This is a genomic window from Haloferula helveola (assembly GCF_037076345.1).
Lineage (GTDB): Bacteria > Verrucomicrobiota > Verrucomicrobiia > Verrucomicrobiales > Akkermansiaceae > Haloferula > Haloferula helveola.
In genome coordinates this window covers 5,124,791-5,240,133 of the sequence record NZ_AP024702.1, presented here as the reverse complement: position 1 = coordinate 5,240,133, position 115,343 = coordinate 5,124,791, and the positions used below count along the sequence as shown (strand labels likewise).

Genomic DNA, 115,343 nt, shown 5'->3' with positions numbered 1-115,343 from the left:
CTCGCAGGGTATGCGTTTCACCGGGGTGTGATCGGTTTGGCGAAGCAACCGGAGGATACCGGTGACGTCGCGGCACTCATGGGCGAGCTTGGACCAGAAGCGATGGTGGTCGTCTGTCCGCGGCTCACGGACGCCGCCAACGCCGGCGCCATCATCCGGAATGCAGCCGCTCTCGGTGCGGAAGCGGTCATCTTCGGACACGAAGGGGTATCGCCGTTCGAGCGAAAGGCGGTGCGCAGTTCGGCTGGCGCGCTGTTCCGAATTCCGGTCAAGGTGGCGGACGCCGGACAGATCCTGCGTTGCCTCAAAGCAGGTGGCTTCTCATTGGCCGCGACGACGGGCGACAAACGCGCGACCGATCTCGCGACCTATGATCCTCCGGAAGGCCGGCTGGCCGTCGTCATCGGATCGGAAGCCGACGGGTTGGGTCAATTCTGGATGACCGCCTGCGACGACCACATCCGCATCCCGATGGCATCGGTCATGGATTCCATGAACGCGGCAGCCGCGAGTGCGGTCACCCTGTGGGAAATCCGCCGCGTGCGTGAGGAACGTCAGTGACCGTCAGGCCAGCGGAGTCGGGTAGACACCTTCCTCAACCAGCTTTGCGATGGACTCGACGACATGGGGCTTGTCGTCGGGATAGGTCACCCCGAACCACGATGCCGAAGTGTCGAGCACCTCGCAGTCGGCCGCGCCGTCGCGGATCAACTGGTCGACGACCGTCGGAATATAGCACTCCGATTTCAACTCGGAGCCCTTCTCCGTGAGGAACTTGATGAAGTGAGTTTCGAGTTGGGCGAAGTATTCCGGGGTGAAGCCCCAGAAGTTCATCGACACCGGGCTGTCTTCCGGGATCTCCAGGATCGAGCCGTCCATCCGTGTGCCGCGCACGTTGCCGTCATCGCCGCGTGCGATATCGACCACTTCCTCGACGTCGCTCAGCAGACTGCCGTCGGTCGTTTGGCAGATCCCGCGATTCACCGATCCGTGTTCCGACAGCGTATTGCGCAGGGGATAGCCGACCATGCAGTAGTGACTCTTCGCAGGGTCACTCCCGAGTCCGGCAAACCATCGTGCGATCACCTGATACGCGTCGGCACCGTAGAAGTCGTCCGCATTGATCACGGCGAAGGGTTCGTTGATCACGTCGCGGGCCGCACGAACGGCATGCGAGGTGCCCCAAGGCTTCACGCGGTCGGCCGGAACCTCGAATCCGTCGGGAAGATCGTCGAGCTTCTGGAAGGCGTACTCGACTTCGATCCGATCCGCGAAGCGGGCACCGACCCCTTCCTTGAAGGCTTCCGCGAAGTCCTCCCGGATTACGAAGACCACCTTGCCGAAACCGGCCCGGATGGCGTCGAAGACCGAGTAGTCGAGGACGGTTTCTCCATTCGGACCCATCGGATCCATCTGTTTCAGGCCCCCGTAGCGGGAGCCCATGCCGGCGGCGAGAACGAGCAGGGTAGGCTTCAAAATCGGGCGTAATTCGGGTTCGAGGCGGGTTATGGACGGCGGTGCGCCGGAATGTCCAGCACCGACCCGAAAATGCCCTGACTCAAACCCCTTGCGGCCCGGTCGCGGCGCACATTAGCCTCCCGGCGTGCCAGCCGATGCCGACGCCACCCCAGTCCGAGACGAGCGCGAGCACGCCCGGAAGGTATTCCGTGCGATGCTGGAGGCCCGCCAGCTGGAGACCAAGCTCTCTAGCATGTACAAGGCCGGCAAGATCGTCGGCGGCGTCTACCTCGGGAAAGGTCAGGAGGCGGTAAGCGCGTCGCTTGGCGGCGGCCTGAACTGGGGCACTGATGTGTTCGCCCCGCTGATCCGCGACCAAGCCGGCCGATCCGCTTTCGGCGAGGACATGCTCGACTGCACCCGGACCTATCTCGGCTCCTCTCTCGGACCGATGCACGGCCGCGATGGCAACATCCACCGCGGTCGACCCAAGGAGGGGCTTCTCGCGATGATCTCCCACCTGGGTGCTTCGGTCCCGGTGGTGGCAGGCGTCCTTCTATCCCGCCGTCTTCAGGGCAAGCTCGACGGTGTCGTGGGTGCCACATGCATCGGGGACGGAGGAACATCGACCGGTGCTTTCCATGAAGGACTGAACGCCGCGGCAGTGGAACGTCTTCCGATGGTGGTCGTGGTTGCCAACAACCAGTTCGCCTACTCGACCCCCAACGACCGACAGTTCGCCTGCGGAGACCTGCTTGATCGGGCCGTCGGTTACGGCGTCGAGGGCTCATCCGTCGACGGCACCGACTTCCTCGATTGCCTGCGCGTGATCGGTGGAGCGATCGACAGGGCACGGTCGGGCGCGGGTCCGCAGATGGTGGTTGCCCGGCTACTCCGGTTGAGTGGGCATGGCGAACACGATGATGCCAGCTACGTGCCGGACAAACTCCGCGCCGGCGGTTTGGGACGGGACTGCATGCAGGTTGCCGCGGCACAGATGATCGAGACCGGATATGCCACCGAAGGCGAGATTTCGGATTGGCAGACCGAAGTCGAGGACGCGGTCCAGTTGGCCATCGCGACCGCCCAGCAGGAACCGCCGCCGGATCCGTGGAAGGAACGGTGGGATGCGCGTTCGACCAAGCTTTCGATGGTGACCGAGGCATGAGCATTACCTACGTCGATGCGATTCGTGAGGCGCAGGACAAGCTCCTGCGGGACGACCCGCGCGTATTCCTTTACGGGCAGGACATCAGCCGCTTCGGCGGCGCTTTCAAGGCGACCAAGGGGCTTGCGGAAGCCTATCCGGGCCGCGTGCTCGACTCGCCCATCAGTGAGGACGCGATGATCGGCATGGCCATCGGCGCATCGCTCGACGGCATGCGTCCGATCGTGGAAATGCAGTTCGCGGATTTCTCGTCGGTCGCCTTCAACCAGATCGTCAACCAGGCCGGCACCCACTTCTACCGCACTGGTGTTCCCGTTCCGATCACCGTCCGCTTGCCATCGGGCGGAACTCCGGGATCCGGTCCGTTCCACAGCCAGAGCATGGAGGCGATCTACTCGCACTATCCGGGCTTGGTCGTGGTCACTCCGGCAACCGTCTCCGATGCCTACCACATGCTTCTGCAGGCGGTGGAGGTGGACGACCCGGTCATCTACTGCGAGCACAAGTTCCTCTACCGCTGGCTCAAGGCGAACTCGATCAATGGCGACGGTTTGCCGATCGGCAAAGCCCGCATCACCCGGCCCGGCAAGCACGCATCGATCGTGACCTACAGCGCGATGGTCCACGAGGCGGTCCGAGCTGCCGATCGCCTCCAGGAGGAGAGCGGCTGGGAGATCGAGGTCGTCGACCTGCGGACCGTCAAGCCGCTCGACATGGATACCGTGCTGGCGAGCGTCGCGAGGACCGGCCGTCTGTTGGCACTTGGCGAAGCCTTTCCTTGGGGCGGCGTGACCGCCGAGGTCGCATCGCGGGTCGCTGCCGAAGGTTTCCATCTCCTCGACGCTCCGCCAAAGCGCTTCAACTCGCGCGACACGCCGGTTCCGTATCACCCGAAACTCTGGGCCGCTCACCGCCCGACGCCGGAGTCGATCTGCGTCGCCATGCGCGAACTCCTTTCCTACTGAGACCCATGCCTACCGTTCCGATTTTCATGCCCCAGCTCGGCGAGTCGATCGCCGAGGCGACGATCATCCGGATCGACATCGAGCCCGGCCAGGAAGTTGCCGCCGACCAGGAGGTCATTGAGGTGGAGACCCAGAAGGCGACCATGGGCGTGACCACCCTGTGCAAGGGCACGGTGAAGGAGATCACCGCGAAAGAAGGCGAGACCTATGCGGTCGGCACCATGCTCGGCCTGCTCGAGGTCACCGATGAGGAAGTCACCAAGACCGGAGTCGAGACGCTTGAGTCCGCGGCCCAGAAGCGGGTCGCCGAAGCGGCTGCCCAACCCGATGAGGAGAAGAACCTCCACTTCGCGGTCGACAACGACAGCTACGAGGAGAAGCAGCCGGTGGTCGAGCCGAGTGTGCGCGGCCTGCCGGTGCCTGCCGGAGTCAAGGGAGCGCACTACATCTCGCCCCGGATGCGGGCGCGGATGGACGAGCTCGGACTTCGCGAGGCCGACATTTCCGCGATCGTCGGAACCGGTGCCGGTGGCCGGGTGACGGTCGAGGACCTTGAGAAGTTCCTCGACTACATCGAGACATGGCCGAGCAGCCACGCGTCGCCAATGCGGCTCGCGGTGGCCGATGCGATGCGTCGAAGCTGGACCCGTCCGCTCGCGACCGTGAGCCGGCCGGTTCGTCTGGACCGGGTGCTCGACCACCGGCGCCAACAGGATCCGAAGCCGGGACTGACGCTTTACGTGCTGCGGGCTTTCGCGATCGCGCTTTCCGAAGATCCCGCCAGCGCCGGTTTCCTGATCGGCGAACGTATCGTCCACCCGCGGGCATTCGACATCGGTGTGGCAGTTCAGGTCGATGACGGCGTTGTGGTGCCGGTGCTGCGGCACGTCGACACGATGACGCTCGGGCAATTGACCAACGCCTACGCCGACATGGTCGACCGCGCACGCCGCCGACGACTTGGAGAAGACGACACCCGTGCGGGGATCGCAACGGTGACCAATTTCGGAACTTTCGGCCTTACCCACGGCACGCCCATTCCCTTGCCGAACGAGACACTGATCCTCGGTCTCGCGGCCGGAGTGAAGAAGCCCGTGTGGAGTGAGGAAGTGGAGGCATTCGTCCCAGCGACCGAAGCGGAAATCATTGTCACCTTCGATCACCGCGTGGTCGACGGAGGCGGAGCGGGCTTGCTCCTGGCACGGATCGACCAACTCCTGCAGTCTCCCGAGAAGCTGTGAGTGCCAGCGCAGGCGATTTCAGCTACCGGACGCGCGGGAAGGGGACTTACGAGATCACCTCCGAGGTCGAGGAGATCGTCCGCGACAGCGGAATCCGGACGGGCACGGTTACCGTCTTTGTCCGCCATACCTCGGCCAGCCTCGTAATCATGGAGAACGCCGATCCGAGCGCCCGGCGTGACCTGGAGGCCTTCTTCGATCATCTGGTCCCCGAGGACACGCCGTATTTCGTGCACACCTACGAGGGGCCCGATGACATGCCGAGCCATATCCGTATGGCATTGACCCGCAGCAGCGAGGTGATTCCGGTCGTCAATGGCCGGATGGCTCTCGGAACCTGGCAGGGAATCTTCCTGTTCGAACACCGCCGCGCTCCCCACGAGCGCCGGATCGTGGTCGCGGTGACCGGGGAGTAGGGGCCGGGCTCGATACAGAGCGGGGGACGGCGCAGGAATTGCTTTACGCCGCCCCCCTACTTTGATTCATTCCCGCCCGCCCGAAGCGCAATGCCTGTGTAGCTCAGGGGTAGAGCAGCTCATTCGTAATGAGCAGGTCGTCGGTTCAAATCCGACCACAGGCTCCAGCTCCAGCGGTCCGTTCTCAACGAATCGCCGGCACTGGATAAAGCGGCTCAGCGGCCGCGGCGGTAGCCGGCATTGTAGCCCGCTTGGAACTCCTTCTTGGTCGAAGAGTTGTAGTAGTTGTTGTAGAGCATGAAGTTCGAATTGCGGCCTGCGCGCGCGTCCTTCCGACCGAAACCAAAGCCCTGCTCGTAGGCTTTCCTTTCGGCATCGTGGGACGCACCGATCGGCCCGGAGACGGGCGGGTAAGGATCCACGACACAGGAGCTGAGCGTGAGGACGGCGAAGGTCGAGATCAGGAGGCTGACAATTTTCATAGCGTCCCATACTTCGACCGATCGGGATCGCGGGCAAAGGAAAACTTGGGGTTTCTCCCGTCACTCGACCGAGTAAGGCCGTTCCGCGAGCCATGCCGCGAAGGTGGCCTCCTGATCGAACCCTTCAAGATAGCGGTTCGCCGGGTCGGAAGCGAGAAACTCCCGCCATTTGGGATGCTTCTGGACCGACTGATACTCCTCACGCAGCCGGGCGACAATTTCATGCGCCGCGCGCCGCTCTTGAAGCCGGGCGAAATCCGAGTCGTGGAGCCGCAGCTGTGCCGTGCCGCACCCGGGACAGACGAAAAGCCTCAGGTGATGCCGGGGCGCAAATTCGGCCCGGAGTCCGGAAGCGAGATCATCAATGGCCTGGCCATTGGTCTCGAATGACCGGACCCCGACAAATGCGAGTGGGGCCCCGCAGCTGGAACAGGTTGGCATCTGGAATTAGAATCGGAGAAATCTCCCCCGGATTCCGAAATCGTTCCATTGGAAGCCGTCCTTGAATTTGGAATGCCGGCGCCCGCGCCTACGGATTCTCGAAGAATTCCCGGACATAGAACATCCGCGGATCCGTTGATGTATCGAAGAAAAGTTCGATCAAGACCTCATTGCGGCCGGGCACGACAGGGGTCAGCGACAGGATCTGGTAGTCGAGTCCTTCGACGAGCGGGAAGTAGTTCTCAAGGTCCGGTGTGCGCTTGTAGAGCAAGCCGATATCCTCCCCCGGTGAGCGGAGGGTGTGTGTCAGTGTCAACTGGCCGCCGGCAAGCTGCAGGGTCGGGAGATTAGCGGTGCCGGTGGGAAGGGTCGGGTCAAAGCCGCCGGCGTAATCGTCGAAGTTCGAGAAACCGTTGCCATTGTCGTCGTCCAAGGGATCGAGCCCGGGGAACAAGCCGGCGAAATTCGTGGATACGGAAACAGGCTCACGTGCGAAGAACGCGAAGCTGAACATATTCTCTCCCGTCCCACCGTTCTGCAAGGGGTAGGGACTGTTCGGGAGGTCTCTTGACTCGATCACCCAGCGGGCGTTTGCCGCGTCCCACTCGTAGGAAACGAGGTTGTCGACATTGTTCACACCACCACCTTCCGGACTGACCAACAGCGTGCCGCTGGAGTCATCATGACCATCGATCGTCAGATACCAGCGCCCGGTGCCCCCCTTGGTGATGCTGTAAGTGCCCGCCGAAACATCCGATTGCGGCACACCGCCGCCGTCGTCGTAAACTCGGCCGGCAGCGACGAGCTCGGTGTTGCCGACTGCCGAGAGCGGAACATAGACGAAAGAGACGGGGTCCTGCTCGTAGGCCGCCCCCTGCACCTGATCGTCGTGGATGTAGATCGTGAAGGTGCCGTTGCCGTTGGCGCGGGACAGCGCGAAGTTGTCTTCATTCTTGGCGTGGTTGACCAGAAGGATGCCATTGTCCGGAGTGGCGGTCGCATCGACGGAGCGGAGATCGACCGTGTAAACACCGCCTCCGAGTTCGCGCAGGTTCGCACTCGTGCCGGTGCCGAAGCTGAGACCGGGGGAGAGGCGGAAGGAGGTGCTAGGTCCACCGTTGACGCTGTTGAATGTGATGGCGCCGAGCCAAGAGTCGAAAGGGAACCATGCGAAGGCGAGGTCGACGTTGTGCTCGGAATTGATCGGGTGGAAGCTCGAGATGAAATACTCGCCGCCCTGGACGGACGTTGTCGAAAAACCGGGATACGCAGTCCCATCGTTGTTGCGAAGGTTCTGCCGCGCGCAGGACAACATGATCCCGTCCGTGGCGGTCTGTGCACCGAACGGCAGCACGGGGTAATGATCCCCCCTATTGCAGAACGGCTCATTGACCAACACACCGGGCGAGGACGACAGCGAGGTCTCAACGAAGACCTCCGCCGCCGTGTTGCCCGGACCGAGTTGCGTCACGAGCAGCGAACCCGAGTAGACGTTCTGCTCGGGAAGGCTGGGTTGGAACTCGTAAGCTCCGAGATCCACGGCATTGACGAATCGCGGCGAGCCATCGAGATCGGTAACGGCTGTGCTCGCCGAGTTGTCTCCCGCATTGACCGCTGCGGAGTAGAGCGAGAGGTGCAAGTCGCCAGACTGACTGGGAGCGGCGGATGGGCTGGCGTTCAACCGGAACATCGGATCGTTCCTGAAGTCGGCTCCGTCGAGATTGCCAGTGCCGGTTGACGAGAGATCGAGATTCGCGATCAGGCTGTGGCTAAAGCTGAACAGACCGCTACTGGAGACGGATGCCGAAACCGTATCCGTGGCGCCGGCGGCTGAGTTGTTCCAAACGATGGTGTTGGTGATCACCGGGGAACAGTCGATGGCATAGATGCCGCCGCCGGCTCCGATCGAGCGGTTTCCGGTAATCGTGGAGTTGGTCACGGTAAGCGTGCCGCCATCGCAGTGGATCGCTCCGCCGAGGCCTTCGTCGCCATCCGCAAGGTTCCCTGAAAAGAGGCAACCGGTGAGAACGACATCGCCGCCATCGCTGAGGATCGCACCTCCATTCCCGGGATCACCGGGCAGCGGTGGGGCGTACAAGAACTTCGACTCGTTGCCCCGGAACTCGCAATCGACAAAGCTCGCGACCGCCTTGGTCGGGCGGTTTAGCAACGTCAGCACCCGCACCGCGCCTCCACGGACCCTCGTGGAGTTGGCGGTGAACAAGCAGCGATAAAATTCGGCCGAGCCCTCTCCCCGATGTTCGACCGCACCCCCATAGAAGGTCGCGGTGTTCCCGTCGAAGGTGGTGTCGAACACCCGCGGGTCCGAGTCGACTGCCGACACTGCCCGCGCGGTATTGCCGCTGAAGAGGCAGCGCGAAATGATCGGGGAGGCACTGTTGAAAACCGCTCCGAGCGTGTTTCCAAGGAAGGTGCAGGAATCGACGGTAGGGGAAGAATCGTCAGCGCTGAGGCCCGTGCTGTTGGTGACGGTGAACAGGCAGTTCCGAATGCTCGCCCGGGAGTTCTCGCCGCAGACGATCCCGGTGACATTCGCAGCAGTCACCGTGAAACCCTCGATCCGCGTTGCCTGGCCCGGGCCACTTGTTCTCAATAGAATGTCGATGGTGTCATTGCCACTGAGCACGGTGTTGTTCGTGGCGGGGTCGGTGTTGGCCTCGGAGCGCAACGCCTCGCTGCCCACAAAGCCGCCGAACATCGAGACCTGGCGCTTCAGGACGTAGGAGCCGACGGCGGGCGTGTAGATTCCTTCCGACACCCAGATCTCGTCACCGGGTTGACTGATGGCGAGTGCACTCGTCAGGTCGACGAACGCGTCGGTCCAGGAAGTTCCGTCGTTCAAACCGGTGGTTGCATCGAGATCGACGAAGTGGATGTCATTCCCCGGCGCGGTCGAGAAATCGCTCAGCACCACCTGATTCGGATCGAACGGGCTTCCGACGCCGTAATCGATACGGAACGATCCCACCCCGGGGATTGAGATCCTTCCGCCGCTCTGGCGATTGCCGAAGCTGCCGGTGATCGGCTCGTTGGAGGTGATGATCGGAAATGTCTCGGCGGGCGAGGGTGAGAAGCCGTCGATCAGGGTGACGTAAAGCGTTCCGTCGAGTTCGAGCGGAAGGGTGCCCGCCTCGTTGATTTGGTCGAACTCCGACCCTGGCGCCGTGCCGCCGATCTCGATCAGGATGTCGGTCGTAGGATCGAAATCGAGGTCACCGGTGAAGTCGATCTGACCCGCGGAGAAGCCGGGAGAGATCTCGCCACGGACCGCCGCCGTTCCAGTCGGAAAGTCGATGGTTCCAGTGCCCTGCACGAGGGAATCAGCCTCATGGGTGACCTCCGTGAGCACGCTCAGGGTTCCTCCGTTCAGACTCAGCGTGTCGTGGTTCAGGAATCCGCCGATGCTGACGATCGAACTCGTTCCGGCGATCGATACCTCTCCGAGATTCTCAATGTAGGACGGAACGCTGGCGGGATCATCGGCAATCGTGCCCGAGCAGAAGATGAAGGCCCCCTCATTGATCAGGTCAACGTTGTCGAAGGTGAGGTCCTGAAACGTGGTGATGGACTCCCGCCCGAACTCAAGCCCGGCGCCATTTGCCTCAACGAGGATGTTCCCACCGATGGCGCCGCCGTAGATGATTGCGTTGTAGAGTTGAATTTCGAAGGCCGAGACCGTTCCGCCGACATTGCTGATCAGGGAATCGCCGATGCGAAGCGTGTCTCCCTCGATGCGGCCGCCCGTGTTGTCGATCACCGCCTCGACAATGTCGGCCTCGAGGATATTGATCAACCCGGAGTTTCGGATCGTGCTGGTTCCATTCACGATCAGGTCCTCGGTGATGCCCAACTCCGCGAGGGTCACGACCTCGCCAATCGGAGCGTCGGGAGCGGGAACGGTTGTGGTCAGCGCGAGGGTCTGACCGGACTCGACCAGAGGAGTCGTGAAGTATCCGAAATCGCCGGAGAGCGTGCCTTCGTTCACAAGGCTGTTGATCGGAGTGTTGGAGTACGAGGCACTGAGATAGACCTCGGTATCGGGTCGGATCACGACACGGTCGACCGTCGGATCGTCGACGGTCGGGATCGAATCGAACTCGAACCCGAGATTGGAACCGGAGCCCTCAAGCGTAAGGTCCCCCAGAACAGTGATGCCTCCTCCCGGGACATAGCCATAACTCGAGGGATCCGAGTTGAGCAGGGTGCAGTTCTCAAGGATCGAATCGCCGTAGATCTCAAGCACATCCAGCGTCACATTCCGGAAGGTCGCCCCGCTCGTGCCGATGTAGCCTGCGCCAGATGTCGGGTCCCGGCGGATCAGACCGCCTTCGATCAGCGCCCCGGTGACGTCGCAGTTGTTGGCGATGATGATCTCGCCGTTGGTGTTGTCGTAATGACCGGGAAGGATCGTGAGGTCGCCCTCAATCGGAACAAAGGGATCCACGGCGAGGATGGTGCCGTTGTTGACGAAGCCGACCGGCGCGGTCGCATCGCCCGGTGCGTCCAGCGTGATGGTCTGCAGACCGGGGGCATTGAGTCCGGTCGTCGGAAACAGCCGGATGTCGGTCTCGTTGACGATAGCCAGCGTATCGCTTCCGAGACTCCCACCGGCATAGAAGGGGAGCCCGGACGGTAGAACGAAGCCCGAGGAATCTCCACCGAGTCCGTTGTAGACCACGATCGCATTCGGTTGACCGCTGGAGAGGTCGAACGAGAATCCTTCCCTGACTTCAACTCGGTCGAAGAGCAGATTCACCGATGGATCCACCGTCATGACACCGGCGAGTTCGCTTTCCGGAAAAACGCAGTGAGTCGAGATGTGAACATCGTTGAGGATAAGGGGAACCGGATCGATCAGAACCGATGGGTTCAGCTTTGCGAAGTTACTCGCTTCGAAGATCGCAACACCCCGCGCGCCCTCGATCTCCGGGCTGGAAATGAAGTCACCGAAGGGCAGCGCCGGATCGAAAGCGTAGGGCGACGAGATGCGCGTGTCCCTGAACTCGGTATTGAAGGCAACCGCCATCAGGTTGTAGGGCTCGATCGTGAAGAAGTCGTTCGGCGTCCAGAGCGACTTGTGGTGGTGCTGCACGATGTCGCCACCGGCGATGGTGAGATTCTCCAGATAGCTTCCGCTTTCGCCGAGAGCGACGATCCCGCCCGTATTGTCCACGGTGCCTCCGCCAAAGGGCGAGCCGGGTTCCAGCACGCCGTGATTGGTCATGAACACGGGCTCGCGGATATCCGCCAGAGCCGCCGTCGGGTCGGGCACGGCCAGCGGGCTGTGGTCGTAGTCCGATCGGACACCAACCATGAGGCCCTCGTTGTCGATCAACAGTCCGTCCGGCGACATCATCGGCCAGTAAAGATCCTGATCCGGGCCGATTTGCAGCCGGTCAGTGATGCCGGGATTGGCGCCCGCGAATCGAAAGCGGGGGACCCGAAGCCCGGCGGGTGTGAGCCCCCCCTTGGCCCTCCAGCCGCCGGTTCCGCTGACGGACACATTGCCGTCGATGCCTACCGTGACCTCGCTTGCCAGCGGCGGAGCGTCGAACTCAATCAGTCCGTCATTCTTGAGGTAGCCTCGCAGGATCAGATTTTCGGGAGTTGCTGACAAGGTGATGAGATCGTGAGGCTCGATGAACTCATCGAAGTACTCGCTGTAACCCTCGAGGTCCGGGAGGAGACCGTATTCATAGAGGATGACATCGAGGTCACGCTGGTGGCAGTAGTTGCCCCGGATCTCGGTATTTGCCAGTGTCACCGATGGTCCGTCGAGAGGCACAGTGAACTCCGGGAAACCCAACTCAAGTTCCGGATCGGCACCACAGGTCGCGACCGGATCGAGCCCGTCCCAGTACCAGTCGAAGACCGCTCCGCTCACCGAGCTATTGCGGATCGTCGTGTTGTTTTCGACGGACTCCGCGGGGATATCGAGGGCTTTGGGGAAACCGAACTGCTGACCGACTTCGATGATGCTCTGGTCGAGCGTCAGATCGGCATCGTTGATGATCACATAGCCACTGAAGGGTTCGAGGTGAAGATTCTCGATGATGCTCTCGCCCGTGATGTGCAGGACGAAGCTCGCGCGGTCGAGCGCGAGCGACTCACCGGTGCTTTCAAGTCTCGCGTCCTCCAGCGTGATGGTCTGGGAGGTCGTGGAGGGGGCGCTTCGCTCAAAGTCGATCCCGTCCGCAACCTCGTTTCTGAAGTAGCCGTCGAAGAGCCGGATCTCACTGAAATCGGTCGCGGGCCGGATCGTTCCGGAATCCGGCACCGGCAGCAGGACGCCGCTGTTGACGAATCCCGGCGAGGCGCTGGCAGCATTTCCGATCGGGTCGATGACGAGGCTCTGGATGATGCCGAGACTCCCGGTCAAACCCCTGATAGTGCCGAGGTTCATGATCCCGAGCCTATCCCCTCCGAGGCCGCCGCTCGCGCTGATCGTATGCGGCGTGTCGTGGATCAGGGTGTCGCTGCTCCGGATGCCGGCTATCAGGTTGTTCGGATCGAGCGTGGTGCTCAAGATCCCGCCTCCGGTCAAAAGCATTCCGCTGCCGCTGAATCGCAGTGAGGTCGGATTGCCCGTCGAGTTCAGCGTGATGCTGCCGGCATTATCGATGACCCCCGCATTGGGACGAACGTTGAACTTTTCGATGACCAGCACCTGGTTGTCGAGGATCGCGAGTCCGTTGTCGTCGCCGATGCCCAGCCGGTCGATGGTAATCACCGTGTCCTGGCTGACTTGCGCGGTGGAGTAGTTGATGCCGACGTTGAAGGCCTGCGCCGCGTCGTTGTTCGGAACGACGTCCGGGACAGGAGAACCGTCGAGGGTCGTTGACCAGTTCGAAGCGACGTTCCAGAAACCGTCAGGACCGCCCGTGGACGGACCGACCCACTCGGAGTCATAGACCGGGATGTCCGGATTGAAAGTGGCGAAGACCAACTGGCCGTTGACGATCTTGTCGATCTCGATGCTGAACGGCAGCCCGCCACTCTCCGCATACATCGAGAAGTTGAGGCCGCTGGTCGTGGTATCTTCCGGGACAAGGAAGGCATAGACATCGTAACCGTTGAGGAGGGAGGTTTCCTGATCGCCGCCACCGCCAAACAGCGGATCGTTGGCGAAGCCACCGAGGGTCACCGGGTGACTGTGAAAGGGAGCGAGACCGTCGCTGAGACCGACCAAAAGGGGATCGGGAACCGGCTCTCCGGTACCGGCGTCGAGGACCTGCGGGCTGACACCGAACCGCGTCTCGGTCAGAATCGAGGTTCGCGGATTGAACACGAGAATGAGGTCGTGGTCATCGTAGTCGTCATCGAAGGGTGCGGGTCCGACGTCGAGCCGGGCCGCGCCAATCACGGCCTCTGCAGGGGTCTGGGATACCAAGGTGTCTCCTAGCGCTTGCACAAGCAGCGCGGATTCGCCCGTCATTCCGAATGACTCCGCGCCTCCAACCAAGCCGACGATGTTCGGCGTCGCCGGTGAGCCTGCAATGAACGGATTCGGAGCGGTGCTGCCTGACTGGGTCGCACCGGCAAGGAAACCCGACTGGGTCGTGACCAAGCTCGTCCCGGCCAAAGCGGTGGCAATCGGGGTGTCGGCGGGTTCAAGGTTGGTGGCGAGGAACAGTCGGCCATCGCCTCCGCGTAGCTGCGGATCCACATGCTCGGAGCTGCCACCGAGCAGGACCACCTCGCCACTGCCGGCGATCGTGCTGCCTTTGAAGATGACCGTTCCGCCGGAGCCACCGCCACCTTCGCCACCGGGAAAGCCAGTGGATCCGGCGCCAGCCTTTCCTCCCGCGCCGCCATGACCGCCCCGTCCGGAGGCGGGCCCATCGATCAGCGTGGCAATAGCACCGAAGGGCGAGAGAATGGTGGACATCCCAAGACTGATGATCCGGCTGCCACCTGCCGAGCCGTTGTCGAAATCGGTTCCAGCGGCCACGCCCGCCAAGCCGTCGAGACCGGGGTAGCCATCTTCGCCGGAAACGTCGGTCACGCCATGCAGGATAATGCGGCCCATCGCTTCGATGCGGAGCGCGCCACCACCGGTTCCACCGACTCCGCCAAGACCTCCACGGCCGCCGCTGCTTCCCTTCTCGCCATCGCCCCCTGCACCCCCTTTGGCACCGGTTGCGCCGACATCCACGGTCGGGATTTTGAAGATGTTGAGGGCCGCGCTGAAACCCTTCTTCTTGAGGTAGGAATCGACGACATTCTCGATGATGTAGGCGAACCCTGCATCGAGAGCCGCCGCGCTGATATCGAGCAGACTGGTGGGGAAGGGCTCGGCGAACTCGCCTTGGCCTCCGCCACCACCGCCACCACCTCCGCCGCCGCCACCACCGGGACCGCCGGCACCACCACTGCCACTGCCGCCGGAGCTGCCTCCGCTGAGGACCCAGAACTCACCGAGGTTCTCGGCCCCGCTACCAGAGTTGCCGTACGCAGATTTCTGGGCAACCGGGTCGGGAAGGGGTTGATCGACTCCGTCATCGGCGTCCCCTCCGGCACGTCCGTCATAGAACTCCTGGCGGAACGAACTCTCTGAACCGAACCCGGGATTGAAGAGATCCCGGAGGTCCGAATTGCTGAAGAAGACCGGCACGACGTAGTCGGCCGTTTCGCCACCATCGCCACCGTCGGCGTTCCCAACAATCGTCTGACCCGCTGAAGTCCGAATTCCTCCTGACCCGACAGAAGAAGGCAGGTTTCCAAATCCGGGCTGACCGCTCCGACCCGGATTCCCGGTGCCACCGGCCCGACCGGGACCGCCATTGCCACCGGCTCCACCGGACCCGGATGGCACTCCGGGAGTGGTAATGGAGAGGGGGACCGGGGTGTTCGGGCTGTAAATGATCCCGCCAGACCCACGCCTTCCCCGGCCGCCTCCATCACCTCCGTCTCCACCCATGCCGGGGCGTCCACCCGAGCCGCCCAATGTCGCCCCGCCTCCTCCGGCTCCGGGTTGGCCGGAAATGGCCGAGAAGTCGATCAAGGCTGCGGGCGTGCCACCGTCTGCGGGCATCATCTCGAAATCATTTCCGACAATGATCACCGCAGGGACACTCCCGACTCCCCGAAGCACATCCCCGGCATTCAGGGTAAGATCTCCCGCGATGATGAACCGCGCCGTGCCGTCCGGGAGCACATCCGGGGGCAGCAGGTTGCCGCCGAAGTCATACGCGACCCCTCCCGAGGTGACGGTCAGCAAATCGGTGTCGATCAGGATCTCGATCGCGGTCGCAGGGCGGACCAGGAACAAGGCAAGGACGAGCGGGACAAGGCGGCGGCGGGTTGGGATCTTCATGCGACTCCGGCAATCGTTTCGGTCGGGCATCGGGCCGACAGGAGCGCAATATCGCGGGCACTACGAAAAATTACGCGTGTCGAACGTGCCCCCGATCCGCGGGTAGCGTAAAGAAAAAGCGGGGGAATCGGGCCATCTGTGCCCCGGTCCCGAACAAGACGCGAACGCGCCGACTAGAGCCCTTCGAAGTAGGTGTATCCGTTCAGATTCGCGCGGAACAGGTCCATCACTTCCCGACGCTCTTTCGGACTGATCCGGCCATGATTCACCGCCTTTTCCGCAAACGAGCGGAAGCGGGTGACGAGCTCCTTCGGATCATACTCCACATAACTCAGCACATCCGCCACGCTGTCGCCTTCGACTTCGTGCGTGTAGACCGGTTTGCCTTCCTCGAGATGCACTCCGACCACATTCGTATCGCCCAAAAGATTGTGGAGATCGCCGAGCGTCTCTTGATAGGCGCCGACCAGGAACACCGCCACGTAGTAGGGCTCATCCGGTTTCAGCTCATGAAGAGGCAGGACCTTCGCCACATCCTCGCGGTCGATGAAACGGTCGATCTTGCCGTCACAATCGCAGGTGATGTCGGCAAGCACCGCGCGTTGCCTCGGTCGTTCGTCGAGACGGTGGATCGGCATCACCGGAAAGAGCTGTTTGATCGCCCATGAGTCCGGGAGCGACTGGAACAAACTAAAGTTGCCGTAGTAGAAGTCGACAAGGTTGTCCGAGAGTTCGCGCAGATCTTCAGGAACATCATCCAGTTCGTGCAGCAACTTCGAAATCCGGGTCATGATGTGCCAGAACCAGGCTTCGGCGATACCGCGCTCACGCAGTGTCGCATTGCCGTAGAAGAATTGCGCACGGACCTGGTCTCGGTAGTAGGCGGCATCATTGAAGCACTCCTGAAGATTGCGCTTCGAGAGGTCCTTGTTGACGTGGATCAGGTTGATCAGCTGCTGCGGCGCGTTCTCCGGGACCGGTGGTGTCTCCTCCGTCGTCTGGACCGTCGACACGTCGAGGATGTTGAACACGAGGACCGAGTAGTAGGCGACCACCGCGCGACCCGACTCGGAAATGAGATTCGGGTGATGGACCCCCGACTTGTCGCAAACCTGCATGATCGTCTCAATGACGTCGGTGCAGTACTCGAGAATTGAGTAGTTGCAGGAAGCTTGGAAGTTCGTGTGCGAGCCATCGTAGTCAACCGCCATGCCGCCGCCCATATCGAGGACGCCCATCGGAGCGCCTTCCTTGACGAGGTCACAGTACATCCGCGCGACCTCGGTCGCACCTTCGCGGATGGCGGCGATGTTGGGAATTTGGCTCCCTTGGTGATAGTGCAGCATCTTCAGGCAGCCGAGATAGCCCTCGTCCTTGAGCCGGTCGACGACATGGATCACCTGCGAGGCCGAAAGCCCGAACACCGATTTGTCGCCCGCCGACTCCTGCCAGTGACCCGACCCGCGGGTTGAAAGCCGGACACGCACGCCGAGGTTCGGCAGCACTCCGAGTTTGCGGGAGCGCTCCAAAACCAGATCAAGCTCGGTCGGCATCTCGAGTACCAGCATCACTTTCAGACCCATCTTTTTCGCGTGCAGCGCGAGATCGATGAACTCCTCGTCCTTGTAACCGTTGCACACAATGTAGGCCTCGGTGTCGTGCATGTGGGCCAGCGCCGCGATCAGCTCGGGCTTCGAACCCGCCTCGAGACCGTAGTGATACTTCTGCCCGAACTCCGCGATCTCCTCGATGACCTGCCGCTGCTGGTTCACCTTGATCGGATAGACGCCGCGGTATTCGCCTTTGTAGTTCGTCCGGCGAATCGCCTCTTGGAACGACTCGTTGAGCTCCTTGATCCGGGAATGCAACAGATCGCGAAAACGCAACAGCACGGGGAGATCGGTTCCGCGGTCCCGCAGACCTTCGATCAGGTCGAAGAGTGAGACATCCGTGCCACCGTTCTCATCCGCGAGACGCACCGTCGTATGCCCCTGCTTGTTAACCCCGAAGAAGCCATGGCCCCATGCATCGACGCCATAGAGCTCCGACGATTTTTCGGGGGACCAGGCGTTCTTTTTTTTCTCCTTCGAGGCCTTCGGGCGGTCGGACGGAACCATGGCCCGGAAGAAAAGGCCGATTGGGCGGTTTGAAAAGATCAATGCGGGCCGATCCCGGACTTTTGGGACCGGCGGGCGAGGGGGCGTGCCACGAGCCATTGCCCGATCGCGATCCCAGCGAGGTTTGCCAGCCAGTCGGTCACATCCATGGTCCGAGACGGAATCCAGGCCTGCGAGAGCTCCTCCAAGCTCATGACGGCCGCGAGGATCGCGCTGCCAAGCATGACGGAGCCCAACGGGGGACGAAGGCGGCGTCCGCGCAGCACAAGATTGAGAAGAAGGGAGAAGACCGTCAGCAGACCAATGTGGCCCAGCTTGTCACCCATCGGGACGTGCTTCAGGAAACCCCAGAACCCGGCGCCCCGATCGGCGAGAACGACCACGCCTACGAAGAACAAGGTGAACAGGGCGAGCAGGATCTGGTGTGTGCGAACCACACCTGAATCCAAGGTTTTCAACCGGTGGAATTCAATGAAGAGCGGTTCCTTCACCGGAAATTCACGGAGTCGCTGGCGGATCGCCACTCCCGATACTCGACTCAAGCACCTGCTGAAGTTCGCGAGTGCGACGGAGGTCCTGTTTGTAGCGCAGGGCAACGAGGAGGATCCCGACGAGCCACAGAAGCAGAGCGAGACCCGAGACATAGCTCGCAATTTCTGACACCTTGTATTGCAGGGTATCGGTGGAGAACGGATCGTAGTTGGCCCAGCCCGAGCCGGAGAAAATCCCGAACGGCCAGATGTACCAAAACGTGTTCGACACCAAGGAGGCCGGCAACTCGATGATGGATGCGAGCAGCATCAGGCGGGAGCCGGAGCTGCGCTGGGCCCGGAAAAGGATCGAAATCCAAACCCGCAACACGCTGGACGCGGTACCGAGGAAGAACCACAGCAGACCTTCGGAGAGGATGCTGTCCATGAATTCAGCAGAGGCGGTTGAGGAAGTCTTCGTAGACGAACTCGCGCAAGGTCTCGATCCTTCCGTCGTCGTGCTGTAGCGCGATCGACGGATGCGGCACACCGTTGAAGGTCGTGGTTTTCACCATCGTGTAGTGCGCCATGTCGTCGAAGACGAGCACGTCACCCGGAGCCAGTTCGCGGGAGAAGGAAAAGTCGCCCACGACATCGCCGGCGAGGCAAGTCGGGCCTCCGAGTCGGTAGGTGACACCCTCGCCCGGGCCACCTGACGCGACATAGGACTCATTCTCGACCGTCACCGCAGGTTCCGCTCCGGCGGAGCTCGACCCGCGGTACTCGGACGGCTTCTCGACGAGAAAAACATCCGGCCGATAGGGCATTTCGAGCACATCCGGCATGTGCGCCGTGGCCGAGACATCGAGAATCGCGTGCCGGTGACCCATGCTCTCGAAGACATCGATCACCGTCGACCGAAGCACGCCCGTATGGATGGCGCAGGCCTCTCCCGGCTCAAGCCAAACCTCAAGCCCGTAGCGTTCACGGATTTCACGCACCAGGCGGATCAACCGCTCACGGTCGTAGTCCGGCTTGGTGATCCAGTGCCCGCCGCCCATGTTGAGATACGTGAACTGCGGCGAGCGGAGGAGACCCCCGAACCTGCGGTCAACGGCCTCCAATGTCGTTTCCAGATCGTCCGAGTTCTGCTCGCAGAGCGTGTGGAAATGAAGGCCGCTCAAGCCTGTAAGATCGGCGTCCGCGAGTTGGTCGGCGGTGATGCCCAGCCGTGACCCGGGCACGCACGGATCGTAGAGCGGTGTCGAGCCGGTCGAGTGCTCCGGATTTACCCGCAGCCCGCAATGCAGCTCGCCCCTCTTGAAGCGGGGGTGGACCATGACCTGGTCCCGGAACCGGAACCACTGCGAGAGCGAGTTGAAGTCGAGGTGGGTCGTGAATTCGAGCAACTCCGCAATCTCGTCCCCGGTGTAGCCCGGCGAGTAAGTCACGACCGCTTTTCCGAAATGCTCGTTCGCGAGACGCGCCTCCCACAGGCCGGATGCACAGCAGCCGTCAAGGTCGTCTCGAATATGGGGAAACGCCTTCCAACACGAGAATCCCTTGAGTGCGAGCACCAGATTGCATCCGGCGGCCTCCTTGACCTCGCGCAGGATCCGGGCGTTCCGCTTCAGCGCGGCGATGGAGACAACGAACTGGGCCACCCCGGAAGTTGGAAGCACCGGCGACCGGCGGCCAAGTTCGAAATTCGGAAGCAACGGAGGTCGTGCGAAATCATGTGGACCTGCGGCCGGGGCGCTGTTCTTCTCCGGGCATGGACAGTGAAGTCGGCTTCTCCGCAGTATTCCTCATTCTGGTTGTTCTGATTGGTCTCGCCACCCTCGGCGTTTGGCTCTGGTCATTGATCCACTGCATCCGGAACCGCTACCTGAACGACAGCAACCGTATCATCGGCATCCTGCTGATCGTCCTCCTCGGGCCCCTCGGCAGCCTCATCTATCTGTTCCTGCCACGAGAGACCGAACCGCAGCGCTGATGAAAGTCACCATCGTCGGGCCGGGAACGGTCGGGATGACGTTGGCCTACACACTGATGCTGCGCCGTGCCGCGCGGGAGATCGTGTTGGTGGGCCGGAACCGGACTAAAGCCGAAGGCGAGGCGCTGGACATGACCCATGCCCAGGCGTTTCTCCAGGTGCCGGTGAAGATCCGGGCCGGGGAAATCGAGGATGCGGCCGGTAGTGACGTGGTCGTAATCTGCGCGTCCGTGCCGGTTCCGGAGGGCATCACGGACCGAAACGAGATGGCCAAGGGCAACGCCGAGCTGATGCGTGAACTGCTTCCGCCTCTCGCCGCGGCGGCACCGGACTGCAAGCTGGTGATGGTCACCAATCCGGTCGATCCGTTGACGTGGCTCGCGCTCGAACTCACCGGTTTCCCGAAGGAGCGGGTCATGGGTACCGGCACGCTCGTCGACTCGATCCGTTTTCGCGAGCTGCTCTCCGAAATGCTGGAGATCCACCCCGACGACCTCCGTGCCTACATCCTCGGCGAGCACGGCGACCGCCAGTTCCCTGCGATGAGCGTGGCTCAGGCAGGTGGGGAGAAGATCGATGACACCCCCGAGCGGCGTGCGTTGTGCGACCGGGCGAAGAGCATGGGAATCGAGGTGTTCCGGAAGAAGGGCAACACCTGCTACGCCATCGGGCTCGCAACCGCCTACCTCGTCGAGTCCATCCTTCTCGACGAACGCCGCACGATGCCTGTGAGCCTGAGAGTCGACGGCTATCTCGGCGTCAGCGGGGTCTGCCTGAGCCTGCCGGCCGTGATCGGAAAGAAGGGGATCGAGCGCATCATCCAACCGGAACTCAATGGTGCAGAGCAGGAAGCTTTTCGGGAGGCGGCCAAGACAGTCCGCTCCGTGATCGAGGCGGTTTCCTGAAGCTGCCGATCAGCCGGCCTTCACCAGCTTTTCGCGTCGGAACTCGCTCGGGCTCGACCCGGTAATGCGGGCGAACGAGCGATTGAACTGGGAGAGTGACTGGTAGCCTACGAGGAAGGCGATTTCAGACACGCGCGCCGACGGGCGGAGGAGTTCGCGTTTGGCCCACTCGATGCGGGCGTGGTTGACGTAGTCCGTGAAGGTCAGCCCGGTGCTCTCCTTGAAGATGCGGCAGAAGTGCGACTCGCTCGCGCCGGCGGCGGAAGCGACGTCGCCGAGCACCAGACGGTCGGCCAGGTGGGCATTGATGAAGGCGATCGCCTTCTTGATGGTCTCCGGTTCGCGACCGTCCTCAATCAACGCGGCATCGTCCGCGTCCTTGGAAAGTTGGTCGGCGAAGATCACCAGCAGGTCGATCATGCTTTGGTAGCGCTCCGGCGTGACCGACTTGGTCTGCATAAAGGCGGTCCTCAAGTTCTCGATCTCATCCCGCTTGAACTGCTTCCTTCCGATCGCGTCGATTGCCGAATCGAACATCTTTTCGGTCGGCGTCGACTGGAACACCTGGCCGGTTTTCAGGAAACCGATCGTCGCCGAGCCGTGACGGACCGGAACCGCGGTAGCCGACATCCCGGAGAAGCAGTGGCAGCTCTGGGGTCCTTTGACCTCTGCCTCCGCCATCAGGCGACGGTTGACGTCCCTGCATGCTCCGCAAACCGACTCGCAGAGGTTGATGCGTTCGCAGAACGGACTGCGGTTCTCGTTCACATCATCGAGGCACCACGCGTCGACATCCGCGGAAACAAACCTCAGTGGCAAGCCCGTCGCCGTCAGGAACGCCTGCCGGTAGCGCTGGAAGCGATCGGACGTCAGCAGGCGCTCGTAGATGCGTCGGGTAAAGTCGGAAGGTTCGGGCATGCCTCGTTCTTTGCGGAGGAAGTCTTACCCGATCTTCCCTCGGCCGCAACCCTAGCCGTGCCTGCGAGGGTGATCGATATGACAGAGCTGATCGGCATCAGAATGGCCGCCAGCAGGGGACTCATGTGTCCGGCGAGGCAAAAGCCGACGGCTGCCAGATTGTAGATCAGGGTGAAACCGAAGGCGCGCCGGATGCCCGCCGAGCGTGCCCGCGCCACCTCGAAAAGGCCCGGCAGCCAGCCGAGCCCGTCGCCCAGACTGAAGAAATCGGCCTTCTTTTCCAACAGCGACCGGTCCGCCACCGGGGTTCCGGTGACATAGGCACGATCGAAGGCGAGCGAGTCATTCGCCCCGTCCCCGAGATACAGAGTGTCGTCGCGGTCGATCTTCTCCATCCATGCCGCCTTCTCATCGGGGGAAAGCCCGCCGTGGGCGCAATCCGGATCCATCCCGAGTTCCGCGGCGAGTTCCGAAACCTTTGCCGGATGGTCACCGGAAAGGATGTGGAGCCCGAACCCGCGCGATGACAGCCACTGCCGGATCGATCGGGCATCCGGACGGAGGGCGTCCCGAAATGCGAACGAAGCGACGGCGATGCCGCTTCTCGATAGCACGGTCGTGCCACTCTCAGCCTCCGCCCGCCAACCGGCGCGGCCGAGCGACCATTCATCACCATCGATTTCGACCGAAACTCCCATGCCGGGAGTCTCCGTGGGGGCGTCCGCACGATGCATGGAAAGGAGCTGTTGGCCGCGGGGCCCGAGGCCTTCGATCAAGCTCCGCGCGACCGGGTGGCAGGATCCCGCGGTAAGCCGGGCCAGTGCGCCGGCAGACTCATCGTCAAGTCCGGCGAGTTGATCGCGGGATTCCAAGACCGGCCGCTCCAAGGTCAGGGTTCCGGTCTTGTCGAAGACGATCTGCCGGACCTTTCCCAATCGGCCCCAGAGGGCTCCGTTCCGGACAAAGGCACCGAGCTGGGCCGCGAGCCGGGACGCGCGTTCGTCGGCAAAGGGAATCGCTACGCCGAGGGCGCACGGACAGGACACCACGAAGACCGAGATCATCACCTGCAACGCGACACCGAATCCGGCCACTGGCAGCCACCATGCGAATCCGCCCAAACCGGTGAGGATCACCACCACCAGGTAGATACGGAGAAGTCTCTGGAGTGCCGGAGATCCGCGATCGGGTTCAACCTCCGCGGTCAGGCGGGCGAGAAGCGATTCGTTCCACGTCTCCAATGCCCGCACCCGCACGCCGGAGCGCCCGATCACGATGGCTCCGGCGGGAAGATTCGCACCGCTCCGGAAGGCCACGGCATCCGACTCGCCGCGAATCCACTCCAAAGAGAACTCGGCTTCGTCGGACTGAAGGATCGATGCGACCGGGACGGCCCTGCCAGCTTCCACTTCGAAGCCGTCGCCCACTCTCAAATCAGCGACCGCGACCATGACGCCGTCACGACGCACGGACTCCGGAACGGGAGAGCGTCGAGCGATGCGGCGACGGTTCTTCTCAACCGCGAGGGTCTGAAGCCATCGGCCACCGAGCATCAGGAACACGAAGGTGCAGACAAAGTCGAAGTAGAGCAGTCCGGAAACCGAGCTCATCCAGCCGACGATAGAACCTGCATAGGCAGCCACAAGTCCGAGGGAGATCGGGAGATCGATGTGGATTTCACGAAGTCTCAAGGCGCGCCATGCGCGGACGATGAACCACGATCCACCGACCAGCATCGACAAGGTGGCGGAAAGAAAGGTGATCAGCCCGAAGAGGGAGGCGAACTCGAAGTCCTCGCTCATCCCGAGATATGTCGGCAGCGAGAACCCCATCGCGTTCAGGGCGAAGGCGAAGCAGAGCCCGGTGCGGGTCGCCAGGCCGTGGTCATCGTGGCGAACCGAGGAGGTGGCCGGAGCGGGCGTGTAGCCGAATGACACCAGTTCTTTTGCGAATGCCGGCACATCGCATTCGCCGGGCTTCCATTCGAGATGCAGACTGCCGCGGGCCGGATTCGAAACCGCACGAACAGCTCCCGGATGCTGTTCGAAGAGCCGTTCGACAAGCCAGACGCAGGCGACACACGACAATCCTTCCAACGAGCAGTCGAGGGTCGCGACGCCGGCCTTCGGGTCTTCTTCCGCCTTGATGATCCCAGCGTCGAGCCACCCGAAGTCGTGATTCTCGAACGGTCGGCCTTTGACCGGATCGAGGCGGCTGTTTCCGCGCAGGTCGTAGAAGCGTTCGTTGCCTGAATCGCGGATCATCGCCGCGACGCACTCGCAACCCTTGCAACAGTAGCGGTCCTCGTCCCGAACCGGAACGAAGGCCGTGCCACAATGATCGCAGGTCGTGCTCATGTCAGTGGCAGCAGCTGGGGAGTTCCTCGGCAGGAAGAGGTTCGGCTCCCGGAATCGTGTCGTGCATCCGCCAGATCAGGATCAATGCCGCGACCAGAGCGAGACCGCGTTGCAGGCGCGCGATTCCGAGCGGCCCGAGTCGTACACGAAGGCGATGGAATTGCGACTGGGCAAGCCACAGCAGAGGCACGGTTCCCAAGCCGAAAGCGAGCGCGGCTTCAGCACCATGAACCGCGGAACCGGATGCCATCAGCGCGATGAAGACCGCATAGAGCGGACCGCAGGGCAGGAATGGCGTGAGACCGCCCATCGCTGCGGCGGCTGCCGGAGCGGAGAATGAACGGAGCTTCAGGCGGGCACGGGCAGTGATGCGGGTGAGGATCGCCGGGCGCGGGATGCGCTTGTCGAGCCCGGTCGCAACCAGCAGCAGTGCCACCGCGAGCGCCCACGGCAGCACGATCGCGGGTGAGTCGAAGAACCACGACAACGGTTCTCGCCCGAGCGCTCCGCAGATCGCACCGATCACCGCGTAAGCAGCGAGTCGGGTGCTGTGATAGAGCGAAGTCGCGACCAACCTCTCGCCTTCGGTCTTGGCCATGGTCCCGACGCCGCAGGCGATCGGCCCGCACATCCCGGCGCAGTGCACGCTGGTGGCGAGGCCGATGGCGAGGGCGCCGAGAGTGGTGGTCGCCTCCATCGCTTCGGTTTAGTGGTCCCCCGATCCGACCTCGATGGTCTCGGGAGCGTGTTTGACGGCGATCGTGATCAGGGCCGACCACGCACCCAGCAGGAGCGCGAAGGCGAGAACCACGAACAGCCATGCGTGCTTCACAATGAACGGCGTCGTTTTCATTTCAGGGATCGGGATGAAGGGATTCGGGATTCGGTCCGAGGAACAGGGTGGCATGCCGGATCTCCACATCGCCCGGCTCGGCATGGATCGAGAAGGTGATCTCGGTCTTGCCGGTGTAGCTGGCGGCCGGAGCGATGACGATCAGCGGCCGCGTGACTTCTCCGAGCGGCGCCACCGTGATCTCCTGACCCGCACCACTGAGCGTGAAACCTTGTGGAGCGAAGGCGAGGTCGGTCGTGAACGTCACCGGCTGGTTACGCTGGTTGAGGAAGCGAAGTTGGTAATGATTCCGAACCGCCGCGGTGTCGCTGTAGAAGGGCGCACCCCGCATCCGTGAGATCTCGGCCACGTAGGGACTCGCCTTGCGGCTGGCGGTGAAGGCGAAGGCGGCTAGACCGAGCAGACCGAGCGCGGTGTAGGCGAAGACCCGGGGACGCAGCACCCGCTTCTTCTTCCGCGCCAGACCGTTCATTGAATCGTAGCGAACCAGGCCGGTCGGCCGGTCGATCTTGCGCATGATCTCGTCGCAGGCGTCGATGCATGCGGCACAACCGATGCACTCGAGTTGGAGTCCGTTGCGGATGTCGATGCCGGTGGGACACACGTTGACGCAACGTTTGCAGTCGATGCAGTCACCCTCGGCCTTTCCTTTCGCGCCCCGCGGCTCACCCCGCTCGAGGTCGTAGCCGATGATCACGGTGTCGTCGTCGGTCAACGCGCTCTGCAGGCGGCCGTAGGGGCACATGATGATGCAGAACTGCTCGCGGAACCATCCGAAGCAGAACCACAGCACGAGCGTCAGGAAAAGCACGATACCGAACGCCGCCGCGTGGGACAACGGTCCCTCCTTCATGTAGTCGTAGAGCCGCGGCAGCGGGATGAAATACGAAAGGAAGATGTGGGCGATTACCGTGGCGGCGAGCGCGTAGAAGGCATGCTTGCCGATCTGTCGCACCGCCTTGTTGGCGCTCCACGGGGCCGAGGCAAGGCGCTTGCGGGAAGGGGCATCTCCTTCGAAGAAGCGCTCGATGCGGCGGAAGATGTGTTCGAGGAAAACGGTGTAGGGGCAGGCCCATCCACACCACAGACGGCCGAGGAGGGCGGTGAGGAAGAACAGCGCGAAGCCGAGCCCCGTGATCCCGAAGAACAGGACCCAGAAGTTCTGCGGAACCAGCGTCAGGCCGGCGAGATGGAACCGCCGGTTCTCGACGTCGAACAATACCGCGGGGTTGCCGTTGATCGGGATCCACGGGAGCAACGCATAGATCGCGATCAGGACGTAGCCAAAGACGCGACGCCAAACCGTCCACTTCCCGCGCACGTCGGCCGGGTAGAGGAAAAAGCGCGACCCGTCCTCATTGATCGTTGTGACCGAATCGAGGTTGGGCCGCTTTGGCGCTGACGCGGACATTCGCTCAGGGGGCCGGGAACTCGTCGGGATTCTCCGAAATCACGTAAGCCGTCACTTCCGCCACCTGGACCGGTGTCAGCATCTGGCCCCACGCCTGCATCTTCGCGCCGTTGTGACCGGGCGACTCGGGCGGGGTTCCCTCGTTGATCAGCTTGAAGATATCCATCGGCTTGGCGCCGTACTTCCAGTCGCCGTCATTGAGAGGCAGTCCCGGAAGGGGCGCTTTGGTCTCGCCTACGACAAGAGTCCCGCTCAGGTCGGCGGCATGGCATGCGACACAGTAGGTCGAATACGTCGCAAGACCGTTCGCGAGGACCCCCGGGTCCGCCACCCAGTCGGTCATCATCGATTCGTCGTTGAGCTTCGAGAGGGTCTCCTCGAGTGCTGCGGCCTTCTTTTCCTTCAGAGCCTCCACCTGGGAGATGATCTTCTCCTGATCTGTTTGGATCGTATGGTTATAGTAGTAGATGCACCAGTGGATCACGAACCACGCGATCGCGCCGTAGAAGGTGAACAGCCACCAGTTGGGTAGCTTCTGGTCGAACTCCTGAATGCCGTCGTATTCGTGCTCGCGGAGCACGACCTCGCCCTTCTTGCGGGCGAAGTCACCGCGCCGGATTTCCTGTTGGTTTTCGTCGGACATGGTCGTTCAGCGGTCTTGGGGTGAGGAGTCGAGAGGAAGGCGGGCAAGTCGCGTGCGCTCGGTCGGACGGATCCGGATCGCCCGGATCGTGGCGACGACGAACACGGTGAACATGATCCCGAAGGCGATCATCGGAATGATCGACGTCCAGTCTTCGTGAAGGATGCGCTTGAACATGGCGGGTCAGCGTTGGGTGGTTGATCGGAGTTCTGTATTCTTGACCGGCAACTCGCGATACGAGTCGGGATCAAGCGGCGTGGCTTCGGGCAGACCGTCCTTGGTCTGCTCGCTGTAGGCTCCGACCTTCTGGATGTAGGCGATCAGGGCGATGATCTTGCGTTCCGAGAATGCGTTCACGAGTTCGGCGCTGCTGGCGCCCTCCATTCCGTCGTAGGTCACCGGGGCCGGTCCTTCGAACAGCGACTTTGCGATGGCGGTGGCCTGGTCGACCGCTCCCTGGCGGATCTCGTCGCGGGTCATGGCCTTGTAGGGCACGCCGATCTTGCGCTGGACCGCGATCTTGTTCGGAAGGGCCTTGTAGTCGGTCTTCTCCTCAAACAGCCACGGATACGCGGGCATGTTCGAGTCGTCGTTTGCCCAGCGCGGGTTGCGGAAGTGGAACCAGTGCCACTTGTTGTCGCGCTTGCCGCTGCGGACGTGGTTGGACCCCTCGATCAGGGGACCACCTTCGCGGGCAAGGTCAGGACCCGTGCGCTTCGACCCCCACTGGAAGGGATGGTCGTAGATGCTCTCGCCGAGGTGGGAGAAGTCGTCGTTGTGCTCGGGTCGCCCGTAGCGCATCACGTCGGGCATCAAGGTCCGGATCATCTGCGAGTGGCAATTGTAGCAACCTTCCGCGACGTAGATGTCGCGACCCGCGAGCTCCAGAGGCGTGTAGAGTTCCTGGAGCCGTCCTTCGACGTTCTCGTCGCGATTGACGATGAGCGACGGCACGATCTGCACGGCGCCGCCGATCACGGCGGCCAAGGCGACCAGCACGGTGAAGGGCAGGTAGTTGTGGAGCAGCCTTTCGTGCCAGTCGTTCCACTTGCTCACGTCCCGACGGAAGGCATGGATGGCCTTGATCGTCAGCAACACGGCGGCAGCCAGGGCGGCCTTGTCGGCGTGGGGCGGCAGGAAGAACCAGAGGCAGAGCAGCAGGATGCCGAGCAGGAGGTAGGCGACCGGGTCGTTGACCAAAGCCCGTCGGACCGGCATCTCGTCGCGCACCTTTTCCGGAACATTGACCTCGACGGTGTCATTGTGAGGACTGCCGGAGCGTGCCGTCTTCCAGATATTGAAGGCGCAAAGGAAGAAGCCGAGCAGGAACAGGGTGCCGCCGAAGGAACGGAAGATGTATTCGATCTGGATGGCCTTGAGCGTCTCGACGAACTCGTATTTCAGCGTGGTGCCATCGGCATTGGTTTCTCCGAGCATCAGGCCCTGCAACACACCGGCGGTCCACATCGAAGCCACGTAGAGAAGGATGCCGACCAAGCCGATCCAGAAGTGCATGTTGGCGAGCGCGGTCGACCACAGCTTCGTTTTCCACATCCGCGGAGCCAGCCAGTAGAAGAGTCCGGCGGCCATGAAGCCATTCCAGCCGAGGGCACCCGAGTGCACGTGCCCGATGGTCCAGTCGGTGTAGTGGGAGAGTTGGTTGACGGCGCGAATCGAAAGCAGCGGACCTTCGAAAGTCGCCATGCCGTAGAAGGTGACACCGGCGGCGAAGAACTTGATCACCGGATCGGTCCGAAGCTTCGCCCATGCGCCGCGAAGGGTGAGCAGGCCGTTGAGCATGCCGCCCCACGAGGGAGCCCAGAGCATCAGCGAGAACAGCATGCCGAGCATCTGCAGCCAGCGGGGCAGGGAGGTGTTCAGCAGGTGGTGGGGACCCGCCCAGATGTAGATGAAGACGAGCGACCAGAAGTGGATGATCGACAGCCGGTAGGAATAAACCGGCCGGTTCGCCGCCTTCGGCAGGAAGTAGTACATGATCCCGAGGATCGGGGTCGTGAGGAAGAACGCGACGGCGTTGTGACCGTACCACCACTGGACCAGCGCGTCCTGAAGACCACCGAAGATCGGGTAGGAGTGGGTGAGCGAGGTCGGGATCGAGAGGTGATTGACGATGTAGAGCATCGCCACGGTGATGATGGTCGCGATATAGAACCACAGCGCGACGTAGAGGCTCGGCTCGTTGCGCTTGGCCAGGGTCCAGAAGAAGTTCACGGCGAACACCACCCAGATCAACGCGACGGCAATGTTGATCGGCCAGATGAGCTCGGCGTACTCCTTACTCCGGGTCAGACCGGCGGGAAGCGTGATGGCGGCCGAAACGATGATCGCCTGCCACCCCCAGAAGTGGATCTTCGATAAGAGGTCGGAGGCCGTCCGGCATTTGCACAGCCGCTGGGTCGAGTAGTAGACCCCGGCGAACATCATGTTGCCGACGAAGGCGAAGATCACCGCGTTGGTATGAAGCGGGCGGAGCCGGCCGAAGGTCAGCCACTGGACTCCGTCGCCTTTGAACAGCCCGAAGCTGATCTTCTCGAGAAACTGTCCGTTCATCTGCCACCACGAGAGCTGGGTGGCGCAAATGACGCCGACCAGCATGCCGATGATGCCCCAGAAGATGGAGGCGATCATGAACTGCCGGACGGTCTTGTCGTCGTAGGTGATCGTGGTGGTGCTCATGTGGAGATCAGGGTGCTTGGGAGTCGTCGCCTTCAAGGGGCAGCAGCGAATCGCGCTCGGGGGAGGACTTGTGGGAACGTCGGGCTTCCATCGCGAAACAGACGATGAAGATGCCGGCGAGGCAGGTGCTCACGAGAATGGTGAGGGCGAGGACGTTCATCGGATGGGCAGATGCTTCACCCGCGGGCGTCGGAGCGCTCCGCAGCGCTTGCCGGAGATTGCGCGGATTCTGGGCGAGGCGGAGCTCCCGCCGCTTCAAGCCAGTCGGCGGCGAGGTTGGCGAGCAAGGTGCCGGGCAGCAGATGGCGTTGCTGGTCGGTCGGCCGTAGGGAAATCAGTCCGCTCGAACCGCAGACCTCGAGTCGCAGGATGTTGCGCTCGTTTTCCAAGGCAGCATCGGCGAGGGGATCGCCGAGAATCGCATCCCCGCGCGCCGCCAAGGCGCGGATGACCTTGCGCCGGCCGCAGGGACCGGTCGGAGGACACTTGGCGCAGGTATCGATCCCGAGCAGGTTGCGGGTCGCCTCGTCGGCTGCGATCACATGGATATCTGCCGGACCGAAGGCCATCCAGCAGGTGTTGCCGTCGTCGCAGCAGAGGTTCATCTGCCGACAGACCGCCGCGAGTAGGGTCGGATCAGGTCGGCTTACGAGAATCGACCAGCGTGAGCCGGCGTCGGCATGGAAAAGCCAGCGGTGAAGATCCGGGAGCTGGATGGACGGGGTGCCGAACTCGCCTTGCATGGGGCGAGAATGCCGATGTCACACCATTCCGCTGCGCACATCGTGCGCGAGGCTGTGCGGATGATGCGGAAATGGGAGGCGGGACGCCCTCGTCCCGCACGATCTCAGGCTGCGGTCTCCTCGCAGGTCCGTTCGCGCGCTTCGCATCCGCACGATTGCGGGACGGGGGCGTCCCGCCTCCCATCCCCACTACGCCACGGCGAAGCTCGCGGCTTGCTCGGGGGTCAGCTCGATGCAGGTCCACGGCAGACCGTGCTCGTTCAGGTCGGCCATGAACGGATCCGGGTCGTGCTGCTCCATGTTCCAGACGCCGTCCTTGCGCCATGCGCCTTCAAGCATCTGCTTGGCGCCGATCATCGCGGGCACTCCGGTCGTGTAGCTGATCGCCTGGCTGCCGACCTCTTCGAAGCACTTCTCGTGATCGCAGATGTTGTAGACGTAGACCGCCTTTGGCTGACCGTCCTTGATCCCGGTGATCACGTTCCCGATGCAGGTCCGTCCCTTGGTCCGCTCACCGAGATCGCCCGGATTGGGCAACACCGCCTTGAGGAACTGGAGCGGAATGATCTTCTGCCCCTGATACTCGACTTCGTCGATCCGCGTCATGCCGACGTTCTGGAGCACTTCGAGGTGCTTGAGGTAGTTCGGCGAGAAGCTCATCCAGAACTGTGCCCGCTTGATCGATGGAATGTGCTTCACGAGCGACTCGAGTTCCTCGTGATACATCCGGTAAATCTCGTAGGTGCCGACTTCTTCCGGGCAAGTGAATGCCTGGTGTTTGGACATCGGAGCGGTTTCCACGAACTCGCCGTCCTCCCAGTGACGGCACTCGGCGGTCACCTCGCGGATATTGATCTCCGGATTGAAGTTGGTCGCGAAGGCGTGACCGTGATCGCCACCGTTGACGTCGATGATGTCGAGCGTGTGGATCTCGTCGAAGTGGTGCTTCAGAGCCCAAGCCGTGAAGACGTTTGTCACCCCGGGATCAAATCCGGAGCCGAGCAGGGCGGAGCGGCCCGCATCGAGGAAGCGCTGCTGGTAGGCCCACTGCCAGGAATACTCGAATTTCGCCACGTCCTTGGGTTCGTAATTCGCCGTATCCAGATAATCACAGCCGGCCTCGAGGCAGGCGTCCATCAGGCTGAGATCCTGGTAGGGCAGGGCCACGTTGATCAGCAGCGTAGCGCCGGTCTTGCGAATCAGCTCGGCCGTTTCCGCGACATTGTCGGCGTCGACCGCAGCGGTTGCGATGTCCCGGCCGGTGCGCGCCTTGACGTCCGCGGCGATCGCCTCGCACTTCGCAACCGTCCGAGAAGCGAGGGTGATTTCACCGAATACCTCGGGGACCATGGCGCACTTGTGGGCGACGACATTGCCGACTCCGCCGGCGCCGATGATGAGAACCTTCTTCATGCTGCCGCGTGGCTTAGCGCCGGGACCGGCGGGTGCCAAGTGCGCGCTGACGGGATCCAATGGCCTGCAGGCTTGCCAGAAGGGGCCAGAAAGGCTGGATTTCGCCGCTTTCGCGGGATTTTTCCGACAACTTTTCAGTCGCACGGCGTTCACTCCCGCGTAAGGGTTCCGAAAGCAAACAAACGTATGAAATCCAGCAATCGTCAGAATTTCCTCCGCACCCGCCGGGTCCGCGCCGGCTTCTCGCTTCTCGAAATGGTGATCGTCCTCGGCATCATCGCCGTGATCATCGGAGGCGCCATCACCGTGATGGGCCGGGTGGGCGACGGTGCGAAGCGCACCCGGGTCAGTGGTGACTTCAATTCGATCGGCGCCGCGCTCCGGATGTACCAGACCAACAACGGACGTTTCCCTTCGACTTCCCAAGGGCTCGAGGCCCTGGTCGACAAGCCGTCGAGCGAGCCGCGACCGAAGCGTTGGGTGAAGCTGCTCGACGAAGTGCCTGTGGACCCGTGGCAGAACACCTACGGCTACAAGTTCCCGGGTAGCTCGGACAAGACCACGTTCGAGATCATCAGCAAGGGCCCCGACGGCATCGAAGGCAACGAGGATGACATCAGCAGCCAGAAGGACGAGTAACCGACTTCCGTCTCGGGGATTTACGATCCTCGAGATGGTCATCGTCCTCTCGTTGGCGATGCTGATCGTTGGGATCGGCGTCGGTGCTCTCTACTTCAATCGCGACGAACGTCGTCTGAGTGACGCAGTCGGCGAGATTGAGGTGCTCGCGAAGCGCGCCCGATCGATCGCCACCCTCCAGCAAAAGCCTTACGCCCTTGAGTTCACCTACGACGGCGTACGTCTCATGCCCTTCGGCGAGGCACTTCTCGACAATGATGTCCGGGAGCAGATCCGGGAGGCTGAGGAACTCGCGGAGTTCGAAGGCGAAAGCGCCGATCTTCCTGTCGTCCGTGATGCTTGGCAACCCGACCCGGACATGCTCCTGCTGGTCCGCCGATGGGCGGATGGCGAATGGTCGGAAATCAATCGCAACGATCGGCAGATCTGGCGGTTCGACCCGCAGGGCATCAGCGAGCCTTGCGGCGTCCGGCTCGAACTTGAGAACGGCAACTGGATCGCGGTTCTGTTCCATCCGCTGACCGCCTCGATCGCCGAAACCGAATCCGAAATCCGATGAGATCCCGCTCCAATCCCCGCAAGAAGCGCGGTTTCCTGCTGTTGGAGGTGATCCTCGCTCTGGGGATTTTCTCGATCGCGGCCACGGCCTTCGCGATCGCTCTGCAGCGGACGGCCGACGCGGCCTCGATGGCCCAGCGACGGATGCAGATCAATCGGATCCTCGAGAGTGCGTTGAACGAGGCGGTTTCCCTTCCGGTCCTCGAAGAGGGCTCCGAGTCGGTCACGCTGGACGAGGAGATCGGCGGCGCGTCGGTCGAGGTCGACACCCTGATCGAGCCGATGGAGGAAATGGAGAATCAGGACGGCCAATTGCTGCAGCAGATGTTCCGCATCGAGATCAGCGCCCACTGGTTCGAGAATGGGGAGTGGCAGGAGGAGATCGCCGAGACATGGCGCTACGGGAGGCTGTATCAACCATGACGGTTTCCTCATCCATCCGCCGGAGCAGGGGATTCACCCTTCTGGAATTGGTCATCGCGATCGGCCTGGTCGCGCTGCTCATGGGAATGATTTTTTCGATCGCCACGCAGAACCTGCGCCTCGCCAACACGGTGGTGGAGCAGCAGAACGAGGTGAGCGCCCAGACCGCGTTCTTCGATCTTCTGGGCAGCCAGTTCGCCTCCCTGCCCGGGAACGCCCGTATGGAGTTGGTTTCCGAAGACTCGGGAGCCCAGTACCTTTCCGACCTGACGATCCAGAACGTCCCGCTGACCTTCACCTGGGGCGGGACGGAAAGGGTCGCGAAGGCGGTCCAGATTTCGACCGAGCGGCGGCGCGACGGCTTCCTCGACATCGTCCTTCGATACTTCGACGAGGAGATTCTCGAAGAGACCACCGAGGTCGGTGATTCTTCCTCCACACTCGGCGATGCCGAGCCCTTCGCGGAAATCGTCCTGATGGAGGACGTCTACATCTTCGAATGGGAGGCCCTCGACGGCCGCATGATGGAGTGGGACTACAAATGGGATTACGTCGGACGCCTTCCGCTCCAGCTCGCGCTGACCTATGTTCCGGACTCCCTGCCCGGCACCGATCCGATTCGGCATGTTTTCTGGATCACTCCGAAACAGGATCCCTCGGTCCTGATGCGCCAGCTGCAGCAGCAGGGGCAAGGGGGAGGCGCCGCGACACCTGGTGGCAATCCAGCCGAAGGGGGCGAGGGCGCCGAAGGGCAGCCGCCCTCCGTTACCGTTCCCGGTGTTCCCGGTGTTTCCGTGCGCCCCGGATTACCGTCCGGCGGTCCGGGCGGCAGAGGACAGGGAGGAGGTGGCCGATGAATCGTCCCACTCGCGCCATTCCCGCACGCCCGCGCGGTTCCTCGCTGGTCGCCGTGATCTGGCTGATCGCATTGCTTTCGTTCATCACCGTGGCGACGATCCGGGTGGTGGGGTTTGATCTCGATGTTGCCGCCGCCAACATTCACGGCTTCCGGGCCAAGCAGCTCGCCGAGATGGGAGTCGCCGTTGGAGCGAATCCGGTGGTCGAGCGTGGCGACCCGATCCTGAACCAGTGGTCGGAGGAGAACGGGGAGGGATTCGAAGTCCGGCTCACCTCCGAGGGTGGCAAATTCAACATCAACCAGATCCTTCTCAAGGAGGACAAGAACCTGCTGAAGATGATGTTCGCCGACTGGGGTCTCGACATCGACCAGGCGGCCGAGGTCGCCGATGCGCTGGGCGATTGGATCGACGGCGACGACGAAGTCGCTCTGAACGGCGCGGAGATTACCTACTACGAGGACATTGGACGAGTGAATCAGCCGTTTAACCGGCCGTTCTACAGTCTCGACGAAATGCGGTTGGTGAAGGGGATGGACCTTGTCGAAGCCTACCAGCCCGACTGGCGGAGCTGGTTTACCATCTGGAGTTCCGGCGGACTCGACATCAACGAAGCGCCCGCCGAGATGATCGCGGTGGCGGCTGAAGTGAGTTACGAGGAGGCGCTGATCATTCCGGAAACGGTGCGCGGGCCGGACGGCGAACGCGACACCGACGACGACACGCCTTTCCAGAATGCGCAGGAAGCGCTTGCACTCATCGGCGTGGACGGCAGTCTCCGCGGCGATATTTCGGCCCGATTCAGCGTGAACGAGACGACCACCCGCATTGAAAGCATTGGCAGCGCACCCGGCGCGAAGCGCAAGATCACCCTGGTCGTGCGCAACCGTACCGGGCAGCCCGCGATTTTGGAACGAACCGAGGAGGTGATCCCGTGAGCAAACAAGCGGAATGGTCGATGTTGGTCCCGGGCCCGCTCGGGTGGGAAATCTGGAAACGTCAGGCGGACGGTGCCTTCGAACGTGCCGGATCCGAAGATGGCCCCCAAGTGCTGGGTGAACTGACCGGTCTGCCGGGCGGCGATCTGGCGATGCTATTCCCGGTACGGGCTTTTCATGCTCTGCCCTTCAAGGCGGCCAGCACGGATGACGAACTTTTCGAAGACCTCGCCACCATGCATGCCGAAAGGCTCGGGGTGCGGGCCGACCCGATGGCCGGCCAACTCAGCGACACCTTTGAGGTCTGGAAGGAAGAGGAATCGACAGTGCTGCTTCACGCGGTGCTCAGGAAGCCGGCAGAGGGCGAACTCCCCCTGCGGACGCCGAAGGAGTTCGACCTGTCGCCACGGGCCTACGACGTGCAGGGAAATGCGCTCTGCGTCTGGAAGGAACTCGGGCGCTGGGTGTTCGCCTGCTACTCGAGCGGCAAGCTGCTTTACTGTCAGGGCACGTCTTCGACGGCATCCGCACCGGACCGCGATGTGTTGCAGGAGATCCGCTTGGCGGTTGGCCAACTTGGAATGCAGGGGCTGAAATTCGAGCCGTCCGCGATCCACATCTGGCCGCCGGAGGGCGAACTGGGCGAAGCCGGTGAGCTCGCCCAGGCATTCCGGGTGACCCCGCAGGTCTCTCGACGGCCTGATCCCCGGCTGCCGGAACATCTGAGCTCCTTGCTACCGGCCGACGTCCGCGCGGCACGGGCCCAGAGGAAGCAGCGGAACCAGCGGGTCGCACTCGCCGCCATGGCCGCGCTTGCCTACCTCGGAGTCGTCGGCTGGCTCGGCTACGGGCATTGGCAGGAGACCCGTAAGCTCAAGAAACTCTCGAAGGAGGTCGCTGAGGCGGAATCCGGAGGTGCCGCGGTCGTCGGCGAACACAATGCCCGGTGGGAAGAACTCGGCGCGGTCGTCGATGCGAAGTTGAATCCGCTGCAAATCATGACTTCCGTCCATGTGGCGATCCCCAAGAACACCGGCTTGCGACTGAAGACCGCGGATCTGAATGTAGCGGCCGGAGAAATCCAGATTATCGGCAATGCACCGGCTTCGGCGCCGGTCACGACCTTCTACGCGGCGCTCAAGCGAAATCCCAATCTCAGCTGGCTGGAGTGGGACGAGGAGCCGCCCGCCAGCGGCAAACAGGGCTGGGACTTCCGGATCAAAGGGGCTCCGCCCAAGGCAATTGAGGAGTGACTTCATCGATTCCAACCGACAAACCCCGACCGCAACGGCATTCTTCTGACACGCCTCCTGCATGAAACCCCGCGAGAAACGCCTGCTGATCGCCTTCGCCGTCATCCTTTTTGCGATGGTGAATTTCTACGGCTACAAAGTTTACACGGAAAAGAAGGCCAAGGTCGCGAAGGACATCACGACCAAGGAACTGGAGTTGCGCGTGGCGCTCGGCAACCTCGACGAGCGTGACAGCAAGCAGAAGGAGATCGACTGGCTGAACCGGACGACACCCGATCCGATGGAGGGCGGAGCCGCCCAGTCGCAACTTGAGAGTTTCGTCTCCAGTCGCGCCCGTTCGTCCGGGCTGACGGTCGACCGGCCCAAGATCCTGCCGAACGATGAGCGGGGCGAATTCTACCATCGCGCGATTTTCCAGATCAACGTATCAGGTAAGGAGGACGCCCTCTACCGCTGGCTGGTGCAGCTGCACAGCCCGAAGGATTTCAGGGCGATCACCGGACTCCAACTCAAACCGAACCGGGAAGACGACACCTTGATCGACGCCGAAGTGCAGATTGAGCAGTGGTATCTGCCCGTTTCTTCCGACAACCCGGACGCCGAGCCAACCATATGAAGCACGCCATTCTGCTCCTGAGTCTGCTGTTCGCCGCCTCCGTGCTGGCTGACGCGCCGAACCAGCTCCGACTGACGGATTATCAGAAACTGTGGACGGATTCGCCGTTCACCAGCAAGCCGCCGCCACCACCGCCGCCGGACGCACCGCCCAATCCTCTCGAAGATTATGCTTTGGGTGGTATCAGCAAGCTGGCCGACGGCTACTACGCCATTCTCCTCAACAAGAAGGATCCAAGCGACAAAGTGGTTATCCGACCAGGCTCGGACGGCGACTATAAGGTCGTTGATGTCCAGTGGTCCGAGGGTAACTGGAAGGACACCGTCGTTACGGTGCAATCTGGCAGCCAACGCGGCACCGTCGCCTTCGAGGACAAACTTCTGGCGGTCAAGACCGCTGCTCCTGCAACCCCGCAGAAGCCGCAGCAACCTGCTGCGCGACCTGCGACTCCAGCTCAGCCAGCTCAGCCAGCTTCTGCCGGCGGGCGCCAACCGCGCCCTCGAATCGTTCGACCGCCTACGCCCAGCAGGGACTCTTCGGGCGGTCGCGGCCGTTGACCCGCCCCATCGGCATCCGCGTATCGCCGCCCAGACGATTCAGACCCCGACCGATTTTCCGACTTCCTGATTTCCATGCAACGTATTGTTTCCATCCTTCTAGCAGCAATTGCAGCAGCCGCGGCACAGGAGCCCGAGCGCCCCGGAGCGCCGGTTCCTCCCGGAGTTCCCGTCGCCCCGGCGCCAGCTGTCGGACAGGCCGTAAATCCGGACCAAGCGCTCCAAGAAGACCAGATCTTCCCGAAGCTCACCGGTGATGAGCTCGCCGACCTCTACCGGAAGTTCACCGGGCGACGGGTCACGGTCAGTGTAGCGGCTTCGACCGCCGAGTTCCGCTTCATCCAGCCGGCCCCGCTCACTTACGGTGAAGCCGCACAGCTGTTGAAAAAGGCAGCCCTACTGGAGGGCTTCGTCTTCGTTCCCGACGCCAACATGGTGGGCCACGACGTCTTGGTCGTCGGCACCGGCGGCGCCAATCCCAAGGGCGAGGGCTTGGAACTGATCATTGATCCGGCCGATCTCCCCAACGACGACCGGGTGGTGATGTACGTGATGAATCTCAAGTATATCAAACCCGACGAGATCGTCCGAACCTTCACCACCATCATCGGGCAGTTCGGGTCCTATGGTTCAATCACACCGATTCCGAATGCCGGGGCGGTGGTGATCACGGAGAAAACTTCCCTCATTCGCCGATTGATCGAACTTGTCGAAGAGATCGACGTGTCCGCGTCGATCGCGACCCGCTTTATCAAAGTGCAGTACGCGGATGTTCAAGAACTCTCTGACACGCTGAATGAAATTCTCAACACCCAACAGCAAAGCCAGCGATCTGCCGGGGTGCAGCGAGTTCAGAACAACTCAGCTTCAACCACGCCGGGAGGCGTGGTGTTACCTGGTGGAGCCACGACACCAAACGCAGCGGCGGCCGGCGGTGCCAGCAGTGCCGCCGAAGACGTGCCGATCCAGATCGTGCCCGACACCCGCACCAACCGGATCTTCGCGATGGGCCGACCGGTCGACATCGTCTTCATCGAAGGACTTGTCCGTGAGTTCGACACCAAGACGGACGAGCGGAATTTCCTGCGTCGCAAGCTTCGCTTCGTCGCAGTCGCCGACTTCCTCGAGATCGCCGAGCCCGCACTCCAGCGCGCTTTCGGCTCATCGGAGTCTTCCAGTGCCGGTGGTGGTGGTGGTTCGAGCAGTGGCCGCAGCACGGGGGCCAACTTTGGGAACTCAAGCAGCAACCGGACATCGAGCCGGAACTCCACCAGCAATTCCCGTAACAGCAATTTCTCGAACAGCAGTTTCGGAGGATCGAGCGGCGGCAGCGGATTCTCCGGCGGTGGCTCCAGCCTTGGCGATCCATCGGTGAACACCGCCCCTGAAGCCCGGTTGGTCGGACGCACACTCCTCGTGGCCGACAACATCACCAACTCGCTTGTCGTGCAGGGCCCTCCCTCAGGCGTCGAGATCATCACCAATCTTCTCGATCAGATCGACGTGAAGGCTGAGCAGGTCATGATTTCCGCGGTCTTTGGACAGCTCGCCCTGACCGATGATTTCGACTTCGGCCTCGACTATCTCCGGACGGTCGATCCTGCTTCGGCCGCGCGGGGCAATGGAGCCCTTCCCGGAAGCATCCGGACCAGCCCGGGCACCGCTCCTCTTCCGAATCCATTCGATCTTCTGACACCCGGCGACTTTCCGGCGAATGCCGGCCTCAGCCTCTATGGCGCGATCGGAGACCACTGGAACGTGTATCTCAATGCCTTGGAGTCGGACACCCGCTTCAAGGTCCTGTCCCGGCCCACCATCTACACGGCAAATAACCAGAAGGGCGTAATCTCGGCAGGTCAGCGGATTGCTGTTCCGACCAACAGCTATCAGGGCGGAGTCAATACCGGTATCTCGACGAATATCGAATACCAGGACGTGCTCCTCAGTCTCGAGGTCATTCCGCTGGTCAACTCGGACGATGAGGTGACGTTGCAGATCGCGTTGCTCAATGACGAGATTGTCGGCAGTCAGACCATTGAAGGCGTCGGCGATGTTCCGACCATCGGTCGCCGTGAGGTTCTCACCACGGTCACGGTTCCCGACGGCTCGACGATTGTCCTCGGCGGCCTGATCAGTTCGACCGAGCGGGAGTCGGTCACGGGCGTTCCATTGCTCAGTGACATTCCCGGCCTCGGACGGTTGTTTTCCCGGACCACAACCGAAGATGATCGCCAGGAGCTCATGATCTTTATCCAGCCCCGGATCGTGAAGGACGCCGCGTCCCTCTACGATGCTCAGGTCGACATGGACAACCGCTATGACGTCAGCCGCGACACGAGGTCCTTCGCCGAGGGCCCGGCCGTGCTGCCGGATCGCGGTTCAGTGCCGGCGGGCGACAAAGGTCAGCAGACGCCGGTCATCCAGGACAACGGGGGCGATGATGACGAGCGCTCCGCACGCCGACTCCTTGGACGCCCCGGATCGCCGTGGCGGCGCCGCTAGGTCCGATCCCTTGTTTTTCAAGCCGGCCCGCGCCCACGCGGAGCCGGCTTTTTCTTGCTCATGCGCACCGAGGAACCCGACCTGGGACATGGTCGGACCGGGGACTTGCCAAGGCAGGGGCCAGTGAGCATTTTCTTCGCACACACCGGCCGGGAACGGCCTGCCAACGATTCTTAAAGAACCCTCACCATGTCCGAAATTACCGAAGCTGATCTCGATCCGTCCGTCAAACCCCTCTGGCTGAAGGCAATGACCGCCGTTCAGACCAAGAACTACGGATACGCGGTCAAGCTGATCCAAAGCGTCTTGAAGGAGGCTCCCGGCTTTCTCGACGGTCGCCGCCTGCTGCGGAAGTGCGCCGGCAACGTCACCGGTGGTCCCAAGAAAAAGGCGACCATCTTCGGCATGAAGACCGGAGGAGGCCTTGGCTCGATGAAACTCGCCGGACAGGTGAAGAAGGATCCGCTGGCGGCCCTGCCGCAGATCGAGGCCGAACTGGAGAAGGACCCCTACAGCCCCGAGATCAACGACCAGCTTTTCGAGGCCTTCCTCGCTCTTGGCTGGGAGCAAAGCGCCGCTTTCGCTCTTGAGACCGTCCGCAGCGGACACCCCGAGGAAACCAAGTTCCTTCACAAGCTTGCCGAGTTCTACATCACCCACTCGGAGAGCCTGAAGGCCGCTGAGGTCTATCGCGACATCCTCAAGCATGACCCGACGGATTCGGCCGCGATCAAGGGCGAGAAGGACTGCACCGCCCGCGCTTCGATGGAGAAGCAGAAGTGGGGGGAAGACGCGGATATCCGGTCACTACGGAAGGATGCCGATGAGGCCGAAGCGCAGGAAAAGGCGAGCCGCACCGGCCTGACCCGAGACCAGCTTGAGGAACGTCGCGACCAGCTCTCTGCGAAATACGCGGAGAACCAGAACGACCTCGCCACGGTCAAGGACCTGGCTTCAGTCTTCGAACGACTCGAGGACTGGGAACAGGCGCTCGGCTTCTACGAATGGGCTTTCTCACTAAGCAACGGCGACGTCGCCCTTCGCGGCAAGGCGGACGCCATGAGCGACCGTCTCAAGGAGCTCGAGATGCAGCAACTTGAAGAGGCTGCCGCGAACAATCCCGACGACCCTGAGGTCAAGGCGATGCTCGAGGAGCGGAAGAAGGAGCGGATGGCCGAAGCCGTTGCCGAGGCAACGCGTCGCGTCGATCAGAACCCGACCGACCCCGTCCTTCGCTTCGAACTCGGCAGGGCCCTTTTCAATGCGGGTGACTTCAGTGCCGCGATTCCGCAACTCCAGCAGGCGAAGCGGAATCCGCACATCCAATCCAAAGTGCTTCTGCTTCTCGGCCGGACCTTCAAGGCGAAGGGCATGCTCGACATGGGCGTCAAGCAGCTGGAAACGGCGCTTGAGGACCTCGTCGGCATGGATGCCACCAAGAAGGAGGTGCTCTACGAAAAGGGGCTGCTCCACGATGAGATGGGCGACAAGCAGGCCGCGATTGAAGCCTTCAAGGAGATCTACGAGGTCGACTACGGCTACCGTGACGTGGCAGAGCGAGTCGAGTCTTCCTACGGCGACTAGACTCCGCGAACCCGAGAGACCTATTCTCCGCGGGCCCGAAGGACCTCATCCAACGGCGGGTCGGAAATCACCCAGTCGTCCGACAAAACCGTCTCGATCTGGAATTGCCGATCCGCCGCACCGATCGGCCGCTTGAGCCGGAGCGTGACGCGCGAAGGCGGAGCCTTGGACTCGGCTCCGCTTCGCCCCAAGTCGCTGGAAGTCTTTTTGTTGCGATTGCGCTCCATCCGTCTTTGGATCGCTTCAAGAGCCGCTTCCTGCGGCCCGCCCCGCTCACAATACCCATACAGGGTTTCGTCGATTGCCGGATGCCTCAGTGAGTAGCACGCCCATTTCGACTCGTCGCTGAACGTGCCGTTGTAGTACGTGTCGGTCGCGGCGAAGACCCTCACGGTGCCTTCCGGCGCCTTGCCGCTGGCGAGAACCTCCACCGGAGGGGAACAGTGCTGGGCGAACGCATCGAAGTCGACCCGCCACTGGCCTTGTTCATTCGGCGTCAAGCAGATCAGGCGGGGCGAACCGATGTTGTAGCGCACCACGACGCCTTCAATCGGCTTACCCAAGCTGTCGAGGCTACCCAGCCAAACCGGATCTCGATGGCCTTCACCCTCCTCTTCGTAGCGTTCGAGGAGACGGAGCGCTTCCACAGCGGAAAGCTCGCCGGGATGAATCAAAGGTTCGATCTGGAAGGCCTCCTCGGCCGCTAGGAGAGACTTGCTGATTTCGGTGGCCTCCGAGGCGGGCAGAGGAGCCAATCCAGGCGACCCGTCCGTGCCGCCGGTTCCGGAAACTGTTGTCGACGGATCCTCCTCGGCTCCGGTTTGCCGGACGAGTGACCAGACGAGCAGGCTGCAAAAAACCACTCCTGCCAAGCCAAGTCCGAACATGAGCCAGCGGCGCATGACCGCGCCCTCGTTACTGGCCCCGGCTCCATATTTCGGCTCGCGGGTCACGCGACGCCGCTTGCGGCCCGATCGAGAACGGGCCGGCTGGCTGCGAGAATCCCTCGTAATGCGGTCAAGCTTGCCGATATCCGGCGGTGCCCCCGCGACCCGCGACTCGACGCGGCCGGACGATCGGTTGGGACGGGGTGGAATCTTGCTCATCGGATCTCAATCACCGGGAATACAGGGTGATTCGGTAGGGATCGTAACGGTCGTCCGGCCGGAACAGCCAGCCCGGTTGGCGGTTCAGGACCTCGTAGCCCGTCAGCATGAACTCGGGCAGGATCTGATTGCTGTTCGGATCGTAGACCTTTTTCCCGGTGTAGTAGCCGCGGAGCTTGTACTCGTAGTTCTGGTCAAATCCGTAGCGCTGGTTTCCGGAGCCATACTCGGGGTAGCGATCCGGCGTGCGCTTCTTGTCCTCGCGCATCACAACGAGCTTCGACCGGTTCCAAGACTCCTTGGGGCGTCTCACGTAGCCCCAGAAACGCGTCTTCTGGACGTAGTAGCGTCGGCCAACAAAGTAGTCTCCGGAGGATTCCGAGGCGATCGCCGCCTTGCGCTCCTCGACCGTGGGCCCGCCCATGTTCCCGCCACCCAAAGGCCCCGCACACTGGCAGATCACGAGGACGAGTGCGAAAGGAACCAAACGATGGAGATGGACGATCATGGATTTGCCGGGAGGCTAGGAGTCCGCCCCACCTGCGGCAAGTGCCAAACCGCCCCGCCGGCACGCGCAAAAGCGACTTGCATCAGCGACCTGCCGCGAGTAATCACCCGGCCCGCCCGGTAATCCGGACGGTGGTTCCCCGCATGAAGCTCGCCTCTCTGCTCACACCCGACCAGGTCGTCCTGGACATGGCATCCGAGGAGCATTTCCCGGCAATTGTCGAGCTTGTCGACCATCTGATCGAGGTCGGTAAACTCTCGACCGACCTGCGCGACGAGGTGGTCGATTCCCTGAGAACCCGCGAGGAGCAGGTCAGCACGGGCATTGGCTACGGAGTTGCGATCCCTCATGCCTTTTCGGAAAATCTGTCCGACGTGGTGACGGTCTTTGGCCGCTCGAGCAAGGGCATCGATTTCGAGGCGCTGGACCACTGTCCGGTGCACTTCGTCGTTCTGTTCATCGTTCCGAAGAAGGACTACCACCTCCATCTGCAAACCCTCGCCGCGATCGCGAAAATGTTCACGAACTGCGAGATCCGAAAGCAGCTGTCGGCGGCGGAGTGCCGGACGGAGATTTTGAATGTTTTGGCTGGTAAGGCCTCGAAGAACGTCGCCTGAGTGCCGGCATGACGCTGCTGCAGGAAATCGAGGCCGCACTTGGGTCCGCCTTCGCGAAAGTGGTCGGTGAACCGGTGGAAACTCCGGTCGTCCCGTCGGGAGACCTGCGGTTCGGTGACTACCAGAGCAACGCCGCGATGGCACTGGCGAAGCAGCGCCGGACCAACCCCCGCGCGCTTGCGCAAGAGGTGATCGACACCGTCGACCTCGGCGACCTCGCGACAGCGGAGATTGCCGGACCTGGTTTCATCAATTTCCGGGTCTCGCCTTCCTGCTTCGCCAGAAAAGCTGCCGAGCAGATCGCCGATCCGCGCCTCGGCGTCCCGACAACCGGCGAAGGAAGGAAGATCGTCATCGACTTCTCCGCTCCGAATGTCGCCAAGCCGATGCATGTCGGACACATCCGATCGACCATTCTCGGCGACTCGTTGGCACGGATCGCGGGCTTTCTCGGCTACGACGTGATCCGCGACAACCACATCGGCGACTGGGGAACCCAGTTCGGGATGATCCTTCACGGCTGGAAGACCATCCTCGATCAGGACCAACTTGAGTCGGACCCGGTCGCCGAATTGCTGCGGGTTTACCGCGAGGTCAACGCCTTGGCGAAGCAGGACCCTGCGGTTCTGGAGACCTGCAAGGGCGAGCTCGTCAAGCTGCAGGGCGGCGATCCGGAAAACCTCCAAATCTGGGAGCGCTGCGTCGAGCTGTCGAAGAAGGGCCTACAGAAAATCTACGACCGTCTCGATGTCTCCTTCGATCACTGGCTCGGTGAGAGCTTCTACAACGAGCGCTTGCCCGGACTGGTCGACGAGTTTCTCGACAAGGGCCTTGCCCGGGAAAGCGACGGGGCGGTCTGCGTTTTCTCGAGCGGTGAACTTTCCGACGACAAGGACCCTTTCCGAATCCACAAGGAAAACGGGTGGACCGACAATCCGGCGATCATTCGCAAGGCGGACGGAGGCTTCCTCTATGCGACGACGGACCTGGCCACGGTCGAGTACCGCATCGACGAGTGGAAGGCGGACGAAATCTGGTATGTCGTCGGGGCTCCCCAGCAGCTGCACTTCCGCCAGATATTCGATGCAAGCCACCGCTGGGGGAAGGATGCCGATTTCCACCACATCGCCTTCGGATCGATTCTCGGAGAGGATCGGAAGCTGATGAAGACGCGTTCGGGCGACAACGTGCAGCTTGTCGACGTTCTCGACGAGGCGATCGAGCGGGCCGCCCAAGCCATTCGGGAAAAGAATCCGGAACTCGATGGTGAGGAAGGTCGGGAAGTGGCCGAGATCGTCGGCATCGGTGCGGTGAAGTTCGCGGAGCTGTCCCAGCACCGGCTGACCGATTATGTCTTTTCTTGGGATCGGATGCTGGCCCTGCAGGGTGACACCGCGCCCTACCTCCAATACAGCTACGTCCGGATCCGGTCGATTTTCCGCAAGCTGGATGGCGCTTTCGACCCGGCCGGAGTCGACCTGTTGCTGGAGGCCGACGAGGAGGTGCACCTGGCCCGCCTCGCGATCCGCTACGGCGAGCTGCTTCCAACCATTCTCGAGGATCACCGTCCGAATCTTCTCGCGAACTACCTTCTCGAACTCGCGCGCGCCTTCCACTCGTTCTTCGAAGCCTGTCCGGTTCTCAAGGCGGAAGAGATTTCCGTCCGCGACAGCCGTTTGGCACTCTGCGAGCTGACTTCCCGGGTGCTCAGCCATGGGCTGGGACTGCTTGGAATCCGCTGCCCCGAGAGGATGTGAACGCCGTTGCCACCATGGACGCCCCGCGCCTGCCGTTCTATGTGATCGGCCACCGGAATCCGGATACCGACGCCATTTGCTCGGCCATCGGGCACGCCGAGCTCCTGCGTCGGACCAGCGAGCCCGACGCGATCGCCGCCCGGTGCGGTGTGGTGCCCTCGCGGACCGCGTGGGTACTCGAAAAGGCCGGTGTGCCGGAGCCTCCGCTGGTCTCTGATGTACGGGCGACCGCCGGGATGATCTGCCGCCGCAATGTCATCTGCGCCAAAGCCGACGACACGTTCTTCGAGGCATACCGCAGCATGCTCGCAAGCGGCGTCCGCTGCGTTCCCGTCGTCAGTAACGAGGGCAAAGCCACCGGCATGCTCCGCTACCTTGACTTGCTCGAGCTTCTTCTGCCCGGTGACGGAAGCGAGATGATGGTCCGCACCGTCCATGTATCGCTCGGCAAAATTGCCACCACCTTGCATGCCGAGTCGGTAGGCGCGCCGCTGCCGGAGGATGACGCCAAGGAAGACCTTGTCATGCTTGTCGGCGCCTCCTCGCAGGCAACGATCGGCCGCCGCCTCAAGACCGCGGCCAAGGAGGGAAATGTCGGACGCTATCTGGTCGTCTGCGGCGATCGGCCGGTGGTCCAGCACTACGCCATCGAACACGGCGCCCGCGCGCTGCTGGTGACCGGAGGCAACGATGTCGATGCGACCCTCCGCACCATGGCGGAAGAGAAGGGTGTCGTCATCCTCCGCTGCTCCCAGGACACGGCCAGCTCCACTACGCTCATCCGATGTTCAAGGACGGTTGACCAGGTGATGGAAACCGAGTTCCAGACTGTGAAGCTCGGCGAACCGATCTCTCGATTGCGGAAATCCCTTGCCGCGCTCGATCAGGACCTCTTCCCGGTGGCCGACCCGGTGACCGACCGCATGGTCGGCGTGCTCTCCAAGTCCGATCTGGTCGATCCCCCGAGGACCCGGGTCGCACTGGTCGACCACAACGAGTACGCACAGGCCGTCAAAGGCGTCGAGGAGGCTCACATCGTCGAGGTCATCGACCACCACCGACTTGCGGGCGATCTGGTTTCCCGCGAGCCGATCCGCTTTCTCAACGAACCGGTCGGTTCGACCTCGACACTGGTCGGACGGAAGTTCGATCACCGTGATCTCGAGCCGACTCCCGGCACGGCGCTCTGCCTCTGTGCAGGAATCATTTCGGACACGCTCTGTCTGACTTCACCGACCACGACCGACCTCGACCGCAAGATGCTCAAGTGGCTGAGCGGACTTGCCGGCATCGACCCCGAGCGGTTCAAGAGCGAGTTTTTCGCGGTTGGCTCGCTGCTCGCATCGGGAACCGCCGATGACGTTCTGAATGCCGACCGCAAGGAATTCGATGACGACGGCGTCCGCATCACGATCGCCCAGATCGAGGAACTCGGATTGCAGGCGTTCGACGGGCGCAGGACCGAGCTTGAAGAAGCGCTGAGGGATCTTGCCAAGTCTGAGGGTTACGATCTCGCGGTACTTGCCGTGACGGATATCGCACGCCACCACAGCCTGGTTCTCGCAGCAGGTGATCGCCGCATCGTCGATGCGCTTCCGTTCGAGAGGGTCGAGACCGGCTACTACGAGGCCCCGGGTGTGGTGAGCCGCAAGAAGCAGATTTTCCCGGCCGTTTGCCAAGCGATCCGGAAGATCGGCTGAGCCGACGCGCTACTTGCGACCCTTCGCCCGCTGGTAGCGGGAACGACGTTCCGACGACTCTTTCTCGGGCTCCGGCTTCGCCGCCGCTTTCGGCTCGGGCTGTCGGGGGATATTCGGCTTCACCGGCTTGGCTTTCTTCTCCTTCGCCGGCTTCTCGGTCACCTCACGACGGAAAGTCGGCATCGCGGGGATCGGCAACTTCCAGCCGGTTCGCGTCAGGAGAGCTTCCGAAACCATCAGGACCAGCAGCGCCAGCGAAAGCCACATCCGCAACCCGAGCTCATGATCGTGGGGCGGCCGCAACCACGCTTCGGAGAGATCGAGCAACTCACGACCTCCGGTCTGCAGCGAAGCAACGCGGAGTTCTTCAAGCCGCTCCGGATCGAATGCCCACTCGACCGAGCTTCCGACCGTCAGCGGACCGAAGGGGATCGCATGCGAGGCGACCTGGACAGCACCCCGGATCACCGAACCTTCGTCGAGATCGCGGGACACCGAGAAATGCCCGGGTTCGATGCGGCGCCACGGGACCTCGTAAGCGGCCTCACCGGCGCCCGTCTCGAGCAAGCGGATGGTCGGGGGACGGGAAGCGAGTTTGTCTGCCCACAATTCCGGGTCGTAGAGCAGATCCAGAGTCAGGCGGGTTCCGTCGAGCTTGTGGCGCAACCCGATCCCCGGCGGCAGTTCGAGCCCCATCAGCCAGCGGGTCAGGGTCTGGACAAAGTCGCCGTAGCCTTCCCAGTCACGCGACTGGTTCGAGAATTCACCGCCAAGCGGAAAGCTGACGGCTGCGGTCCGGCCGAGTCCGCGACGTGCGTGGGCCACCAACGGCGCCACATACTCGTCGGTCGTCAGAAGTGACGTTGACGCGTCCTCGCGGGCGTAAGAGAGGTTGTAGCCGCCGACCTCCTTCAGCCATGGCAGCATCTTCGGCGAGACCTCCGCCCAACGACCCGATGGCTGGGCGCCGACAGGTTCTTCGACGAAGGCGGAGCGCGCGATGGTGACAGTTTCCTGGGCGAAGATCTTTGGAATGTCCACCGCACGGTCCGAGAAGAAGATCCGGCCGTCACCGCGTTTGGCGATGTCTTCGAGCAGCTTCGCATCCGGATCCGCCTTGGTGCCGAGTGCGATCACCGAAACCGTGGCTCCTTCCTTCTTCATCGCGGCGAGGAGCCGCTTGTAGTCGCCGGGCTCCTCGGAGTCGGCGGCATCGGAGAACAGAATGACGTGCCGGGTTCCGACATTCGCCTTCTTCAGTTCGTCCCACGCGGCCTTGAGCCCTTCGTAGACAAATATGCCGCCACCCTGCGACTGCACCTTCCGGACACGGCCCATCAGCTTCACCTTGTCGTTCTTGATCTGGGTGAGCGGAATGATCGTGTGCGGAGCGCTGTCGACCGCGAAGACCGTGACGTGATCCATCGGTCCCAGAAGATCGATCGCGTTCGCCGCGCCGGAGTTCGCGAGATCCATCTTGGTCTTCCCTCCGGCGACACCGACCGACATAGAACCGGACCGGTCGAGGACCACCGCGAGGGCCACCGCCAGCTTGCGGTGCTCACTCTTCAGCTCCATCGAAACCGGCAGCAGGGGATCGATCGACGACTGGAAGTATCCGCCCGAGCCGAACGAATGCTTGCCGCCGACCATCAGGAAGCCGCCCGCCTGCTCCCGAACGAAGAAGTCGAGCGAATCGAGGAAGTCCTGCGGAACCTCGTGAGCGGGAACATTGTTGAAGATCACCGCCCGTGCCCCCGATAGGCGACCGGGCTTGAGGTTCTGGGAGTCGGTCTCGACGTCCACCGTGAAGTCCTGGGCCGACAGGACATCGACGATCGGATCATCTTGGTAATTGGTGACCACAAGGACTCTGGGACCACCGGTGATCTCGATCCATCGCGCCGCCCGGTTATTACCCGGATGCGCGTCGGTCTCCGGCTGCACCTCGGCCTCGTATTCGAACGATCCGCCCACCGGAATCCGGTCGGTAAACTCGGCCCGCCCGACGCCGTTGGTCAGGTCGACCTCGGTCTCGATCAGTGTCTGGCCGGCACGACGAATGACCAGCGGCACCTTGCCATCGAGGGATCCGCGGACCGTCACCGCGAGCAGGTAGGGTTCTCCGGCCTGGACCCGCTCAGGCAACTCGATGCGGGACACCCGGTAGTCGTCAAGCGTCTCGTCACGGATCAAACGGAAGTCGAGGGGGATGCCCTGCGTCTCCAATCGCGCGGCGGCTTCGATCAGCGGCTCGGTGGAAAATCCGTCGGTGAAAAGCAGTACCCTCGATGGCCGGTCCGGCTCGGCCAAGGCGGAGACATGGGAAAGAGCCAACTCTGTGCGGGTCAGTTTGCGCGAGCCAGTAAAGGTTGCGCCGTCCTTGCCGTGCTCGACAATCTCGGCGGCGTAATCGAGCAGGATCATCCGGTCCCGACGCGACGGCTTCGATTTCTCCAGCAACCGCTCCCATTCCGGAAGACCCAGATCGACGAGATCCTCGGTCGAGTCCGACCGGTCGAGCAGCACCCAGAGATCGAGCGAGTCGTCCTTCAGCACCACTCGCGGGTCAGCCAGCGTGAATGCGGCCAGCAGCACGAGGATCAGACGCAGCGGCGAGAAGATCCGCAGACGCTTCCAGAACCAACCGACAAACAGGACCGCGGGAATCAGGAGGAACCACTCGGGCGAATTGAAATGCATGGATCAGGCGGGTTTCTCGACAGCTTTGGGTTCGGCCGGGCCGTCCTTGGTGAAATACCACGAGACTCCGAGCGCGGCGACCAGAAGCAGGATCCAGGCGCGCCACCAGTGATCCTCCTCGGTGTGACGCTCGACAACACCCGCGGTGACTTCATCGACGGTGCTGTCTTCGGCGCAGGCACTGAAATCGGCCTCGCGGGTATCGGCGAAGAACACGGAAGCATCAAGCAGTTCGTTCTCGCCCTGACGCACCCGGATGAAACATGGAGTCTTGGGTGCTTTGAAGCGGACGAGGTCGGCCGCCTTGAACTCGGTCGTCTCGCTTTCCTCACCATCAAGTTCGAGGCGGCGCATCAGAACCGGTTCGGCCGAATTGCCATTGGCGGCGATCTCGATCGGCTGGCCGCTCTCGAGATTCTCGCGGACCGCGGCGACCTTTTCCTGGCGGATGCTTTCCGTGAAACGGTGGAGGCAAACGATGAACGCGGGCTGACGAAGGGCGTTCGAGCGGCGGAGGTCGAAATTGAAACAGAGCTGGCGGCTGGCCGGGCGCTCCTCGGTGGCCGGAACCTCGCGAAGAAAGATCAGCGGCCTCCGCTCTTGCCACAGGACGACGTCGTCGGTGGTGAGGCGCTCGAGCTGGATCGACTCCCGAACCAGCAGCGACTGCCAGTTGAGTCCGGCTACCAGAGCGTGCGCTTCGGCGACGATCCCACCCTTGAGGTAGGCTCCGGGTTTGGTCGTGTCGTTGACGAAGACCGCCGCGTTGCCGTCGGGCAGTCCCGGGTCGAGCGGATCGTAGGCCACCAGCGAGAGGTCGGCGGAAGCCGCATCATTGGTAGGTTCGACATTCTCAAGCGAGTGCACCATCCGCTCCGCCAGCTTCTCGAATTCAGGCGAGGTCGCGGAGAACAACGAGAGCCGCTTGGGCGCCGGAGGAACGATCGGCACCGCGTCATCCAGCGTGAAGCGATCGGGTGAGAGCTCCAAGACCGCTCGCTCCCGCTCTTTCGGGAACGCCGCCTGCAGAGACACCAATGCACCGGCACCGATCTCGAAGGACTTGGGCTCGCTGCGGTTGCCATCGGGGAACCGCAGTGACCATGTCCGGCTGACGGTGCTGTCCGAGTAGTTCCTGACCACCGCGTTCCATACCAGCGCTCCCTCCTTGTTCTCGAACCGGATACCGGTAATGCCCACGTTCTCGATCTTGTCGCCGACCGACAACAGCCGCGCCTCGAAGGGCAAACCCTCGCGTGGAGTGTCCGTGGCGAAGACCACAATGCCCTCACGTGCGACCAGCGACCGGGCTATCCGGATCGCCGGAGTCGGATCAATGACGCCATCGCTGGGATTCCATTCGTCAAGCGCCGCCACGGCATCTTCGATCGAGTCGCCACCGTAGAGACGCTGGTGCAACGAGCCGGACTCCATGACGACCAGTTCCAAAACGGAGGCGGGCCCCTGAAGATCCGGCAACACCTCGAGCAACTCCTCCTTGAGCTCTTCGCGAAAGACGCTCATCGACGCCGAACCATCCAGCACGACGGCGACCCGCTGGGTACTCCGTGCTTTCTGATAACGAGGCTCGGAAAGAACCCAGGCCAGCAGCAGAACCGCCAGCAACTGCATCCACAGAGGCACCGAATTCATCAGGCGGTCGAATCGGCGGCCGCTGATCGACTCCCGCTGCGTCTTCTCGAGGAGGAAGAGCGTCGAGATCGGAAGGTTCTTCGCCTGCCGCTGCAGGAAATGGATCGCCAGCACGGCGGGGATGCCGAGCAGCGCCCAGAGTCCGGCAGGATTGGCGAGAGTCAGCATGGGTCAGGAAATGATTTCGAGGGCACCCATCGGCACCGCTTCGGCAAAAAGCGAGGTCTGCAGGTCAGTCCCACACGGGATGCGCGCAAGCGCGCTTTGGTGGCGCCGGGTGGCATTCTTCCAAAGCGCGAAGTGCTGACCGTAGGTCTCCTTGTAGCGTCGCAGCACCGATGGTTCGACGCGATGCGGGTGGCGGCTCTTGCGCTCGGCATCGATGAACTCGTAGTTGCCGTTCCACTCGGGGTCGGCCTCCGATTGCGAGTAAGGCACCAGCAGGACCGGGGAGCCCTGACGCGCGGCCAGCAAGCGCAGGACCGGATCCGGGTTCCCGGGAAACAGGAGATCCGAGATCAACACGCGGATCGCATTCTGGCGGAAGGGGATTCGCGAGAGATCCGGGACCGCCGCGTGGTCGGTGGACGGAAGACTCTTCGCTTCATCGAACCAGCGATGGCTGGCGATCCCTTCCGAGGCGGTCGGCCGGATGGCATCACCCCGAACGAGATGCACGGTCGTGGCGGCGCCGGAACGCCTCGCCGATTCCACCGCGAAGTAAAAGAGCTCACAGGTCCGCTGCGCCTTCTCAGGCTCGAAGAACATCGAATCCGACGCGTCGAGCACGACGTCCACCACCGGCCTCACCTCTTCCCGATACAGCTTCATCGTGTAGGTTCCGGTCCGGGCGTAGGCCTGCCAGTTGATGTGGCGCGGGTCGTCACCGGGCACGTAGGTCCGGTGATCCTGGAAGTCCAAGGATGACCCGACTCCCGCCCCTTGGAACTCGCCCGCCTGTCCTTTCCAGACTTTCGATCGCAGGGGAAGGCGCAGCCGCCCGGCCGCTGCCAGAGCCTTGCCATGGGCTGATGTCAATTCCTCGGGAGTCATCCTCGCTCAATCAGTTCAGACTCAATTTTCCGGATTTCCCGGAAGCGAAGGAATGCCGCCGGAAGAAGCAGTAGACCGTATCCGGAAGCAACCCAGATCATGGTCAACCGAACCTTCCACACATCAAACTCCGGCTCCAACGATTCCATCACGATACCCGTCTGCGGAAGCCACGCGAAGAACCACAGGAATCCGCGCTGCCCCATCGGGAGCGACCCGGCGATAAACGCCACGACAAACGCGACAATGGTCGAGGCCGCCAGAACGAGCAGGTAGGTGGTCAGGCGGTTTTTCAGCTTTCGATCGAAGAAGGAGATGATGGCCGCAGGCATCAGGAGTGCGCCAAGGATGGAGAAGAGCACCAGATCAAAGCCCGGATACGATCCGCCCCGCACCGCGAAATAGACGGACGCCGCAGCCAACCCGACCACGATCAACGAAAACAAAACCCCGGAGGGCCAGCCGGGATAGAGGACCCGTCCGGCGAGCAATCCGAAGGGTCCCCGTTTGAGGAACGGCGCACAAACCGGCGGAAGCAGCATGAAGGGTTCGGTCAACGCCAGAACCAAAGCGGGAATCCCGAGGATGCAGACGAGGAGAGCCACCGCCTCCTGAGGGATCGGCGCGTAAGCCGCGACGGGGATCAGCAGAATGAGGAGCAGCGCGCTGACCAACCTCTTGATCGTGGTGTGGTTTTCGGCGGCGGGTGCGATCATCGAGGCACCGATGCCGAGAGCGGTCCACCCGAGATATAGCGCGGACAGAACGGTCAGCAGCACTCCCCAGAATGACGCGGGCGTTTGCATCGCCGCGAAGTCGATCATCTCGTCGAACTCACGGTCGAAGCACAGCTGCGGAATCAGGATAAGACCGAAAGCGGCGGCGATGAGCGGAACCAATCCGCGGAGCAGCACGGACGGCACGCAGGATATCCCGATAATGACAGCCGTAAGAACCGCGGAGGCGATGAAGGTGAGCACCATCAGCGATAACTCACCGAACAGGTTCATGTCGCCGAACCAGTAGCGGAGGATGAGGTAGGGAATGATCGCCGCCAGCAGCAGCGCGGACTGGCTGACGATCGAGATCCATTTGCCGAGCACGATCTTCCACGCGCTGAGACGGGTCAGGACCATCAACTCGATCGTCCTTGCCTGCACCTCGCGATGGAGTGAACCAATGCCGCGGACCGGTTGGATTACCAGCACGGCGAGGGCGAAGAACATGAAGATGATGCCCGAAATCGTGTCGCCGGCCCGCTGGGGATTGGCGGAGCCCGCCACCGCCGACAGCAGCACCAGCAGCAGCAGCCCCTGCAGGGTGAGGAAGACAATGACGAAGGTCTTCGCGCGCAATCCCTGGCGAAGCTCCTTCACCAGCATCGGCGATAGCTTGTCACTGAAATCCGCCAGCCGGTCGGCAACAAGAGCCGGTGGGGCGGGCTCGGTTGCGGGTTCCGGGGCGGTGGCTGCGGCTTCTGACATGCAACGGGTTCCGTTCAGTTGGTGCCTGCTGGCGGAGTGAATGCCGGTTCGGCTTCCTGTTGGGGCATCGCCGGAGGCTGCGCATCCTCGCCGCGGTCGAGCCTGCCGAGCATGTCGATGAACGCATCCTCGAGATTCCGCTGCTCCCGGTGGAACTCGACGACCTTGAGTCCGTCGCGGATCATCCGGGCCAGCACGTCAGCCGCCTTTTCGGGGTCGCCGGCCTCGATCCGGATCCGTCCGCCCAGCTTCCGGCTTTCCATGAACTCGACATGGGGATTGACCATGCACCACTCGGAAACCCTGCCGGGATCACCGACGATCTGAACGTCGTAGAGCAACCCACCGGTGATATCGGTGCCGTGCTTGAGCGAGTCGGCGTCGCCGTGGTGGACGATCCGACCCGCGTTGACGAAGAGGAGGGAGTCGCACATCTCGCCGAGCTCGGAGAGGATGTGGGAAGAGATGAAGATCGTTTTCCCCTCGTCCGCGAGAACGCGGATGAGGTGCTTCAGTTCGACCCGAGCCTTCGGATCGAGCCCCGCCGCAGGCTCATCCATGATCAGCACTTGCGGATCATGCAGCAGCGCACGCCCCAGACAGAGACGTTGTGTCATGCCCTTCGACAGCTTGTTCGAGAATCGCTCGGCAAGCGGAATCAGGTCGGTGAACTCCATCACTTCCTGCACCCTCATCCGACGTTCCTTGCCCGAGTAACCGAAGGCACGTGCGTAGAAGTCGAGATACTCGAGCACGGTCATGTGCTCGTAGTTGCCGAAGTGGTCGGGCATCCATCCGATCAGCCGCCGAACTTCTTCCGGATGATGCACGACATTGATCCCGCAGACTTCCGCCAACCCCATGGTCGGGTAGTCGAGGGATGCGAGAATCCGCATGGTCGTCGTCTTTCCGGCACCGTTGGCACCCACGAACCCGCAGACGGAGCCGTGGGGAATCTCGAAAGAGATGCCGTTCACCGCCTTCAGTTGCCCGAAGTAGCGGTAGAGGTTGTGGACGCGGATGGCGCTGGTGGAGTCGGTCATGAAATCTGAAACTCTAAACTTTAAGACTCAATAACTCAGGAGACGCGCTTTCGAATGATTGCAGCAAGAATGCGGACCAATTCATCAGACTCCTGTTTCAGCTCGCGCAACTCCGCCGCCGACTCTGGCGGCAGGCTGTTGCAGTCCGACAGCAGCCGCAGCCACAGCCCCGACTCCCTTGCTTCCTTTTTTGAGATACGGAGACGGTAGGTCTTGTCGTCCCCGCTCAACCCTTCAATGAACTCCACGTAGTTCGCAGCAACGGACCCCGACGAACGAAGCAGCTGCCTGACATCCGGCCACGAAGCCGGATCCCACGATTGTCTCTTGAGAAACAGGCGCGTGACCAGAGCGAAGCGATAGGTTCGCTCCTCAAGGTCGTAGGGTTTTGCCTCGATCTGACGCCCTGAAGTCACGTGCTTGGAATTTCGAGTTTGGAGTTTCAAGTTTCATCGGACGGCCGGCCCGGTGAGAATGGTGTGGGTATCGGACCAGCGAATCGAATCGAAGGTCTCGATCGCCGGTGCCTCGGAAGCGATGGCGACGTAGTGGCCGGAACGCTCGGCACAGCGGTCCAACTGGCTGCGATGACGTGCCGCGAGCAACATCCCCTGATCGCCAATTGCCTTATTGTAGTCGGCCTCGCTGATCGGGGTGCCCTGCGTCGGGCTGCCCGCCTTCAGGTCACTGGCCATCCACCAGCCACCACTACGATCCGCGTAGTAGAGACGCTCGATCGGAAAGTCGAAGGTCGAGACGAAATTCGGCGGCCCCGTTTCGCCCTTGAGTTCGATCCGCCCGCGGGTCGGAACAACAGCGCGTGCCAGCTGCCCCTGCTCGGAGCGACTCTGGAACCAGTCGCCGGTGACCTTGAGGCCTTCATCGCCGAAGGACGCAGTGTAGCGCATCCCGCCACCTCCGGTGCGGGGGGTGAGTCGCGCCCAAGGACTGTCGGCGATCGGTACGGGCGTGATCGCGACATCCTCATCCACTTGGAATCCGCCTCCGAGAAGAACGCCGGTGCGGGAAATCTGCTCCTGCAGGACGTAGGCCCGGTTCTCGCCCGCTTCAGGCCGCACCTCGATCAGCGCGATTCTGGCGCCACGCCCGCCGACACCGTCGCGCAGCAGGATGAGCGCGATCAGCAGCGCGCTGGTTGCCAAGGAAATCACCGGAGTGGTGATGAACAGCTTGTGACGCTTTCCTGACTTCGCGAACACGAACAGGTTGATCGGACCCACCAGCACCCCGAAGGCGATCAGCACGACGACAAAGATCGCGTAATCGAAAGTCTGTTTGCCGAACTCCTCATGCAGCGGCCAGCGCACGGAGAAGTCCTCGCTGATGCATTCGTTCAGCCCGCGGATCTTGGTCGCGCCCGCCCGATGAAATCGTCGGACGGTATCATTCGCGTTCAACGCCGTGGGCCCGGAAATGGTGCTGATCGACACCTTGCCGAAACCGTAGTCCAGATCGTTGCCCTTGGTTTCCCCCTCGATCCCGAGCGCCCCGAATGTCGGCGCGCTGCCGCTCGCATAGAAGACCATCCGGCCACCGAGGCGGATCCACTGGAGAATCGAACTGGTCGCCCCGGGCGACATCTTGCGCCAGTCGTCGGGGGTCAGCATCATCAGGTCGTAGCCGGAGTAGGCCCGCCAGTCCTCCGGCATCTTCGACGGTGTGAATCGGGCCGCGAACGAATGGCTGCCGTATCCGCCGCTGGTGCTGTTGAGCGCCGCGTCGAGGGCCGACGAGTTCGGCGTGTAGAGCACCTCGCTCATCAGGGTCGCCGGACCCTCCGGATGGAAATTCGATGGGATCGAGCCCCGGTTCCCGCCGAAAGATCCCGTCATCGAGACCTCGACCGTGGTGGATCCGTATCCACCGGTGCTGTCGAGTTCGGTCGTCAGGGGGATCAGGAGATCGGTCGACCTCGCTGTACCTGCGTCACTGCCAACCGTGAACTCGGACTCGAGCTGGCTTCCTGCCTCGTCGTAGCCGGTCGACGACAGGGTGTCGAAATTGAGCTGTCCGTTGGTTTTCCGCTGGTTGACGACGCTGACCCGCACCGGCAGGTAACCGGTCGGCGGCGCCATACTGAAGAGCGCCTCGACCTCGATGCGCGTCTTGTCCTTCGGATGGGTCGGACGGGGCGCCTGGATGAAAAGGTTCTCCTGGGCGAGCAGCGGTGACCCGAGGGCCAATCCGGCGAGCAACAATCGTCGGAACATAAACCGGTCAGGCGGGGGTGGCGGTGCTCATGGTCTTCGGCGTCGCTCCGGAGTGCGCCGGAACTTCTTCAAGGATCGAACGAACCACATCGTTGTTGGTCAGGCCTTCGACCCGCGCGTTGTACTCGAGAACGATCCGGTGCCGCAGCACCGCCGGGGCGACGAAACGGACATCTTCGAACGATGCGTTCGTCCGCTCGTTCATCAGGGCACGGGCCTTGGCCGCCGAGGCCAGCGAGAGCGCGGCACGGGGGCTGGCACCGTAGCGGATTCCACGGGCGGCCGCCGACTGTCCCGGATGGGTCGCGTCGACGAGACGGGCGATATAGTTGCCGACGACCTCCGGAAGAAAGATTCGGCGCACCAGGTCGAGCGTCGACTGCAGGGTCGACTGGTCCATGATTGCTTCGACCGTCGGCTCGGTTCCGAGTTCGCGGTGGTTGACGATGCGCTCGAGGGTGGCGACGTCGTTGCGGGTCACCTCGAGTTTGAAAAGAAAGCGGTCGAGCTGGGCCTCCGGAAGAGGGTAGGTGCCCTCGAGCTCGATCGGGTTCTGGGTCGCCAGCACGAAAAACGGCTTCGGCAGGTCGTGGGTCTCGCCGAGCACCGTGACGCGGCGCTCCTGCATCGCCTCGAGGAGAGCCGACTGCGTCTTCGGCGAGGCCCGGTTGATTTCGTCGGCGAGCACGATGTTGGTGAACAGCGGTCCCGGCTGGAAGACGAAGGACCGTCGGCCGTCAACTTCCTGGAGGACGGGGTTGCCGGTGATGTCGCCGGGCAGGAGATCCGGTGTGAACTGGACCCGCTTGGTGCCGAGCCGGAGCGTCTTCGAGAGCCCCTTGACCAGCTCGGTTTTCCCGAGTCCCGGCAGGCCCTCGAGAAGGATGTGGCCCCGCGCGAGGATCCCGGTCAGGACCAGCTCGATCAGCTCCTCCTGACCGAAAAGGACCTGATTCAGGGCGGCGCTCAGCGAGCGGACGTGCTTGCCGGCTTCGGAGACTTCGGTTTCGGAGGCGAATTCCATGGTAAAAGGGATCTAACGAGGACGATTCGGGGCCGATTATTGGAAGGTCCGATGAAGTTGCGATGAAAAACGGGGCGGATCTTTGGACTGTCGGGCCGGGAAGCGGCCATGCCGGAGAAGCGCTCCGGAGCGCCCCATCCGTCTCCGCACGTAACGGGCAGGACCGGGATCGGCTTGTGGAGAATGCGCTTGGACGTCTCGCGGCCGGTCCGTAGCTTTCCCGGGAAGAGATGGCTTGGTTCAAACAGCTCAAGGAGCGCCGCAAATACAAGAAGTGGATCGCCGACGGCCGCCCGGTACCGCCGCCCCCGCTGGCGAAGCAGGAGATGCACCTCGACTACGCCAAAAGGTTCGACCTGAAGCTTTTTGTCGAAACCGGCACCTTCAAGGGAGACACCGTCGAGATGATGCGCCCGTACTTCGAGCGGATCTACTCGATCGAGCTGGCCGACAAGTTTTACGGGGAGGCGAAGAAGCGCTTCGCCGGTGTTTCGAAGATCGAACTTTTCCACGGCGACAGCGGCAAGCTGATGCCCGAGGTGGTGGCCAAGCTGGATGCGCCGACCTTGTTCTGGCTCGACGGTCATTATTCCGGCGGCGACACGGCCCAGGGTGAGCTCAAGGCCCCGGTATGGCCCGAACTCCGCGCGATCTTCGCGGGCATGAAGGAGCGTTTCGTGGTGCTCATCGACGATGCGCGCTGCTTCCGGAATGTCGGAGGCGAGGACTACCCGGCGGTGAGCGACATCGAAGCCTGGGTCGCGCAAGAGCGTCCCGATCTCGGCCTCGAGGTCGAGATGGACTGCATCCGGATCGCTCCGAAGCTCTCCTGAAGAAGGTGTCATGCCCGACCGCACCGCAGGCCTGCTCTTGCCGGTCTTTTCGCTGAGGCGGGAAGGGGGACTGGGAATTGGCGACACCCGCTCGATGCGGGAATGGATCGAATTGGTCGCAGCTCACGGGGTAAAGCTGATCCAACTGCTCCCGATCAACGAGACCGGCAGCGACGACAGCCCCTACAATGCGATCTCATCGGTCGCGCTGGATCCGGTCTACCTCGCGATGGAGGACGTGCCGGGCGTGACATCGGAATCGCTTGCCAAGGCCCCGGCTCCTCCGAGTTCCGAACGGGTCGACTACGACTACGCCCGCCAATGGAAGCGGGCTCTGCTTGAGGGTGCGTGGAATTCGTGGCCTGATGCCGAATCCGCGCTGCACGAGGAGTTCGCCACCTTCCACAAGGAGGAATCGGGGTGGCTCGAGAACTACTGCATCTTTCGTAGCTTGGTTCAGTTGGCCGGCACCGAAAGGTGGGGAGACTGGCCCGAAGGGTGGCAGCAGGTCGATGGTGCCAACGCCGCCGCTGACGGCCACGAGGATCTCCGGGCGTTCTATGCGTGGATCCAGTGGTTGTGCTTCCGACAGTGGCGGGAGGTCCGGACATTCGCCGACAGCCGTGGCGTGCGCCTGATGGGGGACATCCCGATCGGGGTCAGCCGCAACTCGGCCGATGTGTTCTTCGGACGTGACGACTTCGACCTCGACTGGTGCGGAGGAGCGCCGCCTGAGACGGTTTTCAAGCACGACGCCTTCATCCGCAAGTGGGGCCAGAACTGGGGCATTCCACTCTACCGCTGGGACAAGATGGAACGCGAAGGATTCCCATGGTGGCGACAGCGCGTGAGCAAGCTGGTCGACATCTTCCACGTGTTCCGGATCGATCACGTGCTGGGATTCTACCGCATCTACGGTTTCCCCTGGCAACCCGAGCGCAATGCGGAGTTCCTGCCGCTTTCCGAGAAAGAGGCGAAGAAGCGAACCGGGGGAGTCCTGCCACGGTGGGTTCCACGACCCGACGATACGAAAAAGCACTGCGCCGCGAACCGTGCGGAGGGGGAGACGCGATTGAAGATGGTGCAGCAGGCCGCTGGCGACGGCGAAGTAGTCGGTGAGGACCTCGGATGCGTGCCTGACTACGTGCGGCCACATCTCTACTCCCTCGGCATCTGTGGCTTCCGCATTCCGCATTGGGACTTCGACAAGAAAGGCAAGGTCATCCCGGGTGACGAGATCCCCGAGACCTCGTTCGCCACCTATGCGACCCACGACCATGACTCGATTCCGGCCATGTGGGCGGACTTCCATCGTCGTGCCTCCGCCGCCAATGACGACGAGGACGACCGGATCGAGACCGCTGCCGGATTGAAGCGCCTTGCCGACTTCGGCGGCATCGAGGGTCTCGGAGAGTTCGATGACGACAAGTTGTGGGCCCTGATCGACGCATTGATGGCCTGCAACTCCCGCTACGCCGCGATCATGGTCACCGACCTGTTCGGCATGACGGACCGGATCAACAGCCCGGGCACCGTCGGATCGGCCAACTGGACCTTCTACCTGCCATGGAGCGCCAAGGACTGTGCCGGGCGCTCCGAGTGGGCACGACTTGCGGAGGCCATCCGGAAGGGGAATCGCTAATCAACGGTAGCTCAGCAGCGCGGTCGCGCGGCAGTCCTTGTTGGCAACAAAGCGGATCCAGTAGGCAGAGAAGGCCTCCGGGAACTCGTGGCGCGCGGACGTTCCTGCGCTCACGCTGAAGCTTTCGTAAGGAACCCAGGTGCCATCGCCATGAACATCGATCTGCGCCGTGATGGTTGCCGAGCCTTCGGCAAGTGCGAGTTCCAACGACTTCCGGTCATAAGCCGTAATGAGGTAGGGGTCCGAAGGGACACCCGCCTTCACCTCCGAATCGGCCCAAGGCCCGCCTTCGCCACGCGGCTTTCCAAGCTTCCAAGCGTCGTCGATCGCGCCGGCCCACAAGGCCACCTTGCCATCGTCGGAGCGAAGGATGTGCGGATTGTTGGCAGGAGCATCAGTCGCCACTCCGGACATGATGAAGAGCCCCCGATAGGAACAGAAATCGTGAACCCGGCGGTGATGCGTCGCGACCGGCCGAACCTTCGAGATGCCCCCGGCATTGCGCGCGGGCAGCTCATAAAAGCTTCCCTCAACATGAAGGAGGTCGCGCTCGGTCGCCACTTCCCGGGCAATGCGATAGCTCGAAAATGGATCGCCATCCTCCGGGGCTGCGCCCTTCGGCAGGCGCCAGCGCTTGCCCTCATCGTCGGTGTAGATCACGGATGCGGCATCCATGGATAGGACATCTTTGGGAATCGCCGCCCGGTTGCGCGTGTACTCATCGAGTTCAGTATCATCGACACGCTTCAGCTTCAACTCGGCGTTCAATTCGTAGTAGCCAGCGGGCTTACCGTTCGAGCCGAGCGCCGCGAAGGACAGCGTCTTCATCCCTCCGCCACGCGCACGCACGATCCCACCCGTGTGGGCTTCTCCAGACTTCGCCAAGCCCGCGAACATCGGATCGGCCTCGTCCTCGCGGGAATCCTCCGAACGATAGGTGAAAACGGCGGAGCACCCGACGAGCGGAGTTTCGCTTCGAAGCCGGATCCACTCGCCTTCTACCTTCCGGTCAAAGCTGACGAAGCGATAGCCGTTGGGAGCGACCTCGACCTCCCGTTCCGCCGTCCACTCGCCGGATCCGTCACCAGTCTCGACGAAAATCGTGGCGGGCTTGTCGGATCGATGATGGACGTGAAGCCCGCGGATCGGATACCCGGCAAAAAGGTAAGGGTCAGAGGCTTTGCCCGCTGCGACATCTTCATCCAGCCACACCGCCCCGCGTCCGATTGCCGGACCCAGTTGGTCGAGTTGCTCCGGTTCGACGAACCACAGGTTCGACTGGGACTGCGGAGCCGCCACTTCGCCCTTCGCTTTTCGCTTGTTCAGGAATTCGTTTTTCGCGGTGTCGTCGCAGCCGAAAACCAACCGGTCGTTCCACCGACAGAAGTCGCCAATGACCTTGAGATAGTTCGATCGCGGTCGGATCCCGGTCAACGTGCCCGCTCCGAAGTCCTTCGGGAACTTCCAGAACGTGCCATGCATCGTCATCAGGAGTTCGTCCTCACCGATATCTCGAATTCGCGGCCACTCGGTGTTCCACCCGTGGGCGCCGTCGTAGGAGTGCGAGCCTTTCGGCATCCGGAAAAAGCGCCAGCCTTCGTCCGCCGTGCGCAGCCCGAGCAGCAGCGATTTGTGATCCCAACCCACGGCCCAGATCGGGTCGGTCGCCGGATCGGAATTGCCGTGGATGCCTCCGGGACCGGTGACTTCGGTGAACTGGTTGCGACGGACGATCTTCCAGTGATCCGCCACACCATCCCACTCGGCGAGCACGCCCGACGACACGTCTGGTCGCTTGCGGGCGCCGGGGCCGTGCTCCCCGTTGTTTGCATAAACGTAGACACCTTGGCCGGAGTAGAAACCTTTGCCGTGGTATCCCGGCAGCCCGGCCTTTCGCGGGCTGTCCTTCATCGCTTCGTCGCCCCAGAGTTCGGTCACCTCGAGCGATTTCACATCCACCTCGTAAATTCCTTCCTCCATCGTTGCGAAAAGGATTTTGCCTTGGGGATCCGTCAGATGCCTCGCGTTGCCGGTTGGCCGCCCGAACATCTCCGAGTAGGGAATCGTGCGAACGTTTCGATCCGAGTCGATCGCGTAAGGACCGATGAAGAGTTGCCCGGAATCCTTGTGGATCATCCGGTTGGCAGGGGTTCCTCCGATCGACTCCGGTCGGATGATCTGCTCCAGCGACGGGGTGATTTCGTAAAGCTTGTCGGTCGACCCCTTCGGATAGTGGGGCGCGTAGGTGATCACCCATAGCCGGTCGGCCCACGGAACCACCGCGCCGGTGCCACACTCACCCTCCTCGTTGAACATGGCCAGCTGCGGGTAGATCCCGGACAAATGGACCGGCTCAGCAATGGCGAAACTCGATGCGAGGAGAAGGACTGTATGACGAAGCATGGTCGTGAGGGATTTGGGTCGTTGCCATCCGGGCAAACACTGCGGCGCTCCGGACACTGCTACGGTGTCGCGTCCAGATTAATGTGACACATCAAAACTTTTGCACCCAGAAGCCGCTGTCACTCCGCGGACCGATTCCGCCTCGCAATCGGCGCCGGACTCGAAGCGATCGCCGCCTTCTCCTCTTCCAGTGCGGTGACGAGATTGCCTTTCACCGTGGCAAAGGCGGGGTCGCTCGCTAGATTGACGAGTTCGCCCGGATCGGTATCGAGATCGTACAACTCCTCGAACGTCACGTTCGTGTTGTTCGCGGCATCCGTGCGCGACGCATAGGTGCGGATCAGTTTGAACTGCTCCGTCCGGACCGCGTCGTGAGGCTCGGCGTCGAGCGACGACTCATCGACCACCGCCTCGTAGTAGAAGCGCTCTCGCCACGGAACGCCGGGATCCGCAACGAGTTCCTTCAGGTCCTTTCCCTGCAGATACCCGGGGACATCGAGACCCGCGATCCTGTAGAACATCGGAGTCACATCGATGTTCAGCGTGATCTTCGACTCGACCCGCGGCGTCACTCCCGGACCTTTGACGAGAAGCGGAATCCGGCACGCCTCCTCGTAGGCGAGCACCTTGGAGGTGAACTTGTGATGACCGGTCTGCCATCCGTTGTCGCCCATGAAGACGATCCACGTGTTGTTCGCGATCGAGTCGGAACTGTCGCCATCGCTATTCGGATCGTCGAGACGCGAGAGCACCCGTCCGATCTCGGCATCGAGCGCGGTGATCGCCGCGTTGTATTCCAGCTGGTGCTGCTGGACGTTGTCCTCTCCGACGGTCGCGTTGCGGACCCCTGCGGCGGGATTCGTGTATCCACCCGGACCACCGTAATCCTCGGTTGCCGACTTGGTGACAAATCGTGAGGTCGCGAGATAGGGCGGCTTGGTCGAAAGGCTATCACTCCAGTTCCCGGGAACCGTCATGTCGCCCACATCGTAAGTTGCCCGGAATCCGCCAGAGCTGCCCCAAGGGGTATGCTGGACCTTGTTGGCGGGATCGGTTTTGACATCCGGATACTTGAGAGATCCGTCGACATGCGGCACCTGGTTGCACCACCACATGAAGAACGGCTCGTCGGCATGGTTCGCGGTGTGGTCGGCGATCCAGTCGATCACGACATCCGCCATGAAGGTTTCGTAAAAGGTTCCTCCAAGTCCTCCCGCGACCCCGGGGATGTTGGTATTGATGTTCCGGTTGAACCACGACCCGTTGGAATTGATCCGTGCCCATTGGGCGAAGCCGGCGGCTTGCGGAGTGGTGCCGAGATGCCACTTGCCTGCCTGCGCGGTCCGATAACCGGCCTCAGCCAGGTCGTGAACGAAGGTCGCGGCCGGATACTTCAGCGGATCCGACAGGGTCGGCACGCCGTTTCGAGTGCCGTAGAGCCCGGAAAGAACGGCCGCGCGGGCGGGGGAGCAGATCGCCGTGGTTGCGAACGCGTGCGAGAACCGGACGCCGGAGTCGGCCAGCGCGTCCAGCGCGGGGGTCCGGATCGAAGGGTTCACCTTTCCCAACAGTTCGTGTCTGTGATCATCCGAGAAGATGAAGAGGATGTTCGGTCGCGCCGGTCGCGCCAAAGTCGGTCCAACGATGGGAACGGCCAGCGCCAGAGCGGCCAGAAGACGGAGACAGGAGGAAATCATGGGTTTTGGGGTCTGAAGGCGGGTCTTGGAACCTAGGTGTCGCGTCTCGTCGTTTTTAGCACTGCAAACTTCAGGAGGCCGCCCGATTCAAGCAGGCCGGTCATCACTGGTTTTTTCGGGTGTTACTTTGCGCTGCCCGCCACACTCGTTCTGTGGAGGGAGTTTCCTTCCGCAAATCCATGAGTCCGACGCCCCGAAAACCCCTCCGTCCGGAGGACTTCAATGACCTGGTCCGCGAGCACGAGGGCTGGATCCGGGGCTTTTTCCGGGCGCGGGTGCGCGACTGGACCGCGGCCGATGACCTGGCTCAGGACGTTTTCGTTACCGCCTACCGTGGACTCAGGAAATTCCGTGGCGACTCGAGCGTCGGAACCTGGCTTCGTGGAATTGCAGTCAATCACCTCCGAAATTTCATCCGGAAACGCCGAGAGCAGTGCATCGGCGGCAGTGAGGAACTCCAACTATTGATGGATCCGGTCGAAGCCCGTGAGTCGGAGCGCCACGAAGGAGGGCGGCTCGACGCCCTGCGCGAGTGCCTCAGTCGCGTCGACGGCCCGGCGCGCCAACTGCTCCAGCAGCGCTACGTGGTCGGACAGACGGTGCGCGAACTGGCATCGGAGAGCGGCAGGGGGTATTCGGCACTCACCATGCAACTCCACCGCCTCCGGGAGTCGCTTGCCGAGTGCGTGAAGAAGCAAACCCGAAGCAGCCTGTCATGAAACCGGAGGAAGCCATTGCACGAATCCTCGCGAACACCGCTGATCCCGGCGAGGTTGAGGAGGTCATCCGTCAACTCAAGGCGGATCCGGAGGCACTCCGCCGTTTCGTCGAACTCGCGGAGATCGACGGCCTCATCGGTCCGGCCCTCGAAGACGACCTCAGAAGGGAGCGCCGCTTCCAAGCGGTCGAGGGTGCGGTCCGACACGCCGACCGCGAGGATTTTGTCGCAGGCGTCCGTCAGCGCATCCGCATCCGCCAGGCGGCCCGTTATGGAATGGCGGTCGCCGCTACCGTGGTGATCGGACTCTTTCTCTCGTGGCTTCTTCTGCCTGAGAACCGCGGCCCGGTGATGGCAACCATCCAACGCACCGAGAGTGTTCCCGAAGGATCACTCGTAAAGGCGGGCACCGCACTCGTCGCCGGGGACTCGGTGATCTTCGAATCCGGACTTGCCGAGCTTCAGGTTGGAGACAAGGGGACGATGGTTCTTGAGGGCCCAGCCGAGCTTCGTTTCGACGGACCGATGCGTGCGGTCCTGAATCGTGGCCGCGTCGTGATGCGGGTCACTGAAGCCGGTCATGGCTTCGAAGTCGCAACTCCCAAGGGCAAGGTGATCGATCTCGGCACCGAGTTCGGCGTTGCCGTGACCGATGACGGTGAGGTTGAAACCCACGTTCTCGACGGCGAGGTCGAAGCGGTGCCGGATAGCGGTCCGAAGGTCCGTCTGACCAAGGCCAACGCGCTGCGTTTCGGGGATGCCACCACAATGGTGGCCGATAGCACCGCCTTCTACACCAAGCTTCCGCCACTGCACCGCGAGACTCCTTCCGGCATCCTCTGGCGGTTCGACGAGGGCAATGGGCACTTCTCCGAGTCCGATCCCGAAGGTGATCCGATGGTCTTCCACGCGGAGAGCCACGGGCAGTCACCCGAGTGGGTGGACGGCGTTTTCGGCGAGGCGCTGGCACTCGACGGCAAGGGCGGATACCTTGAGTCAGGCTTCCGTGGCATCGGAGGCGCGGATCCGCGGACCGTCTGCTTCTGGGTCAAGGTTCCCGAGGACTTCTCGATCAAGCAGGGTTTCGGAATCGTCTCCTGGGGTCATTGGCGCAGCGAAGGATGGGGTGAGGTCTGGCAGATTTCCGTGAATCCGCTGGAAGAGGAGGGCCTCGTCGGCGGACTCCGCGTCGGCCTGCACGGAGGGCAGATCGTGGGTGCCACCGACCTGCGGGATGGCGAGTGGCATCATGTCGCGGTGGTTCTCTACGAAGGCTCGCAGCCGGACGTCGGAACCCATGTCGTGGTCTACATCGACGGCGAACTGGAATCCCTTTCCAGCCGCACGTTGCAGAAGGTGAAGACCCGTATCAACACCGCGACCCACGGAGTCTGGGTCGGGCGAAACGTGACCACTGCGGATGGGCGTTTCGCTTCTCATGGTTCGTTCTTCCGGGGGGAAGTCGATGAACTCTCGATTTTCCACGGAGCACTGAGCCAGCGTGAGATCCTGAGCCTGAAGTCGGAAAACCGGCTTCCGGCCCGCTGAACGGACAAAGCGGAGATTGCGCATTGACCGGGACGGCAAAAGGGGCCGACTAACGGTCGTGCAACGCCGATGAAAGTCCGCTCCGCAGATTTCGAAACCAGCGCTCCCGAGTATGAGCTGTGCCCGCCGCCGAACTTGCCCGAGTTCGCGTTCATCGGGCGCTCGAACGTCGGCAAGTCATCGCTGCTCAACATGCTGACCGGCCGCAAGGCGCTGGCCAGGGTCTCGGCCCGGCCCGGCGCCACGCAGATGATCAACTTTTTCACGATCAACGGCAACTGGTCACTGGTCGATCTGCCCGGATACGGCTACTCGAAGACTCCGCAGGCGGTGCGCGAGAATTTCCAGAAGGCGGTTTCCGATTACCTCGCCAACCGCGAGAGCCTGAGCTGCGTATTCGTCCTGATCGACGGCCGACTGACACCGCAGAAGATCGATCTCGATTTCTGCGACTGGCTCGCGGTCGGCGGCGTGCCCTTCGTGATCGCCTTCACCAAGGCGGACAAGACCAAGGCCGGGAAGCTGAAGTCGAATGTCGAGGCCTTCCTCGCCGAGCTGGCGGATCGGGTGGAGGGCGAGCCCCGGTGGTTCGTCACCTCCGCCCCGGAGAGCAAGGGCAGGGAAGAAATGCTCGAATTCATCGGGCAGGTCCTCGAGTCCTGTTAGGCAGCTTTGCCAAATAACCCCGTCCATTTGACGGGTGCCGTAGGGTCGAACGGTGATTTTGGCACAGATCGGAGCCGACGCCTCGCTGCATGCGGCGGACTGGGCGGTGATCGGCGGCTATTTGGTGTTTGTCCTGTGGCTGGGCTTTTGGATCGGCCGCAAGCATGAGGGGGCGGAAGACTACTTTCTCGCAGGGCGGTCGATGACCTGGCTGTTCATCGGGGTGTCGCTGTTCGCCTCGAACATTTCGAGCACGACACTGATCGGTCTCGCCGGCGATGCCTACAGCACAGGCATCGCGGTCTTCAACTACGAGTGGATGGCCTCGGTGGTGCTCGTCTTCTTCGCCAGCTTCCTGCTTCCGGCGCTGCTGCGCAGCAAGGTCTACACACTTCCCGAGTTCCTCGGACTGCGTTTCGGGATGGGCGTCCGACGCTACTTCTCGGGCCTCACCCTGTTTCTCAACATCGTCGTCGACACCGCCGGGAGCCTCTACGCCGGCGGCGTGGTCCTGAAGCTCCTCTTTCCCGATGTCGACCTCGGCATGATCATTGCCGCGTTGGCGATCTTCGCGGGGATCTACACCATGGCCGGGGGACTGGCGGCGGTGATCTACACCGACTTTGTCCAGACCCTCTTCCTGCTCGTCGGCGCATGTGTGATCAGTTGGATCGCCTTCGGCAGGGTTGGCGGCTGGGAAGGGATGACCGAAGGCCTGAGCCATGATCGTCTCAGCCTGATCCGTCCGGCGGACGATGCCTCTGTACCGTGGCCCGGCTTGCTCTTCGGAGTGCCGATTCTCGGATTCTACTTTTGGTGCACCAACCAGTTCATGGCCCAGCGGGCCCTGAGCGCGAAGTCCCTCGATCATGGGAGGGGTGGCCTTCTCGTCGCAGCCGCGCTGAAGCTGCCGGTCCTATTTATCATGGTCCTCCCGGGCACCATGGCGATCCACCTGTATCCCGAGTTGCCCCGACCCGACCTCGTCTATCCGACGCTGATGTTCGACCTGTTGCCGACCGGCTTGCTCGGCTTGTGCCTCGCGGGATTCATTGCCGCACTGATGTCCCAGATCGATTCCACGCTCAACGCCGCATCGACACTGGTCACCATGGACTTCATCCGTCCGCTCCGGCCTCAGCTAACCCAAATTGGTCTGATGAGGGTTGGTCGCATCGCTACAGTCGCCTTCATGGCGCTGGCTGCGTTCTGGGCACCGGAAATCGATCGCTTCGAATCACTCTTCAAGTATCTCCAGCAGGTCCTCGCCTACACGATTCCGCCAGTCGTCGTACTCTTCTTCGCCGCCATGTTCTCGGCCCGTGCGAATCATGCGGGTGCGATGGCCTGCATGATCGCCGGCACCCTTTCAGGAGCCGTCCTCTTCGTGTTGAACGTCGTTCTTGAGAAGACGCACATCCATTTCCTCTACGTCGCCCCGATCGGCTGCCTGGTGGCGTGGACCGCGCTTCTGATCGGCAACCGGCTCGGCACGGCTCCCCCCACCGAGGATCTCCCGACGAGGTGGACACCCGATGCCTTCCGGGCCGAGAGCGCCAGTCTTGCGAGCAGTCCGTGGCATCGGAACTACCGCATCTGGTCGATTGTGCTCCTGATTGTGACCGCCCTGCTCGTCTGGGTATTCCGCTGATGCACTTTGGAGATTGAAACGGGGACGAACGGCGGCTCGTATGGTTCCCGATGCCCAACGCACCTCAATCCCGCCTGCTGGCCGCCGCACTGACGGCTGCGATCCTTTGCGTATCCCCGGACCTTGCCGGACGAACCTGGACCGAGGCGGAAAGCGGCAGGACCGTCGAGGCGGATCTGGTCAGGGTGAGCGACGGTAAGGTCACCCTGCGCAGGAGTTACGGAAAAACGTTCGAGCTCGCGACCACCAGTCTTTCCTCCGCTGACCAGACCTTCCTCAAGACCGCCAAAGCTCCGGCGGAGTGGCCGACCTGGCAGGGGCCCGCGCGTGACAACATCTCGCCGGACACGGGCCTCCTGAAGGAGTGGCCGAAGGAAGGACCGAAGCTCGTCTGGAGTTTCGACCAAGGAGGCAAAGGCTACAGCTCGCCCTCGATCGCGGGCGGCAAGCTGTTCTTCACGGGCAGCCGAAAGGGAATGGCGGAAATCATCTGTCTCGACGCCGCGACCGGAAAGGAACTGTGGAGCGCCGCGATCGGCGATGATCCGGAGAAGGGCTACAACACCGGATGGGGCGGCGGTCCCCGGGGGGCCCCGACGGTCAGCGAGGGACACGTTTACGCGATGAGCGCGAACGGCGAACTGGGTTGTTTCGATATCACCAATGGCAAGCGGGTCTGGAAGAAGGACCTCGTGAAGGGTTTCGGCGGAAAGGTGCCGGGATGGGGTTACTCCGAGTCGCCCTTGGTCGACGGAGACAAGCTGGTCGTCACACCGGGAGGCAAGCAGGGAGCGATCGTTGCCTTCGACAAGAAAAGCGGGAAGGAACTCTGGCGCAGCAAGGATCTCACCGAGGACGCGCAGTATTCCTCACTCGTCATCTCGAATGCCGGTGGCAAGCGCCAATACGTCCAGCTCTTCATGAACAAGCTCGCGGGCGTTGACGGCGAATCGGGTGACCTGCTTTGGACCTCGGAGTGGCCGCCCGGGCGGACCGCGGTGATTCCCACACCGATCTGTTTCGACGACAAGGTCTACATGACCTCGGGCTACGGAGCGGGTTGCAAGCTGGTCGAGATCGGCGCCGACAGCGCAAAGGACGTCTGGGAAAACAAGGTGATGAAGAACCACCACGGCGGCGTGGTCCGTGTCGACGGGCACGTTTACGGGTTCTCCGATGGTGCCGGGCTCGTTTGCCAGAACCTTGAGTCGGGAGACAGGGTCTGGAGCGAAAAGGGCGAGGGGCTTCAGAAGGGCGCCGTGTCTTACGCCGACGGAATGCTCTTCGGTCTCGACGAACACGACGGATCGGTCTTCCTCGCCGAAGCGTCCTCCGACGGATTCAAGGAGCTCGGCCGGTTTTCGCTCCCGAGGGAGACCAAGCTCCGCGAAGGCACACAGGGCAAGGTCTGGACCCACCCGGTAATCATCGGCGGCAGACTCTACCTCCGCGACCAGGACCTCGTGTTCTGCTACGACGTGAAGGGGTAACCCAAGGAGCGGCGTCCTTCGGGCGCCGGGCGGGAGGGGACGGCGCCTGAAAGACGCCGCTCCTTGCCCCTCCTAACAGAACTTGTGATGAAGGATGTGGAGCCCGAGCAGGTGATTCAGCAACGCATCTTTGCGCACCAGCGAGGTCGGATCCGTGTCGGCTTCGTAGTCCCGAAGGAAAGTTTCGACTTTGTCGGGTGAGAGAATCCCGCAAGCCGCCACCGCATCCCGATTCAGGAACGATCCGATCAACTCGCGAACGCGCGCCTTCTTCTTCTCGTCTGTATGCGCGGGTGGTGCCATGAAGGCGAACTTCTCGCGCTTGTAGAGCACCTCCGGCAGCACACCGCGGACCGCCTCTCGAAGCACATACTTCTCGATGTTCCCCTTGATGCGGAAATGGGGAGGGACCTTGAAAGCCATCTCCGCGAGGTGGTGATCCAGGAAAGCAGGCCGGCTTTCCATGCTGTTCGCCATGTCGACGCGGTCGCCACCCCAGTTGAGGATCTGCCCCTCGAGCTGGCACTTCGCCCAGGTGTACTGGGCCCGGTCGAGGGGATGACGTCCGGCCATCATCGAGCCGTCGATTCGACTCGCGATTTCCTCGATCGGATCGTAGTCGCGGAGCTCATGGGCCACGTCGTCGCCCAGCAGCGGACGCGCGAGATCCAGCGTCTCCATCCATGGCTGAATCCATGACGGCGTGAATCCGCAGATCGCGTCGAACGCCGGATGATGCCGCTCGTTTTCCGAAAGGATCGCTCCCTTGAAGATCGAATTCGTCTTCTCAAGCGCCGCTTGGTACTCGGCCCGGATGTGCTCGGGTTCGTCGGCAATGCCGTGAAGGAACATGTCGCGCTTGAAGCCGGGATATCCGGCGAACAATTCGTCCGATCCCTCGCCGGTCACCACGCAACGATAGCCGCACTCCCAGACCCGTTTCGACATCAGGTTCTTCGCAACCCCGAGCGTGTTGTAGAAGGTCCGCTCGGCATGCCAGACGGTGTCGATGTAGTTCTCACCGTAGAGGTCGTCCGCCGCCAGCGTGATCATCTCCTGGTCGGCATTCATCGAGACCGCCATCTCCTTGGCGATGCTCGACTCGTCGTAGTCGTCGTTGTCGAAGGCGATCGTGAACGCCTTGACCGGCGACTGCATTGCTCCCGTCGCAAGACCAAGGATGCAGCATGAGTCGATTCCGCCGGACAGGTAGCAACCGACCGGGACGTCGGCCTCAAGCCGCAGAACCACCGCTTGGGTGAGTTCTTCACGAATCCGATCGACATGGTATTCCTCGTCGTCCGGCCGGTCGTGTCCGCCTTGCTCCGGGAAGTCGAGGTCCCAGTATTTGAACTTCTCGATCTCCAGGCGTTCGCCCTTGCGGCGGACGCGAAGCACATGTCCCGGGGACAGCGACTCGATGTTCTTGAACGCGCTCATCCCGGGCGCGATCGTTTGCATCAACTGGTGCAGCGCAGCCTTCTCGTCGAGTTCGGCGGGAATCTCGGGATGCGCCAGCAATGCCTTAACTTCCGACCCCCAATGGATGGTATGGCCGTCCTGCACGTGGATGAACAGCGGACGGATACCCCAGCGGTCGCGAATCAGAAGCAGCTCATCCTTCTCCCGGTCATAGAGCACGAACGCGAACTCACCGCGGAGGTGCTTGAGGAAATCCAAGCCGTGCTTCCGGTAAAGCCCATGAGCGATCTCCGAGTCAGACTTTGTAGAGAACCTTTGGCCTTCGGCCATCAACAGCGAGCGGTGCTTCTTGAAATCGTAGAACTCGCCGTTGACGGTTGAAACGAAACGCTTGTCGAGCGAGTGGATCGGCTGGCAGCCATGCTCGAGGTCGTTGATCGAAAGCCGGGTATGGCCGAGGGCGAGTCCCTTCGCCTTTTCGAGATAGGTAGTCTGCGCGTCGGGTCCCCGATGCAGGATCGCCTGCAACTGTTCGTTCAGGACGGATTCGCGATTGTCGGGAAGGGGACGGGCGGAGAAGGAGCCGGCAATGCCGCACATAGGTGATGGGTGGTATTTGGATTGAAAATCGAACTAGCTGCTCTTCAGCTCGGGAAGCCGGTCAAGACGGCCGAGCACGGCGAGCAGAAGGGCCTGGCGCACGAACACGGCGCCGTGGGCCTGGGAGAAGTAGAGATTGTGGGGTGTCTTGTCCAAAGAGGTGTCCAACTCGTCGAGACGGGCAAGCGGGTGGAGAATCACAGCGTCCTCCTTGAGCGGACTGTCGCTGTCGAGCTTGTAGCGCGAATCGAGCGCCTTGTAGGAGTCACCGAGGAACGCAATCGAGTTCATGTAGATCACGTCGAGGCGCGGGAGGTTTTCCCGGATGTCATTGGTGACCTCGTAGTCGATGTCGGCACGGTTGAGCGCGTCGATCACGTCCTTGCCGAACGGGTCAGCCATTTCGGAAATCACGGTGACCTTCGCGATGTGCTCGCTGAACAGGAGCGACATCAGTAGGAACGACTTCACCGCGCGCATCGAACCCGGGGTGCCGAGGATTCCCAATTCGAGCCGACGGTCGCCTGTCTCGAAGGGCGCGGCGAGACGGGGATTCCACTTCAGGAGCGCATACCAATCCGCGAGGGCCTGGGTCGGATGCTCGCCGGAACCGTTACCGGCATTGATCAGCGGCACCCGGAGATTCTCGAGCATCCGCTTCGGAGCATCGGTATCGGTGTGACGCATCACGACACAGTCGCAGTAGGCGTTGAACATCTCGCCGATGTCCTGCAGCGACTCACCCTTTTTCGCTCCGGTGATCGATCCGTCCGGGATCGAAATCACCTTTCCACCGAGTCGGTGGACCGCGCTCTCAAAGCTGGTCCGGGTGCGCGTCGACGCCTCGAAAAAGGCGGTGGTGACGATTTTGCCATCCAGCGGGTGGTAAGGCCAGATCTCGATCTGCTCGAGGACCGCCGCGAGTTTGCAAAGCTCCGCAACAAGCTCGAAACTGAACTGTCGTGCATAAAGCACGTTTTGCCCGCTGAGTTGGGCCAGCACCTTGAGGTCGGGAGGAGACGACTGGAATAGGTTGCGGGGTTCCGGACGGGTCGCATCGGAGTCCCGCGGAGGGGTCAGATACGGCGTTGCCGGGTTGGGTTCAAAGTCTTCAGGCATGACAGGTGGTGTCGGGAATTCAGGCGGCGGAGCAATCGGCTCACCACAGGTTGCCGCGTTTCCAATCGACCAGTAGCAGCACGATCAGGGCCAGCGCGCCAAGTCCGGTCCAGACGAGGCCCAGCAGGACGAGTGATTCGAGGAAACTTTCCGAGAACATGGAGGGTCAGACGGTGGTGGAATCTAGCTCGGACGGCCGGATCCAGCGGGCCGCAAGGGTGAACACCATCGAAACGGCGGCTCCGACGAGCGCTCCGGTGTAGGTTTGGACCTCAAAGTAGCAGAACATCCCGGTCGTGCACCCGGCAAGAATGCCGACAACCACGAGAGTCCGGTTCAGGCGTTTCCAGAACAGGCCAGCGATCACGGGCCATATCAGGCTCGCCACCAGCGCGCCGGCACTGAACAGCACTTGGTCGACGTTCCAGCCGCTGAGGGCGAGAAACCACGCGATGACCGAGACGGCAATGATGCTCGTCGCGGCAACCGGACGGAACTTCTGAGGGTTCAACTCCTGTCCGAACAGACCCTCGTAGATGTCGCGCACCAGTAGGTCGGAAGTCGCGGCGAGCAGCGAATCGATGGACGACGCCATCGAGCAGAAAAGAACGATGAGGATGATCACCCCGGCAAACGACCCGAGGCCCGCAAGACCAAGGGCATGCTCCGCGACCTCGGGCCCGACCTTGGACGGATCCGTCACGTTGACGCCGAGCGGCCCGGCGGCGAGGGCGATGAAACCGGCGGCGATCGGAATGGGGAACCACAAGACGCCCGAGAGGAAGAACGCCTTGGGCGCCACTTTCTCGCGCATGGCGAAAGCCCGGGACCACCAGACGTTGTTGTGCATCACCTCGCCGAAGCCGAAGAGCATGTTGTTGAAGATCGCCAGCATGGCGGCCGGCATCATGACGTCGAGTAGCGCCGGCTGATCGCGTGAGATCTCCTCGTGCACAGTCGAGACATCCATGTGGTTGATCACCGTAAAGCCGATGAAGACGATGCCGATAAGGATGATCAGGCTTTGGATGAAGTCGGTTCCGATGACCGCATACAATCCTCCGAAGAGGGTGTAGAGGACGCAGACCACCATGATCAGCGTCATGCCCTGGGCGTAGGGAATGCCACCGAGCGCCTCCAACAGCTTTCCACCCGCGATCGCCATCGTGACCAGCCAGGTGATCGAGTAGACCAAGGTGATGATCAGAAACACCGCCCAACCGACTCGGCCGTAGCGTTTCCGGAAAAAGTCGCCGGCGGTAACCCCCTCCGGTAGAAGCCTGCGAATTCGGAATGCCAGTGGTGCGAACAACAGCAGACCGAAGGAGGCCGAAGCATAGGCAAGCATACCCCACACGCCTTTCTCATAAGCCAGAAGCGGTGCGACCATCGTGGTGTTCGAAGTCACCCAGGTCGCCATCGCCGTGGCGGCGCCGAGGGACAGTCCGACATTCCTGCCGGCCAGCATGAAACCCTCGCTGGTTTTGGCCTTCCGGCCCCACCAAATACCAAGAGCCACCCACAGCACGCCGAGGCCGACGACGATCGACCATGCGCTTTCGGAACTGAGCGAAACGGCAAGGGTCATCGGTTCTTCAGGAAGCCGGAGATGATGGCGACAACGGTCATCGTTGCGACCAATGCGCCCGTAACCAAGAGTAGTGTGAGTTGTCCGCGATCCATGAACTTCACGTTCAGAACGAGGGGCTCGGACCACGGGCTGGCTTCACCCTGCGAATCGACCGCCCGCACACGGAAATGATATTCACCCTCCCGCAAGCCGGTCAGCACGCTGGCCATGTCCGGACCTTCATAGCGCACCTTGGATTCCGAGAAGGCGGCATCTGGAGACTGCTCAAGCAGGTAGGTTAAAGCGGGATCGGCCTCGGCCGGTGCGTTCGCTCCGGGGACCGACCACGAGAGATCGACGGTCCCGTCGTCACTGACACGCAGACCCGTTTCGGCGTCGGGCATGTGATCCGCTTCCAACAGGGGCGCCGCAGGAGCGGCATGGGCCACCCATCCACCGAGCAAGAGGCCGGCAAAGACGGACCTGCAGATTCTCAAGTTGGGGAAAGAAAAGCGGATGTCTCCGGGTGGTTGTTCGTAGCTCCGAATGGGCTTGGGGAGCCGGAAAAAGGCGCGGCAAGGGTTGGGGCAGACCGTATCGAATGCAAATTCTTTCTGGATCGCTGACGTTCCCGGGCTTTGGGTGGGAGCAATGGTTGCCACCAAAGCAGGAATTTCCATCGACAGACTTGGCGCGGACCTGCGCGCCCTCGCCGAGATCGGGCGCGCCGAGGACGGAGGTGTTTACCGGATGGCCTTCAGCGAGGCCGACATGGTCGGCAAGAGCTGGCTTGAGGAAAAAATGAAGGATGCCGGACTGGAAACGAGCCGCGATGGTGCGTGCAACGTCATCGGCAAGCTCAGGGGGACGGATCCGGATGCGCCCGCGCTACTTGTGGGCTCCCACATCGACACGGTCCCGTGCGCCGGCATTCTTGACGGCACGCTCGGCGTTCTCACAGGTCTCGAGTGCCTCCGGGTGATCGTAGAAAGCGGGCGAACGCCGGCATGCGATATCGAGCTCGTGGCATTTTCCGACGAAGAAGGTCGCTTTGGCGGCATGTTCGGCTCGCAAGCCTTCGCCGGGCAGATCACGCCCGATACGATCCACAGCGCCACCGACCCGGGAGGAGTTCGCCTTGAGGACGCCATGAAGGAAGTGGGGCTTGATCCGTGGCAGGCACTGCAGGCGCGCCGCGATCCGAAGACCGTCGGCGGTTACCTTGAACTTCACATCGAACAGGGTCCCGTCCTTAGCACAGCCGAGGAACAGGTAGCTGTGGTCGATGCCATCACCGGACTCTTCAAGTGGAGCATCACCTTTTCCGGAGAACCCAACCACGCCGGCACGACGCCGATGCCGCTCCGCCGCGACGCATTCATGGGCGTCGCGGACTTCGCCCATGAGATCCCGCGCATCCTCGATGAGAACGGATCCGATTGTTCCCGCGCGACCATCGGCCGGGTCGAATTGACTCCCGGCTCTCCCAACACGGTTCCGGGTGAAGCGGTGTTCACCATCGATGTCCGCGACACCGACGAAACCGTGATGAATGAGTTGGCCGGAGCAATTCGCAAGGCGTTGGCGGCGATCGCAAGACGCCGCGGACTCCGGTTCACCTACCATGTCGAGAGCTGGATCAAACCTGTCGCCTGCCATCCGCGTTTGGTCGAGAAAGTCGATGCCGCAGCTCAGGCGGCCGGGGTCCGCTACCGGCACATGGAGTCCGGCGCCGCCCACGATGCCCAGATCATGGCCTCGGTCTGTCCGGTCGCCATGATCTTCGTCCCCTCGGTCGACGGAAAGTCCCACTCGCCCGCGGAATGGACGCCTTACGACGACATCGAAGCGGGCGCCAAGGTAATGCTTGGGGCCATCGAGCGCCTCGCCTTCGGGGAATCGTAAAGCGATTCCATTCAGAGGGTTGTCGCGGCCCCACGGAGTGTTAGCGTGGACGGCATGACGGTTGCAGCCATCAAAGACCCACTGCGCGACAACTACCGTGAGGCCTTCATCACCAACCCCCGGAGGGAAGAGCATCTGGCCGACGGGCGCGTCGCGCTTCTGTGCATCGACGTCCAGTATCTCGACGCCGCGGAAGGCTGGGGGCTATTCGCCGATCCGGACAAGAGCGGGGTGCCGGAGGAGGGGCGCCGCTACTACTTCGACCGTTTGAAGACGACCGTGCTGCCGGGCATGCGGCGGCTGCAGGAAGGCTTCCGCGGAAGCGGGCTAGAGGTCATTCACTGCAGGATCTGTGCTTTGACCCGCGACGGCCGGGATCGCGGCGCCGGCCATCGCCGCCTCGATCTTCTGGCGGCCAAGGGGAGCAAGGAGGCGGAGTTCATCGAGGAAGTCGCACCGGTCGGAGACGAGATCATCATCGACAAGACCGCGAGCGGCGTCTTCTCGGCCACGAACCTGCACTACGTTCTCGGCAACCTTGGCATCCGCTCGCTCTACATGTGCGGCGTTTACACCAACGAGTGTGTCGAGACGACCGCTCGTGACGCCTGCGATCTCGGTTACTTCGTGACAGTCGTCGACGACGCCTGCGCCACGGTAACCCCGCGCCTCCATGAAGCATCGCTTGCAACGCTGCGTGACCGCTACGCGCGAATCTGCACGGTCAGCGAGGTTCTTCGCGATCTCGACCAACTCCGCGACAGCAGCACGGCGGGGATCATCACGCAGCACCGGTAAAGACGTCCCGTGCGCATCCATCGACCATTGGCGGAAGCATGCCTTCCGTTGCTTGATAGCGTCTTCGACCGGAACGAAGTGCTGGACCGCGTCATGGGCCAAGCGTTTCGGGAGAACCGCAAATGGGGCAAGCGCGACCGCCACTTCGTTGCCGAGTCGGTTTGGGAAGTGGTTCGTTGGAAGCGGGTGTTTTCGTTCCTGGCGGACACCGAGGATCCCGCGGGCTGGCTTGCGGCCTTCTGGCAGCAGAGCGGATACGAGTGTCCGGAATGGTGGCAGTGGGAGGGCGCTACGCTCGAGGAGATGGCGGAGCGGAGAGCCGCGCTGGGAGAGCAACCAAGGGCAGTCCGCGAGTCGTATCCGGATTGGCTCGACACACGTGCCGAAGAGGAGATCGGGGACAGTTGGAGTTCGATCGCCTCGGCCCTGAACCGAAAGGCTCCGGTGTTCCTGAGGGTCAACCGGGCGGAATCCGGTCGCGCGGAAGTTCGCGAATGGCTGAACGAGCAAGGTGTCGGCTGCAGCGAGGTCGCGGAGGCACCGGACGCATTGAAGCTCGATGACAGTTTGCCACGGGCCCTGTTCCAGGATCCGCGTTTTGAGATTCAGGACGGCGGCAGCCAACTGATCGCGCCGTTTCTCGACATCCAACCCGGAATGCGGGTCATCGACGCGTGTGCGGGTGCCGGAGGCAAGACCCTGCACCTTGCCTCGCTGATGCAAGGGAAGGGGGAGATCGTCGCGCTCGATGTCAGCCAGCGCCGCCTCGACGAACTGTGGAGACGGGCCAAACGGGCCGGCTTGCGAAACCTGAAGGTGGAGAAGTGGAGCGACATGGGCCTGTCGAAGTGGACCGGATGGGCGGACCGCGTACTGATCGACGCCCCTTGCTCGGGCCTCGGAACAATCCGCCGTCAGCCGGACCTCAAGTGGCGGCTCGATGAGAAGGGGCTTGGGAAGGTCATCCGGGTTCAACGTCGCCTGCTCGACCACTACCCGGAGTTGCTGAGGGCGGGGGGATCATTCGTTTACGCCACTTGCTCGGTGCTTCCGTCCGAGAACGAGACGCAGATTGGCAACCTGTTGGAACGGGACGGACGCTGGGAAACCGAGGCCTCGAGAGCCGTCCACCCGGGAGAACATGACTTCGACGGTTTCTTCATGGCACGGCTGCGGGCCCGTTGAGGATTGCGGAAAGGCTTCTCCATTGGAATCCTCCGCTCATCCCCATGAAGGTCACCAAAGTCTGCTGCCAGAGCTGCGGCGCCGATCTCGACGTTGATGAATCGATCCGTCTCGTCACCTGCAACTTCTGCGGCGCACGGTTGGAGATCGTCCACGACGAGACCACCACCCACTCGCGCCTCCTTCAGGAACTCGGTGAAAAGACCGATCGCATGGCAGGGGAGATCAAGGTGCTCCGTCTTCAGAACGAACTCGAGCAACTCGAGCGGGAATGGCAGTCGGCCCGCGAAGGGCTGATGATCACCGGAAAGAACGGCAACCGCTCCGTCCCATCGGTTGCTGGTTCGCTGTTCGCAGGAGGCATGATGATTGTCGTCGGCATCATCGCGATGACCGCCCTGTCCAACATCTCACAGTCCGGGTTCACCGTCCTCGTCCCGCTCATCATCATCGGAATCGGTGTTGCCTCGATGATCCACGGGACAAGCAAAGCGTCCCGATACGAAACCGCCGAGGCGGATTTCACGAAACGTCGCAACGAGAAGCTCCGGCAACTCGAGGAGGCCAAGCGGGAAGCCTGATCAGGCTTCCTGCAAATAGCGTCGCTGCGCCTCGGCCTCCGCGTTGTGCGCCACGGATGCGTTCTCGGCCTTCGTGTCGGCGAGCAGTTCCTCGCGGAACTTGGCGATGATCGCCTCGACCGGCCACGAGCTCGCTTCACCGAACGCGCAGATGGTCTTGCCGTCGATTTGGTAGGCGACGCTCTCGAGAGTGTCGATGTCTTCCGGCGACGCTTCGCCTGCGACCAGACGATCCGAGATCTTCCGCATCCAGGTGGAACCTTCGCGGCACGGGGTGCACTGACCGCAGGACTCGTGAGCGTAGAACTGGTTGATGTTGTTCAGCACCCACGACATCTTGCGCGAGTCGTCCATCACGATCACACCACCGGAACCGGCCATGGAACCGCACGCGGCGAGCGAGTCGAAATCCATGGGGATGTCCCAGAAGCCGAGTTCCTTGTCGGATCCATCGGGCCCCTGGCCTTTCAAAGTGAAAGTCTCATCGCACCGGAGGATCTTGGCCGATGATCCGCCGGGAATCACTGCCTTGAACTCGCGACCGTCCTTCGGACCGCCACACATGTCGTAGAGCAGCTCACGCATCGTGACCTTGCCGACCTCGACTTCGAAATAACCGGGCTTCTTGACGTCGCCGGAGACGCAAAGAATCCGCGTGCCCGTGTTCCGGGGCACACCAAGCTTCGCATACTCCTCGCCACCCATCTTGACGATGTGCTTCACGTGGCACAGCGACTCGACGTTGTTGACGATGGTCGGGCACATGTAGAGCCCGAGCGCTGCTGGGAAGTAGGGAGGCTTGATCCGCGGATACGCCCGCTTGCCTTCGAGCGACTCGATCAGGCCGGTCTCCTCACCGCAGATGTAGGCGGCCGCCCCACGGTGAACGTAGATTTCGACATCGAATCCGGAGCCGAGGACGTTCTGTCCGACGAAGTTCTTCTCGCGAGCTTCCTCGATCGCCTTCTCAAGGATCTGGGCGGCCTCCGGGAACTCCTCCCGAATGTAAATATAGGCGACCTTGGCTCCAACCGCGAAACAGGAGATGACCATGCCCTCGATGAGCTGGTGCGGATCCTGGTGGACGATGTAGCGGTCCTTGAAGGTTCCGGGCTCCGACTCGTCGCAGTTGCAGATCAGGTAAACCGGCTTGGTGTTGTTCGGCGGGATGAAGGTCCACTTCACGCCGGTCGGGAAACCGGCTCCGCCGCGACCGCGCAGGCCGGACTTCTTCACCTCCTCGGTGATCGCCTTCGGCTCCATGCCGAACGCCTTGCGCAACTCCTCGTAGCCACCGTCGTTGAGGTAGCAGTCGATCGACGGATCCCAGCCCTCGCGATCGACGTTGCGGAAGATCATGCGGTATTCCCGCGAGTCAGGCTGCTTGCCTTCGGTGTATCGGATATCGCTCACGTTGGAGAGAGGTCTTATGCTTTCGAGTAGCGGTCGAGCAGGTCCTGGGCCTTGTCGGCACCGACCCCTTCATGGAAGTCGTCATTGACCAGGCAAACCGGCGCCGTGCCGCATGAGGCGAGACACTCGGCGAACTCGACCGACCAGGTTCCGCACGGTGAAACCGCAATCGGATGGTGATGGGGATCCAGCGACTCACGGTCGATGCCGGTGATCTCGCAAAGCTTGTCCATCAGTTCGTACGAACCTCCCATCGCGCACGACAGCGTGCGGCAGACACGCACATGGAACTTGCCGGGAGCCGACTGTCGGAAGCCCGGATAGAAGGTCACTACCTCAAGCACCTTGACCGGCTCGATGCCAAGCCGGTCGGCCGTCCAACGGATCGCTTCGGCGGACAGGAAACCGTGGTGGTGCTGGATGTAGTGGAGGATGGGCAGCACTGCCGATCGCTTCTGGTCATCGGGGAATTGCGCCAGCCGTTTTGCGGCCTCGGCCTCAAGTCCCTCGCTTGCTGCGAAGGGAGGGAAATGCTTGGTGCCGGGTGTTTCCGGCGACGCGGTGTTCTCTTCGAGAATGGACGATGACATGACGGTGATTGGCGGGCGGGCGGGGCTACTTCAGCAACGAGCCGAGGTGCTGCATCACCACGGTCGGCCCCATGTAGTTTTTGCCCTCGTAGCTGGACTTGATGATATTCCCTTCGAGGTCGGTAAGGACGAGATTGGGGATGCCGCCACCAGGGTGCTTGAACTTCGAACGGAAGCTGCCGACCTTCGAGAGCTTCAGATGCGGCCACGCCATCTTCTTGCTCGTGGCATACTTCGTCATCGATGCCTCGTCCCGGTCGGAAGTGACGAGAATGATCTCGAACTCGTCGCTTTTCTTCTCGTCGTAGAACTGCACCAGCGACGGGGTGAATCGTTGGCAGGGCCCGCACCACGAGGCGGTGTAGTAGAAAAGATAGTACTTCGTCGGCTTCGTGGCGTCCTCACACGGAGCGAGCTTATCGCCATCGAGACGGAGCAGGTTTCCCTCGAGCGTTTCGTCGAACACGCTCTTCGGCGCATTGGGATCCACCCACTCGCCGAGCCGCTCCGCGCTCTCGTCGGACAGTTGGGAGGCCTTGAGCCGGGCGGTCTTACCGTTGTTCAGACGGAAAACGCCAACCTTCTCGCCGCCTTCCTCGACGACTTCGACAAGGGTCATGTTGGCCGTGCGGCCGTCAGCACTGGTCCAGGTTTCGGCCGATACAGCCAAAGAGCTGGCGAAAAGAAAGGCGAGGATGGGGTACGTTTTCATGTCACGACAGATAGCGGCGTCAGCGGTCGCATTCGCCCATCACAAAGTCGAGAGAGCCCAATATGGCGGGAATGTCAGAAACCATGTGCCCCGGGAGCAGCTTCGAGCAGATCGACAGGTTGCAGAAGGAGGGGCTGCGGATCTTCAGGCGGTTCGGAACTCCGCCCCCGGTGGAATGGATGTAGAAACCGAGCTCGCCCTTGGGATTCTCGGCACCGAAATAGACTTCGCCCGCCGGGGCGTCGATGCCCTGGGTGGCGACAATGAAGTGGTGGATCAACTCCTCCATCGACATCAACACGCGCTCCTTCTCAGGCAGCATGCCCTTGGTGTGGGCCAGATTGACCGGACCGTCGGGCATCGTGTCGAGAACCTGGCGGCAGATCCGGATCGATTGCCGCATTTCCTCCATCCGGACGTGGTAGCGGGAGTAGCAATCGCCCTCTTCGGCGATCGGCACATCAAAATCGTAGTTCTCGTAGCCAAGATACGGATTGTCCTTCCGCAGGTCGCGGGCGACGCCTGAGCCACGCAGGTTCGGGCCGGTGATCCCCCATGACACGGCGTCCTTGGCCGGGATCACGCCGATGTTGGCCATCCGCTCGATGAAAATCCGGTTTTTGTCGAGCAGCTTGCCAACCTCGTCGATCGTCACCGAGCACTCGTCGAGGAACTTGCGCACGGATGCCTCGAAACCGTCGGGCATGTCGCGCAGCTGTCCACCGACGCGGGTGTAGGAAGTGGTGAAGCGGGCGCCGGTAAGCTGCTCGCAGAGATTGTAGACCTTTTCGCGCTCGGTGAAGGTGTAGAGGAAGACGGTCATCGCGCCGACGTCCATCGCGCAGACTCCGACCCCAAGCATGTGCGAGGAGATCCGGGCCAGCTCGCAGCAAAGGACCCGCAAGGCCTGACCGCGGGGCGGGAGCTCCCATCCCATCAGCTTCTCGACCGCGCAAGCGTAGGCGACATTGTTCGCCAAGGGCGCGAGATAGTCCAGCCGGTCGGTGTAGGGCACGAACTGGTTGTAGTGCATCGCTTCCGCGATCTTCTCATCGCCGCGGTGCAGGAAGCCGATATCCGGATCCGCCTTCTCGATCACCTCGCCGTCGAGTTCGAGCACGAGCCGCAGCACGCCGTGGGTGGCAGGGTGGGAGGGCCCCATGTTCAGGACCATCTTCTCACCCATCATATCGCTCGTCTCCGCGTGATAATCTGCGGCTTTCGAGGCGACATCCGGCGCCTGATAATCGGTCGTGGAAGAGCTACTCATAAGGATCCCGGCGGGAGAAATGAGGCCCCAAGACCGGGGTCCGGGCAAGGGGTTTGTGAAATTTTTCACAAAGTAGGCCCGAACCGCCCCCGGGAGTCGCCGGAGGCCTGCCAAACCCCGGGCTCCGCTCAGAAATTCACCTCGAACCAGAGCCCGGCGTAGAGACGGGTCGAGGCATCCGAGTCCAGCGCCACGGAGGTGCCGACGAAGGGGGTGAACGCGACGTGGCGGTTGACGCCGTAGGTCCAGCTCAACCGGGCAAAGAGATCATTGGCCCCGCTGCGCCCGTAGAAGCCCGAGGTGCCGCTGATACCGCCCAGAAGGGTGATGAACGAATCGTCTCCCGTGGGTTTCGACCATGCGGCCTCGACTTTGCCATACCAGCCACTCGCCCCACTGTCGTATTGAAAGGCTCCGCCGATCCGCCAGTCGTCGTTCGGATACCAATTGTAGAATGGCCCGACAGCGACACCGTCGTCGAAGATCCGGTGGTCGTAAGATGATAGCGAGAGATCCATGCCGGCGTCCCACGACTCGGCCTCGTAGACGATGCCGAAGAATGCCGAAGCGGCCTCAAAGTCCCCCGAGCCGGTTCCGGTTCCATACCAACCGCCGATCTCGAGCAGCCACTCGTCACTGAGCGCGACCTCCGCTCCGAGTTGGACCTCCACGAGTCCTTGCGAGAGCGAGAACCCTCGGTCGATGAACTCGCTGCGGAAACCGGTAAGGACCTCGATGCCGTAGGTCAGTTCGTCGTCATCTTGGGCAACCGCGGTTGCCGGAAGCAGCAGGAGGGGAAGCAGGCGCCTCATGCCGGAGGATGCTGCGCGATCGGCCTTTCGAGGGAAAGACCGAATCACGCAGGTGTGGGGAGACCGGAAAGCCGGATCAGGTGTTCGCGGCGGTTTCGCCGGCGAGGCTGGCGTCGAGAACCTCGCGACGGAGGTTGCGACCCTTGCCACGGCTCCACCAGTAGACGATCGGCGAGGCGACGAAGATCGACGAGTAGGTGCCGACGATCAGGCCGACGAGAATCATCGTCGAGAAGTCACGCAGGGCAGCGCCGCCGAAGATGGCGAGGATCGCGACCGTGAAGATCGTCGTCATGGAGGTCAGCAAGGTACGCGAGAGGGTCGCGTTGATCGCCGAGTTCATGAGATCCTTCACCTTGCCGCGCTCCGTGAGCAGCGATTCGCGGATCCGGTCGAAGACGATGATGGTGTCATTGATCGAGTAACCCGCGATCGTCAGGATCGCACCCACATGAATCAGCGATAGCTCGCCTCCGAAGAGCACGATCAATCCGACCGCGATGACAACGTCATGAACCACCGCAACGATCGCTCCGATCGCGAAGGAGAATTCGAAGCGGATGCTGATGTAGAGCATGATCGCGACCAGCCCGAGCCCGAGAGCGATGCAGGAGTTGACGAGGAACGCCGAGCCGGCGGTTGCGGACACGCTTTCGGTCGTCACGTCCACCGCGAACTTCGTGTCACCGGTGTCTTCACCGTTTACGACGACCGGCACGCGCTCCTGGAGAACCGGGAAGGCAGCACGCAGGGTTGCCTCAACCTCCTCGGCATCTTCCGTGGCGCAGCGGATGCTGAGTAGTTCGCCGCTGTTCGGGATGTTCTCTTCCTGAACCATCGGCTTGGCGGCCGTATCGAGATCCTTCAGCGCGTTCTCGGCATCGGCGCGACGGATACCTTCCGCGTCTTCATCGAACTTGAGGGTCAGCAGGGTGCCACCGGTGAAGTCGACACCGAGGGCAGCAGAGCGTTTCCAAGCAAACCCGCCAATTGCCGCGACGAAGAGCAGTGTGGAAATCACGAGGGCGATCCGGCGCTTGCCAAGGAAGTCCCAGTGGGTCGAGCGGAAGAGGTTCAGCAGCGAAAGGTTCTTCAGCATTCCCGAGTCGGTGCCCCAGCGGAAGAACACGCGCGTCACGAGAATCGCCGAGAACATCGAACCGAGCAGACCGATGGTCAGGGTAACCGCGAAGCCGGCCACCGTGCCGCTGGCCTTCCAGAACAGGATGACCGCAGTGAGAAGCGAAGTGATGTTGGAGTCGAAGATCGCCGAGAACGCCTTCTCGTAGGCGGTGTTGATCGCATTCGCCAGCGACTTGCCGTGCTCGAGTTCCTCACGCAATCGCTCGTAGATCAGGACGTTCGCATCGACGGCCATACCGATCGTCAGGATGATGCCCGCGATCCCCGGCAGGGTGAATGTGAAGCCGAACATCGCCATGCCGCCGAAGATCAGGACCGAGTTCACGGCCAGCGCGATCAGAGCGATGATGCCCGCCGTCCGGTAGTAGATCAGGATGAACAAGGCGGTCAGCGAGAGACCGATCAAAGCTGATGTCACCCCTTGTTCGACCACCGCGCTACCCAGACTCGGAGAGACGGTTCTCTCTTCGTCAATGACCAGGGCATTCTTGAGCGGATTGAGGAGTTGGCTGGCGAGCGTGCCCGCTTCTTCAAAGCTGTCCTGACCCATGATGACGAAGTTGCGGCCAAGGGGCACGCTCTGCACCACGGGAGCGGTGATCACTTCGTTGTCGAGAAGCACCGCGATCCGGTCAGCACCGGCGCGCATGTCCTTCGTGAGGTTGGTCATCTTGTCGCCACCTTCGCCGGTCAGCTTGATCCCGACCTGGTGATCGCTGCCCTGGGTTTGAGGCCAGGCGTCAGCGATATCGGCGCCGTCGATCGCTGTCCGTCGGCTGAGCAGGAGATACTCGGTGAAGAGCTCGCCCTTGCGATTCTCTCCCTCATGCTTGTAGGCCCGGTAGCCGGGAACGACTTCCTCGCCGTTGAACACCTTCTCGGCGAGTATCGGGCTCTGCGGACTGACCTCGCGGAGCTCAAGCTTGGCGACCTTCTGCAGCGTTTCCCGGATGTCGTCGGCAGTCTCCGGGTCCATGCCCGGCATCTGCAGAATGATCGTGTCGTCGCCGCTCTTGGCAATGAGCATGTCGCTCGTGCCCATCGCGTTGAGGCGCTTCTCGATCGTCTCGATCGCATTGTCGAGATCCTTGGCGGTGAGAGGGATGACCTGCCCGGTCGTCGGGTCGACATTGGGCTGGACTCGAAGCGTGAACGCCGAGCCGCCCGCGATATCGATACCCCGCTTCAGCGTCTTGTCCGGCGGGATCAGGGCAAGGATGCAGAGGGTGCAGAGACCGAGCACGAGAATGGTGCCGACATTGCGTTTGCGGACTTCCGACTCGGTCGCGAAGTACCAGATGAACAGAATCAGCAGTGCAAGGCCCGAGAGGAAAAGAACCAGCGGGTCGGAGACGACTTCAAGGGCGAGGATCGATGGGATCATGGGTCGGAAAGTGGGGAACAATGATGGGCCGGAGCTTCAGCTCACTTGGCCGCGCCGGAAGGGCTGTCCTTCTTCTGCACGCTGGCGACGGCCTGCTTGTCGAACTCGATCATGGTGCCTTCGGCGACCTTGAGAACGACACTCTTGTCCTTGATGTTGTGAACGATGGCGTGAATGCCCGCGGTGGTGACGACCCGGTCTCCGGTCTGCAGGGCATCGATCCGCTTCTGAAGCTCTTTCCGCTGCTTCTGCTGCGGCCGGATCATGAGGAAATACATCATCACGAAGATCAGGCCGAAGAAGATGAGGGGATTGCCCATGAGACCGCCGCTGCCGGGTTTCGGGGCGGGGGTTTCAGCCAGAATTGAAACGATGTCGGGGATGAGGTCGGTCATGCCTTGGTGTAGCGCCGGGTGAAGGACTCCTTGAACTCAAGGAAGTTCCCGTCGTGGATTGCCTCGCGCGCGAGGGCTGTGAGGCGGAGGAGGAAATGCAGATTGTGAAAGGAAAGCAACCGCAAAGCGAGGATTTCCCCGGCACGGAAAAGGTGCCGGATATAGGCCCGCGAGAAGCGCGCCACATGGGGGTCGGCCGACTCGCACAGGGGGCCGGAGTCGCGCTCGAATTCCAGATTCTTGATGTGGATCGGACCGTCGAGTGTGAACGCCTGTCCATGCCGGGCGACCCGGGTCGGCATGACGCAGTCGAACATGTCGACGCCCCGCCCGATCATCTCGAGAATCTGCGGCGGGGTGCCAAGACCCATCGCGTAGCGCGGCTTGTCCTCGGGCAGGAAGGGCACGGAGTGGTCAATGGCACGGAACATCTCCTCTTCCGGCTCACCGACCGATACCCCGCCGATGGCGTAGCCATCAAAGTCCAATTCAACCAGTTCGCGGGCCGACTGCTCCCTCAGCTCCGCCCAGATCGAGCCCTGCACGATTCCGAAATGGCGCTGCGGACCATCGCCGGAGCGGGGCTGGTTTTCGCTGACCCAATCCTTGCACCGCCGTGCCCAACGGGTGGTCAGCCCCAAAGACTCGGCGGCGTAACGTTTCTCGCACGGGTAGGGGGGACACTCGTCGAAGAGCATCGCGATGTCCGATCCGAGGCCGGCCTGGATCTCCATGCTGAGCTCGGGGGTGAGCAGCATCTTCGCGCCGTCGAGGTGGTTTTGGAACCGGACGCCCTGTTCGGTGATCTTCCGGAGCTTGGCGAGTGACCAGACTTGGAATCCACCGGAGTCGGTGAGGATCGGCTTGTCCCAAGAGGCGAATCCGTGGAGCCCGCCGAAGTCGCGGATCAGCTCGTGTCCGGGCCTCAGCCAGAGGTGGTAAGTATTTCCGAGAATGATCTGAGCCCCGAGCAGGTCCAGTTCATCCGGATGCAGGGTTTTCACCGAACCCTGGGTTCCCACCGGCATGAAAATCGGGGTTTCGACCGCGCCATGGGCCAGCTGCATGACCCCGGAACGGGCCTTGCTGGCTGGGTCACGGTGAAGGACTTCGAACATGGCGGGGGCGCCGAATAGCCGATGACTGCCGTCCCGCAAAGCCCCGAGTTCGCCTCGTTCCGCCGCCGTGGAGCTTTGACTTCGGGGGAATGATGGTGTTAGACACCGTGGCGTGAAGCTGATCCGTTTCGGGGAACCGGGCCGCGAGGAGCCGGGAGTGCTGCTGGATGACGGGCGCCGAATCGACGCCAGCGGGCAATTCCACGACTACGACGAGGGGTTTTTCGCCTTCGGCGGCATGGACGCGCTTGAGTCGTGGGTCGCCGACGGCTGCCCCGACGGCGAGGAGATCCCGCCAACCGCGCGCATCGGGCCACCGATCGATCGCCCGTCGAAGATCGTCTGCGTCGGTAAGAACTACCTCGATCATGCGAAGGAGTTCGGCGAGGAGATCCCGTCTGAGCCGGTGCTCTTCATGAAGGCCAACTCGGCCTGGAGCGGTCCTTTCGATGATGTGACCCGCCCGCCCGGATCCAAGAAACTCGACTACGAGGTCGAGTTGGCCGTGGTCATCGGGAAGACCGCGAGCCGCGTCTCGGAACTGGACGCCCTCGACCACGTAGCCGGCTACTCGGTGTTCTGCGACTACTCGGAGCGCACCTACCAGAAAGAGATGGGCGGTCAGTGGACGAAGGGCAAAAGTTGCGACGGGTTTGGCCCGATGGGGCCTGCACTGACACCGGCATCCCAGATCCCCGACCCCCAAGGCCTCCGGCTCTGGTGCAAGGTCAATGGCGTGATCCGCCAGAACGGCTGGACGGGAGACATGATGAATGGTGTCGCCTTCCTCGTGAGCTACATCAGCCGCTTCATGAGCCTCCTGCCAGGCGACGTGATTGCGACCGGCACCCCCGGCGGCGTCGGGATGGGCATGAAGCCCCCGCGCTATCTGACACCGGGGGACTCGGTGATTTGCGGCATCGAAGGACTCGGCGAGATGCGCCAGCGGGTGGTCGAGGGTTGATACCGGCCCACATTGGGGCTTGCCGGTGGCGGGGGTCAGGGGTACGCGAGTTCCCAATCCGAACACACCCTTCTTGATGTCCATTCAGCGCGCGCTTCTCTCCGTATCCGACAAGTCCGGCCTCGCCGAATTCGCCAAGGAACTCCATGAGTTCGGCGTCCAACTGCTCTCGACAGGTGGCACCGCCAAGGCACTCAGGGAAGCCGGGCTGCCGGTGACCGATGTGTCCGACTACACGGGCGCCCCCGAGCTCTTCGAGGGCCGGGTGAAGACCCTGCACCCGAAGGTCCACGGAGGATTGCTTCACAAGCGTGACGACAAGGAGCATCTCGCACAGGCGACGAAACACGACATCCCGCCGATCGATCTGGTCGTTGTGAATCTCTACCCCTTCGAGGAAACGGTGGCGAAGGAGGGCGTCACTCTCGCCGAGGCAATCGAGAACATCGACATCGGAGGCCCTTCGATGCTCCGCAGCGCGGCGAAGAACTACGCCCACGTCACGGTCGTCACCGATCCGGGCGACTACGCCCGGGTGATTGACGAGATGAAGGATCACGATGGCAATACCACCCTCGGCTTCCGTGAGGAACTCGCGGTCAAGGTCTTCCACCGGACCTCCGAATACGACGGAGCGATTTCGAACTTCCTCGGCAAGTGCGAGGACGGCACACGCTGCACCTACACGGTGAGCCTGCCGCTCGACCGCGAACTCCGCTACGGAGACAACCCGCACCAGAAAGCGGCTCTCTACGGTGACTTTAGTAGCTGCTTCAGCCAACTCCAAGGCAAGGAGCTCAGCTATACCAACATCCTCGATATCGAGGCGGCGGCCGACCTGATCCTCGACTTCGTCCGGCCGACCATCGGCATCCTCAAGCACACCAACCCGTGCGGCGTCGGGCAGGATGACGACGACCTGCGCGAGGCGTGGAAGAAGGCGTTCGAAACCGATCGCCAGGCACCCTTCGGAGGTGTGATCGTGTGCAACCGGCCGCTGACGGAAGGCGTCGCGCGCATCATCTCGGAGATCTTCACCGACGTCATCATCGCGCCCGACTACGAACCCGAGGCGAGGGCGGTGCTGCAGAAGAAGAAGAACCTCCGCCTCATGAAGCTAAACGAGGCTTATCTGTCGGCCAAGAAGGCTCCGCTCCTCCGGTCCTGTCCGGGAGGGCTGATGGTGATGGATCGCGACCATACCGCGCTTGGTCTCGATGATCTCGAGAGCAAGGTCGTCTCGAAGCGTCCGCCCACCGAGGAAGAGATGCGCGCCATGCGCTTCGCCTGGCGGGTGGTCAAGCACGTGAAGTCGAATGCCATCGTCTACGCCCGTGCCGACCGTACCCTCGGAATCGGCGCCGGCCAGATGAGCCGCGTCGACAGCTCGCGCATCGCGGTCTGGAAAGCCGAAGAGGCAGGCTTGCCGCTCGATGGCTCGGTGATCGCATCCGATGCGATGTTCCCGTTTGCCGACGGCCTCAAGGCCGCCATTGACGCCGGAGCGACCGCCTGCATCCAGCCCGGCGGCTCGATCCGCGACGAGGAAGTCATCGCCGCAGCCGACGAAGCCGGTCTCGCGATGGTCTTCACCGGCCACCGGCACTTCCGCCACTGACGGAGAGTTTCAGGTTTTCAGTTCCGAGTTTTCAGCGATGCTTTGCCGGTGAGCCTGCTGTTGGGAGTCAATGTCGACCATGTCGCGACGCTGCGGCAGGCTCGCTACGCACTGCTGCCGGATTCGCCGAATGCGGAACCGTCGCCACTGACCGCGGCGCTGGATGCCGCCAAGGGAGGTGCGGACTCGATCACGATCCACGTTCGCGGCGACCGTCGCCACATGCAGGATCGGGATGCATTCGAGATCCGCGAACGCTGCGGCCTTCCCCTCAACCTCGAGATGGGAGTCACCGAGGAGATGCTGGCTCTGGCCCTGAAGGTGCGCCCGGACTTCGTCTGCTTGGTCCCGGAGACCCGGGAAGAGGTGACGACCGAGGGCGGGCTTGATGTGGCCGGTCGCCTCGATGAGGTGAAACGGTGCGTTGCCGCACTCAGGGAGACCGGAATCAAGGTTTCGCTTTTCATCGACCCGGACGCGGCGCAGGTCGAGGCATCGGCGGAAGCTGGTGGCCAGATGGTCGAGCTTCACACCGGTTGCTTTGCCAATGCTTCGACAGCCGACCGCAGCATGGAGGTCGAGCGTCTCGTCGATGCGGCAAGGGCGGGCGCCGGCATGGACCTCCAAGTCAATGCCGGCCATGGCATCAACTACGACAATCTGCCGGAGTTGTTCCCCGTGCCTTACCTGACCGAATTGAACATCGGCCACTCCGTCGTGGCGCGGGCGATGCGGGTCGGGCTACCGACCGCGGTTCGGGAGATGAAGACCGCGATGGGAGCCTATCCGCAATGAGCATTTTCGGGATCGGAATCGATGTGATCGAGGTCGAGCGCATCGAACGCCTGCTCGAAGGCTACGGCGGCAAATTCGCGGAGAAGGTATTCACCCGGACGGAGAGGGAGTATTGCGACGCCCAGAGCCGCCCCGGACTCCACTACGCCGCCCGCTTTTCCGCCAAGGAGGCGGTTGCCAAGGCCTTCGGAACCGGAATCGGCAAGGATCTGGAGTGGCTGGACATGGAAGTCCGGCGCCGCTCATCCGGGGCTCCCCAGCTGGTCCTCAGCGGTGCCGGCAAGCGTTTCGCCGAGAGCCAGGGGATTGTCGAAGTCCTGATCAGTCTGACGCATGCCAAGTCCTATGCGGCGGCAAATGCGGTGGCGATGACTGCCTCACTTTGAGCCGTTAGTGGGGGAAATACGTATTTTGTAAAAGAATTCGAATTTTTAAAATTCGTTTACTTTTCCATCGATTGGAGTATATGGGGCCCGCTCACACCCCCGTCCCACACCCACATGAAAACAACCAGCCTGCTTCCATGGGTCGGTTTGGGGGGCATGCTCCTTCTGGCATCCTGCTCCTCGAGCCTCGACACCACCCGTGTGCCGATGTCGGCCACGGCCAGCCACTCGACGCCATCCAAGTCGATCTCGCAATCCGCAGTTGTCCGCAAACTGGATGCCTCGATCAATGCCTACCGGCGTTCGATCGGCCGTGAACCGCTCCAACGTCACTCCGGTCTCGATCGGATGGCTCAGGAGCACTGCGAGTTCATGGCCCGAAATCGCGGCAAGTTCTCGGTCGGCTCGCAGAACATCAGCCACTACGGCTTTGAACAGCGGACCATGGTCGCACAGCGCACCTACGGGATGGGATCGGTCGCCGAGAATGTCGCCGGCGGAGTCATCCAAGGAGACATCGCCAGCCAGCTCACCAGTGCGTGGACCGGATCGAAAGGCCACCGCTTCAATCTGAAGCAGAAGTGGCACACTTCCGGACTCGGCGTCTACGTCGCCGCAGACGGGATGGTCTATGCGACCCAGATCTTTGCGACGAAAGGTCTCTCGGCTCCGACAAAGATGGCTTTCCGGGAGCATCTCGGCGGGTTTTGATGCTGCGTGCCCGACTTCTCGCTTGAAGCCACCTGCTGGTCGCGCGGCCTGAAGACGGTCGCCGGAATCGACGAAGCGGGAAGGGGACCACTCGCCGGCCCGGTTTCGGCTGCCGCCGTGATTTTGCCGTCAGGCTTCACTTGTGTCGGGCTCGATGACTCCAAGCGCCTCAGCGAGAAGCGGCGCGAGTCGATCTTCGAGATTCTGACTGCCGATCCCGACGTCCGCTGGTCGCTTGCCTTCGCGGAGCCGGACGAGATCGATTCGATCAACATCCTGCGCGCCACGCACGCCGCGATGGCCCGCGCGGCACTGGGACTTGGCACGCGGATAGACCACTGCCTCATCGACGGGTTGGCGGTGCCCGGATTCCCGATGCCCCACGACGGAGTGGTGAAGGGCGACGGCAAATCTCTGTCGATTGCTGCGGCGAGCGTGATCGCGAAGGTCGCTCGTGACCGTCGAATGAGAAAGCATGCCCTCGAATTCCCTCATTACGGCTTCGACCGCCACAAGGGCTACGGCACCAAGGCGCACCTTGAGGCACTCCGTCGTCACGGGCCGTGCCCCATCCACCGGAGATCGTTCCAGCCCGTGAGCCAATTGGAGCTCTGGTCCGGACCTGACGACACCGAATGCGCTTGAGGCGAAGCGCCGAACTTCGAGAGTCGGGATCGTGCGGCCCGCTTCTTTCCTCGTCCGACGATTCAGCCGTCTGCTCAACGGGCCCTGTCGCCTGACGACCGCAAAAGGCGAGCGAATCTCTTCGGCCGAGGTGGGCGTGCTTGGCGAGCGGATCGCCCGACAATGGCTTCGAGCAAACGGCGCGAAGATTCTCTACCGAAACTTCCGTGCTCCACAGGGAGGAGAAGTCGACATCGTCGCCCGGTCCGGGAGCTTGCTGCTCTTCGTGGAGGTCAAAACCCGAACTTCTTCCGGATTCGGGCGTCCCCTCGACGCGGTGAACCTCGAAAAGCAGAAGCTCATCCGGCGAGGCGCCAACGAGTGGCTCCGTCTGCTCGGATCCCGCGAGATCCCATGGAGGTTCGACGTGATCGAAGTGATCCTCACCGAGGGCCAAGCACCCGGAGTCCACCGGGTCGAGAACGCGTTCTCCTGATCAATTCAGCCCCGGGTCACCCGGTGCCTCGGAAAGGATGTGGTGATAGGGTGACATCGAGCGCAGCAATTCACTCCACAGCCCTTGGTCGTGCGCCTTGCCCAGCAGTTCCGGGTTGGGCTTGGCGGTGATCCATGAATCCCGCCGGAGCTCCTGTTCGAGTTGTCCGGCACTCCAACCCGAGTAGCCGATGAAGGCCCGAACGAGCACGCCCGGCTGCTTGGTCCGCTGGATGGCTTCCTCCGCCGGCAGGCGAACCTGGCAATGCAGACCGTCGTGGGGATTCCACCAGAAGGCGGAGAAGGTGAGCTGCTCGGGCGACACCGGTCCGCCGATATGCACCGGAATCCTCTCAAGCGCTGAAAACTCCTCCTGCTTGAGGAAGTGACCGACCTCGTGCCCGGTCGGGTGATTGAGAATCAGCCCGAACGCCCCCTCCTTGGCGGAATGATCCGCCAGCAGAATCACCGAACGGTCGAAGATCCCGTCGCGGAGCGCGGGAGTCGCGAGGAGAAGGGTTCCCTCGAGTTGGATCTGGGCGTCAGGCATCGGGGCCAGCGGAAATCTAACGCCGAACGACGCCGGCGAAAGCAAGAAGATGGAGGATCGCGGTTGCGTCCCCCCGGCACTGTCGTTAGGCCTCCTCGCCGAGCCATGCCGAAACCGGGACGCAGTGCCGAAGCGAGCCAGAGAGCGGTCCCGGAGGCCCGTCTCCTCGGCGGCCGTCTGGCCGGTCTGTCGCTTCCGAGGCAGGTCGCGGTGCTGGCGGTCTGGCCGCTGCTCGAACAGGTGCTGACGTTTGCCGTCGGGATGACCGACCTGACGATTTCGGGGCGCATGGCCGAGGGGCACGAGCGGGTCGCGATCCTCGATGCGATGGCATTGGGCGGCTACGTGGCCTGGTTTTTCAACATCCTCCAGATCGCGGTGGCGACCGGTGTGATGGCACTGGTATCCCGGTCCTTCGGAGCCCGGGACTACCGACTCGGCCGGGAAGCCCTCGGCCAAGGCGTTTGGCTCGGTCTCGCGGCGGGCCTCGTTTCCCTCGCCGTGCTCCAGCTCGGAATCCCTCCGCTGATTCATTGGATGGATCTCAAGCCGGTGGCCGCCCGCTTGGCGGAGGACTACCTGCGCGTGTTCGCTTTTTCCGGTATCTTCAGCGGCCCGCTGCTGGCCATCAATGCGGCGCTCCGCGGTTCGGGTGACACGCGGACGCCATTCATCGGGATGGTGACCGTCAACGGCGTCAACATGATCTGCAGCTGGCTGTTCGTGTTCGGCCCCGAACCACTCGGAGGACGCGGCATCGAGGGGATTGCTCTCGGCACGGTTGTCGGATGGGGAGCCGGTCTGCTGGTGGTCAGCTTGCTCGTGCGCGGAGGCGAAGAGGAACTCCACTGGTCGGTCAAGGCCCTGCGGTTGTCTCTCGACACCTTGAAACGGATCATGCGGGTCGGCGCGCCGCAGGCGCTCGAAATCGCCGGCATGTGGGGCATCCATGCCTATGGCATCCGGATCATCTCGAGACTGCCTGCGGAAGGCGCGCTTGGAGCGCACATCCTCGCGATCCGGGTCGAGTCGATGTCGTTCCTGCCGGGCTTCGCCATCGCCACCGCGGCGGCGGCTCTCGCCGGTCAATACCTCGGCGCCGGATCGAAGGAGATGGCGGTGAAGGCGGTGAGGTTGTGCTGGAAGTTCGCCGCACTGGTGATGTCGGCCATGGGTGTTTTCTTCATCCTCGGGGGGCGCCAGGTCGTCGAGCTGGTCGCACCCGACAGCGCCCTCCACGTTACTCTGGCGGCACCACTGTTCGTGGTGTGCGCACTCAGCCAACCCTTCTTCGCGAGCTGCATCGTCCTCAAGACCTCGATGCGTGGGGCAGGGGCCACTCCGATGGTCATCCGCTACTCGTTTGTCAGTATGATCTTCTTCCGGATCATCGTTCTCGGCAGCGCCTCGCACTTCGGAATGACCAGCCTGATCGCGGTCTGGATCATCTTGAGTCTCGACCTCGTCTGCCAGTCGTTCATTTTCGCGCGCCTCCACTTCCGTGGAAAATGGCTGGACGCGAAGGTCTGAATCACTCACTGGGGCCCGCCACCAGCAATCGCCATGTTCATCGACCATATCCGGATTTACGCCAAGGCCGGCGACGGAGGAAACGGACACGTTTCCTTTCGACGCGAGAAATTCGTGCCCAGGGGCGGCCCCGACGGCGGCGACGGCGGTGATGGCGGCGCGGTGATCCTGAAGGTCGATCCATCGACCGACAACCTCCGCCAGTATCACTTCGATCCGAAGCTGATCGCCGAGAACGGCCAACACGGAAGCCGATTCAAGCGCAGCGGCCGCAAGGGGAAAACGGTGATCGGCCGGGTTCCTCCGGGGACGGTCGTGTATCGGGCGAATGCCGACAACATCCAGGATGCGGTAAAACTCGAGCGCAGCGAAGAAGGGATCGACCTCGAGCCGGTGATCGACCTGACGGAGAACGGGCAGGAATTCGTCCTCTGCACCGGTGGCGTCGGCGGCAAGGGGAACACCCATTTCAAAACAGCGACCCACCAGACGCCGACCGAGAGCACTCCGGGAACGGAGGGCGACCGGGGAGTTTACTATCTTGAACTTCGGCGCATCGCCGACGCCGGCCTCGTCGGATTCCCGAATGCCGGCAAGTCGACCCTCATCGGCAAGCTGTCGCACGCCCATCCGAAGGTCGCGAGTTATCCGTTCACCACCCTTCAACCGGTGGTCGGCGTGGTCGAGTTCGACAACTTCCGCCGCTGCACCGTCGCCGACATTCCCGGACTGATCGAAGGGGCTCACGAGAACCGTGGCCTCGGGCACGAGTTCCTGCGCCACATCACGCGCTGCCGGACGCTGCTGTTCGTGATCGACATGGCGGGCAGCGAGGGGCGCGACCCGATCTCCGATCTGGAGATTCTCCGCAAGGAAGTGCGCGAGTACGATGAGGAGCTCGGCGAGTTCCCGTGGATCGTGATCGCCAACAAGATGGACCTCGAGGCGTCCGAGGAAAATCTGAAGATCTTCCGGGCTCGCTTTCCGAAGATCCGGGTCATCCCGATCTCGGCAGAGATGGAGGAAGGCTTGGAGGAGCTTCGCGACTACCTCGACAAGGAAGTCGGATACCGGGCGTGAACCCGAAGTCCCACGATACCGATGGGGAATTGGTGTTCGTTTACGGGACGCTGAGGAGGGGAGCGTCGAATGCCCATAGGTTGGATGGCGCGGAGTATCTAGGTTCAGCAAGAGTTGGCGGACATCTGTATCGGGTGTCTTGGTATCCTGCATTCGTTCCGGCAACCTATGGCGATGATGTGATCGGCGAAGTCTGGAAGGTAAGCGGGGAGACCCTTGCCGAACTTGATCAGTTTGAAGGGCTGTCGCCGGGCCAGCTGGCAGGGGAGGAATACGAGCGGCGAAAACTGCCGGTCACCCTGACCCAAGACGCAGCTGGAGCGCAGGTACCCGGGACGCGGAGGGTGAACGCTTGGATCTGGGTTTGGGTGAGCCCTGCGAAAGGCCTGACAAGGATCCCGACTGGCGACTGGCTCTACCCCGGATCCGCAAAAGCACCAATACTCTTCACGAGTGTGGGCTGCGTGGGCGTCATCGCGATTCCGATTGGCGGCGCGAGCATGATAGTATTGGCCGCCGATAACTTTGCTCTGCCATCCGATATTCAAGACCGGTCCGTATGGATCTATGGTGGACTGCTTCTCGGAGCCGGTCTCTTTGGAACTTTCTCACTGATTCTCGGAGAGCGTCGGGGGGAAAAGGTCCCGATTCTCTTTGAACTTCTCTGCGTGGGTTCCGCGCTATGCTTCGCTGCAGTGGTAGGATTGCTCGTGCTCTCCTAAGTCGCTTGCGCCTTTCCTCGCGAGTGCCAGTTTCCGGCGCGCCGATGAAGATTCACATCCTCGAACAGACGCAGGACCTGCCCATTTCCGTGGAGCAAGCTTGGGAGTTCTTTTCCTCGCCCCGCAATCTCGACGAGATCACGCCGGATGAGCTCGGATTCCGGATCGAGAGCTGTCGCTCCGAAGTCATGCACGAGGGGCAGATCATTACCTACAAGGTCAAGATCCTGCCGGGCGTCTGGGTTCCATGGGTGACCGAGATCAAGGCGGTGGAGGACAAGGTCGCGTTTGTCGACGAACAGCGTTTCGGGCCCTACGCCTTCTGGCATCACCGGCATCACTTCACAGAAATCAATGGCGGGGTGCGAATGCAGGACCTCGTCCACTACGGACTGCCGATGGGCCCGTTCGGAGCGATTGCCCACGGCTTGTTCGTGAGGAGCAAGCTTGAGCGAATTTTCCAACACCGCAGAGAGGTGCTCGAAGAAAGGTTCGGGAAGTTGTGAAGCCGGCACCCGAAGGGAGCCGCTCCTATTCGGCCGCAGCGGCGACCTGCAAGAGTTGAGCCTCGCCAAGGTGGGGGCCGAGGATCTGAAGGCCGACCGGAAGCTCGGAACCCGCGCTTGTGACGGCGCCGCAGGGCACCGATATCGCGCAGATCCCCGCGAGATTGGCGGCGATGGTGTAGATGTCCGAGAGATACTCCTGCAGCGGATCGTCGCTGTTCACCCCAATCTTCCGGGCAGGCGAAGGGACCACTGGCGAAAGGATCGCGTCGACTTTGGAGAAGGCTTCCTCGAAGTCGCGGCGGATCAGCGTCCGGACTTTCTGCGCCCGGCTGTAGTAGGCGTCGTAGTAGCCGGACGAAAGCACGTAGGTTCCGAGCAGGATCCGGCGCTTCACTTCGGGGCCGAATCCTTCCTCGCGAGACTTCCGGTAGAGATCGAGAAGATCCTCGTGCTCGCTACTACGGTGACCGTAGCGAATTCCATCGAAACGGGAGAGATTCGAAGACGCCTCAGCGGGAGCGATGATGTAGTAGGTCGCGACGGCGTGCTCGGTGTGCGGCAATGAGATCTCGACCAACTCGGCGCCAGCTTCCTCCAGCTTGGCCGCGCGAGCTTCGACAAGCGCACGCACCTCGGGATCGATTCCGTCGGAGAAATACTCCTTGGGCATTCCGAGCTTCATTCCGGACACGCCCTTGCCCAGATCTGCGGTAAAATCCGGAACGGGTGCATCGAGGCAAGTCGAGTCCGCCGTATCGTGTCCGGCAATCACCTGCAGCAGGAGCGCCGAATCCTCGACCGTCCGCGTGAGAGGGCCGATCTGGTCAAGCGATGACGCGAAGGCGACCAGTCCATATCTGGAAACGCGGCCGTAGGAGGGCTTGAGGCCAACGACGCCGCAGTGGGATGCGGGCTGCCGGATCGAGCCTCCGGTATCCGACCCCAGAGTGGCGATCGCCGTGCCGGCGGCCACAGCGGCGGCCGAACCTCCGGACGAACCACCCGGTATTCTTTCGGGATCGTGAGGGTTCCGGGTCCTGCCGAGGGCGGAATTCTCGGTCGATGAGCCCATCGCGAACTCATCCATGTTCAGTCGCCCGAAGGGCACCGCGCCGGCCTGCTTGAGGCGTGCGGTCACCGTGGCGTCGTAGGGTGCCCGGTAGCCGTTTTCGAGATAGCGCGATCCACAGGTGCAACGCTCGCCGATGGCATTGATGTTGTCCTTCAGTCCGATCGGGATCCCGCCAAGGGGCAGGCTGAGATCGGATTGATCGGCAAGTGCCTTGGCCGACTCAAGATCGTGGGAAAGGTATGCGCCGACATCCCCATCCCGCTCGGCAATGGCGGTGGCGAGGTCATCGAGGATATCGGATGGACGGATTTCACCGGCGACAAGTCGCTTGCGGAGTCCGGCAATCGTGGAGGTGGCGAGAGACATGGAATCAGGCGTCGGCGATGACTTTCGGGACCCGGATCTGCTGTTGGGCCTGCTCCGGTGCATTGGCGAGCACGGCTTCGACCGGCAGGCTGGTGTCGGGCACGTCTTCCCGCATCACATCGTAGACCGGAACCGGGTGGGCCGTCGGCTCGATGCCCTCGACGTCCAGCTTCGACAGGCTTTCGGCATACTCAAGGATCGCATCGAGCTGGGGCTGGAAGGTCGCGCACTCGGCGTCGCTGAGCTCCAGCCTCGCCAGTCCGGCGACATATCGCACATCGATGTGGTTGGTGGCCATCGGGCCGGGAGTAAAGGGGACCGGGCCGGTCACCGCAAGCGTTGGAAAGCCATCGGGGCGGGGGGCTTGTCAGCCGGAAGCGGAGTGCTAGCCTGAAGCCATGCGGATTTCCCGAATCCTCGCCACCCTTGCGCTTTCCGTCCTGCCAGCAACCGCCGGCACGCCGGATCAGGCGTCCGCGGTGCGGCAGTCGTATGAGAAGTCGATGGAGGCGTTCTCGATCAAGCTGCGATTGGCCAAGGGGGAAACGGAGCGCCAGCGCTTGCTTCAGGAAGAACGGCCCCGTCCGGACGAGGCGGCGACGCGGATGTGGCGGGTGATCGGCAGCGACCTCGACAAGGAATGGACTCTCGAGCCGGCGGCGTGGTTCCTCAGGATCGCCAGCGGCCTGGTCGATGAGGACGAGGAGGGCGTCACGCGCCCGGCGATGCGCAAGGAGGTCTCCGCGGTGGTCGGAGCCGTGGGGAAGTATCACGTCAAGAGCCGCAAGCTGGCACCGATGTGCATGGGACTGGTCGCGGCGGGCGACAACGAGTCGCTTAACCTGTTGCGGCGGATCGAGAAGGAGAACCCGGATCCGAAGATCTCGGGAGTCGCGGCGCTCGGAATCGCGATGATGGCGAAAGGCATGGGCGACGATCCGCGGGTGATGCGTGAACGGCTCACCATGCTGCGCAAGGCGATCATCGACTCTGCCGACGTGGAGGTCGACGGTGTCTCGATGGCACAGCTCGCCGAAGAGGAGCTCTACATCATCATGAACCTCAGCAAGGGCCAGGTCGCTCCCGACCTGGAGGGCGTCGACTCCGGCGGCCGCCCGATGAAGCTTTCCGATCATTCCGGAAATGTCGTGCTGCTGGTCTTCTGGAATTCGGCGGGCGAGGGCGCGGACGGCCTGATCGAGTGGGTCTCCGCCATGCGCAAGGACGAGCGGTTCGCCGGAAAGTCGTTCGAGGTCGTCGGAGTGAACAGTGACCCGCGGGAAGAGCTCCGCAAGATGCAGGCCGCCGGCACCGTCGACTGGCCGAATTTCTCGGATCCATCGAACGACCTCGGCAAGCAGTACCGGGTGGGCGTCTGGCCGACCGCCTATGTTCTCGGGCCGGAGCGGAAGATCCACTACGTCGGTGCGATGGGAACATTCGCCGAACTGACGGCCGCCGCGGTCCTCGACGAGAACTGATTCCGCGCTGCGACTTTGCTGGAAAACGGCGTCGGCATGTGAATAGACTCACGGTTGCAACCGTTTGAATTCCCATGAAGACCCCAGCTTCACTCATTGCCGCTGCCCTGATCGGATTCTCATCCATCGTCTGTGCCGGCGCGCCCACGACCCAACTGACCGAGGATGTCGCCAAGAGCCTGATCGCCCAAGTCCTGGAAATCCGCGAAAGCGGAATCCGGGTGGCGAATATCGTCGAAGGATCCCACCGCACCAAGAGCGGGTTCGAGTATCGCGACGTGCGCCGCGTGACGACCGTCCATCCGGTCGTGACCGAGCGCGGACTCGTCCGCAAGGTCCGCTGCTACGACTTCTACTGGAGCGAGGCCTACGGCTGGTTCCACGAAGAGGTTCGTGAAAGCCGCGGAGGTGAGGAGGTCTGGATCTGGAGCGAGAAGAAGGGCGAGGAAGTCATCAAGTGACTCACTCTTCGGCGAGCGCCTGACATCCCTTCAGGTCCAGCTTGCCCGAAGCCAGAACGGGAATCTCCGAAACCGGCACGATCGCCTTCGGGCACCACAGGCTCGGGACACCGGCGTCCATCAGCTTGTAGCGGAGGTCGATGCACTCTTGCTCGAGCGCCTGACCGGCGATGGTCGACAGCAGGACGATCGCCTCGCCCTTTTTTTCATCGGGAATCCCGACGACCGCGATCTTGCGCTCCGCCTCGGAATCAAGACCGAGCGCCTTGTTGATGGCGGCCTCGACCGTCTCGTGCGGAACCATCTCACCGGCGATTTTCGAAAAGCGGGAAATCCGTCCTTCGATGTAGAGGAAGCCGTCGGAATCAAGGCGTCCCACATCGCCCGTGCGGAACCAGCGCTCACCATCCAACACTTCAGCCGACTTCTTCGGGCTGTCGAGATAGCCGGGGAAAATGTTCGAGCCCTTCAGCCAGATGATGCCCTGCTGGTCGAGGGGGCATGCCTCGTCGGTCGCCGGATTCGTCAGGCGGACGGCGATTCCCGGCAGCAAATGGCCGACCGAACCGCGCCGCGAAGACGGCACGACCCATTCGCCATCGATGGCCGCCGGGACAGGCAGGTTCACGTTGGTGGCGGGTGACGTCTCGGTCAGCCCGTAGCCTTCGAGAACCTCGACGCCGAAGCGTTCGGCAAAAGACTCGGCGAGGTTCAGCGGGAGCTTCTCCGCACCGGTCACGACCAGTTCCAGCGACCGCAGTTGCTCGGGCTTTACCCGCTTCATGTAGCCGCGGAGGAAGGTCGGCGTCGCGAGCAGGAACGTGATCGAGTGCTGATGGATCAACTCGCCAAGCCGCTTGGTATCGAGGGGATTCGGATAGGTGACCAGATCGATCCCGTCGAGGATCGGATACCAGAGCGTGACCGTACAACCGAACGAGTGGAACAGCGGCAGGCTTCCGAGGATCCGCGTGTTGCTCGACGCCTGCACACGGGTGCCGAACTGGCAGACATTCGCCAGCACGTTGCGATGGCTGAGCGGAACGCCCTTCGGCTCGCCCGATGAACCGGACGTGAAGAGCAACACCGCCTCGTCATCGCCCTTGCGCTTGCCGATACGGAACAGGGTCTTCAAGACGCCGGCAGGCAGGATGCGTGAGAGGATCGCCCAAGTGATGATCTTCCTCTTCAGCGAGGGCAGCACGCGCTCGATGAAGATGATGTCGCGGTTCGGCGGCCATGGGAACGATGCGACCTTTCGGACGAACGGGTCCGCGGTGATGTAGCGATCGAGCTTCGCCTGGCGCATGGCCGAGCGGATCGCCTCATGGCTGGCGGTGAAGTTCAGGTTCACCGGAGTTTTCCCGGCGAAAAGGACCGCAAGGTTCGCCACCATGCCGGCCTTACCCGGCGGAAGGATGATCCCGACCCGCGGGTTGTCGGTCTCCTCGCGGATGTGCTTGGAGAAAACGAGGGCCGCTGCCAGCAAGCGGTCGAAGCCGAGTGAGGAGTCATCAGCGCCATCGAACAGCTTGTTTCGGCGATGGGCCTTGAGCCCTTCCAGTAGGGCAGTCGCCAGCGACCCCTTGAACAACGGACGCCCGGCATAGGCTTCCTCGGCGGCGGCGTAGAGAGCCTCCTGCAGGGCGGCGGCGGACGCTTTGGCGGCTGGGATCGGCTTCGCCACCGAAAAGACGGCCCGGGGCAGGGAAGCGGCGCGCTCGATCGGAAGCGCTGCCTCACGCGGGTACTCGATCGCGATCGGCAATAGCGGCAAGCCGAAGGCTCCGAGCGTCGTCAGGGTTCTGCCAGGGATGTGGCACGGCGTTCCCGGCCGGGCAACCGCCTTGCCATGGATGAAAATGAGCACCCCACCATCCTTGATGAGCGCCTCGAGTTGCTTGCCGGCTGCTGCCGGGTCGGCATCGTCGTCCGAAAACACCGCGCCCGACCCCGAACGCTCGAGAAAAGCCGCGACCGGCGCATCGAGTTTCGCATTCTCCTCGATCAGCCACGTGATCGTCCGTCCTGCGAACAGCTGCTCAAGGTGAAGCAGTTCATGGAAGTCCACCCGGCCCGGAACGACGAGACATCCGGTGCTGGGAATTCGGTCTTGATGGAGAAACTGGACTGCGGAGCTCATTGAGATCGATGACGACGCACGGAGTGTGCCGCGGATGACTTTGGATTCACGGGAAATCCGAGGCTGTGGGAAGGAAATTGAGGGACATTTGCCGACCCTGCAAGCGGATCACCCGGGACCTCAAATCAGCGGGCGGCCTCGGCCTCGGCAAGCCGTTCGGCCATCTCCGCCCGCTGCAAGGCATCGGTGAGTTCCTCCAGCGAACCGTTCAGAATCCCGTCGATATTGTGGGTGGTGAGACCGATCCGGTGGTCGGTGATCCGGCTCTGCGGGAAATTGTAGGTTCGGATCTTCTCCGACCGGTCACCCGAACCGATCAGCTTCCTGCGGTTGGCCGAGTAGTTCTCCTGAACTTCCCGCTGCTTCTGCTCGTATAGCCGGCTTCGAAGGATCTGGAGCGCTCTTTCCTTGTTCTGGCCTTGGGATCGGCCGTCCTCGCAGCGCACCATGATGCCCGTAGGCAGGTGGAAGACCTGGACCGCGGACTCGGTGCGGTTGACGTGCTGGCCGCCGGCACCGCCCGCCCGGCAAACCTCGATCCGGAGATCGTCAGGCTTCAGGTCGATATCCACCTCCTCAGCCTCCGGCAGCACGGCGACGGTCACGGTCGAGGTATGGATCCGGCCCTGGGTCTCGGTCGCGGGCACGCGCTGGACGCGATGAACGCCGCTCTCGTATTTCAGAAAGCGAAACACCTCGTCGCCGGCGATCCTCAGCACCACTTCCTTGAAACCACCCACTTCAGAAGGGCTGCTGCCGAGATGCTCGACCTTCCACCCCCGGTTTTCCGCGTAGCGTTGGTACATCCGCATCAGCTCCCCGGCGAAGAGGGATGCCTCGTCGCCACCGGCGCCCGCACGGATCTCGACCAACGCGTCCCGGTCCTCGTCCGGATCGGCCGGCAGCAGAAGATACTGAAGCTTTTCCTCCATCTCCGGAATTCGTCGTTGGAGTTCCGGGATCTCATCCGCCGCCATCTCGGCAAGCTCCGGATCCTCTCCCCGGGCGAGTTCCTCGTTGTCGGCCAACTGTCGCCGGCTACTTTCCAAGTCCTCCCAGAGGTCCAGTGTCTCCTTCAACCGCCGGTGCTCCCGCATAACCTCGGTCGCACGCTTCGCATCGCTGAACAGGGAAGGGTCCTCAATCGCTTCGGAGACCTCCGCAAACCTGCGGCGGCGTTGTTCGATGAGGGCGGCGTAGTCCATGATTATCGGGAAAGGCAGGTTACGGAGACAGAAGACGCCCGCACGGCTACGGAGCCGTCGGGCGTCGGAGATGGAACAGGAATGGATCGCTAGCGGCGCTGCGTCATCGGGCGGACTCTGGCGCAGCGGATCGATACCGGCAACACCCGAAAACAAAACGGCCGCGTATCCCGGGGGAGACGCGGCCGTTTGGAAAAACTCGGGATCCGCTGGATCAGGCGCTCGCCGCAGCGGTGCGTGCCTTGCGAATGATGCTGTTCACCGTATCGGACGGCTTCGCACCACAACCAAGCCACTTGTCGGCCTTCTCGAGATCCACCGCCCAGTTGTCACCGTCCTTCATCGGATCGTAGGTGCCGATCTGTTCGATGTAGCGGCCGTCGCGGCGCTTGCGGCTGTCAACAGCCACAATCTTGTAGTAGGGACGATCCTTCGTTCCTTTGCGGGTAAGACGGAGAGAAACCATAATGTGTCGGAAATGCGGTGTGCCGACCCGGCAGATTGCGGGCGGGCGCGGAGACTGCACAGACCCCGGGGTCTTGCCAAGCAGAATCCACGGGAAATTTGATGCACTGGAATCCGGGATGAGACGGATCGAGCGCCGGGACTGGGCGGACTCGAGGGCGATTCATTAGGAAATCTTAAGTTTCTGAGGATTGATTCCGAATTGTGGAAAGAAGCGCCTCCGATTTCGCCGTTGGTTGAGCCGGAGTCAGTCGTCCCATCACCCCGAGCCCGCCGCCGGACCGTCGCCGGGTTTGCCTTTGACCCGTCTGCCCGTGATTTCTAGCTTGGATCGCCCCCATGAAGTGCCCGCGCTGCATCCAGATCATTCACCAAGGCGCATCCTGCTGCCCGCACTGCGGGTTTACCCTCGAGAATGCCGACAAGCGTTTTTCGGAAACCGACCGGCGGCTGCACCGGATCGAAGACAGGGCCGGACTGATGCGAAGCACCGAGCGCACCCGTGTAGGTCGGATGCTTCACCAGTTCGAGGCCCGCTTTCCCCAACTCTTCCTCGCGGTCTACACTGCGCGCCACGAGGGCCGCAGTGACATCCGGCAGCTCGGTTTCTGGCTTTTGAACCGAGGCCAGTTCCTCGACATTCCCGAAGACCGGGCAGGGCGATGTGGAATCATTCTGACCATCGACCCCGATGCCAAGGTCGCCAGCATGACCTGGGGTTATACCCTCGATGCCTTCTTAAACGAAAAGGACAGCTTCCTGATTCTCAGCCGGGCCCACGCCTATTGGGTGGAGGGCCGTTTCGGCGAAGGGATCCAAAGGGTGATCGAGCAACTGGCTTTGGTTCTGATGAAGCGCGCCCGCCATGCGAAGCGGAATCCCGCCCGTTTCGAACGCAAGGTGCTGCCTCAAGGAGCCACAACCCAAAGGTCCGATCCGGCTGACGACGGAGAGTTCAACGAGAGAGAGATCATGGAGTCATGAGATACGGATGGCTTATCGGAGCGTTCTGCTTCTTCAACTGGAGCGTCATCGCGCAGGAGGAACCGCCCGATCCTCCGACCGAGGAGGAAGCGGAGGACTTCCATCATGAGATCCATGTCCCGGAGGAATTTCTCGACGATTACTTCGCGACCCGCCCGTCCACCTTCCTCCGTGACCCCCAGAATCTGCTCGATCCGAGAGAGAGGAAGGAAAGGGCACAGTTCCTTGAATACCACTCGGACGATTCACTGATCGACTTCCACCTTTTCCTGTTCGCTGGCGACCAGATGATTCCGGAGGACGTGCGGGTCGAAGAGCTCGCCGAGCGATTCTTCGGCGAAGGAAAGCCGTCGGTTCTCGTGCTCTATTTCCTTGGAGCGCCCGAGCGCACGATCCTCCAGCTCAGCCCCCAGGTCGCGGACGATGTCCCGAAAGCCGAACAGAAGCGCCTGCTGGCCCAGGCGGTCCGCGCCGCGGAAGAGCACCCGATTGCCACCGAACAGCTCGAGGCATTCTGCGTCCAGACCGCGATCCGGATCTTCTGGATCGAGAGGGCCGCCGGCCTGACGGACGAACCGCCCGTGGTGGAGCCGTCCGAGAGCGAGCGTCTCAAAGAACCGCCGCCGACCCGTGGCGCGCAGCTCAAGGCCTGGTTCGGGTCGTGGTGGAGCGAATGGGGAGTGGCGGCGTCCACCGTCCTCGGCGGCATCCTGACCGCATGGATCGCACGATGGATCATCAAACGCCGCGCCCGTTACCGTTTTCCGGAGTTCGCGATCGAACCGCGCCTCGGGGGTGACCGGGGCGCAGGCATCGGGGCGGTGATCCAATTCGGCAGCACCACCCAATCTCCGAGCACCCAGAAAGGGAAACCCGATGATGTACTGGGCGGAATCTGACCCCTTGCAGTCCGACAGCAACTCGATGATCGATTGGGCATGACCGACTGGGACGCACGCTGGAGGGAAGGGGAAACGCCTTGGGACAAGGGAGAGCCCGCGCCGCCTCTGCTCGAGTGCCTCGATGGCCCTGACGGTGAATTTCTTGCAGGAGCCCGGGTGCTGGTTCCGGGCTGCGGGTCGGGCCATGACGTCCGGGCGCTGGCGCGGGCGGGCGCGACCGTCACCGGACTCGATCTTTCGCCCACTGCGCTCGAGGTGGCGCAGTCGTTTCCCGAAGTCGGCGGCGAGACTTACCTCCCCGGCGACTTCCTCGAGTGGCATTCGGAGTGCTTTGACGCCGTGTGGGAACACACCTGCTTCTGCGCCATCGACCCGGCCGACCGGGGGCGATACGCGGCCGCCGCATCGCGGCTGATCCGCCCGGCTGGCCGACTGGTCGGGGTGTTTTACCTGACTCCGTGGGATCCGGACGAGGAACCGGACGGACCTCCTCACGCCTCCGACCGGGACGAAATTGTGAGACATTTCTCTCCGTGGTTCTCGCTGATTCGGGAAAAGGTGCCCGAGCGCGCCTACCCGGGCCGGGAAGGCCGCGAGTGGCTGGTCGCGATGGAGCGGAACACGGCGGAACCAGGGAGTTGCGGTCGGGGCGCCGGCGGACTAAGCTGACCTGATACGATGAATCGTCTGACCCTGATTGCCTCCCTTTGCGGTCTCTCCGCCCTACCTCTTCTGGCGGCCCGGCCGGAGATCAATGACAAGAAGGCCCCCTCCAGCCGACAGGACCTCGAGCAGATCCAGTCTCTTCTCAAGCAGGTGCTCCCGGATGCCCGGAAGGCCACGGTCTGCATCGAACTCGGACAGGGCTCGGGAAGCGGTGTCGTCGTTTCCGAGGACGGTCTCATCCTCACCGCCGCCCACGTCACGGGGGGCGTCGGAAAGGAATTCACGGTCCGCTTCGAAGACGGCCGGTCATTCAAAGCGAAGTCGCTCGGCCTCAACTCGGAGACCGATGCCGCGATTGCCAAGATCATCGACAAGGGCAGTTACCCCTTCGTTCCGATCGAGAGGGAGGACCGGACACGCTTGGGCGACTGGGTCTTTTCGCTCGGTCACTCGGGAGGCTTCGACGAGGACCGCGGCAGCGTTGTGCGGCTCGGCCGGATCGTCCGCGTCGCCGACTCGACTTACCAGTCCGACTGCAACCTGATCGGTGGGGACTCGGGCGGACCGCTCTTCGACCTCGAAGGCAAGCTCATCGGGATCCACTCGCGGGTAGGCCAGCGCCTTCCGGAAAACATGCACGTCCCGATGCGCGAGTATCTCAGCAACTGGGACAAGATGATGGGTGGCGAGTTTATGGGCGAAGGCCCGTTCGCGAAGAAGCCCGAGAAAGGGAAGGGGTTCCTCGGACTTGCCGCCGAGAAGCGTGAAGAGGGCGGATTGCGGGTGAAGAAAGTCGGTCGCGAGTCGCCTGCGGAAGCCGCCGGAATCAAGGAGGGCGATATCCTCCTCAAGATGGACGGCGTGGATCTGGTAGAGCGGGACGACATCAAGGAACTCCTCAAGGAAAAGGCCCCCGACGACGCGGTCAGCTTCGAGATGCTGCGCGAAGGAAAAAGCGAAACCCTCACCCTCCGTCTTGGAAACCGAGATGAATAAACCGATCATCCTTCTCACCTCGCTCGCACTCTGGACTCCGCTGAGTGCGGTACAATCGCTCGAGTCGACCTACCGGACCGCAGGCCCTGCGGTTCACGGAGCCTTCGACGACGTCCAGCCCTTCCTCCAGACGGGAAGCGCCGTATTCCAGAAAGGACGCGACGAGATCATCTTCGGCACGGTGATCTCGCCCGACGGATTCATTCTCACCAAGGCAAGCGAGCTCGGTGATCTGGACGGCGTCAGCGTGACGGTGGACCGGGAACGCTACGACAACCCGGTGCTGGTCGCCCAAGACCACGCATGGGATGTGGCACTCGTGAAGATCGAGGCCGAGGGGTTGATTCCCGTCGACATTGCCGGCGACGACATCGAGCAGGGCACCTGGGTCGTGGCCAACGGAGCCACCAGCCGGAGCAAACGGCGGGTCCAGGTCGGAATCGTCGCGGCGAACGTCCGTGAGGTGTACGCCAAGGGCGGCACCGTGCTCGGCGTTGCCCTGAAGGCGGACACCGAAGAAATTGTCGTCGATGAAGTCACGGAAGGCACCGGCGCCGAAGCCGCAGGCCTGATGTCCGGCGACAAGATCGTCAGTTTCGAGGGTGAGGAAATCACGGACCGGGAGAGCCTGATGGAAAAGCTTGAGAAGCGCAGGGTTGGCGACGAGGTCCAGATCGGTATCGAGCGCGACGGGAAAAAGATCACCCTTCCGGTCGAGCTCGCCGGACGCGCGGATGTGTTTGGCGAGGAGAAGACGCGGAACGACGCGATGAGCGGGGAGTTCTCGGAACGCCGGACCGGCTTCCCGAAGGTCATGCAAACCGACGTCATGGGCAACCGCCGCTTCATGGGTGGTCCCGTACTGGATCTCGACGGGCGCTGCGTCGGCATGAACATCGCGCGCTACAGCCGCTGCGAGACCTATGCCATTCCGGGTCGCGAGCTGAAGGAACTCGCGGGCCAGATGATGGAGTCGGCCAAGACCCGCTGAATCAGGTTCCCGATCGCTTCAACCATGCGTCGATGCCGCCAGCGACATTGATCGCGCCCGGAATCCCGCTTTCCAGCATCAGCGACACCGCCCTTGCGGAGCGTCCGCCGGCCTTGCAGTGGACGAGAACCTCGCCGTCGCGGGGAATCTCCTCAAGCCGGCCGGGCAATTCATCAAGCGGGATGAGCTTGCCGCCGGGGATCGAGTGCTCGGCGTGCTCTTCCGGCTGCCGCACATCGATCAGGACGTAGGGCTTTCCGGAGCGAATGCGGGCATCGAGTTCATCGACGCTGATCGAGGGAATGTCGGGCATGGTGCAGGAAGGATCGGTGAGGGTTTCGGGATTGCGGATGGAACGGAGCGAAGCTTCGGACGAGCACAGCTTGCAAGCCGGATCCGGACTGAGCCGGAGTGTCCTGAAGGAAGTACGGAGGGCGTCGTAGCATAGCAACTTGCCGAGCGGCACCTCGCCCACATCGAGCAACAGCTTGATCGCCTCCATCGCCTGCAGCGTGCCGATGATACCGGGAAGGACACCGAGCACCCCGGCCTCCGCACAACTCGGCGCGGCTCCCGGAGGCGGCATCGTCGGGAGCATGCAGCGGTAGCAGGGACCTCCAAGATGGGGAGCGAAGACCGTGAGCTGCCCTTCGAAACGGAAGATCGACCCGTAGACGAGAGGCTTGCGCGCGAAGTAGCACGCGTCGTTGCTGAGAAAACGCGTCGGGAAATTGTCGGAGCCGTCGATGACGAGGTCATATGCAGCGACCAGCTTTTCGGCGTTATCGGGCGTGAAGCGCGACTCATGGCACACGACCTCGATGTGCGGATTGATCTCCCTCAACCGTTCCTTCGCGCTTTCGAGCTTGGGGCGACCGACACCGGACTCACCGTGGAGGATCTGCCGCTGGAGATTGGAGCGCTCCACCTTGTCGTCATCGACCAACCCCAGTTTCCCGACCCCGGCCGCTGCAAGGTAGAGAGCCGCCGGCGAACCGAGGCCGCCGGTTCCGATCAGAAGGACCGACGACCGTTTGAGCCGCAACTGGCCCTCCTCGCCGACACCCGGAATGCTCAGGTGGCGGGCGTATCGGAGCCGTTCGGCATCGGAGAGGGTCAGATCGTCCATCGCTTGGCGGGAGACCCTAGCGGACCGGTGACGCGTGGCAATCGATTCACGACTTGACGGATGGGCCGTGCGGACGGAGGGGAAAGCATGGCTGAGACGCTTTCGACATTTTCTCTGAAACCGGGTGATGCCGCTCCTGAATTCGAGCTTCCCGCGGCCGATGGGGCGCTCCAATCCCTCACCGGCGCGAGGGGAGAGAAGGGGACCTTGGTTTTCTTCGCCTGCAACCACTGCCCCTATGTCGTGATGCTTGCTGATGCGATCGCGAGCATTGCGAACGACTTGGCGGACAAGGGGATCGCGACCGTCGCGATCTCGTCCAACGACGTCGAGAACTACCCGCAGGACTCGCCGGAACTGATGGCGAGCTTTGCCAAGGAGCATGGCTGGGAATTCCCGTATCTCTACGACGAGTCTCAAGATGTCGCCAAAGCCTACGGTGCCGCCTGCACGCCTGACTTCTTCCTCTTCGACTCGGTCGGGAATCTCTACTACGCCGGTCAATTCGATGACTCCCGGCCGAAGAATGGCCGCCAACCCGACGGCGCGGATCTCATGGCAGCCGTCGCCGACATGCTGGCCGGGCGATCCGCTCCCGAGCGACAGCTGCCGAGCAGTGGCTGCAACATCAAGTGGAAGCCGGGCAACGAACCGGCCTACTTTGGCTGAAACCAGCCACTCAAGCTGACGATAGGCGGCTTCAGGCCCGGCGATTCCTCCCTTGCTAGCGGGAAATTCTCCCGCTAAACGGATCGCCATGCCGAACGGTTTGTCATCAATAGAGGGTTTTTTCGCCGCAATTCAGCTTTCTGCGGTCGACTGGGGAATCCTCATCGGCTTCTTCATCGTCGCGCTCGGCATCGGCGTCTGGTGCGCCAGAAGTGCCGGCAAGAACTCCGGTGAGTTCTTCCTCTCCGGACGCCACATGCCATGGTGGCTCCTCGGCTTCTCGATGGTCGCGACCACCTTCTCGACCGACACACCCAATTTCGTGACCAACGTCGTGCGCCTTCAGGGCGTCGCTGGCAACTGGAACTGGTGGGCCTTCCTCATTACCGGGATGCTGACGGTGTTCATTTACGCGAAACTCTGGCGCCGCTCGAATGCCCTCACTGATATCGAGTTCTATGAGCTTCGTTACTCTGGCAAGGAAGCGGCGTTCCTGCGTGGCTTCCGCGCCCTTTACCTTGGCGTCTTTTTCAACGTGATGATCATGGCCATGGTCACATTGGCCGCGATCAAGATCGGCGGGGTGATGCTCGGCTGGTCACCATGGCAATCGGTCGCCGTCGCCATGGTCGTGACGGTCGTCTTCTCTTCGCTCGGCGGTTTTCGCGGGGTTATCCTCACCGACTTTCTGCTGTTCATCATGGCCATGGTCGGGGCATTCGCCGCCGCCTACTATGCCGTTGGCCATGAATCCGTCGGGGGCCTCGGTGGTCTGATGTCGCACGTCGAGGTTCAGGACAAACTCGACATCATTCCGGAGTTCACCTTCGAAACCGACGCCTCCAAGGAGCTCCTCATCACCGCCTTCCTTATCCCGCTGGCGGTCCAGTGGTGGAGCGTTTGGTATCCCGGCGCGGAGCCCGGAGGTGGTGGCTATCTCGCCCAACGGATGCTTGCGGCAAAGAACGAGAACCATGCGATCGGCTCGGTGCTCTTCTTCCAGGTCGCGCACTACGCCCTGCGGCCCTGGCCATGGATCATCGTCGCGCTTGCCTCACTCGTCGTCTTCCCTTCGGACAAGGCTCCCGAACAACAGGCGGCCGCTGCCGCTCTTGACGCTCGGAGCGCTGATGTGGAAGCCGTCGTCGGAAAACCCCTGGAGTCCCTTGATGAGGCCCAGCTCGCGACGCTAGCCGAACTGAAGGAACTGAAGGCGACCGCCATGGGCTGCTCGTCGATTCTCAAGGCTTTCCCGAACACCGACTACAGCAAGATCGGCCACGACCTCGGCTACTCGGCCATGCTTTCTTTCCTGCCATCGGGTTGGCTCGGCTTGGTCCTGACCTCGCTGGTCGCGGCCTACATGAGCACGCTCTCGACCCACCTGAACTGGGGATCGTCCTACGTGGTGAACGACTTCTGGCAGCGCTTCGTCCGGCCGAAGGCGGGCGACTCCGAACTCGTGTGGGTCGGCCGCACCTCGACAGTCGTGATGATGGGACTGACCGCAGTCCTGGCGATGTATCTCCAGAGCGCGCTCGAAGCTTTCCAGATCCTGCTTCAGGTCGGTGCCGGAACCGGCCTTCTCTTCATTCTCCGCTGGTTCTGGTGGCGCATCAATCCGTGGAGCGAGATCGTCGCGATGGTGGTCTCCTTCGCGGTTGCCCTGTGGCTGGCGAAAAGCGATTTCGGTGCTGGGCTCGGCTACTGGAAGCTTCCCTTTGGCGTCGGCGTCACGACCGTCGCATGGCTGATCGCGACCTTCGTCACACCCGCATCGAGCCACGAACGGCTTCGGGCATTCGTCGAGTCGGTGAATCCGGGGGGTCCGGGCTGGAAAAAGGTGACCGACACCTGCACGGAGCGAGGTGAATCGCTGAACCTCCGCCACGCACCCGTCAATCTGCCCGCAGGCATTCTCGCCACCTTCCTCGGCACCGTACTGGTCTACGGATTCCTCTTCGGGGTAGGCTACGTGCTCTACGGCAATCTCGGACTCGGCATCGGCTTGGTCGTTCTCGCAGGCGCCGCCGGATTCGGGATCAAACTGCTGTGGCCGAAGATCCGCGAATCCGCTCCGGATCAATCCTGAGCCCTTCATTTACCACTTGAGCCATTGCGGGCATGCGGGTCCGGGCCCTAAGGTGGGCCCATGGACGCATTGATTCGGCATCTGGAAGAGGGCAAGGACCTCGACCCGCGCGAAATCCCGGTTGCAGCCTCGATGCTGCTCGACGAGTCGGTCGAGGACGACAAGAAGGCACAACTTCTCCAAGCGCTTTCGGCCAAGGGAGAGACGCCGGAGGAAATCGCGGGCTTCGTCGAGA

102 protein-coding genes and 1 tRNA gene (2 of these 103 running past the window's edge) are annotated in these 115,343 nt (G+C 62.4%); 53 read left to right on the top strand and 50 right to left on the bottom strand.

Annotated elements, in window-relative coordinates:
- Positions 1-561 carry the 3' portion of an RNA methyltransferase gene (locus HAHE_RS19945; RefSeq protein ID WP_338686972.1) on the top strand. It extends 216 nt beyond the left edge of the window, so only the last 561 of its 777 coding nucleotides appear in the window; its start codon lies beyond the left edge, outside the window; it ends in the stop codon at positions 559-561.
- Between the two features lie 3 nt (positions 562-564).
- On the opposite strand, the gene HAHE_RS19940 is transcribed toward HAHE_RS19945, so the two are convergent.
- Positions 565-1,476: a nucleotidyltransferase family protein gene (locus HAHE_RS19940; RefSeq protein WP_338686971.1), complete on the bottom strand. Its 912-nt coding sequence runs from the start codon at positions 1,474-1,476 to the stop codon at positions 565-567.
- Between the two features lie 127 nt (positions 1,477-1,603).
- On the opposite strand from HAHE_RS19940, the gene HAHE_RS19935 reads away from it, so the two are divergent.
- The 5 genes from HAHE_RS19935 (at position 1,604) to HAHE_RS19915 (ending at position 5,415) form a co-directional block, all read left to right on the top strand.
- Positions 1,604-2,626, top strand: a complete 1,023-nt coding sequence (locus HAHE_RS19935; RefSeq protein ID WP_338686970.1) for a thiamine pyrophosphate-dependent dehydrogenase E1 component subunit alpha — start codon at positions 1,604-1,606, stop codon at positions 2,624-2,626.
- Entirely contained in the window at positions 2,623-3,591 is a 969-nt protein-coding gene (locus tag HAHE_RS19930; protein ID WP_338686969.1) for an alpha-ketoacid dehydrogenase subunit beta, read from the top strand. Before HAHE_RS19935 ends, HAHE_RS19930 begins: the two co-directional genes overlap by 4 nt.
- A 5-nt stretch (positions 3,592-3,596) precedes the next feature.
- The gene (locus HAHE_RS19925) at positions 3,597-4,832 is read left to right on the top strand and encodes a dihydrolipoamide acetyltransferase family protein (protein ID WP_338686968.1); all 1,236 of its coding nucleotides are present in this window, start codon (positions 3,597-3,599) and stop codon (positions 4,830-4,832) included.
- Positions 4,829-5,248: a secondary thiamine-phosphate synthase enzyme YjbQ gene (locus HAHE_RS19920; RefSeq protein ID WP_338686967.1), complete on the top strand. Its 420-nt coding sequence runs from the start codon at positions 4,829-4,831 to the stop codon at positions 5,246-5,248. Before HAHE_RS19925 ends, HAHE_RS19920 begins: the two co-directional genes overlap by 4 nt.
- Before the next feature lie 92 nt (positions 5,249-5,340).
- Positions 5,341-5,415: transfer RNA gene (locus HAHE_RS19915), tRNA-Thr, on the top strand.
- 48 nt (positions 5,416-5,463) lie between these two features.
- On the opposite strand, the gene HAHE_RS19910 is transcribed toward HAHE_RS19915, so the two are convergent.
- The 7 genes from HAHE_RS19910 to nspC all read right to left on the bottom strand — a co-directional run bounded on the left by HAHE_RS19910 (position 5,464) and on the right by nspC (position 19,759).
- Positions 5,464-5,730: a hypothetical protein gene (locus HAHE_RS19910; protein ID WP_338686966.1), complete on the bottom strand. Its 267-nt coding sequence runs from the start codon at positions 5,728-5,730 to the stop codon at positions 5,464-5,466.
- A 60-nt stretch (positions 5,731-5,790) separates the two neighbouring features.
- The gene (locus HAHE_RS19905) at positions 5,791-6,171 is read right to left on the bottom strand and encodes a hypothetical protein (RefSeq protein ID WP_338686965.1); all 381 of its coding nucleotides are present in this window, start codon (positions 6,169-6,171) and stop codon (positions 5,791-5,793) included.
- Positions 6,172-6,259: 88 nt separating this feature from the next.
- Positions 6,260-15,508, bottom strand: a complete 9,249-nt coding sequence (locus tag HAHE_RS19900; RefSeq protein ID WP_338686963.1) for a right-handed parallel beta-helix repeat-containing protein — start codon at positions 15,506-15,508, stop codon at positions 6,260-6,262.
- Between the two features lie 173 nt (positions 15,509-15,681).
- The gene (speA, locus tag HAHE_RS19895; RefSeq protein ID WP_338686962.1) at positions 15,682-17,625 is read right to left on the bottom strand and encodes a biosynthetic arginine decarboxylase; all 1,944 of its coding nucleotides are present in this window, start codon (positions 17,623-17,625) and stop codon (positions 15,682-15,684) included.
- Between the two features lie 38 nt (positions 17,626-17,663).
- A complete protein-coding gene (locus HAHE_RS19890) occupies positions 17,664-18,062 on the bottom strand; it encodes a VanZ family protein (protein ID WP_338686961.1) in 399 nt (132 codons plus the stop codon).
- A 61-nt stretch (positions 18,063-18,123) separates the two neighbouring features.
- A complete protein-coding gene (locus HAHE_RS19885) occupies positions 18,124-18,543 on the bottom strand; it encodes a hypothetical protein (protein WP_338686960.1) in 420 nt (139 codons plus the stop codon).
- Positions 18,544-18,547: 4 nt separating this feature from the next.
- Positions 18,548-19,759, bottom strand: a complete 1,212-nt coding sequence (gene nspC, locus HAHE_RS19880) for a carboxynorspermidine decarboxylase (protein WP_338686959.1) — start codon at positions 19,757-19,759, stop codon at positions 18,548-18,550.
- Positions 19,760-19,869: 110 nt separating this feature from the next.
- Here nspC and HAHE_RS19875 point away from each other — a divergent pair, with 110 nt between their 5' ends.
- The gene (locus HAHE_RS19875) at positions 19,870-20,091 is read left to right on the top strand and encodes a PLDc N-terminal domain-containing protein (RefSeq protein WP_338686958.1); all 222 of its coding nucleotides are present in this window, start codon (positions 19,870-19,872) and stop codon (positions 20,089-20,091) included.
- Positions 20,091-20,996: a malate dehydrogenase gene (locus HAHE_RS19870; protein ID WP_338686957.1), complete on the top strand. Its 906-nt coding sequence runs from the start codon at positions 20,091-20,093 to the stop codon at positions 20,994-20,996. The genes HAHE_RS19875 and HAHE_RS19870 overlap by 1 nt, the downstream gene beginning before the upstream one ends.
- Positions 20,997-21,005: 9 nt before the next feature.
- On the opposite strand, the gene HAHE_RS19865 is transcribed toward HAHE_RS19870, so the two are convergent.
- The 11 genes from HAHE_RS19865 to HAHE_RS19815 form a co-directional block, all read right to left on the bottom strand.
- The gene (locus tag HAHE_RS19865) at positions 21,006-21,914 is read right to left on the bottom strand and encodes a helix-turn-helix domain-containing protein (protein WP_338686956.1); all 909 of its coding nucleotides are present in this window, start codon (positions 21,912-21,914) and stop codon (positions 21,006-21,008) included.
- A complete protein-coding gene (locus HAHE_RS19860) occupies positions 21,866-24,271 on the bottom strand; it encodes a heavy metal translocating P-type ATPase metal-binding domain-containing protein (protein WP_338686954.1) in 2,406 nt (801 codons plus the stop codon). The genes HAHE_RS19865 and HAHE_RS19860 overlap by 49 nt, the downstream gene beginning before the upstream one ends.
- A 1-nt stretch (position 24,272) precedes the next feature.
- A complete protein-coding gene (locus tag HAHE_RS19855; protein WP_338686952.1) occupies positions 24,273-24,968 on the bottom strand; it encodes a sulfite exporter TauE/SafE family protein in 696 nt (231 codons plus the stop codon).
- 9 nt (positions 24,969-24,977) lie between these two features.
- On the bottom strand, positions 24,978-25,124 hold the full coding sequence (locus HAHE_RS19850) for a hypothetical protein (protein WP_338686951.1): 147 nt from the start codon (positions 25,122-25,124) through the stop codon (positions 24,978-24,980).
- Between the two features lies 1 nt (position 25,125).
- On the bottom strand, positions 25,126-26,535 hold the full coding sequence (ccoG, locus tag HAHE_RS19845) for a cytochrome c oxidase accessory protein CcoG (protein WP_338686950.1): 1,410 nt from the start codon (positions 26,533-26,535) through the stop codon (positions 25,126-25,128).
- A 4-nt stretch (positions 26,536-26,539) separates the two neighbouring features.
- A complete protein-coding gene (locus HAHE_RS19840) occupies positions 26,540-27,178 on the bottom strand; it encodes a cbb3-type cytochrome c oxidase N-terminal domain-containing protein (RefSeq protein ID WP_338686948.1) in 639 nt (212 codons plus the stop codon).
- 6 nt (positions 27,179-27,184) lie between these two features.
- Positions 27,185-27,355: a hypothetical protein gene (locus HAHE_RS19835; protein ID WP_338686947.1), complete on the bottom strand. Its 171-nt coding sequence runs from the start codon at positions 27,353-27,355 to the stop codon at positions 27,185-27,187.
- Between the two features lie 6 nt (positions 27,356-27,361).
- Entirely contained in the window at positions 27,362-29,875 is a 2,514-nt protein-coding gene (gene ccoN, locus HAHE_RS19830; RefSeq protein WP_338686945.1) for a cytochrome-c oxidase, cbb3-type subunit I, read from the bottom strand.
- A 7-nt stretch (positions 29,876-29,882) separates the two neighbouring features.
- Positions 29,883-30,035, bottom strand: coding sequence for a hypothetical protein (locus HAHE_RS19825; RefSeq protein WP_338686944.1), 153 nt, complete (start codon positions 30,033-30,035; stop codon positions 29,883-29,885).
- Between the two features lie 16 nt (positions 30,036-30,051).
- A complete protein-coding gene (locus tag HAHE_RS19820) occupies positions 30,052-30,618 on the bottom strand; it encodes a hypothetical protein (protein ID WP_338686943.1) in 567 nt (188 codons plus the stop codon).
- A gap of 189 nt (positions 30,619-30,807) precedes the next feature.
- Entirely contained in the window at positions 30,808-32,031 is a 1,224-nt protein-coding gene (locus tag HAHE_RS19815) for a saccharopine dehydrogenase family protein (protein ID WP_338686942.1), read from the bottom strand.
- A gap of 186 nt (positions 32,032-32,217) precedes the next feature.
- Here HAHE_RS19815 and gspG point away from each other — a divergent pair, with 186 nt between their 5' ends.
- The 10 genes from gspG (at position 32,218) to HAHE_RS19765 (ending at position 41,958) form a co-directional block, all read left to right on the top strand.
- Positions 32,218-32,670, top strand: coding sequence for a type II secretion system major pseudopilin GspG (gspG, locus tag HAHE_RS19810; RefSeq protein WP_338686940.1), 453 nt, complete (start codon positions 32,218-32,220; stop codon positions 32,668-32,670).
- A 34-nt stretch (positions 32,671-32,704) separates the two neighbouring features.
- Positions 32,705-33,229: a hypothetical protein gene (locus HAHE_RS19805; RefSeq protein ID WP_338686938.1), complete on the top strand. Its 525-nt coding sequence runs from the start codon at positions 32,705-32,707 to the stop codon at positions 33,227-33,229.
- Positions 33,226-33,651: a type II secretion system protein gene (locus HAHE_RS19800; RefSeq protein WP_338686937.1), complete on the top strand. Its 426-nt coding sequence runs from the start codon at positions 33,226-33,228 to the stop codon at positions 33,649-33,651. The genes HAHE_RS19805 and HAHE_RS19800 overlap by 4 nt, the downstream gene beginning before the upstream one ends.
- Positions 33,648-34,508 carry a prepilin-type N-terminal cleavage/methylation domain-containing protein gene (locus HAHE_RS19795; protein ID WP_338686935.1) on the top strand — a complete coding sequence of 287 codons (861 nt, stop codon included), beginning with the start codon at positions 33,648-33,650 and terminating at the stop codon, positions 34,506-34,508. Before HAHE_RS19800 ends, HAHE_RS19795 begins: the two co-directional genes overlap by 4 nt.
- Positions 34,505-35,446, top strand: coding sequence for a hypothetical protein (locus tag HAHE_RS19790; RefSeq protein WP_338686932.1), 942 nt, complete (start codon positions 34,505-34,507; stop codon positions 35,444-35,446). The genes HAHE_RS19795 and HAHE_RS19790 overlap by 4 nt, the downstream gene beginning before the upstream one ends.
- Complete coding sequence (locus HAHE_RS19785; RefSeq protein WP_338686931.1) at positions 35,443-36,699, top strand: hypothetical protein; 1,257 nt, start codon at positions 35,443-35,445, stop codon at positions 36,697-36,699. The genes HAHE_RS19790 and HAHE_RS19785 overlap by 4 nt, the downstream gene beginning before the upstream one ends.
- Positions 36,700-36,760: 61 nt before the next feature.
- Entirely contained in the window at positions 36,761-37,315 is a 555-nt protein-coding gene (locus tag HAHE_RS19780) for a hypothetical protein (RefSeq protein ID WP_338686930.1), read from the top strand.
- Positions 37,312-37,872, top strand: coding sequence for a hypothetical protein (locus HAHE_RS19775; RefSeq protein WP_338686928.1), 561 nt, complete (start codon positions 37,312-37,314; stop codon positions 37,870-37,872). The genes HAHE_RS19780 and HAHE_RS19775 overlap by 4 nt, the downstream gene beginning before the upstream one ends.
- 75 nt (positions 37,873-37,947) lie before the next feature.
- Positions 37,948-40,374: a secretin N-terminal domain-containing protein gene (locus HAHE_RS19770; protein WP_338686927.1), complete on the top strand. Its 2,427-nt coding sequence runs from the start codon at positions 37,948-37,950 to the stop codon at positions 40,372-40,374.
- 189 nt (positions 40,375-40,563) lie between these two features.
- Positions 40,564-41,958, top strand: a complete 1,395-nt coding sequence (locus tag HAHE_RS19765) for a tetratricopeptide repeat protein (protein ID WP_338686926.1) — start codon at positions 40,564-40,566, stop codon at positions 41,956-41,958.
- 20 nt (positions 41,959-41,978) lie between these two features.
- Here HAHE_RS19765 and HAHE_RS19760 read toward each other — a convergent pair whose 3' ends face one another.
- Complete coding sequence (locus tag HAHE_RS19760; RefSeq protein ID WP_338686925.1) at positions 41,979-42,860, bottom strand: hypothetical protein; 882 nt, start codon at positions 42,858-42,860, stop codon at positions 41,979-41,981.
- A gap of 214 nt (positions 42,861-43,074) precedes the next feature.
- Positions 43,075-43,572 (bottom strand): hypothetical protein, encoded by a 498-nt coding sequence (locus tag HAHE_RS19755; RefSeq protein ID WP_338686924.1) that lies wholly within the window; start codon positions 43,570-43,572, stop codon positions 43,075-43,077.
- 143 nt (positions 43,573-43,715) lie between these two features.
- Between HAHE_RS19755 and HAHE_RS19750 the strand changes: the two genes are divergently transcribed.
- The 3 genes from HAHE_RS19750 to HAHE_RS19740 are packed head-to-tail and all read left to right on the top strand — an operon-like array spanning position 43,716 to position 47,646.
- Positions 43,716-44,189 carry a PTS sugar transporter subunit IIA gene (locus HAHE_RS19750; protein WP_338686923.1) on the top strand — a complete coding sequence of 158 codons (474 nt, stop codon included), beginning with the start codon at positions 43,716-43,718 and terminating at the stop codon, positions 44,187-44,189.
- Positions 44,190-44,197: 8 nt separating this feature from the next.
- Positions 44,198-45,946: an arginine--tRNA ligase gene (argS, locus tag HAHE_RS19745; protein WP_338686922.1), complete on the top strand. Its 1,749-nt coding sequence runs from the start codon at positions 44,198-44,200 to the stop codon at positions 45,944-45,946.
- Between the two features lie 14 nt (positions 45,947-45,960).
- Positions 45,961-47,646, top strand: coding sequence for a putative manganese-dependent inorganic diphosphatase (locus tag HAHE_RS19740; protein WP_338686920.1), 1,686 nt, complete (start codon positions 45,961-45,963; stop codon positions 47,644-47,646).
- A gap of 9 nt (positions 47,647-47,655) precedes the next feature.
- Here the strand turns inward: HAHE_RS19740 and HAHE_RS19735 are convergent, their stop codons facing one another.
- The 8 genes from HAHE_RS19735 to HAHE_RS19700 are packed head-to-tail and all read right to left on the bottom strand — an operon-like array spanning position 47,656 to position 58,837.
- Positions 47,656-50,349 carry a VWA domain-containing protein gene (locus HAHE_RS19735; protein WP_338686918.1) on the bottom strand — a complete coding sequence of 898 codons (2,694 nt, stop codon included), beginning with the start codon at positions 50,347-50,349 and terminating at the stop codon, positions 47,656-47,658.
- 3 nt (positions 50,350-50,352) lie between these two features.
- Positions 50,353-52,170 (bottom strand): BatA domain-containing protein, encoded by a 1,818-nt coding sequence (locus tag HAHE_RS19730; RefSeq protein WP_338686916.1) that lies wholly within the window; start codon positions 52,168-52,170, stop codon positions 50,353-50,355.
- Between the two features lie 3 nt (positions 52,171-52,173).
- A complete protein-coding gene (locus HAHE_RS19725; RefSeq protein WP_338686914.1) occupies positions 52,174-53,055 on the bottom strand; it encodes a DUF58 domain-containing protein in 882 nt (293 codons plus the stop codon).
- Positions 53,052-54,539, bottom strand: a complete 1,488-nt coding sequence (locus HAHE_RS19720) for a hypothetical protein (RefSeq protein WP_338686913.1) — start codon at positions 54,537-54,539, stop codon at positions 53,052-53,054. The genes HAHE_RS19725 and HAHE_RS19720 overlap by 4 nt, the downstream gene beginning before the upstream one ends.
- Before the next feature lie 14 nt (positions 54,540-54,553).
- Positions 54,554-55,582, bottom strand: coding sequence for an ABC transporter ATP-binding protein (locus HAHE_RS19715; protein WP_338686911.1), 1,029 nt, complete (start codon positions 55,580-55,582; stop codon positions 54,554-54,556).
- Positions 55,583-55,617: 35 nt separating this feature from the next.
- Positions 55,618-55,998: a four helix bundle protein gene (locus tag HAHE_RS19710; protein WP_338686909.1), complete on the bottom strand. Its 381-nt coding sequence runs from the start codon at positions 55,996-55,998 to the stop codon at positions 55,618-55,620.
- A gap of 33 nt (positions 55,999-56,031) precedes the next feature.
- Positions 56,032-57,813 (bottom strand): hypothetical protein, encoded by a 1,782-nt coding sequence (locus tag HAHE_RS19705; protein ID WP_338686907.1) that lies wholly within the window; start codon positions 57,811-57,813, stop codon positions 56,032-56,034.
- Positions 57,814-57,820: 7 nt separating this feature from the next.
- The gene (locus HAHE_RS19700; RefSeq protein WP_338686906.1) at positions 57,821-58,837 is read right to left on the bottom strand and encodes an AAA family ATPase; all 1,017 of its coding nucleotides are present in this window, start codon (positions 58,835-58,837) and stop codon (positions 57,821-57,823) included.
- Positions 58,838-59,067: 230 nt separating this feature from the next.
- Here HAHE_RS19700 and HAHE_RS19695 point away from each other — a divergent pair, with 230 nt between their 5' ends.
- Together HAHE_RS19695 and HAHE_RS19690 are read left to right on the top strand one after the other, a co-directional pair.
- Positions 59,068-59,670 (top strand): hypothetical protein, encoded by a 603-nt coding sequence (locus HAHE_RS19695; protein ID WP_338686904.1) that lies wholly within the window; start codon positions 59,068-59,070, stop codon positions 59,668-59,670.
- 10 nt (positions 59,671-59,680) lie between these two features.
- Positions 59,681-61,312: a 4-alpha-glucanotransferase gene (locus HAHE_RS19690; protein ID WP_338686902.1), complete on the top strand. Its 1,632-nt coding sequence runs from the start codon at positions 59,681-59,683 to the stop codon at positions 61,310-61,312.
- Here HAHE_RS19690 and HAHE_RS19685 read toward each other — a convergent pair whose 3' ends face one another.
- Together HAHE_RS19685 and HAHE_RS19680 are read right to left on the bottom strand one after the other, a co-directional pair.
- The gene (locus HAHE_RS19685) at positions 61,313-63,715 is read right to left on the bottom strand and encodes a hypothetical protein (RefSeq protein WP_338686901.1); all 2,403 of its coding nucleotides are present in this window, start codon (positions 63,713-63,715) and stop codon (positions 61,313-61,315) included.
- Between the two features lie 119 nt (positions 63,716-63,834).
- Positions 63,835-65,412, bottom strand: coding sequence for a sulfatase-like hydrolase/transferase (locus tag HAHE_RS19680; RefSeq protein ID WP_338686900.1), 1,578 nt, complete (start codon positions 65,410-65,412; stop codon positions 63,835-63,837).
- A gap of 179 nt (positions 65,413-65,591) precedes the next feature.
- On the opposite strand from HAHE_RS19680, the gene HAHE_RS19675 reads away from it, so the two are divergent.
- The 5 genes from HAHE_RS19675 (at position 65,592) to HAHE_RS19655 (ending at position 71,485) form a co-directional block, all read left to right on the top strand.
- The gene (locus HAHE_RS19675) at positions 65,592-66,131 is read left to right on the top strand and encodes a sigma-70 family RNA polymerase sigma factor (RefSeq protein WP_338686899.1); all 540 of its coding nucleotides are present in this window, start codon (positions 65,592-65,594) and stop codon (positions 66,129-66,131) included.
- Positions 66,128-67,678 (top strand): LamG-like jellyroll fold domain-containing protein, encoded by a 1,551-nt coding sequence (locus HAHE_RS19670; protein WP_338686898.1) that lies wholly within the window; start codon positions 66,128-66,130, stop codon positions 67,676-67,678. Before HAHE_RS19675 ends, HAHE_RS19670 begins: the two co-directional genes overlap by 4 nt.
- 69 nt (positions 67,679-67,747) lie before the next feature.
- Positions 67,748-68,344: a ribosome biogenesis GTP-binding protein YihA/YsxC gene (gene yihA, locus HAHE_RS19665; RefSeq protein WP_338686897.1), complete on the top strand. Its 597-nt coding sequence runs from the start codon at positions 67,748-67,750 to the stop codon at positions 68,342-68,344.
- Positions 68,345-68,396: 52 nt separating this feature from the next.
- Positions 68,397-69,995: a sodium:solute symporter gene (locus tag HAHE_RS19660; protein WP_338686896.1), complete on the top strand. Its 1,599-nt coding sequence runs from the start codon at positions 68,397-68,399 to the stop codon at positions 69,993-69,995.
- Positions 69,996-70,045: 50 nt separating this feature from the next.
- Positions 70,046-71,485 (top strand): PQQ-binding-like beta-propeller repeat protein, encoded by a 1,440-nt coding sequence (locus HAHE_RS19655; RefSeq protein ID WP_338686895.1) that lies wholly within the window; start codon positions 70,046-70,048, stop codon positions 71,483-71,485.
- Positions 71,486-71,557: 72 nt separating this feature from the next.
- Here HAHE_RS19655 and asnB read toward each other — a convergent pair whose 3' ends face one another.
- The 4 genes from asnB to HAHE_RS19635 all read right to left on the bottom strand — a co-directional run bounded on the left by asnB (position 71,558) and on the right by HAHE_RS19635 (position 76,693).
- A complete protein-coding gene (gene asnB, locus HAHE_RS19650; RefSeq protein WP_338686894.1) occupies positions 71,558-73,507 on the bottom strand; it encodes an asparagine synthase (glutamine-hydrolyzing) in 1,950 nt (649 codons plus the stop codon).
- A 33-nt stretch (positions 73,508-73,540) separates the two neighbouring features.
- Positions 73,541-74,626, bottom strand: a complete 1,086-nt coding sequence (locus HAHE_RS19645; RefSeq protein WP_338686893.1) for a hypothetical protein — start codon at positions 74,624-74,626, stop codon at positions 73,541-73,543.
- Positions 74,627-74,792: 166 nt separating this feature from the next.
- A complete protein-coding gene (locus HAHE_RS19640; RefSeq protein WP_338686891.1) occupies positions 74,793-76,214 on the bottom strand; it encodes a sodium:solute symporter family transporter in 1,422 nt (473 codons plus the stop codon).
- Complete coding sequence (locus tag HAHE_RS19635; protein ID WP_338686889.1) at positions 76,211-76,693, bottom strand: fibronectin type III domain-containing protein; 483 nt, start codon at positions 76,691-76,693, stop codon at positions 76,211-76,213. The genes HAHE_RS19640 and HAHE_RS19635 overlap by 4 nt, the downstream gene beginning before the upstream one ends.
- A gap of 154 nt (positions 76,694-76,847) precedes the next feature.
- Here HAHE_RS19635 and HAHE_RS19630 point away from each other — a divergent pair, with 154 nt between their 5' ends.
- Genes HAHE_RS19630 through HAHE_RS19615 form a run of 4 tightly spaced genes read left to right on the top strand, consistent with a single transcriptional unit; the run spans position 76,848 to position 80,665 of the window.
- Entirely contained in the window at positions 76,848-78,101 is a 1,254-nt protein-coding gene (locus tag HAHE_RS19630; RefSeq protein ID WP_338686887.1) for a Zn-dependent hydrolase, read from the top strand.
- A 54-nt stretch (positions 78,102-78,155) separates the two neighbouring features.
- Positions 78,156-78,899: an isochorismatase family cysteine hydrolase gene (locus tag HAHE_RS19625; RefSeq protein WP_338686885.1), complete on the top strand. Its 744-nt coding sequence runs from the start codon at positions 78,156-78,158 to the stop codon at positions 78,897-78,899.
- Positions 78,900-78,908: 9 nt separating this feature from the next.
- A complete protein-coding gene (locus tag HAHE_RS19620; RefSeq protein ID WP_338686884.1) occupies positions 78,909-80,084 on the top strand; it encodes an RsmB/NOP family class I SAM-dependent RNA methyltransferase in 1,176 nt (391 codons plus the stop codon).
- Between the two features lie 44 nt (positions 80,085-80,128).
- Positions 80,129-80,665, top strand: coding sequence for a hypothetical protein (locus HAHE_RS19615; protein WP_338686883.1), 537 nt, complete (start codon positions 80,129-80,131; stop codon positions 80,663-80,665).
- On the opposite strand, the gene nuoF is transcribed toward HAHE_RS19615, so the two are convergent.
- The 8 genes from nuoF to tgt form a co-directional block, all read right to left on the bottom strand.
- Positions 80,666-82,024 carry an NADH-quinone oxidoreductase subunit NuoF gene (nuoF, locus tag HAHE_RS19610; RefSeq protein ID WP_343218222.1) on the bottom strand — a complete coding sequence of 453 codons (1,359 nt, stop codon included), beginning with the start codon at positions 82,022-82,024 and terminating at the stop codon, positions 80,666-80,668.
- 68 nt (positions 82,025-82,092) lie between these two features.
- A complete protein-coding gene (locus HAHE_RS19605; RefSeq protein ID WP_338686881.1) occupies positions 82,093-82,668 on the bottom strand; it encodes an NAD(P)H-dependent oxidoreductase subunit E in 576 nt (191 codons plus the stop codon).
- A gap of 25 nt (positions 82,669-82,693) precedes the next feature.
- Positions 82,694-83,380, bottom strand: a complete 687-nt coding sequence (locus HAHE_RS19600) for a thioredoxin-like domain-containing protein (protein ID WP_338686879.1) — start codon at positions 83,378-83,380, stop codon at positions 82,694-82,696.
- A 19-nt stretch (positions 83,381-83,399) separates the two neighbouring features.
- The gene (gene nuoD, locus HAHE_RS19595) at positions 83,400-84,650 is read right to left on the bottom strand and encodes an NADH dehydrogenase (quinone) subunit D (RefSeq protein ID WP_338686877.1); all 1,251 of its coding nucleotides are present in this window, start codon (positions 84,648-84,650) and stop codon (positions 83,400-83,402) included.
- A 128-nt stretch (positions 84,651-84,778) separates the two neighbouring features.
- On the bottom strand, positions 84,779-85,462 hold the full coding sequence (locus HAHE_RS19590) for a hypothetical protein (protein WP_338686876.1): 684 nt from the start codon (positions 85,460-85,462) through the stop codon (positions 84,779-84,781).
- A gap of 76 nt (positions 85,463-85,538) precedes the next feature.
- On the bottom strand, positions 85,539-87,989 hold the full coding sequence (gene secD / locus HAHE_RS19585) for a protein translocase subunit SecD (RefSeq protein WP_338686874.1): 2,451 nt from the start codon (positions 87,987-87,989) through the stop codon (positions 85,539-85,541).
- A gap of 41 nt (positions 87,990-88,030) precedes the next feature.
- The gene (yajC, locus tag HAHE_RS19580) at positions 88,031-88,384 is read right to left on the bottom strand and encodes a preprotein translocase subunit YajC (RefSeq protein ID WP_338686872.1); all 354 of its coding nucleotides are present in this window, start codon (positions 88,382-88,384) and stop codon (positions 88,031-88,033) included.
- Complete coding sequence (tgt, locus tag HAHE_RS19575; protein ID WP_338686870.1) at positions 88,381-89,502, bottom strand: tRNA guanosine(34) transglycosylase Tgt; 1,122 nt, start codon at positions 89,500-89,502, stop codon at positions 88,381-88,383. Before tgt ends, yajC begins: the two co-directional genes overlap by 4 nt.
- A 112-nt stretch (positions 89,503-89,614) precedes the next feature.
- Here tgt and HAHE_RS19570 point away from each other — a divergent pair, with 112 nt between their 5' ends.
- From HAHE_RS19570 to HAHE_RS19540, 7 genes are all read left to right on the top strand, one after another.
- Positions 89,615-90,466, top strand: coding sequence for a fumarylacetoacetate hydrolase family protein (locus HAHE_RS19570; protein WP_338686868.1), 852 nt, complete (start codon positions 89,615-89,617; stop codon positions 90,464-90,466).
- 76 nt (positions 90,467-90,542) lie between these two features.
- Positions 90,543-92,084, top strand: coding sequence for a bifunctional phosphoribosylaminoimidazolecarboxamide formyltransferase/IMP cyclohydrolase (purH, locus tag HAHE_RS19565; protein WP_338686866.1), 1,542 nt, complete (start codon positions 90,543-90,545; stop codon positions 92,082-92,084).
- A 48-nt stretch (positions 92,085-92,132) separates the two neighbouring features.
- Positions 92,133-92,879, top strand: coding sequence for a pyridoxine 5'-phosphate synthase (locus tag HAHE_RS19560; protein ID WP_338686864.1), 747 nt, complete (start codon positions 92,133-92,135; stop codon positions 92,877-92,879).
- Positions 92,876-93,265, top strand: a complete 390-nt coding sequence (gene acpS / locus HAHE_RS19555; protein WP_338686863.1) for a holo-ACP synthase — start codon at positions 92,876-92,878, stop codon at positions 93,263-93,265. Before HAHE_RS19560 ends, acpS begins: the two co-directional genes overlap by 4 nt.
- 114 nt (positions 93,266-93,379) lie before the next feature.
- Positions 93,380-93,976, top strand: a complete 597-nt coding sequence (locus HAHE_RS19550) for a CAP domain-containing protein (protein WP_338686861.1) — start codon at positions 93,380-93,382, stop codon at positions 93,974-93,976.
- Between the two features lie 6 nt (positions 93,977-93,982).
- Positions 93,983-94,621, top strand: coding sequence for a ribonuclease HII (locus HAHE_RS19545; RefSeq protein ID WP_338686860.1), 639 nt, complete (start codon positions 93,983-93,985; stop codon positions 94,619-94,621).
- A 31-nt stretch (positions 94,622-94,652) separates the two neighbouring features.
- The gene (locus HAHE_RS19540) at positions 94,653-95,096 is read left to right on the top strand and encodes a YraN family protein (RefSeq protein ID WP_338686858.1); all 444 of its coding nucleotides are present in this window, start codon (positions 94,653-94,655) and stop codon (positions 95,094-95,096) included.
- Here HAHE_RS19540 and HAHE_RS19535 read toward each other — a convergent pair whose 3' ends face one another.
- A complete protein-coding gene (locus HAHE_RS19535; protein ID WP_338686856.1) occupies positions 95,097-95,645 on the bottom strand; it encodes a YqgE/AlgH family protein in 549 nt (182 codons plus the stop codon).
- Between the two features lie 105 nt (positions 95,646-95,750).
- Between HAHE_RS19535 and HAHE_RS19530 the strand changes: the two genes are divergently transcribed.
- The 4 genes from HAHE_RS19530 to HAHE_RS19515 are packed head-to-tail and all read left to right on the top strand — an operon-like array spanning position 95,751 to position 99,483.
- Positions 95,751-97,175: an MATE family efflux transporter gene (locus HAHE_RS19530; RefSeq protein ID WP_338686854.1), complete on the top strand. Its 1,425-nt coding sequence runs from the start codon at positions 95,751-95,753 to the stop codon at positions 97,173-97,175.
- Between the two features lie 33 nt (positions 97,176-97,208).
- Positions 97,209-98,255: a GTPase ObgE gene (gene obgE / locus HAHE_RS19525; protein ID WP_338686853.1), complete on the top strand. Its 1,047-nt coding sequence runs from the start codon at positions 97,209-97,211 to the stop codon at positions 98,253-98,255.
- Entirely contained in the window at positions 98,252-98,977 is a 726-nt protein-coding gene (locus HAHE_RS19520; RefSeq protein ID WP_338686852.1) for a gamma-glutamylcyclotransferase family protein, read from the top strand. Before obgE ends, HAHE_RS19520 begins: the two co-directional genes overlap by 4 nt.
- A gap of 44 nt (positions 98,978-99,021) precedes the next feature.
- The gene (locus HAHE_RS19515; protein WP_338686851.1) at positions 99,022-99,483 is read left to right on the top strand and encodes an SRPBCC family protein; all 462 of its coding nucleotides are present in this window, start codon (positions 99,022-99,024) and stop codon (positions 99,481-99,483) included.
- Between the two features lie 25 nt (positions 99,484-99,508).
- Here the strand turns inward: HAHE_RS19515 and gatA are convergent, their stop codons facing one another.
- Positions 99,509-100,924: an Asp-tRNA(Asn)/Glu-tRNA(Gln) amidotransferase subunit GatA gene (gatA, locus tag HAHE_RS19510; RefSeq protein ID WP_338686850.1), complete on the bottom strand. Its 1,416-nt coding sequence runs from the start codon at positions 100,922-100,924 to the stop codon at positions 99,509-99,511.
- Positions 100,925-100,928: 4 nt separating this feature from the next.
- The gene (gatC, locus tag HAHE_RS19505; protein WP_338686848.1) at positions 100,929-101,222 is read right to left on the bottom strand and encodes an Asp-tRNA(Asn)/Glu-tRNA(Gln) amidotransferase subunit GatC; all 294 of its coding nucleotides are present in this window, start codon (positions 101,220-101,222) and stop codon (positions 100,929-100,931) included.
- Positions 101,223-101,322: 100 nt separating this feature from the next.
- Here gatC and HAHE_RS19500 point away from each other — a divergent pair, with 100 nt between their 5' ends.
- Both HAHE_RS19500 and HAHE_RS19495 read left to right on the top strand, forming a co-directional pair.
- On the top strand, positions 101,323-102,405 hold the full coding sequence (locus tag HAHE_RS19500) for a peroxiredoxin family protein (protein WP_338686847.1): 1,083 nt from the start codon (positions 101,323-101,325) through the stop codon (positions 102,403-102,405).
- Positions 102,406-102,479: 74 nt separating this feature from the next.
- Positions 102,480-102,866 carry a hypothetical protein gene (locus HAHE_RS19495; protein ID WP_338686846.1) on the top strand — a complete coding sequence of 129 codons (387 nt, stop codon included), beginning with the start codon at positions 102,480-102,482 and terminating at the stop codon, positions 102,864-102,866.
- A 1-nt stretch (position 102,867) separates the two neighbouring features.
- Here the strand turns inward: HAHE_RS19495 and HAHE_RS19490 are convergent, their stop codons facing one another.
- From HAHE_RS19490 to rpsP, 3 genes are all read right to left on the bottom strand, one after another.
- Positions 102,868-105,009, bottom strand: a complete 2,142-nt coding sequence (locus HAHE_RS19490; RefSeq protein WP_338686845.1) for an AMP-binding protein — start codon at positions 105,007-105,009, stop codon at positions 102,868-102,870.
- A 125-nt stretch (positions 105,010-105,134) separates the two neighbouring features.
- Positions 105,135-106,214, bottom strand: a complete 1,080-nt coding sequence (prfA, locus tag HAHE_RS19485; protein WP_338686843.1) for a peptide chain release factor 1 — start codon at positions 106,212-106,214, stop codon at positions 105,135-105,137.
- A 214-nt stretch (positions 106,215-106,428) separates the two neighbouring features.
- Positions 106,429-106,680 (bottom strand): 30S ribosomal protein S16, encoded by a 252-nt coding sequence (gene rpsP / locus HAHE_RS19480; RefSeq protein ID WP_338686842.1) that lies wholly within the window; start codon positions 106,678-106,680, stop codon positions 106,429-106,431.
- A gap of 338 nt (positions 106,681-107,018) precedes the next feature.
- On the opposite strand from rpsP, the gene HAHE_RS19475 reads away from it, so the two are divergent.
- From HAHE_RS19475 to HAHE_RS19455, 5 genes are read left to right on the top strand one after another with little or no spacing between them, the layout of a single operon-like run.
- Positions 107,019-107,663, top strand: coding sequence for a TPM domain-containing protein (locus HAHE_RS19475; protein WP_338686841.1), 645 nt, complete (start codon positions 107,019-107,021; stop codon positions 107,661-107,663).
- Positions 107,660-108,562: a hypothetical protein gene (locus tag HAHE_RS19470; protein ID WP_338686839.1), complete on the top strand. Its 903-nt coding sequence runs from the start codon at positions 107,660-107,662 to the stop codon at positions 108,560-108,562. Before HAHE_RS19475 ends, HAHE_RS19470 begins: the two co-directional genes overlap by 4 nt.
- Before the next feature lie 39 nt (positions 108,563-108,601).
- Complete coding sequence (locus HAHE_RS19465) at positions 108,602-109,234, top strand: methyltransferase domain-containing protein (protein WP_338686838.1); 633 nt, start codon at positions 108,602-108,604, stop codon at positions 109,232-109,234.
- A gap of 9 nt (positions 109,235-109,243) precedes the next feature.
- Positions 109,244-110,227: a S1C family serine protease gene (locus HAHE_RS19460; protein ID WP_338686836.1), complete on the top strand. Its 984-nt coding sequence runs from the start codon at positions 109,244-109,246 to the stop codon at positions 110,225-110,227.
- Positions 110,220-111,218 (top strand): S1C family serine protease, encoded by a 999-nt coding sequence (locus HAHE_RS19455; RefSeq protein ID WP_338686834.1) that lies wholly within the window; start codon positions 110,220-110,222, stop codon positions 111,216-111,218. The genes HAHE_RS19460 and HAHE_RS19455 overlap by 8 nt, the downstream gene beginning before the upstream one ends.
- Before the next feature lies 1 nt (position 111,219).
- Here HAHE_RS19455 and moeB read toward each other — a convergent pair whose 3' ends face one another.
- Positions 111,220-112,347 carry a molybdopterin-synthase adenylyltransferase MoeB gene (gene moeB, locus HAHE_RS19450; RefSeq protein ID WP_338686833.1) on the bottom strand — a complete coding sequence of 376 codons (1,128 nt, stop codon included), beginning with the start codon at positions 112,345-112,347 and terminating at the stop codon, positions 111,220-111,222.
- Between the two features lie 87 nt (positions 112,348-112,434).
- Between moeB and HAHE_RS19445 the strand changes: the two genes are divergently transcribed.
- From HAHE_RS19445 to trpD, 3 genes are all read left to right on the top strand, one after another.
- Positions 112,435-113,016, top strand: a complete 582-nt coding sequence (locus HAHE_RS19445; RefSeq protein ID WP_338686832.1) for a thioredoxin family protein — start codon at positions 112,435-112,437, stop codon at positions 113,014-113,016.
- A gap of 88 nt (positions 113,017-113,104) precedes the next feature.
- Positions 113,105-115,108 (top strand): sodium:solute symporter family protein, encoded by a 2,004-nt coding sequence (locus HAHE_RS19440; RefSeq protein WP_338686831.1) that lies wholly within the window; start codon positions 113,105-113,107, stop codon positions 115,106-115,108.
- 60 nt (positions 115,109-115,168) lie between these two features.
- Positions 115,169-115,343, top strand: the start of a protein-coding gene (gene trpD / locus HAHE_RS19435) for an anthranilate phosphoribosyltransferase (protein WP_338686830.1). The gene runs 869 nt beyond the window's last position; 175 of the gene's 1,044 nt are visible here — the first part of the coding sequence; it begins with the start codon at positions 115,169-115,171; its stop codon lies beyond the right edge, outside the window.

What these genes read in the sequence shown, in the direction of transcription:
- HAHE_RS19900 (WP_338686963.1), bottom strand. Translation starts at nt 15,508, where the DNA reads ATGAAGATCCCAACCCGCCGCCGCCTTGTCCCGCTCGTCCTTGCCTTG.
- HAHE_RS19875 (WP_338686958.1), top strand. Translation starts at nt 19,870, where the DNA reads ATGGACAGTGAAGTCGGCTTCTCCGCAGTATTCCTCATTCTGGTTGTT.
- HAHE_RS19475 (WP_338686841.1), top strand. Translation starts at nt 107,019, where the DNA reads ATGAAGTGCCCGCGCTGCATCCAGATCATTCACCAAGGCGCATCCTGC.
- HAHE_RS19860 (WP_338686954.1), bottom strand. Translation starts at nt 24,271, where the DNA reads ATGAGCACGACCTGCGATCATTGTGGCACGGCCTTCGTTCCGGTTCGG.
- gatC (WP_338686848.1), bottom strand. Translation starts at nt 101,222, where the DNA reads ATGGCCACCAACCACATCGATGTGCGATATGTCGCCGGACTGGCGAGG.
- HAHE_RS19465 (WP_338686838.1), top strand. Translation starts at nt 108,602, where the DNA reads ATGACCGACTGGGACGCACGCTGGAGGGAAGGGGAAACGCCTTGGGAC.
- gatA (WP_338686850.1), bottom strand. Translation starts at nt 100,924, where the DNA reads ATGTCTCTCGCCACCTCCACGATTGCCGGACTCCGCAAGCGACTTGTC.
- HAHE_RS19800 (WP_338686937.1), top strand. Translation starts at nt 33,226, where the DNA reads ATGAGATCCCGCTCCAATCCCCGCAAGAAGCGCGGTTTCCTGCTGTTG.
- argS (WP_338686922.1), top strand. Translation starts at nt 44,198, where the DNA reads ATGACGCTGCTGCAGGAAATCGAGGCCGCACTTGGGTCCGCCTTCGCG.
- gspG (WP_338686940.1), top strand. Translation starts at nt 32,218, where the DNA reads ATGAAATCCAGCAATCGTCAGAATTTCCTCCGCACCCGCCGGGTCCGC.
- HAHE_RS19790 (WP_338686932.1), top strand. Translation starts at nt 34,505, where the DNA reads ATGAATCGTCCCACTCGCGCCATTCCCGCACGCCCGCGCGGTTCCTCG.
- HAHE_RS19705 (WP_338686907.1), bottom strand. Translation starts at nt 57,813, where the DNA reads ATGTTCCGACGATTGTTGCTCGCCGGATTGGCCCTCGGGTCACCGCTG.
- HAHE_RS19760 (WP_338686925.1), bottom strand. Translation starts at nt 42,860, where the DNA reads ATGCGCCGCTGGCTCATGTTCGGACTTGGCTTGGCAGGAGTGGTTTTT.
- HAHE_RS19840 (WP_338686948.1), bottom strand. Translation starts at nt 27,178, where the DNA reads ATGTCCGACGAAAACCAACAGGAAATCCGGCGCGGTGACTTCGCCCGC.
- HAHE_RS19630 (WP_338686887.1), top strand. Translation starts at nt 76,848, where the DNA reads ATGGTTGCCACCAAAGCAGGAATTTCCATCGACAGACTTGGCGCGGAC.
- HAHE_RS19820 (WP_338686943.1), bottom strand. Translation starts at nt 30,618, where the DNA reads ATGCAAGGCGAGTTCGGCACCCCGTCCATCCAGCTCCCGGATCTTCAC.
- HAHE_RS19440 (WP_338686831.1), top strand. Translation starts at nt 113,105, where the DNA reads ATGCCGAACGGTTTGTCATCAATAGAGGGTTTTTTCGCCGCAATTCAG.
- HAHE_RS19695 (WP_338686904.1), top strand. Translation starts at nt 59,068, where the DNA reads ATGGCTTGGTTCAAACAGCTCAAGGAGCGCCGCAAATACAAGAAGTGG.
- acpS (WP_338686863.1), top strand. Translation starts at nt 92,876, where the DNA reads ATGAGCATTTTCGGGATCGGAATCGATGTGATCGAGGTCGAGCGCATC.
- HAHE_RS19755 (WP_338686924.1), bottom strand. Translation starts at nt 43,572, where the DNA reads ATGATCGTCCATCTCCATCGTTTGGTTCCTTTCGCACTCGTCCTCGTG.
- HAHE_RS19740 (WP_338686920.1), top strand. Translation starts at nt 45,961, where the DNA reads ATGGACGCCCCGCGCCTGCCGTTCTATGTGATCGGCCACCGGAATCCG.
- HAHE_RS19700 (WP_338686906.1), bottom strand. Translation starts at nt 58,837, where the DNA reads ATGGAATTCGCCTCCGAAACCGAAGTCTCCGAAGCCGGCAAGCACGTC.
- HAHE_RS19685 (WP_338686901.1), bottom strand. Translation starts at nt 63,715, where the DNA reads ATGCTTCGTCATACAGTCCTTCTCCTCGCATCGAGTTTCGCCATTGCT.
- HAHE_RS19815 (WP_338686942.1), bottom strand. Translation starts at nt 32,031, where the DNA reads ATGAAGAAGGTTCTCATCATCGGCGCCGGCGGAGTCGGCAATGTCGTC.
- HAHE_RS19715 (WP_338686911.1), bottom strand. Translation starts at nt 55,582, where the DNA reads ATGACCGACTCCACCAGCGCCATCCGCGTCCACAACCTCTACCGCTAC.
- obgE (WP_338686853.1), top strand. Translation starts at nt 97,209, where the DNA reads ATGTTCATCGACCATATCCGGATTTACGCCAAGGCCGGCGACGGAGGA.
- HAHE_RS19680 (WP_338686900.1), bottom strand. Translation starts at nt 65,412, where the DNA reads ATGATTTCCTCCTGTCTCCGTCTTCTGGCCGCTCTGGCGCTGGCCGTT.
- HAHE_RS19445 (WP_338686832.1), top strand. Translation starts at nt 112,435, where the DNA reads ATGGCTGAGACGCTTTCGACATTTTCTCTGAAACCGGGTGATGCCGCT.
- HAHE_RS19825 (WP_338686944.1), bottom strand. Translation starts at nt 30,035, where the DNA reads ATGAACGTCCTCGCCCTCACCATTCTCGTGAGCACCTGCCTCGCCGGC.
- HAHE_RS19870 (WP_338686957.1), top strand. Translation starts at nt 20,091, where the DNA reads ATGAAAGTCACCATCGTCGGGCCGGGAACGGTCGGGATGACGTTGGCC.
- HAHE_RS19795 (WP_338686935.1), top strand. Translation starts at nt 33,648, where the DNA reads ATGACGGTTTCCTCATCCATCCGCCGGAGCAGGGGATTCACCCTTCTG.
- HAHE_RS19730 (WP_338686916.1), bottom strand. Translation starts at nt 52,170, where the DNA reads ATGCTGACTCTCGCCAATCCTGCCGGACTCTGGGCGCTGCTCGGCATC.
- HAHE_RS19925 (WP_338686968.1), top strand. Translation starts at nt 3,597, where the DNA reads ATGCCTACCGTTCCGATTTTCATGCCCCAGCTCGGCGAGTCGATCGCC.
- HAHE_RS19865 (WP_338686956.1), bottom strand. Translation starts at nt 21,914, where the DNA reads ATGCCCGAACCTTCCGACTTTACCCGACGCATCTACGAGCGCCTGCTG.
- HAHE_RS19515 (WP_338686851.1), top strand. Translation starts at nt 99,022, where the DNA reads ATGAAGATTCACATCCTCGAACAGACGCAGGACCTGCCCATTTCCGTG.
- HAHE_RS19460 (WP_338686836.1), top strand. Translation starts at nt 109,244, where the DNA reads ATGAATCGTCTGACCCTGATTGCCTCCCTTTGCGGTCTCTCCGCCCTA.
- nuoD (WP_338686877.1), bottom strand. Translation starts at nt 84,650, where the DNA reads ATGAGTAGCTCTTCCACGACCGATTATCAGGCGCCGGATGTCGCCTCG.
- yihA (WP_338686897.1), top strand. Translation starts at nt 67,748, where the DNA reads ATGAAAGTCCGCTCCGCAGATTTCGAAACCAGCGCTCCCGAGTATGAG.
- nuoF (WP_343218222.1), bottom strand. Translation starts at nt 82,024, where the DNA reads ATGATCTTCCGCAACGTCGATCGCGAGGGCTGGGATCCGTCGATCGAC.
- HAHE_RS19750 (WP_338686923.1), top strand. Translation starts at nt 43,716, where the DNA reads ATGAAGCTCGCCTCTCTGCTCACACCCGACCAGGTCGTCCTGGACATG.
- HAHE_RS19770 (WP_338686927.1), top strand. Translation starts at nt 37,948, where the DNA reads ATGCAACGTATTGTTTCCATCCTTCTAGCAGCAATTGCAGCAGCCGCG.
- HAHE_RS19780 (WP_338686930.1), top strand. Translation starts at nt 36,761, where the DNA reads ATGAAACCCCGCGAGAAACGCCTGCTGATCGCCTTCGCCGTCATCCTT.
- HAHE_RS19905 (WP_338686965.1), bottom strand. Translation starts at nt 6,171, where the DNA reads ATGCCAACCTGTTCCAGCTGCGGGGCCCCACTCGCATTTGTCGGGGTC.
- HAHE_RS19670 (WP_338686898.1), top strand. Translation starts at nt 66,128, where the DNA reads ATGAAACCGGAGGAAGCCATTGCACGAATCCTCGCGAACACCGCTGAT.
- HAHE_RS19910 (WP_338686966.1), bottom strand. Translation starts at nt 5,730, where the DNA reads ATGAAAATTGTCAGCCTCCTGATCTCGACCTTCGCCGTCCTCACGCTC.
- HAHE_RS19455 (WP_338686834.1), top strand. Translation starts at nt 110,220, where the DNA reads ATGAATAAACCGATCATCCTTCTCACCTCGCTCGCACTCTGGACTCCG.
- HAHE_RS19855 (WP_338686952.1), bottom strand. Translation starts at nt 24,968, where the DNA reads ATGGAGGCGACCACCACTCTCGGCGCCCTCGCCATCGGCCTCGCCACC.
- HAHE_RS19500 (WP_338686847.1), top strand. Translation starts at nt 101,323, where the DNA reads ATGCGGATTTCCCGAATCCTCGCCACCCTTGCGCTTTCCGTCCTGCCA.
- HAHE_RS19495 (WP_338686846.1), top strand. Translation starts at nt 102,480, where the DNA reads ATGAAGACCCCAGCTTCACTCATTGCCGCTGCCCTGATCGGATTCTCA.
- prfA (WP_338686843.1), bottom strand. Translation starts at nt 106,214, where the DNA reads ATGGACTACGCCGCCCTCATCGAACAACGCCGCCGCAGGTTTGCGGAG.
- HAHE_RS19835 (WP_338686947.1), bottom strand. Translation starts at nt 27,355, where the DNA reads ATGTTCAAGCGCATCCTTCACGAAGACTGGACGTCGATCATTCCGATG.
- HAHE_RS19615 (WP_338686883.1), top strand. Translation starts at nt 80,129, where the DNA reads ATGAAGGTCACCAAAGTCTGCTGCCAGAGCTGCGGCGCCGATCTCGAC.
- secD (WP_338686874.1), bottom strand. Translation starts at nt 87,989, where the DNA reads ATGATCCCATCGATCCTCGCCCTTGAAGTCGTCTCCGACCCGCTGGTT.
- HAHE_RS19490 (WP_338686845.1), bottom strand. Translation starts at nt 105,009, where the DNA reads ATGAGCTCCGCAGTCCAGTTTCTCCATCAAGACCGAATTCCCAGCACC.
- HAHE_RS19645 (WP_338686893.1), bottom strand. Translation starts at nt 74,626, where the DNA reads ATGCCTGAAGACTTTGAACCCAACCCGGCAACGCCGTATCTGACCCCT.
- HAHE_RS19930 (WP_338686969.1), top strand. Translation starts at nt 2,623, where the DNA reads ATGAGCATTACCTACGTCGATGCGATTCGTGAGGCGCAGGACAAGCTC.
- HAHE_RS19605 (WP_338686881.1), bottom strand. Translation starts at nt 82,668, where the DNA reads ATGTCATCGTCCATTCTCGAAGAGAACACCGCGTCGCCGGAAACACCC.
- HAHE_RS19765 (WP_338686926.1), top strand. Translation starts at nt 40,564, where the DNA reads ATGTCCGAAATTACCGAAGCTGATCTCGATCCGTCCGTCAAACCCCTC.
- asnB (WP_338686894.1), bottom strand. Translation starts at nt 73,507, where the DNA reads ATGTGCGGCATTGCCGGCTCCTTCTCCGCCCGTCCCCTTCCCGACAAT.
- HAHE_RS19720 (WP_338686913.1), bottom strand. Translation starts at nt 54,539, where the DNA reads ATGTCAGAAGCCGCAGCCACCGCCCCGGAACCCGCAACCGAGCCCGCC.
- HAHE_RS19675 (WP_338686899.1), top strand. Translation starts at nt 65,592, where the DNA reads ATGAGTCCGACGCCCCGAAAACCCCTCCGTCCGGAGGACTTCAATGAC.
- HAHE_RS19690 (WP_338686902.1), top strand. Translation starts at nt 59,681, where the DNA reads ATGCCCGACCGCACCGCAGGCCTGCTCTTGCCGGTCTTTTCGCTGAGG.
- HAHE_RS19590 (WP_338686876.1), bottom strand. Translation starts at nt 85,462, where the DNA reads ATGAGGCGCCTGCTTCCCCTCCTGCTGCTTCCGGCAACCGCGGTTGCC.
- ccoN (WP_338686945.1), bottom strand. Translation starts at nt 29,875, where the DNA reads ATGAGCACCACCACGATCACCTACGACGACAAGACCGTCCGGCAGTTC.
- HAHE_RS19805 (WP_338686938.1), top strand. Translation starts at nt 32,705, where the DNA reads ATGGTCATCGTCCTCTCGTTGGCGATGCTGATCGTTGGGATCGGCGTC.
- yajC (WP_338686872.1), bottom strand. Translation starts at nt 88,384, where the DNA reads ATGACCGACCTCATCCCCGACATCGTTTCAATTCTGGCTGAAACCCCC.
- HAHE_RS19655 (WP_338686895.1), top strand. Translation starts at nt 70,046, where the DNA reads ATGCCCAACGCACCTCAATCCCGCCTGCTGGCCGCCGCACTGACGGCT.
- purH (WP_338686866.1), top strand. Translation starts at nt 90,543, where the DNA reads ATGTCCATTCAGCGCGCGCTTCTCTCCGTATCCGACAAGTCCGGCCTC.
- HAHE_RS19725 (WP_338686914.1), bottom strand. Translation starts at nt 53,055, where the DNA reads ATGACTCCCGAGGAATTGACATCAGCCCATGGCAAGGCTCTGGCAGCG.
- moeB (WP_338686833.1), bottom strand. Translation starts at nt 112,347, where the DNA reads ATGGACGATCTGACCCTCTCCGATGCCGAACGGCTCCGATACGCCCGC.
- rpsP (WP_338686842.1), bottom strand. Translation starts at nt 106,680, where the DNA reads ATGGTTTCTCTCCGTCTTACCCGCAAAGGAACGAAGGATCGTCCCTAC.
- HAHE_RS19850 (WP_338686951.1), bottom strand. Translation starts at nt 25,124, where the DNA reads ATGAAAACGACGCCGTTCATTGTGAAGCACGCATGGCTGTTCGTGGTT.
- HAHE_RS19640 (WP_338686891.1), bottom strand. Translation starts at nt 76,214, where the DNA reads ATGACCCTTGCCGTTTCGCTCAGTTCCGAAAGCGCATGGTCGATCGTC.
- HAHE_RS19470 (WP_338686839.1), top strand. Translation starts at nt 107,660, where the DNA reads ATGAGATACGGATGGCTTATCGGAGCGTTCTGCTTCTTCAACTGGAGC.
- HAHE_RS19535 (WP_338686856.1), bottom strand. Translation starts at nt 95,645, where the DNA reads ATGCCTGACGCCCAGATCCAACTCGAGGGAACCCTTCTCCTCGCGACT.
- HAHE_RS19735 (WP_338686918.1), bottom strand. Translation starts at nt 50,349, where the DNA reads ATGCATTTCAATTCGCCCGAGTGGTTCCTCCTGATTCCCGCGGTCCTG.
- tgt (WP_338686870.1), bottom strand. Translation starts at nt 89,502, where the DNA reads ATGTTCGAAGTCCTTCACCGTGACCCAGCCAGCAAGGCCCGTTCCGGG.
- HAHE_RS19600 (WP_338686879.1), bottom strand. Translation starts at nt 83,380, where the DNA reads ATGAAAACGTACCCCATCCTCGCCTTTCTTTTCGCCAGCTCTTTGGCT.
- HAHE_RS19530 (WP_338686854.1), top strand. Translation starts at nt 95,751, where the DNA reads ATGCCGAAACCGGGACGCAGTGCCGAAGCGAGCCAGAGAGCGGTCCCG.
- HAHE_RS19625 (WP_338686885.1), top strand. Translation starts at nt 78,156, where the DNA reads ATGACGGTTGCAGCCATCAAAGACCCACTGCGCGACAACTACCGTGAG.
- HAHE_RS19775 (WP_338686928.1), top strand. Translation starts at nt 37,312, where the DNA reads ATGAAGCACGCCATTCTGCTCCTGAGTCTGCTGTTCGCCGCCTCCGTG.
- HAHE_RS19550 (WP_338686861.1), top strand. Translation starts at nt 93,380, where the DNA reads ATGAAAACAACCAGCCTGCTTCCATGGGTCGGTTTGGGGGGCATGCTC.
- speA (WP_338686962.1), bottom strand. Translation starts at nt 17,625, where the DNA reads ATGGTTCCGTCCGACCGCCCGAAGGCCTCGAAGGAGAAAAAAAAGAAC.
- ccoG (WP_338686950.1), bottom strand. Translation starts at nt 26,535, where the DNA reads ATGTCCGCGTCAGCGCCAAAGCGGCCCAACCTCGATTCGGTCACAACG.
- HAHE_RS19885 (WP_338686960.1), bottom strand. Translation starts at nt 18,543, where the DNA reads ATGGACAGCATCCTCTCCGAAGGTCTGCTGTGGTTCTTCCTCGGTACC.